Raw genomic sequence first — 115,343 nt, 5'->3', positions numbered from 1 at the left:
TCAAAAACTAACAGAAAGGCTAACCTATACTTGATGGCAAGTAAACTTGCTCGTCAAGTAACGACAAATCCTGTGGAATTTGTCTAAGGTGCGCACTAGTTTTATTTTTGAAAAATATCGTTTCAAAAATAAAACGTCGGGGGCCGGTTTCGGCTTTTTAAGTTGTACAAACGATTCTGGCTTTTGGTAGCTTTACCATTGCTTTAGTCAGTTTGTGCTATAAAATCTTCAAAGAAAATGACAAAAAATAACCCGTCCCCACTTTTGACCGAGTTGCTGGACGAGTTATAGTCTAATATAAACGAGTCACCGTCTTTTTAACGGTTCTACGTTGGGTAGTTGTTGACGCAACTACCTTTTTCTATCTCTATTATAACACGAAAGCTTGAAAAAGCCAATTTAAATGGTGGTGTCCTGCCAGAAAAGTCCCTGGCTTAGTCCAAGAAAAATTCTTTCATTTATGGTAAAATGTTTCTAATAAACTACAAAGGAAATAAGTATGTCAGATAAGTTTCAACTCTTGCTACAACAAATCGGAATGCCTCTTGATGCACGACAATCAGGGGCTTTTTCGACTGCAACGATTGAGAAAGTAGTCTTGCACAAGGTCAGCAAACTCTGGGAATTTACCTTCCGTTTTGAAACCCCCTTGCCGCTCATGGACTATCAACTCTTCAAGGCTCGTTTGGCGACGGAGTTTGAAAAGGTGGGCAATAAGATTCAATTTTCTATTGTCAGCGATGCGGAGGCCTTTGAAGCTGGTTTGGTAGAAGCTTATTATCCAGAAGCTTTTACGGAAGATTTGTGCCAGAGTGCAGGCTTCAAGGCTCTTTTTCAGCCATTAGAGGTGACTTATAGAGATGGTGTTTTGTGGATAAAAGGTCCTGAAACCATTGACACAGATCATTTTCGGAAGAATCATCTGCCAAATCTTGTGGAACAATACAAGCGATTTGGTTTTGGCAATCTTGCGGTGGACATCCAAGTCTGTCAGGAAATGACGCAGCAACAAGCGGAGATTTTCCATGCGCAGAATGAAGAAATTTACCAGCAGGCTAATGAAGAAAACTTGGCGGCCCTTGAACAACTGGCTCAAATGGCGCCACCACCAGAGGCAGCTCAGCCATTTGTCCCAGAATATAAGAAAAATCGTCCTGCCAAGGTCAATATCGAAAAGGCTGAGATTACGCCTATGATTGAGGTAGATAGCGAGGAGAACCGGATTGTCTTTGAGGGACTGGTCTTTGAGGTCGAGCAGAAGACGACTAAGACGGGGCGGGTCATTATCAACTTTAAGATGACCGACTATACTTCGTCCTTCACCTTGCAGAAGTGGGCTAAGAATGAGGAAGAGGCCCAGAAGTTTGATATGGTCAAAAAGGGCAACTGGTTGCGGGTGCGAGGCAATGTGGAGACCAATAATTTCACTCGTGATTTGACTATGAACGTGCAGGAAGTTCAAGAGGTCAAGAAGGAAATCCGTAAGGACCTTATGCCTGAAGGGGAGAAACGGGTCGAGTTTCATGCTCATACCAACATGTCTACCATGGATGCCCTGCCTGCTGTTGAGGACTTGGTGGCACGTGCTGCGGCTTGGGGACACAAGGCGGTGGCCATTACTGACCATGGCAATGTCCAGTCCTTCCCCCATGGCTATCATGCTGCCCGTAAAGCTGGAATCAAACCGCTCTTCGGGATGGAGGCCAATATTGTCGAGGACTCTGTGCCCATTGCTTACAACGAAGCAGATGTAGTCCTGTCCGAAGCGACCTATGTGGTCTTTGACGTGGAAACAACCGGTCTCTCTGCAGTCAACAATGCCCTGATTCAGATTGCGGCGTCTAAGATGCACAAGGGCAATATTATTGCAGAATTTGATGAGTTTATCGATCCAGGTCATCCGCTCAGTCAATTTACAACAGATCTGACAGGAATCACTGATGAGCATGTGCGTGGTTCTAAACCTCTGGAACAAGTCCTGCGTGAGTTTCAAGAATTCTGTCAAGATTCCGTCATGGTTGCCCACAACGCGACCTTTGACGTTGGCTTTATGAATGTCAACTATGAACGAGCAGGCTTACCTATTATTAGCCAGCCTGTCATTGATACCTTGGAATTTGCTCGTAACCTCTACCCCGACTTTAAGCGTCATGGTTTAGGTCCTCTCACCAAGCGGTTTGGTGTTGCTCTTGAACACCACCACATGGCCAACTACGATGCGGAGGCGACAGGGCGCCTGCTCTTCATCTTCCTAAAAGATGCTCTGGAGAAGCACAATTTGACCAATCTCAACCAGCTAAATACGGAGCTGATTGCGGAGGATTCCTATAAGAAGGCTCGTGTCAAGCATGCCACGTTATATGTAATCAATCAGGTTGGTTTGAAAAATATGTTCAAACTGGTCTCTCTTTCTAATACCAAGTATTTTGAGGGAGTTCCACGTATTCCACGGACCGTTCTCAATGCCCATCGTGAAGGCTTAATATTGGGAACAGCCTGTCAAGAGGGCGAGGTCTTCGATGATTTACTCTCCAAAGGGATAGATGAAGCGGTTAAAACGGCAGCCTATTATGATTTTATCGAAGTCATGCCACCTGCCCTCTATGCTCCCATGATTGCCAAGGAGCAGTTTAAGGACATGGCAGAGATTGAAGAGACTATCAAGCAGTTGATTGAGGTAGGACGTAGGGCAGGTCTGCCAGTTTTGGCGACAGGAAATGTTCACTATATTGACCCCGAAGAGGAAATCTATCGGGAAATCATTGTTCGTGCTCTAGGTCAAGGGGCACCGATTAACTGGACCATCGGAAATGGTGAGAATGCCCAACCAGCTCCACTACCTAAGGCTCACTTTAGAACGACCAGCGAGATGTTGGACGAGTTTGCCTTCTTGGGAGAAAGTCTGGCGCGTGAGATTGTCATTACCAATCCAAATGCCATGCTCGACCGTTTTGAAGATGTTCAGGTAGTTAAGACCGACCTCTACACGCCTTATATTGAGAAGGCCGAGGAAACGGTTGCGGAATTGACCTATCAAAAAGCCTTTGAAATTTATGGCAATCCTCTGCCTGATATTATTGACCTGCGAATTGAGAAGGAATTGACGTCCATTCTGGGTAATGGATTCGCCGTGATTTACCTGGCGTCGCAGATGTTAGTGCACCGTTCCAATGAGCGGGGCTACCTGGTGGGTTCACGGGGGTCTGTCGGCTCCAGTTTCGTTGCGACTATGATTGGGATTACCGAAGTAAACCCTATGCCTCCTCACTATGTCTGTCCAAATTGTCAACACAGTGAATTTATCACAGATGGTTCCTATGGTTCAGGTTTTGACCTGCCAGACAAGGATTGTGAAAAGTGTGGGACCAAGTATAAAAAAGATGGACAGGACATTCCTTTCGAGACCTTCCTTGGTTTCGATGGAGACAAGGTTCCCGATATTGACTTGAACTTCTCAGGGGATGACCAACCCTCTGCCCATTTGGATGTTCGGGATATTTTTGGCGAAGAAAATGCCTTCCGTGCAGGAACGGTAGGTACGGTAGCTGCTAAGACTGCCTATGGTTTTGTCCGAGGCTATGAGCGGGATTATGGCAAATTCTATCGAGATGTGGAAGTGGAGCGGTTGGCTGCTGGCGCGGCAGGTGTCAAACGGACGACTGGTCAGCACCCGGGGGGAATTATCGTATTCCCTGACTACATGGATGTCTATGACTTTACACCTGTTCAGTATCCTGCCGATGATGTGACGGCCAGCTGGCAGACCACCCACTTTAACTTCCACGATATTGATGAAAACGTCTTGAAACTCGATATTCTGGGACACGATGATCCAACCATGGTTCGGAAGTTGCAGGACTTGTCGGGCATTGATCCGCAGACCATTCCTGCTGATGATAAGGGAGTGATGGCCCTCTTTTCTGGTACGGAAATTTTGGGAGTTACCCCAGAGCAGATTGGGACACCGACAGGTATGCTGGGCATTCCTGAATTTGGAACCAACTTTGTACGGGGGATGGTGGAGGAAACCAAACCGACCACTTTTTCGGAACTCTTGCAGTTATCTGGTCTATCGCACGGTACAGACGTTTGGTTGGGCAATGCCCAGGACTTGATTAAGGCAGGAATTGCTAATCTATCTACTGTTATCGGTTGTCGGGATGACATCATGGTTTACCTCATGCACGCAGGTTTGCCACCTAAGATGGCTTTTAATATCATGGAGCGGGTGCGGAAGGGCTTGTGGCTCAAGATTTCTGAGGAAGAGCGAAATGGCTACATTCAAGCCATGAAGGATAACAAGGTTCCAGACTGGTACATCGAATCCTGTGGGAAAATCAAGTACATGTTCCCTAAAGCCCACGCGGCTGCCTACGTTATGATGGCCTTGCGGGTTGCCTATTTCAAGGTTCATCACCCACTTTACTACTATTGTGCTTATTTCTCTATTCGTGCCAAGGCCTTTGATTTGGCGACCATGTCAGGCGGTCTAGATAAAGTCAAGGCTAAGATGGAAGAAATTGCTCTTAAGAAGAAAAACAATGAAGCCTCAAACGTTGAGCAGGACCTTTACACCACCTTAGAATTGGTCAATGAGATGCTGGAACGTGGCTTCAAGTTCGGCAAATTGGACCTTTACAAGTCTCATGCGACCGACTTCTTGATTGAAGAAGATACCCTCATCCCACCATTTGTCGCTATGGATGGTCTGGGAGAGAACGTTGCCAAGCAGGTTGTGGCGGCGCGTGCCGAAGGAGAATTTCTCTCCAAGACAGAACTCCGTAAACGTGGTGGATTGTCAGGTACGCTTGTTGAAAAAATGGATGAAATGGGCATCCTCGGTAAAATGCCAGAGGATAACCAGTTGAGTCTCTTTGATGATTTGTTTTAAAAAAGGAAATGATGAAAAAAAGAAATATTTTAGTTGAGTTATTAAAAGGAATTGGTCTAGTACTGCTTTCTACTATCTTGTGGACATTGATCTTATCTTTTGCCACACCGGAATCATCATCAGGTATTTACGAACCTTTTCCAGGTTTTACTGTGATTGCTGGTATACTAACGAGTTTCATTCTCCATATCATTATGAAGTATAACCAGCTTCGTCAGGCTGAACAAGCCGCGAAAGCTAGTAAAAGTCATATCGTTGTTATTGAAGAGCGCAATCAGGCCTTGATGAAGAAAGCAAACCGCTTGGTTGAAAAACACCAGAATCTTGAAAAAGAAACCATTTTGGACATCAATAAATCCGTTTCCAAAATTCGAACGGTTGAAGAAAAAACTGTTATGAAATCCACCAAGATTGAAAGTTCACAAGAATTTGGTCAATTTTTGCGTCAAATGCCGGAATTGATGGCCAATAAACATATTGAAAGGTTACTGAATGAAATTTTTGAAACAGAAAATAATTTAGCACAATGGAAGATTTCATACAATCAGCAGGTTGAGTACTTCAATACTCTGTTGCATCAGTTTCCGATTAGCATCATTGCCAAAATCATTCGCCTGAAGGACTTGGAATTTTATAAGGAACATTCGCTGACTGATTTTACAGACGAGATGTTGGGGCTATAAGATAAAGAAGGGTCTATCAATGTATCTTAAGTATTTGATAGGCTTTTTTTGCCATCTTTTTGTAAATTCTCTGTCACTACTTTATGAAAATCAGACTATCTGCTGTAACTATCTTAATTTTCACGGAGTATAAAAAAGTCAGACTAGGAATTTGACACTACTTAGTAATAATGATACAATCCCTATATAGTGATAAAAACTACTATGTAGTAACAATTAGAAAAGAGGAAATCCTATGTCAAACTTTGTAAAACTTCAAGAAACTCGTCGTTCTATCTATGCACTTGGTAAAGAATTGCCAGTATCAAACGAAGAAGTAGTAGCGCTTGTAGAAAAAGCCATGAAAGAATCTCCATCAGCTTTCAACTCACAATCAAGCCGTGCAGTTGTACTTTTCGGAGCTGAATCAGATGCTTTCTGGAACGAAATTGCTTACAGCGAATTGGAAAAAGTAACACCTGCAGAAGCTTTTGAAGCAACAAAAGGTCGCTTAGCTGGTTTTGCGGCAGGTGCTGGTACTATCTTGTTCTTCGAAGACCAAGACGTGGTTAAAGGCTTGCAAGAAAGCTTCCCACTTTATGCAGAAAACTTCCCAATCTGGTCTGAACAAGCTCACGGTATCAACTTGTACGCAGTATGGTTGGCTTTCGCTGAGAAAAACATCGGCATGAACGTACAACACTACAACCCATTGGTTGATGCACAAGTTGCTGAAAAATACGGTATCCCAGCTAACTGGAAACTCCGTGCACAAGCACCATTCGGAAGCATCGGAGCTCCAGCAGCAGAGAAAGACTATATGGCGGATGGGGACCGTGTAAAGGTTTTTGGTAACTAGTAAAGTTTACAGTTCGCTTTATTACGTCGTTAACTCGCCTTGCCTAACTCCAGTTATGCCTTCAGCTCGTTGCCTAGTACTAAAAGTAAACTGAAAACTTTACCCTGCGAAAATTGGAAATATCCGTTGTCAGCTTACCTTGGTGAGTGTAAAGCTCCACTGGAGCTTTACACTCTGCTCCCTTAAAACAAGAGAGGAGCGGGGGTATACCTTCGGCTTGTTGACACGGACTCCGTTCGCTTTATCTCCCAGCTCTAACTATCTCCCAGAGCTAACCTTTCCAACTTCCTGTATCAGCAGGAAGTTTTTTTATCTGTCTAGCTTAAAATATGATACAATAATAGGGTATTTCAAAGTACAAAGGAGAAAAAGATGGTATTACCAAATTTTAAAGAAAATCTCGCTAAATATGCTAAACTTTTGGTTTCAACAGGTATCAATGTGCAACCAGGTCACACGATTCAATTGACAATTGGAGTAGATCAGGCTGAGTTGGCTCGTTTGATTGTCAAAGAAGCTTATGCTCACGGTGCTAAGGAAGTCTTGGTCAACTGGTTGGACGATGTGATTGCGCGTGAACGTTTGGTCAATGTTGATGTGGAGCTCTTGGAACAAGTTCATCCACAACGCATCACCGAAATGAACTACCTTTTGGAGCGCAAGGCAAGCCGTTTGGTTGTCTTGTCTGAAGATCCAGGAGCTTACGACGGTGTTGATCCAGAGAAATTGTCTCGCAACGCTCGTGCACTTAGTCAAGCTTTGCAGCCAATGCGTCAAGCAACGCAAGCTAACAAGGTTAGTTGGACACTTGGTGCAGCCTCTGGTTTGGAATGGGCTAAAAAAGTCTTTCCAAATGCAGCGTCTGACGAAGAGGCAGTGGACCTCCTTTGGGATCAAATCTTCAAGACTTGCCGTATCTACGAAGAAGATCCAATCAAGGCTTGGGAAGAGCATGAGGCACGCTTGGTGGCTAAGGCTAAGGTCCTTAACGACGAGCAGTTTGTCAAATTGCACTACACAGCACCAGGAACTGACCTCGTTCTTGGTATGCCGAAGAATCACTTGTGGGAAGCGGCTGGTTCGGTCAATGCCCAAGGTGAACACTTTATTGCCAACATGCCAACAGAAGAGGTCTTCACAGCACCTGACTACCGTGTGGCAGATGGCTATGTAACGTCAACAAAACCACTCAGCTACAATGGTAACATCATCGAAGGCATCAAAGTAACCTTCAAAGATGGTGAAATCGTGGATGTAACAGCTGAAAAAGGCGACGAAGTCATGAAGAAATTGGTCTTTGACAATGCCGGTGCACGCGGTCTCGGTGAAGTTGCCCTTGTGCCAGACAAGAGCCCGATTTCTCAATCAGGTGTGACTTTCTTCAACACCCTCTTCGATGAAAATGCCTCAAACCACTTGGCGATTGGTCAAGCCTATGCCTTCTCTATCGAAGGTGGTACAGAAATGAGCCAAGAAGAGTTGAAAGAAGCTGGTCTCAACCGCTCAGATGTTCACGTGGACTTCATGATTGGTTCAAACAAGATGAACATTGACGGTATCCGTGAAGACGGTACCCGTGTACCAATCTTCCGTGACGGTGAGTGGGCTATCTAATGATATTATATAAGACTGGGCAACCAGTCTTATTTTGTAAGAATAGGAGGAAAACAAGATGTTAACAAGTATTATCGCTGGTGCCATTATTGGCTTAATTGCAGGTGCTCTTACTTCGTCAGATGACCGTCGTGGTTGTCTGGGGAATATTATCCTTGGGCTTGCTGGTTCGTGGATTGGACAGTTGCTCTTTGGTGATTGGGGACCACAATTTGCTGGTATGGCCCTGGTACCGTCAGTCTTTGGAGCAGTATTGTTAGTGGCAATTTTTAGCAGTTCCAGACGGAATTAAAATGAACTGTAAAACCAAACTTCGGATGAGGTTTGGTTTTATTTGTGGAGGGATTTGCGTGAATTGCCGCATTGTTCGGATTTTTCAGAAAATTTCCATTTTTCTGTTGACAAGTGAAAATAAGTAAGGTATCATAGTAAGCAATTAAGAACCTGTAAAAACAGGTTCCAGAACACTGAAAGGAAAAAGTCAAATGAAACCTGTCACTACAAAATTTTTTGCTTTGTTGTTGCGACGGTCGGGCTAGTGCACTAGGTAGCATTAGTCCTGTTTGGCTTACCAAGCGGGCGCTGTTGACAACATCTCGCAGGTAGGAATCCTCGAGGTGTTTTCTTTTTTATCGTCATTTAGTTTACTTTTATTACTTCGACGACTGAAAAGCTCCAGTGGAGGTTTTCAGCCTACCACCTTTCATTAAAAGAGTGGTAGTTTGAAACTTCGTTTCCTTATTTCCAACTTCAAATAATTTCATCATTATTTGAACTCGCCTTGCCTAACTCCAGTTATGCCTGCGGTTCGTTGCTTAGTACTAAAAGCAAACTAAAAGACGATAGTATTGAAGTTTGTATTGTTTAGAAAGGTATTCTTATGCGTGCGATTGAATTTTTAGATACGACTTTACGGGATGGTGAACAGACGCCGGGTGTGAATTTTTCTATCAAGGAAAAAGTGACCATTGCCAAGCAGTTGGAGAAATGGGGGATTTCTGCCATTGAAGCGGGTTTCCCAGCTGCCAGTCCTGATTCTTTTGAAGCGGTTCGTCAGATTGCGGCGGCTATGACCAAGACGGCTGTGACAGGTTTGGCTCGGTCAGTCAAATCAGACATTGATGCTTGTTATGAGGCACTGAAAGATGCTAAGTATCCGCAGATCCATGTTTTCATTGCGACCAGTCCCATTCACCGTGAATTTAAACTTCAAAAGTCCAAAGAAGAAATTTTGGCGCAAATCACTGAACATGTCAGCTATGCCCGTGAGCGTTTTGAGGTGGTGGAGTTCTCGCCAGAGGATGCGACGCGGACTGAGTTGGATTATTTGCTAGAAGTTGTGCAGACAGCGGTAGATGCTGGTGCGACCTACATCAACATTCCAGATACAGTCGGCTTTACGACTCCTCAGCACTACGGAGAAATTTTCCGTTACTTGACAAGCAACGTCAAATCGGACCGTGAGATTATTTTCAGTCCGCATTGCCACAATGATCTAGGTATGGCTGTTGCCAATACCCTTTCAGCTATTAAAAATGGTGCCGGTCGTGTTGAGGGAACTATCAACGGTATCGGTGAGCGGGCAGGAAATGCGGCCCTTGAAGAAGTAGCTGTTGCCCTTGAAATTCGGAAAGATTTCTATGATGTGACCAGTCCGATTGTTCTTAAGGAAACGCTCAATACTTCGGAATTAGTATCTCGCTTTTCGGGGATTGCCATTCCACGCAATAAGGCGGTGGTTGGTGGTAATGCCTTCTCTCACGAGTCAGGTATCCACCAAGATGGTGTCTTGAAAAATCCATTGACTTATGAAATCATTACACCTGAGTTGGTAGGGGTCAAGAAAAATTCTCTGCCACTGGGTAAACTATCTGGTCGCCATGCCTTTGTGGAAAAGCTGAAAGAATTAGACTTGTATTTTGAAGAGAGTGATGTTGCGGGCCTCTTTGCTCGCTTTAAAAACCTTGCAGACAAGAAAGAAAAAATCACGGATGCAGATATCCGTGCCTTGGTAGCTGGTACAGAAATCAGCAATCGTGATGGCTTCCAATTTAAAGATTTGCGTTTGGATAGTCAGTCTGACGGCAGTATTCAGGCTCAGGTCATCTTTATCAATCAAGATGAGGAAGAAGTGGTTGTTGTGGAATCTGGCAAGGGTTCGGTTGAGGCTGTCTTTAATGCCATTGACCAATTCTTCCACCAAGAGATCAGTTTGGAACGTTATCATATCGATGCCATTACCGATGGAATTGATGCCCAAGCGCGTGTGCTTGTCGCCGTAGAAAACAAGGCAACGGAAACCGTCTTTAACGCCTCTGGTATTGACTTTGACGTATTGAAAGCTTCTGCAATTGCCTATATTCATGCCAATATCATGGTGCAAAAAGAAAATAGTGGTCAGATGGATAAGAAACTATCTGAGAAGGACATGCCCCACATCTAGGAGGAAATATGACGAAAAAAATTGTAGCCTTGGCTGGTGATGGAATCGGTCCTGAAATCATGGAAGCTGGCCTAGCAGTCCTCGAGGCTGTTGCTGGGCAAGTAGGATTTGATTATGAGATTGAGGAGAGAGCTTTTGGTGGCGCTGGGATTGATGCGGCTGGCCATCCTCTACCAGATGCTACCTTACAAGCCTGCCGTCAGGCGGATGCGATTTTGTTAGCAGCTATCGGTAGCCCTCAATATGATGATGCAGCTGTTCGACCAGAACAAGGTCTGCTTCAACTTCGGAAGGAATTGGGTCTCTTTGCTAATATCCGTCCGGTCAAAATTTTTGATAGCCTGAAAGACTATTCTCCTCTGAAAGCCGACCGGCTGGATGGTGTGGATTTGGTCATGGTACGGGAGTTGACAGGTGGGATTTATTTTGGAGAGCATATTCTGGAGACAGACCAAGCCAGCGATAGCAATACCTATCAGGCAGAAGAGATTGAACGGGTTGTCCGCTCTGCCTTTGACCTAGCCCAAAAAAGACGAAAAAAAGTCACCAGCATTGATAAGCAAAATGTACTGGCGACGTCAAAATTGTGGCGGAAGGTAGCGGATGAGGTGGCTAAGGACTACCCAGATGTGACCTTGGAGCACCAGTTGGTGGATAGTGCAGCCATGCTTTTGATTACCAATCCTAGTCGATTTGACGTCTTGGTGACGGAAAATCTTTTCGGAGATATTTTGTCGGATGAGGCCAGCGTATTAACAGGAACGCTAGGGGTTCTGCCTTCTGCTAGTCATGCGGTGGCAGGTCCCAGTCTCTACGAACCTATCCATGGTTCGGCACCAGATATTGCAGGTCAGGGCATTGCCAATCCTGTCAGCATGATTCTATCTGTTGCCATGATGCTGGAAGAAAGTTTTGATTTGGTCCAAGCAGGTCAGACCATTCGCCAGGCAGTTGAAGCGGTCTTTGCACAGGGCATTTTCACTAAAGACCTAGGTGGGACCGCATCCACCAAAGAAATGACCGCGGCCATTATTGAACAGCTTGAAAGGAGGTCACCATGAGTGGCAAATCCATTTTCGATAAGCTCTGGGATCGCCATGTGATTATAGGTCAGGAAGGTCAGCCCCAGCTCCTTTATGTCGATCAGCATTATGTCCACGAGGTGACCAGTCCCCAGGCCTTTCAAGGATTGAGGGATACAGGGCGACCTGTTCGGCGCCCAGACTTGACCTTTGCGACCTTTGACCACAACGTACCAACCGTCGATATTCATAATATCCGTGATGTCATTTCCAAGGCTCAGATGGATGCTTTGGCGAAGAATATAGAAGATTTCGGCATTCCCCACGCAGCCCACGGTTCGGAACATCAGGGGATTGTCCACATGGTTGGACCAGAAACAGGTCGGACCCAGCCGGGTAAGTTTATTGTCTGCGGGGATAGCCATACGGCGACTCACGGAGCATTTGGAGCCATTGCCTTTGGGATTGGAACTTCTGAAGTGGAGCACGTTCTCGCTACCCAGACTATTTGGCAGGTCAAACCTAAGCGGCTCCTAGTGGAGTTTGTCGGTCAGGCCCAAGCAGGTGTTTATGCCAAGGACTTTATCCTGGCTCTGATTGCCCGCTACGGCGTGGATTGTGGACTGGGTCATGTGGTGGAGTTTGCTGGTCCAGTCATCGACCGACTCAGCATGGAAGAACGGATGACCATTTGCAATATGTCCATTGAGTTCGGCTCTAAGATGGGCATTATGGCTCCAGACCAGACCACTTTTGACTACCTGCGAGGTCGTGAGTGTGCACCAGCGGACTTTGAGGCGGCGGTGGCAGACTGGAAGGAGCTCTACTCAGATGCCGACACCGTCTATGACAAGCATCTAGTCCTTGATGTGTCGGACTTAGCACCGATGGTCACTTGGGGGACCACGCCTGCTATGGGGGTTAGCTTTGACGAAACCTTCCCAGCCATCCGTGACCACAACGACGAGCGGGCCTACGCTTACATGGACTTGGCTCCAGGGCAAAAGGCTGCGGACATTCCCGTTGGCTATGTCTTCCTAGGCTCTTGTACCAATGCTCGCCTCAGCGATTTGCAGCTGGCAGCTAGGATTGTTAAGGGGCGGAAAATAGCAGAGCAGGTTACGGCCATTGTCGTTCCAGGTAGTCGCCCTGTCAAGCGAGCTGCAGAAAAGCTTGGGCTAGACAAAATTTTCATGGAGGCAGGCTTTGAATGGCGAGATCCAGGTTGCTCCATGTGTCTGGGTATGAATCCAGACAAGGTACCTGCTGGTGTCCACTGCGCCTCTACAAGTAATCGAAACTTTGAAGACCGACAGGGCTTTGGGGCCAAGACCCACTTGTGTAGTCCTGCTATGGCTGCCGCAGCTGCGCTTTTTGGACGATTTGTCGACACTAGACAGCTAGACATTCTCAAGGAGGGAGTTTAATGCACCAATTTACCACATGGACAGGAACAACCGTTCCGCTCATGAATGATAATATTGACACCGACCAGCTCCTGCCCAAGCAGTTTCTCAAGCTGATTGACAAAAAAGGATTTGGCAAGTATCTGCTCTATGCTTGGCGGTACTTGGATGATAACTACACGGATAATCCTGATTTCATTCTCAATCAGCCTGAGTATCAAGGAGCTAGTATCCTCATATCTGGGGATAACTTCGGAGCAGGTTCTTCTAGGGAACACGCTGCCTGGGCTCTGGCAGATTATGGCTTCAAGGTCATCATTGCAGGCTCCTTTGGGGATATTCACTACAACAATGACTTGAACAATGGGATTCTGCCCATTATCCAGCCAAAAGAAGTCAGGGACCAATTGGCTCAGTTGGCTCCTGACCAAGAAATCACGGTTGACTTGGCAGACCAGTTGATACGGACGCCTTTTGGGGAATTCTCATTTGACATCGAACAGGACTGGAAACACAAGTTGCTCAATGGCTTGGATGATATTGGTATTACATTACAGTATCAGGATTTGATTGCTGAGTATGAGGGGAATCGACCAAGCTACTGGCAAAACTAAAAATATTAGAAAACAAGCAGGTCGCTCTGCTATGAAACAAAAGAAAAGAGGAAATTATTATGACGAAACAAGTTCACTGGGATGGCACACTTTCACAAGAAGGTCTTGACATTATCAAGGGTGAGGGAGGTGTGATTGTCTGCCCGACTAAGGTTGGCTACATCATCATGACATCTGACAAGGCTGGCTTGGAGCGTAAGTTTGACGCTAAAGAGCGCAAGCGTAATAAGCCGGGCGTGGTTCTTTGTGGCAGTATGGAGGAGCTTCGTGAGTTGGCTCAGTTGACTCCTGAGATTGATGCTTTCTACCAAAAACATTGGGATGAGGACATTTTGTTGGGTTGTATCCTGCCTTGGAAACCAGAGGCTTATGCCAAGTTGCAGGCTTATGGCGATGGTCGTGAAGAGTTGATGACAGACGTTCGTGGTACTTCTTGCTTTGTTATCAAGTTTGGTGTGGCTGGCGAGCAAATTGCTAAGGAAATGTGGGAAAAAGAAGGCCGTATGGTCTACGCTTCATCTGCTAACCCATCAGGTAAGGGAAATCGTGGTAAGGTAGAAGGTATCGGTGAGCGTATTGCTTCTAAGGTGGACTTGATTATCGAGGCGGATGACTACGTGGCATCTATCCAGCCAGACAAGACTATCGAAACCCGCTATGAGCAAGGGGTTATGGTGTCTATGGTAGATAAAGATGGTAAACTGATTCCAGAACAAGGTGCAGATAGCCGTTCTATCAGCCCATGCCCAGTTGTCATCCGTAAGGGTCTGGACATCGATAAAATCATGATGCACTTGTCAGACCGCTTCAACTCTTGGGACTATAGACAAGGGGAATATTATTAAGATATAGTCATTCAGTTTATCTTTTATTACTTCGACGAACGAGGAAACTCCGTTTCCGTATTTCCAACTTCAAATAATTTTATCATTATTTGAACTCACCTTGCCGTACTCCAGTTATGCCTGCGGCTTTTGAAGCGAACTTGGTTCGCACTATCTCCAGTCTTCAACTATCTCCCAGATAGTTGGAGCGAGTACTAAAAGAAAACTGAAGACTATAAACTATAAATAGGAACGATCCGAAAGGGTCGTTTTTTCGTACCAGAAAAAAACTGGCTGAAAATAATTTCAGTCAGTTTCTTATGTTTATTCAATCACCAACATGCCTTCTTTAACGGCAAATGGGTGTTCTGGGTCAATGCGGTCGTAGAACATGACACCGTTGAGGTGGTCGATTTCGTGTTGGACCACGATGGCATTAAAGCCTTTGAGTTTGATACGGTGTGGTTCTCCATTTTTGTCCATGTAATCAACAGTCACACGCGCGTGGCGGACTACGTAGCCTTGGACTTCGCGGTCAACGGATAGGCAGCCCTCGCCCCCTTCCATAGCAGCTTCTTGGACAGAATGTGCCACGATTTTAGGGTTGTACATGACTTCTTGTAGAGAGTAGGCTTGGGCAGGTGGATTGCCTTCCTCATCTTCTGGATTTGGGACTAAGACAGCAATGATGCGTTTGGAAACGTCAATCTGAGGTGCTGCTAGACCAACTCCGCCACGGAGTTTCATTTTTTCAGCCATGACAGGATCCTGCGAATGTTTGAGGAATTGCATCATTTTTTCGCCTAAAATAATTTCCTGATCAGATAGAGGAAATGCAACTTCTTCGGCAACTTGGCGTAGGGTTGGATGCCCTTCACGGATGATGTCATCCATGTCAATCAAATGGGCAGCTTTTGTCAATCGTTCAATAACAGACATGATTCTCTCCTTTGAATATAGTTAAGATAAGTATAGCATGAAATGGGAGAGAATAAAAGTCGGACTTTTCTATCCATTCGCTTTCAAATCTGTTATACTAGTAAAAGATGAACGTTGAAAGGGAGAAAAATGAAAAGAATTTTAGAAAAAGCCAGTTTGCTGGCCCTGTCCACCATGCTGGTTTCGACATTTGCTGTCTCGCCAGCTATTCCACAGATGATTGAGCATTTTGCCCAGCAGGGAATTGCAGCGGCCCAGGTGGAAAACTTAATTACGGTGACCTCTTTTGCTATTATGGTTACTCTATTGGCAAACGGTCTAGTTGTCCGTTTCTTGTCTGAACGAAACATTATCATTGCAGGGCTTTTGCTTATGGCCATCGGCGGAGCTTTGCCCATGTTTCTAACTGCTTATCCTCTGATTTTATTGGCTCGCATCTTGCTTGGTTTGGGGATTGGCCTAATCAATGCGCGTGCTATTAATATCATCGGTAATTTTTTCACCGGTCAGGAGCGGGTGCAGATGATGGGCTTGCGTGGTTCAGCAGAGGTTTTGGGAAGCGCAGGGCTTACCCTCCTTGTCGGTTGGTTGACCCAGTTTGGTTGGCAACCTGCCTTCTTGGTCTACCTTTTTGCCTTGGTCATCTTGGCTCTCTTCCTTCTCTTTGTTCCCAAGGAGGAATTGCTGGCTCGCATGGAGGTAAAGGTTGAGGAGAACGCGCCCAAGGTCAAACTGGACAAGACCATGTGGATGATGGGAATTTATCTGGCATTCTTAGCCTTCTTTGTTATCAACGTCAATACCTTCCTGACCATTCGTATTCCTCAGATTGTTTTAGCCAAGGGCATCGGTACTGCTCAGCAAGCCAGTCTCATTCTCAGTCTTATGCAGGTCATGGGGATTGTGGCAGGGACGGTCTTTAGTAGCCTGGTTGGTCGTTTGAAGGGTTGGCTTTTAGCTGTTTCCTACGTGGTCTTTGGACTCGCGGTTATCGGCATTGCCTTTGCGGATAATCTCTGGGTGCTGGGACTCGGTGGCATGGTGTCAGGATTTTTCTACAGCATCATTCTAACCATTGTCTTTAGTCAGGTAACAGACCGTGCACCCAAGGCCTTACTCAATGCGGTCATGACAATCGTCCTTATGGGCTGCAATATCGGCGGTGCGACATCTGCTATCTTGCCGACTTATCTGGAAAAACTCAACCCAACCCCAACAGGTGCCTTTGGTATTTACGCCATCGGCTGTGCCTTGATTAGTGCTGGTTTGATTTACCAACAAATGAAGAAATAGAAGCGGATTTCCGTTTCTTTTTTGCTATAATGGATTTATGTTAGAAAATAACCGTTTAAATGAATTAATACTACGTTTTCCCGAGGATGTTCAGTTGATTTTTAAGGACATGATTCCCTCCTATCAGTTGGGCTATGCGGATTATGTCTATCAGACAGATAGTTACGCCACCCAAAACCGTCGGATTAAAAATTTGGCAAAAAATTTCCGAAGAATGGATTATTTTTACATCATGCCCCTGCCCCAGGATCTGGCATTGGAAATTGCTAATCAATGGCGCTATCAACCACCTTTGGATGCCTATACGATTAGTGCAAACCCCGAGACTTATGCTGAGATGATCTCACCAGAGGCGCGTGGGGACCGCTTTTTTGCAGTCATCCGCAATGCCGCCCTCATGGGCTATTTCTGTATTGACCAAGATGGCGAGACCGTTGACATTCATTTGGGTATGAAACCTTCTTTGACAGGTCAGGGAAATGGCAGAGCTTTCTATCAGGCTATTGAAGACTATTTAGTAGAGCATGTTCAGCCAGCTAGTATCAAACTGACAGTTGCTAGCTCTCATCAAGTTGCCCAAAAACTCTTTCATGCTCTTGGTTTTACAGAAATAGAAAAGCAAGCAGAATATATCAAAATGGAAAAGAAAGTCGTATGCGATTAGATAAATTTTTAGTGGATTGCGGTGTTGGCAGTCGGACAGAAGTCAAGAAACTCCTGAAAAACAAGCAAGTTACAGTCAACGGCCAAGTAGAAACCTCCCCAAAACAGCAGATTAACGAAAAACAAGACCAGATTGCTGTAGCAGGTCAGGTCTTGAGTCATGAAACCTTTGTTTACTATCTGTTAAACAAGCCCAAGGGTGTGATTTCAGCCACGGAGGATGACCGTCATCGGACTGTCTTGGACCTGCTAGATAATACAGCTCGCCAGAAGGAAGTTTTTCCTGTTGGACGCTTGGACATCGATACCCACGGTCTCTTGCTTTTGACCAACAACGGTCAGCTGGCTCATGCCATGCTTTCTCCGAAAAAGCATGTTGATAAACTCTACCGAGCACAGGTTGACGGGATCATGACCCAAGAGGATGTCGAACGATTTGCGGCAGGAATTGAGCTGAAAGACTTTACCTGTCAACCAGCCCAGTTGTCCATCCTCTCTACAGATGAAGCTAAGCAGACCTCGCTCGTTGATATCACCATCCGAGAAGGGAAATTTCACCAGATCAAACGCATGGTGCAGGCCTGTGGAAAGACGGTGACAGACTTGCAACGATTGACCATGGGGCCTCTTCGCTTAGATCCAAAATTAGCGCTTGGAGAATACCGCAGGTTGACTGCTGCCGAATTAAAGCAATTAGAAGTCTTTGGTGTGGAATTATAGATAAAATAGAAGAGACTTGCTCCCGATTGGAGGTCTTCTTCTTTTTGGGGTAAGTAAAAAATGCTAAGGATATACAGTTGTCGTATCTGAAATTCTAGCCCCTGCTTGACCGTATTTGGTATAACATATTACAATATATATAAGAACCTGTGTTCATAATTCATCGCTTCCATTGGAGTGTTTGAAGGTGGAGATAAGGAAAGGAAATTCCTGACCAATTAGGTGGTAGGCGAAAACAGCCACAGGAGCTTTTTACTCGTCGAAGCAATAAAGTGAGACTAAATGATGATAGAGTCAAGTATTCCTTCAAAAAATTGCCTTGATGAGCAAAAACGATTTCTTGCATAAGAACACTTTGTTTATGAATATAGGTTCTAAGATTTGTCCAAGAGAGGTTATTCTATGTTGAAATATATCCGTGCCCTTCCCCTTGTTATAGTAGCGGGAGCGGTTGTTTATTTTACTATTTTTATCTGTATTGATAATGGTGATTGGACCTACGTTGTGACTAGAGCGCTAGGGCTTAAGGAAGAACATGCCAATAATGTTTCTTTGATTGTAATTGGTGCCCAGTCACTTTTTCTGACTTCGGATTGGTTTTACAAGCGGATTCGTGCCTTTCTCAATCGTCGTTTGGAAAAGGCCAAAGGACTTAATCGGCAGATTTATCTGGGCTATAAGGCAGGGATTGAGTTTTTGATGGCGTTACCCAAACGAACTATTTTATTCACATTCTATCTACTTTTAGTAGTTGCTGAAAGTGTTGGTCTGATTGAAAAAGCCAAGGACTATGCTGCGGTAATCATCTTCATAATCGCTGTTGACCGCGTGACTAAAATCTGGCCAGAAGAAAAGCGGAGAATGATGGAGTTTGGTCAGAAGATTAAGAAACGGATAAAGAGTGTGGGCTAGTGAAAAACTTTTTAAATATGATTTTACTCTGTTGAAAATCATAGACAGACCCTCTCCTAATAAGATGAAGTAGGATGGGATTGTAAATAAATTTAATAAAATAGATGGACATATTTTGTCCATCTATTTTTATATACTTCTTATAGAGAACGTCAGAATAGAGGGGTAAAGATGAATTATTATCACATAAAACTAATGGGAGATGTACAGCAACTAGAGCGACCTAGTGAATCTTTTACACAAGAAAATAATTGGATGTATTTTTTGAAGGAAAAAGAAGATTTATTTATTGTAACGGGAGCTGCAAATACAAAACGAGAAATAGCAAAAAAGGTTCAATCACTTTGGAAAGTGGATGTCTATTTAGACGACTATTCTTCAATAAATGAGGATGATTTTATTGAAAAAGTTGGGCGTGAAAATTTGGGTGAATTTGGTTATTTCTTATTGAAGCAATCAAAGGAAGATAAGCAAGGTCTTACTCCGAATGCAGATGTGTTGTCAGAAAATATGATTGGTCTCAGCGACTTTAAAAATAGCATTCAGCATCTTATAAACTATTTAGACTACCAATCAAACGATTTAGAATCGCATACGAAAGAGCCATTTTTCTTAATTTTCAACGGTCAAAAGGGGACTGGACGAAAATATGCCCTCCAATATTTAGAACGCTTGTTCGACTTGAAAGCAGTTGATACTCATTGTAGCGAATACTTTCTTCCTAAGACTGAAGAAAAACAATTTCCAGTTGTTTATGACTATTTAAAAGCAAGAGCTCGTCCTAAATTAGAACTTTTCGCTAATATCAATACAAAGAAGGAGAATAATATTTGTATTCTAATTGCTCAATCGACTGAAGAAGCTAAAAAAATAGAAATGGAATTACAGGAGGAATACTATAATGTAAATAGAATCGAGTTTCCTCCTTATACAAATGACGAACTGGTTGAAATTGCTATTCAACTATTAGCAAAAAGACGAATTAGTATAGACAAGAAAATTGTTAGGGAGTATGTAGAAAAGGCTTCAAATCTCATCAATGCAAAAGATATTCGACGAATGGTTCAGAGAATTCATGAATATGCGGTGGCAACCAATTATTGTCAAGAAAATGGATTGCTGGATCTGTGTCACTTTAGTTTGCAAAAGGAACAATCTAAAAGTAAATGTGGCCAAGCTGAGAAGAGGCTGAATCAAATGATTGGTCTTCAATCTGTAAAAAAATTAATCAGACAACAAGTTGCTTTTGAACAACTATCGAAACTGAGGAAAGAAAGAGGCTATCATGTTGAAGAAAGTAATGGGCACTTGTTATTCACAGGAAATCCAGGGACGGGTAAGACAGAGGTAGCTCGTCTTTATACAGAAATCCTGTATGAACATGGATTGATCGCAGAAAACAAGATAGTAGAGGTTGGAAGAGCAGATCTTATTGGGGAATATGTTGGTCAAACAGCGCCAAAAATAAAAACGGTGTTTGATAGCGCAAGTGGCGGTGTATTGTTTATCGATGAAGCTTATAGTCTGATTCCACAGAGTGAAAGAGATTTTGCCAATGAAGCTATACCCACCATTATTCAAGAAATGGAAAATCGTCGCAATGAGATAGTTGTTATTTTTGCCGGTTATAAAGATTTGATGCACAATTTCATAGAGACGAATCCAGGATTACAATCTAGAATTTCAAAAATCATTCATTTTGAAGATTACTCTGTGGACGAACTGTGTGAAATTTTTAGAATGATGTTGAGTAATAAGGGCTATTCCATTGAATCAAGCTGTGAGAGTGCATTGCGCTCGCACTTTTCGAGTCGTGTTAGAAATGAACATTTTGGTAATGGACGCTATGTTCGTAAATTAATAGAAGCTATCTTGTATCAACAGGCGACTCGGGTAATGGAAAGGATAGGTAAGAGGGATTTGGATGAAACAGAGATGAATGTCGTAATAGAAGCTGATATTAAGAACGCCATTCAAGAATTATCAGAGTTGGAATCAACTCAACGGTTAATAGGTTTTGGATTACAGGGATAGAAGAAAGGAAATGTACATGAATAATAATGTTTTAAAAGAAAATGCTGTATTTAATGATATGGAAATTTTAGAAATATTTATCGATTTGCTATACAGAAATTTGGACTCGGATACCAAGGTGAGAAGTTCTTTTGACAGCATCAATCGGGAAGTGAGCGATTTTTTTGGAATCCCTCAAAAGAGCTATATCGGACAACTTTTATACATTATTTCAGATGTTGATCACATCAGAAGGAGCTTTGTTGACCACATAGAATTTTACTATCGAGAGATGAATAGGAAAGTGAAACGAGTAGTTGGAGTCAGTTTGGCGCTAGAAATAGTACAAAATGTTCATTTTCTAGAAGAATTTGATGTTGTGATGATTGAAAATATTGAAGAATTTTATAATAGTACCGATGCGATTCTGAAGAAGTTGGCAAGAATTTTGGAAAGTTATCTAGAAACAGGCGGAAAATTACTGGTAACAGGTTGTGAGTTTGATAATTCAAATGACGCATTGAGCAAGATTCTTTACCAAGGAAATTTATTGAATTTGACTTGTTAAGAGTGTTATAATCTTTTTAGAATTGAGGTTTCTATGAACGATCAGGAAAGATTACTTACTATATTTTTACGTTTACAATCAGGAGCACATCTAAAAAAGTCACAGTTGGCAGATGAATTTGGAGTTAGTGAGAAGACTATTCAAAGAGATTTTGCCCTTCTAGGAGGATTTATCGAAAGTCAGCCGATGATTGCAGCGGAGTTAGCCTATGATTCAAAGTACCATACTCGCTTCTTAAAAGGGAAGTCTCTTTTTAACAAAAAGGAAATTCTGACAATTTCTAAAATTTTGCTAGAAAATCGGGCTTTGAATAAGGAAGAAAATAAGGCTGTTTTAGATAGTTTATTTGCTCTGGTATCGAAAGATGAGCAGAAAGAAATTTCTGCCATTATCGCCAGTGAACTCTTAAACTATGCCCCGCTTTCAGATACTCAAAATAGAATCGATAAGATTTGGGAATGGTCAGAGGCCATTCGTAAGGAATTGGTATTAGATATTCGCTACCAATCTCCCTACAATGTAGAAAAGAAACACACAGTTTTTCCTGTGTCACTCTACTACGATAGTCATTACTTTTACCTTGTAGCTTATAATCTAAAACATTCATCCTATATGACTTTAAAGTTAGATCGGATTTTAGAATGGAAACTTTCGACTGAGAAGAAGCCAGCTATTTCTTATGGCAAAAAGTTTCGAGATGGTGAGGTACGGAATAAGCGCGTGGATTCTTTTATGGGACGGGAATTAACCATAAGAGTCAGATTTAACTATGATCCAACCATTGTCTTGGATCAATTTCCGACAGCAAAGATTATCGAAACAAGCTCAGAGGGTAATGTGATTGAATTTGTAAGTCAAGATACACCAGGCTTAAAACGTTGGTTGCTGAGTCAGGCAGATGCCCTAACTGTGCTTTCTCCGAGTTCGCTTGTAGAAGATATGAAATATTTTCTCAAAAATATGCAAGAAAACTATAAAAATTAGATATAGGGGACACTATGTGTCTACCCTGTGTATTAGAATGGATGTATCAGCACTATAACTCTTGATTGAAAGGAGGGGAAGAATATGCAAGAATGGATTGTGGTAGATCAATTTGGAAATACGATTGTAGGACCGTTTTATGATAAAACAGCTGCGGAAATGCATGCGAAAATGATTCCGAATGCAACAGTTGTGTTGAAGAACAAATAGATTGTAAGGACAGGAATGGAGCTAGTAAGAATATGGAATACGTAGCAAGAATTAATTTAAAAACAGGAACAGAATTTCGTAATGAATTGATTGAATTTTGCCTGAAATCAGATGAACAATTTCTTGCGATTGGCTGGAGTGGTATTTTTAGTGAGAATGAAAAAGTTGATTACTTAGATTATTATAATGCAGTAAAAAGCCTTTCTAATAAAATAAATCCAGTATTGAATATTTTTAGGGAAACCGAGGTTGACGATTTATTCTGGACACGTGACTTGGATGGTAATTACTGGATATGTAGAGCAATAGGGACTGCTTTTGCAAAAATCAATCACCGTTTAGATTACGGAGCTTTGTTACCCGTCAAAGCCTTTAAGGTTGGGACGCAGGTTCCTGGACAGATCAAAGCAACATTTAATAGAGCTAACGCAGGCACAGCACAAAGAATTCGAGAATCAGTCATTATTGAGTATTCTAAAGCTGTCTATAATGAGCTATCTAACGAAAATTATTATGAGATTTCACACTTAGAAGGAAATCTACTGGACAACTTACCTGATTTTGACTTGGAGGAATTAGTGATAGCTTTTATCCAAATCAAGTATAATTACTATGTTTTGTCCAATTCGATTGCTCGAAAATCTACTACCGTAAAGGTAGAGTGTGAATTTCTTTCTCGAAATGCAAATCAGCCTAAAAAAGCAATTGTTCAGGTAAAGGGGAGAAAAGCGGCACCGCTGGATGCCCTGCAATTTATTGACTTTTTACAGGATGGGTATGAGGTGTTTCTATATGCCCCGACGATTGTTAATTCAGAGAATTTGAACAATCTCATTGTTATTACACCAGGTGAGCTATTGGAGTTCTATCATCAGTATAAGGCAGTCTTGTCTGCTTCTATAACACAGTGGGAAAAGTTGTATTAATGGATTTAAAGGTATATGAGTACTGGAAATCAATCAGCTCATAAAAAGTACAGATAAGAGAGAGGGTATGAGGCTACTTTATAAAACAGAACGAAGAAAAAGTACCAAGTATGAAAGTTTCCAAAATGAATATTACCAAAACGGAAATATAGTTGAAAGATATACAACTACTTGGACAAAAATTCCTGGTCGTCTTGAAAGAGACGAAACAAGAACGAAGGAAATACGAAGTTTAAGTGGTTCATGGGAAATTGATGACCCACGTTTGCCACAATGGCTCAAAAAGTATATCGTTGTTGATTCGGATTCAGAATTGTCAACTGAAGAATATATTGTGGAACTTAAAGAAAAAGGATTTCGAGTTTATTTGTGGGGAGATGGGAATCTAATCGTTTTTAAAAATCGAAAGGTCAAAATTTTACTTGAAACTATTTGGATAGATATGGTTCCGCTTATTAAGCTCTACTATGGTAAGAAAAATACTACTGAAAGACTATTGACTACTTTTGAGAATGATTGGCTAAATCAAAAAGTTACCTATCAGCAACTCATAGATAGAAAAGAGGAAATAAATCAGGAAGAGAAACAGAATGTATATGATAGAGCTTACCAAAGATTCTATGATATGGACTATGATTGTGAGACGTTAACAAGTCAACTCATCAAACTGTTGAAGAATCTTGTTTCAATTTCCAAAAAGAGCGATAAAGAATTTTATAGCAATCTACTCGAACAAGTTCAACAAACGGATCCGAGTCGCGAAAGTTATGCGAGCTTTATGGCTACTATTTTCAAGTATAAATCACAATAGGAATCTGTCAAATAACAAAATAAATTGATTTTTGTATCAGATTTGAATCTTTGTATAAATTTTCGTCTAAGGAATTCTGAGAAAGTTAAGAGGGAATCAGGGTGATTAATCTAAAAGATGAAGTGTTGCATGATCGTATGATGTCAATTATTTAAGTCGTAAAGCAAATAAGAATGGATGATAAGACTAAAACATCTTGTTGAATCTACAGAGCATTTAATGGGCTTTAGTGAGGGTCAGTTTGCGGAGGTGGCTCTGGATTTACTTGGCATCATTAAGTATATCGGAGACGATGATAATGTTAAACAATTAATAAGGTATAGGTTTGGAGGATTAGCTTAATTTTTATCGGACAAATAAACTGGGGTAACATGCTGTAGTCAGCTCCCTGCTCAGCCATTTTTCTAAAAAATAAAAATTTACAAAATTCCTTGCCAAAAGTAAGGGCTTATGTTACAATACCAAAAGCGTAGGTTTTTAAACTCATCCCGTGAGGTGAGAAAGACAACAGGATAATTCATTAAGGGCCTATGACTATGTATATTTAGAAAGTCTGGGTCTTTTTGTGTACCCAGAATGGGAGATTTATGAGTACAAAAGCCAATCTTTTGTTTGATGTCCATGAGAAACCAGCACCGCTTCAAGGGATTTTGTTGAGTTTCCAGCATGTGTTCGCTATGTTTGGTGCGACGATTTTGGTGCCGCTGATTCTCGGTATGCCCGTATCGGTTGCCCTCTTCGCATCAGGTGTCGGGACCTTGATTTACCAAGTAGCGACACAGTTTAAGGTGCCGGTTTACCTAGGTTCTTCCTTTGCCTATATCTCAGCTATGGCCCTTGCTATCAAGGAAATGGGTGGTGATGTGTCGGCAGCTCAGACTGGTATTCTCTTCGTCGGCTTGATTTACGTGTTGATTGCTGCACTTGTCAAAGTTATCGGTACTAAGTGGATCGACAGCCTCTTGCCACCGATTGTCATCGGTCCAATGATTATCGTCATCGGTCTGGGTCTTGCCAACTCTGCCGTGACTTCAGCAGGCTTCGTCGCAGACGGCGACTGGAAAAACGTCGTCGTGGCGATTGCAACCTTCTTGATTGCTGCTTTTGTCAATACCAAAGGGAAAGGCTTCGCCAAGATTGTTCCTTTCTTGATTGCCATTGTCGGTGGTTACGTGATTGCTCTCTGTCTTGGTTTGGTTGACTTCACACCCGTTTTGGAAGCGGCTTGGTTTGAATTGCCAGGTTTCTACCTACCATTTGAAACAGGTGCCTTCAAGTCGTACAATTTCTACTTCGGTCCAGAAATGATTGCTATCTTACCAATTGCTGTTGTAACAGTAGCTGAGCATATCGGTGACCACACCGTTCTCAGCCAAATCTGCGGCCGCCAGTTCTTGAAAGATCCAGGCCTCAGCCGTACCTTGATTGGAGATGGTGTAGCGACTGCTGTATCTGCCTTTATCGGTGGACCTGCTAACACGACTTACGGTGAAAACACAGGGGTTATCGGTATGACTCGCATCGCATCAGTATCCGTTATCCGTAACGCAGCCTTGATTGCCATTGCCTTCTCATTCTTGGGTAAATTTACAGCCCTTATCTCAACTATTCCAAGTGCCGTTCTTGGTGGTATGTCTATCTTACTTTACGGTGTTATCGCCTCAAACGGTTTGAAAGTTTTGATTGAAAGCCGTGTTGATTTCGGTCAAGTCCGCAACCTGATTATTGCAAGCTCAATGCTGGTATTGGGTCTTGGTGGAGCAGTTCTCAACATCGGTGCCATCACCCTTTCAGGTACAGCCCTCTCAGCCATTGTAGGTATTATCCTCAATCTTATCTTGCCAAAAGCAGAAAAGGCCGAGTAAATGTGATATACAAGCAGAAAGTCAGCAAAAGCTGGCTTTTTTTGAAAATAGCAGAGCTACTCAGCTAGTTTTCAAATCAGTTGACAAAAAAGACAATCCTTGATAGAATAAATGAGGTCCAAAAGGACAAATCTAGCTTTTTCTTGGTTACAGGTCGCCAACCTGTCACTCGGATTAGGCTCAAAAACAAAGGAGAACATATCATGGCAATCTCAAAAGAGAAAAAAAATGAAATCATGGCACAATATGCTCGTCATGAAGGCGACACAGGTTCAGTTGAAGTACAAGTAGCAGTACTTACTTGGGAAATCAACCACCTTAACGACCACATCAAACAACACAAAAAAGACCACGCAACTTACCGTGGTTTGATGAAAAAAATCGGTCGCCGTCGTAACTTGTTGGCATACCTACGCCGCACAGACGTTAACCGTTACCGTGAATTGATTCACTCACTCGGACTCCGTCGTTAATTAGCAGGTATAGAAACAAAAAAACACAGCACCAGTATCTTGTATACTGAGCTGTGTTTTTTGTTTTTTTCCCTATTGTATGAGTTGCTTCAATAAAAGATTCGATTGAGCTTAGGGGATTTGCTTTTTGTAGTGGATTTATCAGGTGGTCTATTTGATTACTTCTGTAAGATGTTTTGTTTGTTCTAAGATAGCTGTAATCTCTTGTTTATGATCCTGGATAAGTGCTAGGTAAAGCAAGTCGGTTAGGAAAAGTGAGTTGCTTCGTGATGTAATAGCCCCGACTCGAAGTTCATGCTCATGTCGTGGGATTCTAAATGTAATATCGGCTAAATCTGCTAATTGATTCTTACCAGTTCCAGTGATAGTTATCGTTGAAACTCCATTTTCTTTTGCGAAACGAAGTGGCTCAACGACTTCTTTTGTCATTCCGCTATAACTAATTCCGATTGCTAAGTCACCGTTTCCAGCGGTTGCAATATTAGCCATCTGAATATGTGTATCTTGTGCAAAAATACATGTTTTACCGATTCTACTCAGCTTGTAGTAAAAGTCACTGCAAACAATACCTGATGCCCCAACTCCAAATAAATAAATTCGAGAAGCGCTTTGTAATAATGTTACGGCGGCTTCTAATTCTTCCAAGTTTAGAAAACTGACGGTTTGTCGATTTGAAATTGTTATTGAATGAATTAATTTAGTAGAAATATCGTCAATCGAATCTGATGGCGTGAAGTGAGCATTAAGTAAATCATCATATTTCGATTTGGCTATTTCTATCTTTAACTTATTAAAGTTAGAATAGCCCAATTTTTTACTGATTCGACTGATTGTAGCTGTTGATACTCCGGCGTTATCGGCTAATTGATAGATATTCATTGTTTCAATACGATGGATGTTTTCTTCAATATAGTCCAATAATTTGTTTTCGGTAGGGGTTAAATTCTCTATCGAGTGATTTAAAATGTTTCTATTCATAATGATTCCCTTCTAACACAGTCTGTTACAAAGTTTCTTTTATTTCTAAAAAATATTGAAATAATAATACAAAAGTTGTATAATACGATTATAGCAAACGTTTACAAAAAAAGAAAGGAGAATAAGATGGATATTGAACGATTGAATACAGAGCAGTCCAATCCAGACTCATTTGCTATTGAGACAATGTCTATCGGGGAAATCACCGCCTACATTAATCGTGAAGATGGCCTGGTTGCTTTAGCTGTACAACGTATACTGCCCCAAATTAATGCAGTAATAGAAATAGTCGTTGACTGCTTGAAAAAGGACGGTAGACTGATCTACATCGGAGCGGGAACCTCAGGAAGGCTAGGAGTTTTGGATGCTTCGGAGTGTCCGCCGACTTTTGGAGTTTCTCCAGAGTTAGTACAAGGACTTATTGCTGGAGGAAATGGGGCTGTACGTGCCGCCAAAGAGGGGGCAGAGGATAACCGAGCAGCAGCTGTAGAGGATCTGCAACAAATTGGTATATCGGAGAAGGATGTAGTTATCGGGCTTGCTGCTTCAGGCAGGACTCCATATGTCCTTGAGGCAGTCACATATGCTCGTGAAATTGGAGCAAAGACGGCCAGTATTTCCTGTGTACAAGATGCGGAAATCTCCCCATTGGTAGATGCTCCGATTGAAGTATTGGTTGGACCAGAGGTTGTAACGGGATCTAGTCGAATGAAAGCTGGGACAGCTCAAAAAATGATTCTGAATATGATTTCTACCACCTCGATGATACAACTAGGAAAAGTTTTTCGAGGATTCATGGTAGATGTGCAACCGACCAATCAAAAACTGATTCAACGAGCAAAAAGAATTATTTGTGAAACAACTGGCTGTACAGAGATGGAGGCGGAACATATTTTTCAACAAGCCAACCAAGACGTGAAATTAGCCATCTTGATGCAGTTGAGTCAACTTGATCAAATAGAGGCAAAAAAACTTCTGGAAAACTATCATAATCACATTTCATTCGCAATTCAATCAATTTTGGATAAGGAGAATTAAAATGAAAAATACGAAAGATGTTGCAAAGCAAGTTCTTGAAAATGTTGGTGGCAGGGAAAATATCCTTGGGAATGCGGTTTGTATGACACGACTTCGTTTACAGTTACGAGATGACAAGCTGGTTCACCTTGATAGTCTCAAAAACATAGAAGGGGTTTTGGGAGTTGTTGAGGCAGATACACTTCAAATTGTTTTTGGGCCTGGAACAGTGACAAAGGTTGGCCAAGCATTTTCAGAACTGACAGGTATATCATTGGGAAGTGTTGAAGAAGATTACACAACAGCGGATGTTGCTGCTACAAATAAAAGGATAAATAAAGAGAAGTACGACAAGCCAGTTCAACGATTCTTGCAAAAAATTGCTAATATTTTTATACCTATATTACCTGGTATAATTGCGGCAGGTTTGATAAATGGGATTACAAATGTCATTAATGTATCAACCGGGAATGCTTTTGCAATGGAATGGTGGTATCAATGTATTAGGACTATGAGTTGGGGACTCTTTACTTTTTTGCCAATCTATGTTGGAATGAATGCGGCGAAAGAATTTAAAGGAAGTCCGATTTTGGGAGCAATGGCCGGAGCGATGTCTGTGGCAGTTCCTTCAATGCCTTTGTTGACAGTAGTGGATGACAAATCAATTTTATTACCTTTTGTGGACAAGGCATTCTCACCTAGTGCAGGCGGTTTGCTAGCGGCTCTATTTGTTGGGATTTTCTTTGCATTTCTAGAAAGAAATATCCGAAAATATATGCCAAGTTTTTTAGACACTTTTTTGACTCCTCTTTGTACAGTAATATTGGGTGGACTGGTTGCTTTGTTAGTCATTCAGCCTCTTGGAGAGGTGTTAACCACAGCTATCTATAGTGGATTAAATTTTGTATATGAGAAGCTAGGTATAGTAGGTGGGTATATTTTGTCAGCAGGCTTCTTACCATTGGTATCAGTTGGACTACACCAAGCATTGACTCCAATACATGTTTTGTTGAATGATCCATCTGGGCCAACAGGTGGTATAAATTATCTCTTGCCTATTTTGATGATGGCAGGTGGTGGACAAGTCGGAGCTGGTTTAGCACTCTTTTTGAAAACAAAAAATAAAAAGTTGAAACAACTAACACGAGATTCTATTCCAGTCGGAATCTTGGGAATTGGTGAACCGATGATGTACGCCGTCACTTTGCCATTGGGCAAACCTTTCCTAACCGCTTGTTTAGGTTCAGGTTTTGGCGGTATTTTGGCAGTGTTATTCCATTTAGGGACTGTATCTCAAGGAGTTTCTGGTTTGTTTGGACTGTTAATCATGGTACCTGGAAGCCAACTGCAATTTGTTATAGCGATGCTGGCTGCATATGTAGGTGGTTTTGTACTAACTTGGTTCTTTGGTGTGGATGAAGATAGAATTGAGACCGTATATGGAAGTTAATGATTTTTTCAGTCGTTTCGGTTTTTCACTCTATTTATCTAACTCATTTGCTAATTCGGAAAAGTGGTTTATAGAATATCAAAATGCAGGATTTTCCTTTGTTTTCTCTTCGCTTAATATAAATGAAGAAGAGAAGGGAGACGAAAAGATTCGTCATATTGTAACAAAATGTCAACGAGAAGGGCTGACCTTGATTATGGATATCAATCAAGATAGTTTGAAGCGATATGGGAATGAAGGGATTAAAAAGCTCGGTATTAAAGCACTTAGGATTGATGATGGAATTACTATTGAAGTCATGAAATCATTGTCGGAAGACTTTTTACTTGTCTTAAATGCATCTACATTGTCAGATGATTTTTTAAGGAAGATGATGGACGTTGGTATTGAGAAAACAAAAGTTTTGGCATGTCATAATTATTATCCTAAGCCTTATACAGGTTTAGGGGGAAGTAGTGTCCGTGATCTAAATAGTCGGCTACACTCTTGTGGAATAAAAGTCATCACCTTTATTCCTGGAGATAACAAGCGTTTTCCGCTTTTTGAAGGACTTCCAACCGTTGAAGAACATAGAGCGTTGCCTCCAATTCAAGCCGCACTCGATTGTTTGATGTGTTGTGAAAGTGATTATGTTTGTATTGGGGATAATGCCTTATCGAGTGCTTCATTAGAAAGATTTTCATATTTGACAAAGGGTATAATAGCCCTATCAGCGCAGTTTCCAAAGCAATTGAAGGGAATGAATTTCGAAAATAGAATTGATGCCAGTGAATATGTCATACGTGCTAGCCATTCAAGGGCTCAGTTAAAAGGATATGCAATTCAAGGGCCAGCAAGTCATCGAAAACGAGGAGATATTGTTCTTGCTAATGAACAGTTTCTTCGCTATCAATCAGAACTAGAAATTTGTTTGGTCGACTTGCCTCAGGACGACCGCCAAATGGTTGTTGGCCATGTCCATGAAAGCGATATCCCTTTGTTAGATTTTGTGAAACATCCATTTCATTTTACCTTTATATAAAACGAGTACTCGGTCTGAGAAATGAATAATCGGTAGCATAAAGACCTCCAAGCAGTGTGAATCGGCAGTTTTCTCATGTCCCATTATGGAAGTGTAGCACTCAGAAAAGCTGGACTTTTCTGAAATCAAAGACTTTGTAGAGGATTATTGGTTGATTTTTTGAGATATAAAGACTACAATAAAGAAAAATATAAAGAGGCATCATCTTATGTCCTTAACAGCTGAAAAGAAATTGATTAACTTTCAATCAGAAAAATCACTTGTAGAAGAAGCAAAAGAGGTCTTGGCAAGTCAAAATATGACCATGCCCCAGGCCCTCAACCTGTTTCTCAAAAATATTGTAGTAACAGGAGAAATTGGGCTTAAAAGTGAAGAACTGGAAAAAGAGCGACTATTTGCCGAACTGCAAGCAGAAGTGATGAAAAATGTAGCTGAAATGAATGCGGGCAACTATCTATCATTGGATGAAATGGAGACCAAGCTTTTTGGATAAGTACCAAGTAAACCTACCTCTAGCTATAATATGAGGAACTAGCTGACATTCGCAGCTACATCAGGGAAGAACTAAAAAGTCCTGATGCTGCGGACAAAAAAATCCAAGTGCTAATAGCAGGACTTAGAAGCCTTGAAATATTCCCAGAGCGAGGTCTTAACGCAGATGAACGACCGCTAGTCCCAGGTCAGCTGACGCGAGGACTACCAATCAAAAAGGATTATATAGCTATTTATAACATTGATGAAGCACAAAAGGTCGTAAACGTTCGCTATCTTGTCGCAAGCAAGAGCGACTATATGAGATTGTTCAAATAGAATACACAAAAGAACACTCAGAAAAGCTGGGTGTTCTTCGTTGGATTGAAGAGTATTCGATTCGTTCGGTTGTTTATATAGCAGGTTAGATTTTCCCTCAAATTCCTTCCTCAATTCCCCACATTTTCCGTCAAATATGATAAAATAAGAAGTATGCGTGGTTTTGTGCAAAAGAGAGTGAAACAAGCTTGTTTGATTGTCTTTTGTAGAAAACACGCAAGAAAAATTTCAGAAGAAATAGGAGACAATTCATGTCAAAACAAGTATTTGAAACGGTTTTTGCTGGCAAGAAATTGGTCGTTGAAACTGGCCAGGTTGCCAAACAAGCCAATGGTGCGGTTGTTGTTCGCTATGGCGACTCGACAGTCCTTACAGCGGCAGTTATGTCCAAGAAAATGGCAACGGGTGATTTCTTCCCGCTCCAAGTCAACTATGAAGAAAAAATGTATGCCGCAGGGAAATTCCCAGGTGGCTGGATGAAGCGTGAAGGCCGTCCGTCAACCGATGCGACCTTGACAGCTCGTTTGATTGACCGTCCAATCCGTCCAATGTTTGCGGAAGGCTTCCGTAACGAAGTTCAAGTCATCAACACAGTGCTTTCTTACGATCCAAATGCCTCTGCTCCAATGGCAGCTATGTTTGGCTCGTCCTTGGCTCTTGCGATTTCAGACATTCCTTTCAACGGTCCAATCGCAGGTGTGCAGGTTGGTTATGTCAATGGTGAACTCATCATCAACCCTGATAAGGCTCAAATGGAAGAGTCTCTCCTTGACTTGACAGTAGCTGGTAACAAGGACGCCATCAACATGGTAGAGTCTGGTGCCAAAGAATTGTCAGAAGACATCATGTTGGAGGCACTCTTCAAAGGTCATGCGGCTATTCAAGAACTCTTGGATTTCCAAAATCAAATCGTAGCAGCAGTCGGCAAGGAAAAGGCAGATGTCGAGCTTCTTCAAGTTGATCCAGAATTACAGGCTGAGATTGTCGCAGCTTATAATGACGATTTGAAAAAAGCGGTGCAGGTAGAAGAAAAATTGGCCCGTGAAGATGCGACCAATGCCGTTCGTGAGACCGTCATCGCAGCCTACGAAGAAAAATACGCTGAACACGAGGAATTTGACCGCATCATGCGGGATGTCCATGAAATTTTGGAACTCATGGAGCACGCAGAAGTTCGTCGTTTGATTACAGAAGACAAGGTCCGCCCAGATGGTCGCCGTGTTGATGAGATTCGTCCTTTGGATGCAGAAGTAGACTTCTTGCCAAATGTTCATGGCTCAGGTCTCTTTACCCGTGGTCAAACGCAAGCCCTTTCGGTCTTGACCTTGGCACCAATGGGTGAAACTCAAATTATCGATGGTTTGGATGATGAGTACAAGAAACGCTTCTTGCACCACTACAATTTCCCACAATATTCAGTGGGCTCAACTGGTCGTTATGGTGCACCAGGTCGTCGTGAGATTGGTCACGGTGCTCTTGGTGAGCGTGCTCTTGAGCAGGTATTGCCTAGCTTGGAAGACTTCCCTTACGCTATCCGCTTGGTAGCAGAAGTCTTGGAATCAAACGGTTCTTCATCACAGGCTTCTATCACAGCTGGTACCCTTGCCCTCATGGCAGGTGGTGTGCCAATCAAGGCACCAGTTGCAGGGATTGCTATGGGTCTGATTTCAGACGGCACCAACTACACCGTTTTGACCGATATTCAAGGTCTTGAGGACCACTTTGGCGACATGGACTTCAAGGTGGCAGGTACTCGTGACGGTATCACAGCCCTTCAAATGGACATCAAGATTGACGGTATTACACCGCAAATCTTGGAAGAAGCCTTAGCACAAGCTAAGAAGGCACGTTTTGAAATCCTTGATGTCATCGAAGCGACGATCCCAGAAGTTCGTCCTGACTTGGCACCAACTGCACCGAAGATTGACACTATCAAGATTGATGTAGATAAGATCAAGATTGTTATCGGTAAGGGTGGCGAAACCATCGATAAGATTATTGCAGAAACTGGCGTGAAAATTGATATTGACGAAGACGGTCTTGTGGCGATCTTCTCACCAGATCGCGATGCGATTGAGCGGACCAAGGAAATCATCGCAGGTCTTGTTCGTGAGGCAAAAGTGGACGAAGTCTTCCAGGCAAAAGTTGTCCGTTTGGAGAAATTCGGTGCCTTTGTCAACCTCTTTGACAAGACTGATGCTCTCGTCCACGTTTCTGAAATGGCTTGGACTCGTGTCAATAAACCAGAAGACCTAGTTGAAATCGGCGATATTGTCGATGTTAAAGTTATCAAGATTGATGATAAAGGACGTATTGATGCTTCTATGAAGGCTCTTCTTCCAAAACCAGAAGGTTATGTGGAGCCAGAAAAACGCGAGCGTTCTGACAGACCACGCCGTCATAAAGACAACAAAGAGAAAAAAGATAACAACTTTGGTGAATTCAAATTCCACAAGGTTGAAAAGAAATAAGCTGAGTAGACAAGTTCGGTAGCGGGCTTGTCTTCTCGCTAGAAGGAGTGACTATGGGTTGGTGGAAGGACACCATTGAGATTGTAAAAGAAAAAGATCCGGCAGCACGGACGACCTTGGAAGTCCTTTTGACTTACCCTGGTGTCAAGGCCTTGGCGGCCCACCGTCTATCCCACTGGATGTGGAAAAAAGGTTTCAAGCTCCTGGCTCGGATGCACAGCCAATTTTGGCGTTTTTGGACCAATATTGAGATTCATCCAGGTGCCGAAATTGCTTCGGGAGTCTTCATTGACCATGGAGCTGGTTTGGTTATTGGTGAGACAGCTATTATTGAGTCTGGAGTCATGCTTTACCACGGCGTAACGCTTGGTGGAACAGGAAAGGATACGGGCAAACGCCATCCAACTGTCCGAAAGGGTGCCCTTGTCTCTGCACACGCACAGGTTATTGGACCTGTTGAAATCGGGGAAAATGCTAAAGTGGGTGCAGCTGCCGTTGTCCTAGCCGATGTTCCAGCAGATGTGACAGTGGTCGGTATGCCAGCTAAGATTGTCCGTGTGCATGGTCAAAAAGATGAGAAGGTCATTCATGACATGGAAGATGGCCGTGAACACTACACGACTAAGCTTGCAGAATTACGAGAAGCCAGCCACCATTCGTCGCATTTGTAGGAAAGAAGGTTGATATGCTTCTAGAAGAATTTGAACCAAGTCCTGCAGTTATTGAACCGACGGATAAGACCGTTGCAAGAAAATTAGAAAGTACATCATGTTAAAAAAATTAGTAAGACAAAACTGGCCTTATGTGTTGACCTCCATCGCTGGAACAATTCTATCTATCCTTAAGTTTTCCCAAGGAAACTGGCAGCTAGGGATGATTTGGCTGGCAGTGACAGCTTATTGGCTAGTAAAATTGTATCAAAAGTATCAAGTCCTAAAGAATACTCAGAAGTAATGGAGAAACTATGATTAAAATTTACGATACCATGACCCGCAGTTTGCGTGACTTTGTGCCCTTGGAAGAGGGGAAGGTCAAGATGTATGTTTGCGGTCCGACGGTTTACAACTATATCCATATCGGAAATGCCCGTAGTGTCGTGGCTTTTGATACCATCCGCCGCTATTTTGAATACCGTGGCTTTGATGTAGCTTACATTTCTAACTTTACGGATGTGGATGACAAGATTATCAAAGCTGCTAATGAAGCAGGCATGACAACCAAGGAACTGTCTGATAAGTTTATCGCAGCTTTCAAGGAAGATGTGGCAAAGTTAGGTGTCAAACCAGCTACCAAAAACCCTCGGGTTATCGACTATATGGATGAAATCATTGATTTTGTGCAGGTTTTGATTGACAAGGGGTACGCCTATGAAGCTTCTGGAGATGTCTATTTCCGTGTGGAAAAGGCTGAAAACTATGCTCGTTTGGCCAACAAAACCTTGTCTGACCTAGAAGCTGGGGCTTCTGGTCGTGTTGAGGGAGAAGGTCAATTGAAGGAGCATCCTTTCGACTTTGCCCTGTGGAAAACTGCCAAGCCAGGCGAAGTTTCTTGGGAAAGTCCTTGGGGAGCAGGTCGTCCAGGTTGGCATATCGAGTGTTCGGTTATGGCGACAGAGATTTTGGGAGATACCATTGATATTCACGGTGGTGGTGCGGACTTGGAATTCCCTCACCATACCAATGAAATCGCCCAGTCTGAGTGCAAGACAGGTCAGACCTTTGCGAATTACTGGATGCACAATGCCATGCTCAATATCAATGATGAGAAGATGTCCAAGTCCTTGGGCAATTTCCTGACAGCCCATGATATGTTGGAACAAATTGATGGTCAGGTCTTGCGATTCTTCCTATCTACCCAGCACTACCGCCGTCCACTCAACTACACTGAGAAGGCTATTTCAGATGCGGAAATCAATCTCAAATATCTGAAAAATACTTATACACAACCTGTGCAAAACTCTGTGGATAAGTCGGTTCTTGAATTACATCTGTCGGCCTTTGAAGCGGCAATGGATGATGATTTCAATGCGGCAAATGGGATTACGGCTATCTTTGACTTTGCCAAATGGATCAACTCAGGCAACTACGATGAAACTGTAAAAGAAGCCTTTGGAAACATGCTGCAAGTGTTCGGTATTGTCTTTGAAGAAGAAGTCTTGGACAGCGAGATTGAAGCCTTGATAGCAGAACGTCAAGCAGCGCGTGCCAATCGGGACTTTGCGACGGCTGACCGTATTCGTGATGAATTGGCAGCCCAGGGCATCAAGCTCTTGGATACCAAGGATGGTGTGAGGTGGACACGTGACTAAGGCAGTAGATGTCAATCTCATCAATGGAATTGCCCTGGCTTTTGAAGGGGATGCCGTCTATTCCATGTATATCAGACGGCACTTGATTTTCAAGGGGCTGACCAAGCCCAATCAATTGCACGGTGAGGCTAACAAATACGTCTCGGCCAAGGCTCAGGCAAGCCTGATTTCTGCCCTCTTAGAAGCTCAGCTATTGACCGAAAAAGAGGAAGAAATCTACAAGCGGGGGCGTAATGCCAATAGCCACACCAAGGCCAAGAATGCGGACGTAGTCACCTATCGAATGTCCACAGGTTTTGAGGCGGTTTTGGGCTATTTGCACATGACCGAGCAGATGGAACGCTTGGATGAACTGGTGGGCTGGTGTATTGAGTTTGTAGAAAATAATTAACTAAGACAATGAGGAGGGAAACTTCCTCTTTTTTGTTTTCTCTAAACTAAAGTTCTTTTTATCTGATTTAAAGAAGGGGACCATGAGGGCTTGAAGGTCATATTTTTCCTCTGTACAATGGAATTAATAAAACCAGATAAACTTCGTGTTATAGCTGTTCTATCAAAGGTAGCATGTGCCAACTATGATCTGGAAAGGAGGAAAGTGAGAACAGCTGTTGCACTACAATTGTGTAGGAGGAAAATATGACAAAATGTGATTTCGACAAACGTGAGCGATTCGGTATTCGAAAATTTACAATAGGTGCCTGTTCTGTTTTGATTGGTGCGACCTTATTTGGAGCACAGGTTTCTGCGGACCAGCTAGAAAATGTGGACAGCTTGTCAGAGCCAGCTGTTGAGCTCTCTTCGGTAGGGAACGAACATGTGGAAAAGACCGAAGCTGAGGAAGGAATATCACCGATTTCAGCAGATGAGAAAGCGGTGACCGAAGAGTTGAATGGAGAAGCATCTGTATCAGATAGTAGAGAAGAAAAACTGCCTTCAACTCCGTCTGATAATCCAGAAAATAAACTAGAGGACACAGAGGAAGCGGAAGATAAGGAGGTGGCTTCTTCGGATTCTGGTCTGTTGCTTTCTGATTTTCCTCAGGTAGAGGATCAAGGAATTCGTCCGAAAGAGATTAAGTTTGATAACTGGGATCAGGTGCTTGCTTGGGAGCCGGGGGCTCGTCCAGATGATGATTTGAACCGCGCTTCTGTAGAGTTGGTTGAGCGCTTTAGAGGGCATGTCGTCAACGAGAGAGCCAATGAGAATGCAAAGGTAGAAGCTCTTTCAAATACCAACTCTAAGGCGAAAGACCATGCCTCTGTTGGGGGAGAAGAGTTTAAAGCCTATGCTTTTGATTATTGGCAGTATATTGATTCAATGGTGTTTTGGGAAGGCTTGATTCCTAGCCCAGACGTTATTGATGCTGGACACCGCAATGGTGTGCCTGTTTTGGGAACGATTTTCTACAATTGGTCCAGTAGTATTGAAGACCAAGAGAAGTTTGTGGCTTCTATGAGACAGGATCCTGATGGAAGTTTTCCTGTTGCTCGTAAATTGGTAGATATGGCAAAATACTATGGTTTCGATGGTTATTTCATTAATCAAGAGACTACAGGAAGCATGGTTCAACCACTAGGGGAAACAATGAGAAACTTCATGCTCTATACCAAGGAATATGCAGAATCGATTGGTTATCCGATTACGTATTCTTGGTATGATGCCATGACCTACGAATATGGTCGCTATCACGAAGATGGTTTGGGTGAGTACAACTATCCGTTTATGGAAAAGGAAGGAGACAAGGTCCCTGCGGATCGTTTCTTTGCGAATTTTAACTGGACACGGGCGAAAAATAACTATTCAATCGAAGTGGCGAAACGAATCGGTCGAGATCCATTTGATATTTTTGCTGGGTTTGAATTGCAACGGGGAGGCTCTTACAAAACGCAAATTAACTGGGATGCTCTGTTTGATGAAAATGGGAAATTGAAATTATCACTCGGTCTGTTTGCGCCAGATACTATTACAAGTTTGGGTGCGACGGGTGAGGATTATCATGAGAATGAGAATATCTTCTTTACAGGCTATCAAGGTGATCCAACCAAACAGAAACCTTCGGATAAAAATTGGTATGGCTTGGCCAATCTCATTGCGGATAAGACGGCTATTACAAGCAGTAATTTCAATAGTTCCTTTAATACAGGGCACGGGAAAAAATGGTTTGTAGATGGCAAGGTTGCCAAAGATGGGGAATGGAATTATCGCTCTGTGTCTGGTATTTTACCAACCTGGCGGTGGTGGATTGAAGCAAGTGGTGAAAAGCTTGCTGCGGCTTATGATTTTGATGATGCCTATAATGGGGGCAACTCTCTTCGTTTTACAGGCGATTTGGAAAAAAATGGTAAGCAGGAAGTTAAGTTGTATTCCACCAAGATTCCTCTATCAGAAACAAGTCGTTGAAGGGTTGCGCACAAAGGAGGGCAAGGTGCAAATATCTCCCTAGCTCTAGCGCTTGAACCAGATTATCAATTTGCGAATAAAGAAGCGTGGCGCTTGCTTAAACTATCAGGAGATTGGCAAGATCAGACCTTTGATTTATCTAGTCTGGCAGGAAAGACAGTGTACGGTATCCAAGTGGTTGTTGAAAATGAAGCAGCGCTGTCGGATTTTGATTTTCGTTTAGGGCAGTTGGCTATTTATGACCAAGAAACTTCACCTACTGCACCGAAAGATGGCCAAGTCCTTGCTAAGCGATTGAAGAATGCCCAAGATGCTGAAGCTGTGATTAGCTTTACAGGGACAGATGATGCAGATTATTATGAAGTATATGCGCAGGTTGACGGACAGTGGAAATTGCTGACAGGTTCTTCTAATACAAGGATTTACCTCCCTCAGCTTGTTCGTTCTGCTCAGGCAGAAGGTCGAACCCAAGCTTTGAAAGTTCATGCCGTTGGGAAAAATGGTTTGCGTTCGGAGGCAGGGGAGTTTATCTTTGATTGGGAAATGACGGTGAAAGATACTAGCCTTCCTAAACCATTGGCAGAAAACATTGTTCTCGGAGCAGAAGTCATCGGTTCAAGTTTTGCTAAAAAAGAAGGTGGAGAAGGCATTGAGGGCATGTTGAATGGGACCATTACCAGTCTGTCAGATAAATGGTCTTCCCATCAGTTGAGTGGCCATGTAGATATTCGTTTGACCCAACCTCGGACAGTCGTGCGATGGGCTATGGATCATGCTGGTGCAGGTGGTGAATCGGTCAATGATGGCTTAATGAACACCAAGGATTTCGATCTCTATTATAAAAATGAGAATGGTGATTGGGTGTTAGCCAAAGAAGTTCGTGGCAATCGTGATCATGTGACAGACATCGTATTGGACAAGCCAATTCGAGCGCAGGAATGGCGTTTGGATGTCTTGACTTCTGATAATGGCACTCCTTGGAAGGCCATTCGTATTTATAATTGGCGCATGTATGAAGAATTGGACATGGAGACACCAAATATTCCGATGACCCATGCTGTTGCTCGCCATCTCGGTAATCATCAGATTCAAGTAGGTTTCAAGGATGTCCCTGCCAATCGGAAAATAGCGCTTTATTCTAGTCCAGATGCCGTAAAACCACTGGCAGAATTGGAATCGACAGAGTCAGGAAATCTTATATTCGACCCGATTCGCTTTGAGTCCCTGCCAGAGTTCATTTACTACCGTACTCTGGAGGAAGGAAAGGATTGGAGCAATCTATTGGCCATTCGCGTACCGCAAGGTGAAAAAGTCGTGAAAGCGATGGAATGGATAGCTCCCCTAGAGAAAAAAGTTTACCGACAAGGTAGTCCTTTATCGCTTGCAGGAGCACAATTCCGTGTAGCTTTTGAAGGAGATTGGCCTGCTGAACGGGTGAATACTACTAATCCGGCAGTTACAGTAAGGGGATTTGATCCGCAAAAATTAGGTGAACAAACATTGACCGTTTCCTATCTAGGCGAAACACTTGCTCAGCCACTGACGGTATATGTTGTTGAAGATATAGCCCAAGGTGAGAAAAAAGCAGTCGGTCTAGAAATCCAACAGTTACCAAAAGTGCAGTATGTTGTAGGAGATGATTTGGATGTTACAAATGGTCGATTTGCTATTATCTATGATGATGAGTCAACTCAGTCCTTCTCTTTGACAGAAGCTGGAGTAGAAATTGTTGGTTTCGATTCCCGTAAAGAGGGGCGTCAGAGCCTAGGTTTGCGGTATGCAGGTTTGGAGACTTCATTTGATGTCCTTGTTTCACCGAAGCCAATCGTCAATGATGAGTATCTAAAGCAGAAAATAGCAGAAATTGAGGCTCTACAAACCCAAACAGTCTATCTCTATTCTAGTGAGCAGACACAACTTGCCTTGCAAACTGCCTTGGAAGAAGCTCAGTCTGTGGTAGCAGATACCAATCGGACAGTCGAGCAGGTTGAAGCCGCTCAAACTCTTTTAGAGAAACAGTTAGGAGAGCTGGATGGGGAGAAACTTTACCAAGCAGATCTTGGGCGTCTCAATCAGCTAATCCAAGAGGTGGAAGGAATAGATACGCCTATAAATTCTTCTGAGCTGAGTTCTTTACTTGAAAAAACTGAGAAAATTTTGGGTTCAGATAGTATTCGTCCAGATGAGATGAAGGAGCTGCTCAATGAATGGACTGATTTGTTTGAACAGTCTAGTCTGGTAACGCATGTCGGTACAAGAGATTCGATGGAATCTAAGAATTTACTGGCTCCTGAAAAACCGAGGATGGATTTGACCTATGAGCTGGTGCCGAGACAAGTCATCAAACGGACCAGCACTGATTTGCCACTGGGCAAAGAGCGAATTGTTCAGGAGGGGGCTGATGGTCAAATGATGGTAGCTCACCTAGTCTATAGTGATGGCCGTCGCGAGCTGTATTCACGAACAGTTGCTGATGAGAGTCAGCCGAAAATAGTGGAGGTCGGCAGCGGTTTGCCTATCCAGCAGGAGAAGACTTTAATGGTAGAAAATAGCCCGCAGGTTGAAAAGCAGATCAGAGATGCTTCTCTGCAGAAGAGCGGTCTTCCACAAACTGGTGATACCTATCAGGAGAAGTATGTCCTTCTTGGGTTAGTTGGTGTGGCTTTGGCTGGCCTATCTCAGTTAGCTAAGCCCAGAAAGCAAGGTGAATAAAATAAATAGTCAGGGGTTGCTCCCTGACTATTCATTTTTCTAAGAGTATGCCTCCTTACTTGGAAGTATGGATAGGTCAAATTCCAGGCAGTTTGATTTTATCAGTTGGTCATGCTTGATGGTTTGGACGACTTGTTTGTCTAATGAAACTTTCTTGACAAACTGGAAATTTGCATCGCTTTTTGGAGTAGAAATGGTCAGCTTGTGTTGATCTGCAAGCAGCAAGTCTACTTCCTTAAAATGCGGTAGTCCGATTTGGTAGTCAGCTTTTCCGGGACAGACAGGATAGAAGCCTAGACAGGAGAAAATATACCAGGCTGAAAGGCTACCGTTATCCTCGTCACCTGGATAGGCTTGAAAACCTGTCTTGAAAGCTGTTTGTCTGATTTTGTGAATGAGTAGACTAGTGTACTCTGGTTTTGTGGACCATTGGAAAAGGTAAGGGATATGGAAGCTCGGTTGATTTGAAATAGCAAGCTGACCGAGATTGACTTGCGCCATTTCCGACATTTCGTGGATTTCGTAGCCGTATTGTTCTGGTGAGAAATAGGGCTCCTGATTACAGAGCTGGATTAGATAGTTGGTAAAGGCTTCTTTTCCGCCCATCAATTCTATCAGTCCATCGATGTCATGAAAGACGGACAGGGTTGCCTGTAGGGCAGAGCATTCGGCATAGTCTCTTCCCCAGCTTAGAGGGGAAAAATCTGCTCGGAATTGTTTCTGTCTATCCTTGGCACGCATGAGACCTGTTTGGCTATCGAATAACTGTCGGTAGCCGAGGCATATTTGAGCGTATTGCTTAGCCAGTTGGTCCTGCCCCAGTTTTTCTGCTACTTGGCTGATAGCCCAATCACTGTAGGCATAATCAAGAGAATGGCTCACAGATTCGTTGAAATCAAGGGGAAGATAGTTTAACTGGCGGTAAATCTGACTACCATGGCGGCCGTAACGTTGATCCGCATCGGTCTTTTGACTGGTTTCAATCATGGCCTGGAGAAAATCTTCCATCAAATGAGGAACAAGTCCCTTGCAGGCCGCATCAGCAATGACTCCATCTACAAGAGTTCCTGGCATGATACCGCGCTCGTCTGGCGATAGCCATTTGGGTAAAAATCCAGTATCTCGATAGTGTTGGAGAATGCCGTGGAGAAACTCTTCCAAATAGTCTGGGTAGATAAGTGCCAGCAGGGGATAGGAGGAACGGAAGGTGTCCCAGTAGCCATTGTTGGTGAAAAATTTACCTAGTTTGGCCTGGTTGCTGATGGGGTCAAAATGAATGGCTTGTCCATCAGGACTAGGTTCATAGAAAGTCTGTGGGTAAAGTAGGCAACGATAGAGGCAGTGGTAGAAGAAATTGATGTCTTCTGTTTTTTTGTCACGAATCTGAACACGGCCCAGTAGTTGGTTCCAGGTGCTTTCCGCTTGTTTTTGGGCTTGGGAGAAGTCAGGAACATCTTTCAATAGAAAGGCGGCCTGCTCAGGGCTGATAAAAGAAGTAGCCAAACGCCCCTTGATAGAAGTGCTTGAGAAGTTGATGCGAAGGTGCAAATCTTCTCCCACCACTTCCGTTTTAGCTATCTTGCGATCCTTGACCAGATGGTAACATTCTGTTATTTCCTCTTCAAATTCTAGGAGAGCATACATGCAGAAATCAGGGGATTGGCAGGCGCTGACCTGAAAAATCTGAATGAGGAGTTGGTGAGGATTGAGCAGTCGATAAATGGATTTTCCAGATGAATAGAAGACCAATCCGATAGGCTGGTTAGCAAAAGATTCTATCTCAAAACTAGCTCCGTATCGGCTGGGAGCTAAACGGCTTATCAAGCGATAGCGGTTGGATTGTAATTGAAGAAGGTCAGGTCGGAAAACAGCTTGATCCAGTTGGTAGCTAGATTGACGGTGAAAGAGGCTATCTCGGCTTAATTCGCCTGTGACAGGCGTCAATAGGAGGGAGGAAAAATCTCCCAACCAAGGACTGGGTTGATGGGTCAAGCGGATGCCTTGATAGACAGGTTCGTAGGGATTGAACCACCAGTTTCCAGTCTGGTTGCTGGTCTGGGGAGCAAAATAATTCATGCCGAAAGGGGTACCTGTCAATGGTAGGGTGTTTCCGTTTGAAAAGGCATGTGAGTTATAAGTACCATAGCGGGTGTCAATGGTTGAAACGATGGAGGTATACATAGGTTATCCTTTTCTTTTTTATTTTATCGTCATTTAGTTGACTTTTATTACTTCGACGATCGAGGAAACGTTGTTTCCTTATTTCCAACTTCCAACACTCCACTGGAGTGTTGGAACTCGCCTTGCCTGATTGAAACAGTCTGGGGGATACGAATAGTTCGGTGAACTATTCGTACCTGATCCTGAAAACAAAAAAGCGAAGTACATCAGCTGGTCACCTAGAAGCAAGAAAGTATTGAGTTATGCCTGCGGCTTTTGAAGCGAACTTGGTTCGCACTATCTCCAGCCTTCAAAGGTTCCCCAAACCTTTGAAGCGAGTATTAAAAGTAAACTAAAAGACTATATTGATAACAAGTAGTGTCATTCTAATTATATAGAGAAAGGGAGTAAAAAGAAAGCGTTTTCTAAAACTGGCAATATTTGTGTAAAAATGCGTTTAATTTGTGTATAGGATTTGCATTTGGAATTGTATAGACTGATACTAGGAACCTTGTGTCTAATGAAAATGATATGGACTTGCCAGATAGAGGTTGGAAGAAGTCTGAGCAAAGGATGAAAAGGAGAAATCATGTTTTACACAAAAGAAATCATAGAGAAGTGGCTGACAGGCATTCAGAAGAAAACAGCAGACCATCCAAGTTGGGGGAGTGTATTTGAAAGGTGTTATACGGATACGCTTGATAGGACCATTAGTCAGCTGGAAGATGGGACTACATTTGTCTTAACAGGAGACATTCCAGCCATGTGGTTGAGGGACTCGACAGCCCAGGTCAAACCCTATCTAGCCCTAGCAGGCAAAGATGAGACATTGCGCCAGATGATTGTAGGTCTGGTAGAGAGGCAAATGGCCTTTATTTTGATGGATCCTTATGCAAATGCCTTTAATCAGGCAGCCAATGGGCGGGGGCACCAGATCGACCACACTCAGATGGGGCCCTGGATTTGGGAGCGGAAATATGAAGTGGATTCCCTCTGCTACCCCCTTCAACTAGCCTACCTACTTTGGAAAGCGACAGGGAAAACCAGCCATTTTAACCAGACCTTCTTTGGGGCAGCTGAAAAAATTGTTCAACTCTGGAAATTGGAGCAGCACCATGAAAACTCCCCTTATAGCTTTGAACGGGATACTGACCGGCTAGAGGATACCCTCACGCACCAAGGGAAAGGGGCTCCCTGCGCCTATACAGGGATGACTTGGTCTGGTTTTCGTCCAAGTGATGACGCCTGTATCTACCCTTACCTCATCCCCTCAAATATGTTTGCGGTCGTCGTCTTGGGCTATTTAGGGGAAATAGCAGAGCAGTTTGCCAGTGAGGAGTTCTCAGATTTAGCTGAAGGTGCCAGACAGTTGGCGCAGGAAATTGACCAGGGGATTCGGACCTTCGGGCTGACCAAGAATCAGGCGGGAGAAACCATTTTCGCTTATGAAGTGGACGGATTGGGCAATCAGTCTATCATGGATGATCCCAATGTCCCTAGCTTGTTGGCGGCTCCCTATCTAGGATATTGTTCCAAAGATGATCCTATCTATTTGGCAACCCGTCGGACCATTTTAAGTCAAGAAAATCCCTATTACTACGAGGGAGACTATGCTGCAGGTCTAGGTTCCAGTCATACCTTCTATCGCTATATTTGGCCGATTGCCTTGGCTATTCAAGGATTGACGACGGATGACAAGGAAGAAAAAGCGCGCTTATTGGATACCATGGTGGCCTGTGATGGCGGTACAGGACTGATGCATGAGAGTTTCCATGTGGATGATCCGACACTTTACTCTAGAGAGTGGTTCTCCTGGGCAAATATGATGTTTTGCGAATTGGTTTTAGATTATTATGATATACGACCGGAGGAATAAAATGGGAAAAGAAACGGTTCATATTATTTCACATAGCCACTGGGATAGGGAGTGGTATCTTCCTTTGGAAGAACATCGGATGCGCTTAGTAGAGCTATTTGATGACCTATTTGACTTATTTGAAACAGATCCTGAGTTTCGGAGTTTTCATTTGGATGGACAGACCATTGTCCTAGATGACTATCTGGAAATTCGTCCGCAGAATCGGGAATTACTGAAGAAATACATTCAAGACGGTCGGCTGATTATTGGACCCTTTTACATCTTGCAGGATGATTACCTCATTACCAGCGAGGCCAATATGCGCAATACCCTTCTGGGCCACTTGGAAAGCAAGAAGTGGGGACGGGCTCCGAAGATTGGCTACTATCCAGATACTTTTGGAAATATGGGGCAGGTTCCTCAGCTACTGCGTCAGGCTGGTATAGATGTGGCCTTGTTTGGTCGTGGGGTCAAACCAGTTGGCTTTGATAATCAGGTTCTGGGAGATGACCAATTCCAGTCCACTTTCTCGGAGATGATTTGGGAGGGGGCAGATGGCAGTCAGGTTCTGGGCATTTTATTTGCTAACTGGTACAGCAATGGCAATGAAATCCCAGTTGATGAGGAGGAAGCGCGTGTTTTTTGGGAGAAAAAATTGGCAGATGTCCGCAAATACGCTTCAACCTCCCACTATCTGCTGATGAATGGCTGTGATCACCAGCCGGTCCAGAAAAATCTCAGCCAAGCTTTACGACTGGCCCGAAAACTGTATCCAGATATAGACTTTGTTCATTCAAGCTTTGAAGAATACATAGCAGCTGTTAAGGAGGAGTTACCAATAGACCTAAGCTGTGTCAAGGGAGAATTGACTAGCCAGGAAACAGATGGCTGGTACACCTTGGCAAATACGGCCTCTTCGAGAATCTATCTCAAGCAGGCCAATGACCAAGCCAGCCAGCTCTTGGAACAAGTTGTAGAACCCTTGGTGGTGATGACAGGAGATAAGGTGCCGAGAGATGAGTTGCGCTATGCCTGGAAACTCTTGTTGCAGAATGCCCCCCATGATAGCATCTGTGGCTGTAGCGTAGACCAGGTGCATAGTGAGATGGAAACTCGCTTTAAGAAGGTCAAGCAAGTCGCTCATTTCCTGAGCCAGCGCTCCCTAGACAGGTGGGAAAAGCAGGTGGATTCGAGTCAGCTAGACGGCTTACTATTTACGGTTTTCAATACTACAGCCTGCCGACAAACCCAGCTTGTGGAGGTTGATTTGCTTGTTGAACAGGAAGATTTCCGAGATGGGCAGTTAGAACAACATTTCCAATCCATGGCAGCTATTTCTCTGCCAGCCTTGGGCCTCTTTACCAGTCAAGGGCAAGAGCTTGAGGCAACCATTGAAGATCTAGGTGTCAACTTCCGCTACGATTTACCAAAAGATGCTTTTCGCTCTGCTAATTTTGCCCGCCAGATTCGTGTCCGCTTTGTAGTGGAAAATCAGGCACCATTTTCATGGCAGACCTATCAAGTCAAGCCGATTGGTGACACTAGGGTGAATAGCAGTTTAAGTGAACAGTTTGAGAGTGATTACTACCGTATTGACGTGGTGGATGGTCAGCTCTTACTAGAAGACAAGAGAACGGGTCAAGCCTATAAAGACTGGCTACGGTTTGAAGATTGTGGAGATTTGGGCAATGAATACATCTTTATGGCGCCTAAGAATAATCAACTGATCTATGGTCAGATAGAGGACTTTGAACTTGTCTACCAAACAGAAGCAGTCAGCATTGCCAAGGTCATTCACCGTTTGCGACTGCCAATAGCTATGGAAACAAGTCTGGAAGATGAACAGAAGCGCCTGGTAGAATTTAAACATCGAACCTCTCAAAGGAGTCAGGAAAAGAAAGACCTGCTCCTTACCACCTATCTGACCCTCTACCGCCATCAACCACAAATTCGCATCCAGACCAATTTCCACAATCAAATCAAGGACCATCGCTTACGAGCAGTCTTTGATATTGGTATAGAAGCTGAGAACCACTTGGCGGATTCCATCTTTGAAGTCGTTGAACGTCCAAATCAGCCTCATCCAGCTTGGGAAAATCCGTCCAATCCTCAGCGTCATCGTAGTTTTATTTGTCTATCAGATGGTCGACAAGCCATGACCGTTTCGAGCAAGGGCCTACATGAGTATGAAATCCTAGACAGGGGCAAGATAGCTTTGACACTACTTCGTGCGACTGGAGAGCTGGGAGATTGGGGCTACTTCCCAACACCAGAAGCCCAGTGTTTGAGGGAATGTCAGTTGGACTATGCCCTTGAAATTTGCCCAGTAGAGGAGGGTTTTGCCAGCTTCCAAAGAGCGCAAGCCTTCCAAGGACACCTGCTAACCAAACAACTGACCAGCCATAGTGGGAATCTGCCGTGTGATCATCAGTTTTTGAGCCATCCAGCACTGGAAGAGGACCGCTTATGCGTGACTTCTTTGAAGGTGGCAGAGACTTCGGACCGCATTCTGCTCCGTTATTACAATATGAGCCAGGAGCAGTTAGCAGGCTGGAGCGAGTGGACTGAAGGGGTTGATTTGCTAGAAGAACCACTAGAGGTTTTGCCGGTTAGGATTGAACCTCAGGCAATCCGAACAGAGGTTATTGGCTATTTTGAAAAGGAGAAAGAATATGGTAGTAGCCTGTTTTGATATTGGAGGTACGGGCATAAAGGCGGCCCTGATTGGTTCAGATAAGCAGATCAACCATCGACAGGAATGGCCAACACCGGCCAGCTTAGCAGAATTGTTGGCGCTTATGGACAGTCTTATTCAGCCGGTAGACGGCTTGGCGGCCATTTCCCTCAGTATACCTGGAGCGGTAGACCTTGAAACAGGTGTTATCCAGGGGCTGAGTGCCGTTCCTTATATCCATGGTGTATCTTGGTATGAGTTATTAAGTCAGTATGGCTGTCCAGTTTATTTGGAAAATGATGCCAATTGTGTCGGTCTGAGTGAATTGGCTGTTGATGACCAGTTATCGACCTTTGTCTGTGTTGTCTGTGGGACGGGTATCGGTGGTGCCTTGATTGTGGATAGAAAACTCATCCGTGGGAAACAAGGTTTCGGTGGTGAATTTGGCTATATGCTGATTGCTACTGGAAAGGGATCTCTCAAAAACTGGTCCCAACTTGCTTCTACTGGAAGTTTGGTCAGACAGGTTGCTAGTCAGTATGAGGAAGCTGTGGAAGATTGGAACGGGAAGCGGGTTTTTGAACTAGCAGAACAGGGAGATGAGGTCTGTCAATTAGCCATTGAAGAAATGACACGCAATCTGGCCTATGGCATTTTAAATATCTCCTATTTCCTGGAACCAGAAGTGCTGGCTATCGGCGGCTCTATCAGCCAGAATCCAGTCTTCATTCAAGCTGTTCAGGAGCAACTAGAGGCTATTCAAAAGGAATATCCAGAAGAATTTCCTTATCTACCTGCTATTCGTGCCTGTCACTATCAGCAGGATGCCAATCTCATGGGCGCTTATATGAAGACCCTACAATAAGGAGAAATGATCATGTTACAGATAAACCATTCGTTACAGCAGTCGGAGGGGGCCTTGGAAGAGATTTGTTCTGGGCTGGGTTTGGATTGCCAGTTAGAACTTGAAGTCGATGGCAAGGAGAGTTTGCGGATTGAAGGTTCAGCAGGTTCTTACCGTATCCGTGCGCCTAAAGAACACATGATTTATCGAGGCTTGCTTGTTTTGGCCAGTCAGTTGGCTCAGGGCGAGACTGATATACAGATCCAGGAAAGACCTGCCTACCGTCAACTCGGTTTTATGGAAGATTGTTCTCGAAATGCTGTCCTGACGGTTGAAGCCAGTAAGATCTTGATTAGACAACTGGCCTTGATGGGCTACAGCCATTTCCAACTTTATATGGAAGATACCTACCAACTGCGTGAGGAACCCTATTTTGGCTATTTCCGAGGGGCCTATACAAGAGAAGAATTGCAGGCTATTGAGGAGGAGTGCCACCGTTACGGTATGGAATTTATTCCCTGTATCCAGACCTTGGCCCATCTGATTGCCTACCTCAAGTGGAATATATCATCTATTCAGGCCATTCGAGATGTGGACAATATTCTCTTGATTGGAGATGAGAGGACCTATGCCTTGATTGATAAGATGTTTGAGGCCTTGTCCCATCTGAAAACACGGACCATTAACATCGGTATGGATGAGGCCCACTTGGTTGGGCTGGGACAATACCTCAATCAACATGGCTATCAGAAACGAAGTCTGATTATGTGTCAACACTTGGAACGGGTCTTGGATATTGCTGACAAGTATGGTTTCCATTGTAGTATGTGGAGTGATATGTTCTTCCAGTTATTGACAGCGAGCAAGGATTACACCGGTCAGTTGGAAATTGACTCGGAAATTCAGGCTTATTTGGATCGTCTCAAGGACAGAGTGACCTTGATTTATTGGGATTACTATCAGACCAGTCGTGAGAGTTATGCTCAAAAACTAGTAAGTCATCAGCAGTTGGGAGAACAGATTGCCTTTGCAAGTGGTGCCTGGAAGTGGATTGGTTTTACTCCTGATAATGATTTCAGTATGCGGATTGCGCCAGAAGCCCATGCCGCCTGCCAAGAGTATGGTGTCCAAGAAGTGACAGTGACCGCCTGGGGAGATAATGGTGGGGAATGCGCCATCTTCTCGATTTTGCCGAGTCTTCATGCTTGGGCAGAACTCCAGTACCGAGGAAATTTGGAGCATTTAGCTGAGCATTTCTATCAACTACACCAAGTTTCCCTAGATGACTTCCTGCAATTGGATTTGCCAAATAAGACACCTAGCCACCCTGGTCCAGGTCATCACGGTTTCAATCCCAGTCGCTACATCTTGTATCAGGATATTCTCTGCCCCTTGTTGCAAGAGCATATTGATGCCGAAAAAGACAGTGCCTTTTATCAGGAATTAGCGCCTAGATTGGCAGAGATTGGAACGCGAGCCAAGGGATATGCCTATCTCTTTGATACCCAGGCTAAGTTGTGTCAGGTTTTGGCGACCAAGGCAGCTATATCAGCACATATTCGTCAGGCCTATCAGGAAGGAAATCGTCAGGTCTTGGCAGAGCAAGTGGACGGTTTGCAGCAACTAAGAATAGACCTAGAAAGCTTCTATCAGGCGCTCAGCTACCAATGGATGGTAGAGAAGAAGGTGTTTGGTCTGGATACGGTGGACATTCGCCTAGGGGGCTTGGATGCCCGCATTCGCCGAGCAATCCAGCGGTTGCAAGCCTATCTGAACAATGAAGTACCTAAACTAGATGAACTAGAAGTGCCTCTTCTCCCTTACGATGACTTCCATCAGGACAAGGGCTTTCGTGCGACAACTGCCAACCAATGGCAGATTATTGCGACGGCTTCAACCATCTACACAACCTAGTGATATTCGAGCTCGAAAGGGCTCGATTTTTTATGCAAATGTTGATTGGCAATCCAGATTTTCTTTGTTTTTTACAGAAGATATATCGGTTGTTATATACACCTATAATTTGTAGAATTTTGCCTATAATGTGGCAATTCACAGTTGGCCCAATCAGGAGTAAACTAATAATGTAAAGGTTCATAATAGAAAGGAGCTATGATGAAAGACCTCATAAAAAATCTAAAACAAAATGCCATTTTTTTCCTAATGGTATTGCCAGGAGTCATCTGGCTCATTCTATTTTTCTATATTCCAGTATTTGGCAATGTGATTGCTTTTAAGGACTATCGCCATACAGGTAACGGTTTTTGGGATAGCCTCATACAAAGTAAGTGGATAGGATTGGATAATTTTAAATTTCTATTTCAGTCATCCGATGCCTATATCATCACAAGAAATACCATCTTATATAATCTTGGTTTTATCGTGCTAGGACTGATTTTTGCAGTAGGTATTGCCATTATCTTTAGTGAGATGCGGTCGAAGAAGCTGGTAAAGATCTACCAGACCACAACCTTGTTCCCTTATTTCCTTTCTTGGGTCATTATCAGTTTCTTCGTTTACGCATTTTTGAGTCCAGATAAAGGATTGATAAACAATATTCTCAAAGGAATGGGGATGGATCCTATCAACTGGTACAGCACACCGACCTATTGGCCCTTCATTTTGCTTTTCTTAGGGATTTGGAAGGGTTTGGGCTACAACAGTATTATTTATTATGCAACCATTATGGGTATTGACCCAACCTATTATGAAGCTGCGATTGTGGATGGAGCGACCAAGTGGCAACGCATCCGCTATGTCACCCTTCCTCAGTTAATGCCTCTGATGACTATTTTAACGATTCTGGCTGTCGGAAATATCTTCCGAGCAGACTTTGGCCTTTTCTATCAAATTCCGAAAAATTCAGGTCCTCTCTTCAATGTGACTCAAGTCCTTGATACCTACGTTTATCGTGGAATTGCAGGAACAGGGGACATCGGTATGGCTATCGCGGCAGGCCTCTATCAATCTGTTGTCGGCTGTATCTTGGTGGTAGTGACCAACCTGATTGTTCGTCGCTTTGATAAGGAATCAGCCTTATTCTAGGAGGGGAGTATGAAAAAAAAGAAACAAATCACTTCTGTTTCTATTCATTCATTTAGTAAGAAAACAGATCTATTTTTCTCAAGTTTATTAGGGATATTTGCCCTATCTTGTACCCTTCCCTTCATATTTGTTATCATCATTTCTATGACAGATGAGACAAGCTTGGCTATCAACGGCTATTCTTTCTGGCCAGAGCAATGGAGTTTGGCAGGTTATGAATACCTCTTTCAATTAAAAGATCAGATTCTCCAAGCCCTCTTTATCACCTTCTTTGTGACCATTGTAGGGACGAGCTTGAATGTCTTCTTCACTGTTCTTTACGCCTATGCCATTTCGAGAAACAGTTTCAGATACAGACGATTTTTTACCCTGATGGCTCTCTTTACCATGCTGTTTAGCGCAGGGACCATTCCAACCTATATCGTCATGACCTCGTTTTTAAATCTCAAAGATACAGTGGCAGCCTTGATTCTACCCATGCTGCTGTCTCCTTTCAATATCATGGTGATGAGGTCCTTCTTTAGAAAGACTATTTCTGAGTCTATTATCGAATCTGCCAGGATTGACGGGGCCAGTGAATTTCGGATTTTCTTCCAAATCTGCTTACCACTAACCCTACCAGGTATCGCAACCATCGCTCTCTTTACAGCCCTCGCTTTTTGGAATGACTGGTACAACGCTCTCCTCTATATCCAGAGCGATAACCTCTTCCCTCTCCAATACCTGCTGATGAAAATTCAAGCAAACATTCAATATCTCTCTGAAAATGCTGCCGCGGCGGCGGCCATGTCCTCAGAAGTTGCAGGGGCCCTTCCAAAAGAAGCAACACGTATGGCTATTGTGGTCGTATCGACTCTACCAATTGCTTGTCTCTATCCTTTCTTCCAACGTTACTTTGTCAAAGGTTTGACAATTGGCGGAGTCAAGGAGTAGAGACATCACTCTATCTTAACAATCGTATTCCATACTTCATTATCTAAAAAAATAGAAAGGAACAGCCAAATGAAAACATGGAAAAAATTTGCCTACTCCTGCGTGACCCTTGCGTCCGCAGCTGCCCTTGCCGCTTGTGGTAGTCTGACTGGAAATAAGACCGCATCAAGTAGCGCTACAACAGAAGATGGGTTGACAAACATCCTCATGTATCAAATCGGAGACGCACCGAAAAACATCGATGTTCTTTTGGAAAATGCCAATAAGATTATCGAAAAAGAAGCAGGCGCCCATCTAGACATCAAGTATATCTCATGGGGTGACTATAAGGATAAAATGGCCATTATTACCTCATCTGGTGAGGAATATGATATTGCCTTTGCAGACAACTATATTATCAATGCGCAAAAAGGAGCTTATGCTAATTTAACAGAACTTTATAAGAAAGAAGGCAAGGCTCTCTATGATATTATTGACCCTGCCTATATCAAAGGAAATACCATCGACGGAAAAATCTACGCAGTCCCTGTCATCGGTAACGTAGCAAGTCAACAGATGCTTTCCTTCAACCAAGACATGGTTGATAAGTATGGTTTTGACATTTCTAAAGTGGATAGCTACGATGATGTGGAAAGCATGTTGGCAACCATCAAAGAAAAAGAAGCAGATGTGACACCATTTGCCTGGGTAAAATCTAGTAAACCATCAACAGACGGTTTGGAATATCCAGCTGGAAATGAGTTACCATTTGCTATCGACTTGAAAGGCGACACTACAAAAGTGGTAAACCCATTTGAAGTGGACCGTCACATGGATAACCTTCGTACCATTCACAAATACTATAAGGCTGGCTACATTATGGCAGATGCAGCGACTACTGACGCAACCTTCTCACTTGATGTAGCAAACTGGTTCGTTCGTGAAGAAACACAAGGACCAGCTGACTTCGGCGATAGCCTCCTTTCAACAGTTGCAGGCTATAAGATTACTTCTAAACCAATCACATCTGCCTATAAGACAAGCGGATCTACCCAAGTAGCAAACTTTGTCATTTCAAAAACATCTAAGAACAAAGAAAAAGCTATGGAAGTATTGACCCTTATCAATACAAATCCAGAATTGCTGAACGGCTTGGTATTTGGTCCAGAGGGAGTCAACTGGGAAAAAGACCCAAGTGCTGAAAATCGTATCAAGTTGTTGGATGGTTACAAAGGCGATACTCGTATGTCAGCTTGGAACACAGGTAACAGCCAAATTCTCTACATCACTGATAAGGTAACGGATGAAGATGTGAAAAAAGCAGAAGAATTGCTGGCAGGTGCAGAAGAGTCACCACTTCTTGGCTTCAACTTCAATGCTGATGCAGTTAAGACTGAAATTACAAGTATCCAAAATATCATGAGCCAATATGCAGCAAGTATCAATACTGGTACTGTGGATCCGGATGTTGCTGTTCCAGAAATGCTGAAAAAATTGGAAGCAGAAGAATCCTACAAAAAAGTAAAAGAAGAAATGCAAAAACAATACGATGAGTTTTTAGCAAATAAATAATTCGATACAGGTGATGAAGTGTGAAAAGAGGTTGGGTTCAACATCCAACCTTTTTGCATTTGTTTTATGTTAATATATACAAAAAGCACCGATTTTTTGATAAAATAGATAAAAAAGGAGGAATATACAATGTTAGGGTGGTTAGACAGGCTTTTTACTCTTCTTTTCTTCCTCATGAAATTGAGTGCCATCTATTTGGTTCTTCTATTGCTAGGAGGCGTAGTACTGGGCATTTCACCAGCAAATGGAACGATACTTTACCTCTACGATAACTATCATATGGATGCATCTAAGTATAATTTTCGAGAGGCGTTTGGCTATTTTAAAGAGCATTTTATTCGGCTTAACCTTGGACTTGGTCTTGTCCTCTTATTGATTGGTCTTTTATTTAGCGGCATTTGGCTCTTGATTCAATTGCCCCAGACCTGGTGGATGCCAGCAGTTCTTATTACAAATGCTTTTGGTCTTTTCTATGTTTTTGCGCTCTATGCTCTCTTTTTAAAACTTCAAGTACATTTTGAATTTAGTCTAAAAACAGGTTTACAGTTGGCGGCTGTCTCGCTTTTTCTTGATTGGAAAGCCCTGGTCAAATTTTTGTTAGGCAGTCTCGTCTGTGGGTTCTTGCTATTCAAACTTCCCTTGATTTTATTCTTCTTCCTACCGGTCCTATGGCTCTTGTTTCTCTATGATGCCTTTGATCCAGTTTATAAGAAAGTTGACAAGGATTACTTATGAAAAAAGTTTTAATTCATACTCTTTTGAAAAGTTATTCTTTATTAGTGATTGGGATTGTCATTTTCTTTGCCAGTATTCTTTCCTACATCAGCTGGTATCAGTATGATACCAATCGCATTCGCATTCAACAGGAAGTAGCAGATGGTCTAAAAGAGGAGTTGGATTATTATCAAGGACGGGTTGGGAATTATCTAGCAGACTACATTACGGACAGAGATCGTCTAGACAGTCTTTATCACTATTTTCAATTATCTCCTTCTCAGTACCAGGTCTGGTTACTGAGTCACCCTCACCTGATGGTCAAACGGATTTCCTTGCAGGATTCTGTTCGCACTCTCTATCTCTATTATCCCTTCGTAGAAGGAGTCGATATTGCTCCGATGGATGCAAATACCGTCTTTGTTTCTACCTCTGATTTAAAGTCTGGTAAAAAGGTCACGGCCGAAAATTACAAGGCTCCGCAACATAGTATTTCGATGACCTTATTTTCTCCATCGACAACAGAAGGTATTGCGACCATCTATGTCACCATCGATGCGGATTTGCTCGAACAATATATTCAACGTAAGACGGATCTCCCCATGACCGTTAGGGTTCAAGATTCTCTGGATCGAGAATTTTATAGTCTGCGACCAGATGTTGCCTCGCATCCGCTCTCCTATCGAATGAGTGGGGATTTGCGAATTGCAGTTGGAGTTGACCAGCAGCATGCTATTGAAAAAGTTGGCAGCCTAGTCGGAATCATTTTTCTAGGAAGTAGTTGCCTCGTTGCTCTTTTACTACTGGTCCTGAGAAGGGTGTTTAAACGATATGAAGTTCAAGTACTGGACATTGTTGATACCATGCAACAGATTCGTGGCGAAGACAGGCATCTTCGTCTACAGACGGATAATAAAGAGCAGGAAATGTATCTCATTTCATCAGAAATCAATCAGATGCTGGATGCTATGGACCAGAGTATTCAAGACATCTATCGCTTGCAGTTAGCTCAGAAAGATGCCAATATGCGAGCCTTGCAAGCCCAAATTAACCCCCATTTTCTCTACAATACCTTGGAATTTTTCCGTATGTATGCGGTCAGCAAGCAGATGGATGAGCTAGGGGATATGATTTATGAATTTTCAAGCTTGCTTCGCAGTAGTGTGACACAGGCAAAAATGACAACGGTGGCAGAAGAACTTTCATTTTGCGAAAAACATAGCTACATTTGTCAAATCCGCTATCCCCGTTCCATTGCCTATGCCTATCAAATGGATCCTGGGTGCGAAAGGGTTGAAATTCCTCGTTTTGTAATCCAGCCCCTGGTAGAAAATTATTTTGTCCATGGAGTAGACCTCAAACGAAAAGACAATGCGCTTAGTGTCAAAGCTCTCAAGCATGGACAGGATATGGAAATTCTCATCAGAGATAATGGTAAGGGAATGGACGCAGAAACCCTGGAAGCCTACAAACAGCTCTTGGCAAGTCGAGAACTGTCGCAAGAAAATCGGTCACAATCAATCGGATTACGAAACGTTCACGAGCGGTTACTTCTCTATTTTGGAGACCGTTACCAGATAGAATTAGATTCTAAAGAAGGGGAAGGGGTGACCTATTCAATCTTATTTGAAGGTGTCTTCCCCAGAGGAGATGAGCATGATGCATAAGATGTTAGTAGTTGATGACGAATATATGATTTTGGAAGGGATGAAGCATCTTCTCCCTTATCATGAATACAATGTCGAGATTGTTTATACGGCAGAGAACGCTGAAGAAGCGCTGGATTATTTTTCACAGCATACTGTGGACCTTGTCCTAACCGATGTCAGCATGCCAGATATGACAGGCCTAGAAATGGTTCGACGGATGAAAGAACAATCGCCTGATACCCACATTATCATCATGTCTGGCTTTCAAGAATTCGAATATGCCCGTAAAGCTATCTCCCTCGGGGCAATGGATTATCTCCTTAAGCCCATCAATAAACAAGAACTGGCTAAGCTGCTCCAACAGCTACCAACGCTGAAGAAAGAGACAGATAGGGAATATACCAAGGGCTTTTTGGCAGGAACCTTGACAGCGAGTGAGTTATTAAGTCACTCCCAGAAAACATGGTTTGCCGCTAGAGAGATTCCGAATCCAATGGGCTACTGTCGTGAAAAAAATATTTTACATCAAGTCTACTATTTTCAGTTGACAGAAAGTCGACCAGAGGGTAGTCTATATACAGAAGAAGTCACCCCGACGATGACCATACGGCAGTTGATTGACAAGGTAGAGAGGCGCTTATTTTATAGGCAACTATCAGAAGATCTAACGGCTACTACCACAGAACTCTATAAAGATATGGAACCGCTTCTACGTGCAGGAAGATTGGCGAAAATCGTTGATGTTTTACCACATTTGGCTGATAAATTGCGAGAAACCACTCCGGCAGTCTACCTAACAAAACAATTTTTTAATCAGATGATGTCGGATGTGTTTTACTATTTTAATGCAGAAGACCATCAGCGCTTGGAAGATTTCTATGTAAAGGTAGAAGCAAGTCGAGATTTACATCAACTAATGGAGTATTTTTGTCATTATCTGAAAAAATTTTCCGAGAGTTCCACTTACAGTCCTCATGTACAGGAAGTTGTTACGATTGTTCGTGAACGCTTTGCAGAGGAACTGTCTTTGAAAGATATGAGTGCTCATCTCTACCTAAATACAGTTTACCTAGGTCAACTTATCAAAAAAGAGACTGGGCATACTTTTGCAGAATTGCTCAATCATCAGCGAATCAAGGTAGCCCAGCAGCTTCTCTTGAACAGTCAGTTGGGAATCGAAGAAATTTGTTTTCAAGTTGGTTACACGAATGTGGGCTACTTCTATAAGATTTTTAAACGCATTTGTGGGGAATCTCCCAAAAATTACCGACAGAAAATCGGTCAATTACAGACAGAATGAGATGGAGGCGAGATGAGCAAAAGGGAAGAATTGCAGCACCTATTTCCAAAAGGAAGGCTTGTATTTGAAAAGACAGAAAACGGAGCAAGTATCCAGTTGCCTCTGGCTGATCATACTTGGTTTTCCGTTGAACGCAAGGATTTGACAGATCGAGAAATCGAACTGATTGACTTGCTGATGAATGACTCGAGCGCAGAACAAGGTCATCCTTGGGGACGCTATTTCCAAGGGGGAGGTCCTCTTCCACAAACCTTGGAAAAGCTACAGGTTATTCATGCTCATGTAGGCCATGTATCCGATGAAGATGGAAAGGTAGCCTGGCTTGATATGATGGCCAAACTCCTCCCCAATCTCCAAGGCTACTATACAGGCAATGGACAGGATTACCTATTCATTCTACATCAGGCACCTCTTTTTGATGTCAAAGAAATACTGCGTGACACCCTTGCTACCATGGAGTTCGATTTTGGTCTAAGAATCACATTGTTTTTAGGTCAAATCTGGCCAGCCAAATTGGTACACTCTTGGCCACAATTAATCGAAGCTGAACAATCCCTTTTTCACCATTGGCGAAGTAGCCACCATCAATCACGGTTGCTTACCTTCGGTCAGCTCTATCTTTGGGCAGGTCAACTCTACCCCGTTTTGAGAGAAGGACTTGCTAGTTTGATTGCCCACCAGCAGCTAGAAAAGGAAATTGTAGCTCTTTGGCAAGAAGGTGCGGTCATAACCAAGGCAGCCCAGTCTCTCTATATCCATCGAAATACGTTGCAGTATCGCTTGGACAAATGGTTTGATTGGACGGGATTGCAGCTCAAGGAATTGACGGATTTGGCAGTTTGCTACATGGTTATCATGGATTTAAGTATCTAATAGGAGCTAATGATGAGAAAAGCGTTGTAGCCTTTGAGAATGCCGCCCATCGCTTCGTCCCTTTTTCTCCTGAAAATCCCAAAGGGCTCATTGAATTTTTGAAAAGTAAACTATTTCAGTAACACAGTCTTTTGTGCAACTTGTACAAAAGATTGTGTTCTTTTTGTTCACCTTGACCTAGAAAAATAAAACGCTTTCATTTACAATAAAACTATCAAAGAAAGTGAGGCTTGAACATGGTTCAACTTAATTTAAAAAATATTTATAAAAAATATCCAAATAGCGAGCATTATTCCGTTGAAAACTTTAATCTAGATATTAAAGATAAAGAGTTTATTGTTTTCGTAGGACCTTCAGGATGCGGTAAATCAACTACTCTTCGTATGATTGCTGGATTGGAAGATATTACAGAAGGTGAAGCTTACATCGACGGCGTGTTGATGAACGATGTGGCACCAAAAGACCGTGATATTGCCATGGTATTCCAGAACTATGCCCTTTACCCACACATGACTGTATTTGACAACATGGCTTTCGGTTTGAAATTGCGTAAATACAGCAAGGATGAAATCAAAAAACGTGTAGAAGAAGCAGCACAAATTCTAGGTTTGACTGAATTCTTGCAACGTAAACCTGCTGACCTTTCTGGTGGTCAACGCCAACGTGTTGCCATGGGCCGCGCCATTGTCCGTGATGCAAAAGTCTTCCTTATGGATGAGCCTTTGTCAAACTTGGATGCCAAATTGCGTGTATCCATGCGTACAGAGATTGCAAAAATCCACCGTCGTATTGGTGCAACAACGATCTACGTAACGCACGACCAAACAGAAGCTATGACCTTGGCTGACCGTATTGTTATCATGTCTGCGACTAAGAATGAAGCAGGTACAGGTACAATCGGTCGTATCGAACAAATTGGTAGCCCAGAAGAGCTTTACAATAAACCTGTAAACAAATTTGTTGCCAGCTTCATCGGTAGTCCTGCAATGAACTTCTTTACAGTGACTCTTCAAGAGGGTGTGCTTGTTGGAGATGGTTTCAAAGTAGATCTTCCAGAAGGTCGTCGCAAGCACTTGGAAGAAAAAGGCTACAATGGTAAATCATTTACATTGGGTATCCGTCCAGAAGACATTAAGGCTTCTCAATTGGAGTTGGACACTTATCCATCTTCTATTGTGGAAGCAGAAGTTGTCGTTTCAGAGCTTCTTGGTGCGGAAACCATGCTCTACTCTAAAGTAGGAAATACAGAATTTGTATCTCGTGTAGATGCGCGTGATTACCACAATCCAGGAGACAAGGTTCGCTTGACCTTCAACCTCAACAAAGCTCATTTCTTTGATGACGAAACAGATCAAGCCATTGTTTAATCTTCTATAATTTGTTCATAAAACACCTGACCGTCAGATGAAAATCTGGCGGTTTTTGGCAAGGGAAGGTGTCCTCCAAGGAGGAATTTATCATTGCAGTCGCAGGGAATACGGTCATGATAGGCTTGTCTTTCTTGCATTTGCATAATCAAGTATTGGATGAATTTCATGGGAAAATAGAAGAACCGTCGGTTTAAACTGACGGTTGCTTTTCTTATGTTAGTAATTGTAGTAGGTAGGTCATTGTTCCGAATTCGAATAAAATGTAGATTCCTAATATGATAAAAATGGTTGGAAGAATCATTTTTTCATATTTTTCTATGAATTCAGAAATGCTATGGAGACTCCCAAATTTTTCTGCTAGGTAGCAAATGGCGACTGTCTCTAGCAAGATCAGGCCAGCAGTTAAGAGTGTTTCTAAGGTACTTAAAGTTGTAAAATAGGGGGTAAATATTCCTAAATTATCTACTCCCGATGCTAATGAAATAAACATTATAGATAGTAGTCCGATTTTGCTATCAGGAATATCTGTCTCTACTTCATTTTCAAAAAGGATTCTAGCACCTAATAGAATAGGGACGAAGCCGAGCAGACCAAGGATCCAGTCAGCTAGAAAAATATTGGCAACTTGGCTAAGAATCGAACTTAAGAGAATGAGTATAAAACTAGCAAGTAGTTGTCCAAAATAGATTGTGCGTTTTTCACCTGGTTTTTTTGCCTGGGAAAATAAAAGGAATAAAATTAGGAAATAATCGATACTTGTTGAAATACCAAGAATCAGTGCATAAGTAATAATAGTCATGGTCCCTCCGTATTAATGTAGTAGTCATAGATATTTATTTACAGAGGCACATCAATTTTGAAAGATAGAAGTAAAAATTGCGATTCATTTTAATTTCCTTTTTCACTACCCTCATCTTCATCTTTGTAAACCTCATAAAAGTCAACCTTGAGGCGAATAAAGGTCTCCATGTCGTGTAGGAGTTGGAAGAGGGTGGCTCGGGTTTCAAATTCTTCTCGGGTTTGTGGTAGAGGTCGCTCGCGGAAGGTGGCATGGAAGAGCTCGATGTCTAGGAGCAGCTCCTTGGCGGAGTTCTCTCGGCTTAGTTGCTGGGCTGCTCGCTCGAAGAGGCTGGACAGGATGACATTTTCTCTGCCTTCCAGTAAACACTTGTTGATATTTCCTGCCATGGTCCGCAGGATTTTGTTTTGTGCGGCCCGCATTTCAAAGTAATGGACCTGGTAATTGGTCTGCTGGAAGAGCTGGTTGTGGCGGTCTAGGTAGACGACTTTCAGGGCCTCATCCAAGATCTTATCCAGCTGCGTAATCAATTCTGCTTCGTTTCGTCCGTCGCCGTTGAGCAGAAAGGCTTCAAAACGGAGGAGAATCTGCTTGAGTAGGTCTTCGACTTGGTCGTGGTAGGCCTCGATTTTCTTTTCTTGCGAGGGCATATAGATGTTAAACAAGAGTGCCAGTCCTGCCCCAATCAGAAAAAGCGCCAGCTCATTTCCCAAAAAAATCAGCGAAATATCCTGCTCTAGCAAGAGGTGGGTGACGAGGACGGTCGAGGGGGCGATGCCAGCCTCCCAGTTGAATCGGTAGGCCAGAGGGACGTAGAGGGCCAGGTAGATGCCTAGGGTCCAGATGCCAAAGCCAAAGAGGGCGAAGGTCAGGACGGCTATGGTCAGGGCCAGGAGGGTGGAAAAGAGGCGGTTGCGGGCCATTTTGAAACTGGACTTGCGGGTGTCGAGGACGCTGAGAATGGCGATGATGCCAGCTGCCGTCGCATAGGACAAACCCAGGGCGGTCGCTAGGTAAATGGCTAGGACGGTGGCAAATATCAGTTTAATCGTGCGGAGGGAGAGGGACATGGGGGCTCCTTTGGTCTTAGTCTTCTTTTTATTGTACCATAAAACCCTCCTAAGGTTAGGAGGGTTGACTTTATGCAAACAAAGCAATGATTCCGACTACCAAATAGCAGACCAGTTTGTAGCTTTCGTTGATGAGGATGAGTTTAATAGGGCGTTGCTCAAAGACGTAGTTCTTCAATGAAGCAAGTACCGCAATTACTCCCATGCCACCAGCTGCGTGGAGTGGTGAAACATCAAGGGTCTTGATGAAGAAAATCGCCACAACAGCAGTCAGCACTTCAATCGCCAAGGAAATCATCATTTCCTTCTGGCCATTTTTCCCAGCCTGACGGTCAGCTTCTACCTAGGCCATGTCAATGCCAGAGGCTTCAATCCAAGCATCACGGAAAATCAAACCATACCACAAACCACCAATAGCAAAGGCAATCAGCCCTGCCACAATTCCAAAAATAAGTGTCATATATTCTCCTTTTTGTGTCCGTTTGTACGGACAAATGATAGATAACAGAATACCATGGTTTGGTAAGGAGGTCAAGTTTTTCAGCTGTGATATAGTGAGTGCCTATTTTCAGTCAACCTATGCTATAATAATACCATGGAACAAAATGATATCGTATATGGCGTACATGCTGTGGTGGAGAGTTTGGAGGCCAACACCGGCAACAAACTCTATATTCAGGATGATTTGCGCGGAAAAAATGTTGAAAAAATCAAGGCCCTGGCGGCAGAGAAGAAGGTGTCGATTTCTTGGACGCCGAAGAAGACCCTGTCTGACATGACAGAAGGTGCCGTCCACCAAGGCTTTGTCCTACGGGTCTCTGAGTTCGCCTATGCAGACCTGTCGGTGATTTTGGAAAAGGCAGAGCGGGAAGACAATCCCCTCATTCTCATCTTGGACGGTCTGACAGACCCCCACAACTTTGGCTCGATTTTACGGACCGCAGATGCGACTCAGGTAGCAGGAATCATCATTCCCAAACACCGAGCAGTTGGCGTGACGCCAGTTGTGGCTAAGACCTCTACAGGTGCGGTGGCCCATGTCCCAATCGCCCGAGTAACCAATCTCAGCCAAACCCTAGATAAGCTTAAGGAGGCTGGTTTTTGGGTATTTGGAACGGATATGAACGGAACTCCAAGTCACAAGTGGAATACGGCTGGTAAGCTGGCCTTGATTATCGGCAATGAAGGCAAGGGAATTTCTAGCAATATCAAAAAGCAGGTGGATGAGATGATTACCATTCCTATGAAGGGCCATGTCCAATCTCTCAACGCCAGCGTAGCAGCAGCTGTGCTGATGTACGAAGTATTTCGGAAGAAAATCTAAATGAAAGAAAAAGTTCTCATTGTAGATGGCTACAACATGATTGCCTTTTGGCAGGCCACCAAGCAAGATTTTAAAAAGGGAGACTTGGATGCGGCCAGAACGGCCTTGCTTCGCACCTTGTCTCACTACGCAGCCTTTGAACAGATTGAGGTGATTTGTGTCTTTGATGCCCACCATGTGCCAGGTCTTCGCCAGCAGTATGATGAATTCAAGGTATCGGTCATTTTTACAGAGGAGGAAGAGACGGCAGATAGTTATATCGAACGGCTCGGCGCCCAGCTCAATAGTGACCGTCGCAAGCAGGTTTCCGTCGCAACCAGCGACCTCAACGAACAATGGGTGGTCTTTTCACAAGGGTCTTACGGGTTTCGGCGCGTGAGTTAGAGGAGAGAACCGGGGTCATCAAAAAGGACTTGGACAAGTTTGTGGACCAGGTAGAGCTCTACACCCCACGGCTCAATCCCTGGTCAGATGGGAATTTTCAAGCCTTAAAAGAAATGATGGAGGAAATGCAAGAGTGACATTTACAATCGTAACCGATTCGACATCGGATTTGCCAATCAGCTGGGTCCAAGAAAACGATGTGACCGTGCTTGGTTTGACCATTAACCTAGACGGCGTGACTTATGAAACAGTCGGTGAAAACCGCTTGACCTCAGCAGATTTACTGGAGAAAATGGCTTCTGGCAGCCAACCCACGACCAGTCAGGTCAATGTTGGTCAGTTTGAAGAAGTTTTTGAAGCGGCAGCCAAGGAAGGTCATGAGGTACTTTATCTCGCTTTCTCAGCAGCTCTTTCAGGGACCTACCAGAGTGCAGTCATTGCACGAGATATGGTAATGGACCAATATCCAGATGCAGTCATCACCATCGTTGATACAAAGGCAGCGACCATTGGAGAAGGCTACTTAGTCATGAAAGCCGTTGAGGCACGTGCTGCAGGTAAGACTCTGGCAGAAACCAAGGCAATCGTAGAAGATTTGGTGCCGCGCTTACGGACCTACCTCTTGGTCGATGACCTTAATCATTTGGTGCGAGGTGGACGCCTGTCTAAAGCGGCAGCCCTCATCGGTGGATTGGTCAATATCAAGCCTCTCCTTGCACTCAATGCGGAAGGGAAGTTAGAAGTCATTGCCAAAATCCGTGGTCGTAAAAAAGGAATCAAGGAAATGCTGAACCTGACCTTGGATAACTTGGATCATTCTACGGTCATGGTGGCCTATACAGGTGATATTGAGGCTGCTGAAGCCATCAAAGCGACCTTGTTGGAAGATAGTTGTGTCAGCGATGTTCTTTTGACTGAGTTGGGCCCAATCATTGCTACCCATACAGGGACAGGCGTTTTAGCTATCCTATCCATCAATCAGAAAGAGAGATAATCTCTTTTCTTTTTCTAACGAAGGAAAGCGATTACAAAATCGATATCAATTTGGAGGTTATTATGAAACGCTTGTTGTCTTGTTATGCTAGTGACTTGCTGGGAGCGACCAAGGAGGAGCTCAAACAGTCCATTCTATCCAGTGAAGGTCGGATTATCATGGGAGAAACAGTGGTTACAGCGGCTCCCTTGATTGCTGGAGTGACCAATGCGGAGATGATGGCTGCCTTTGGATGCGACCTCTTGGTGCTCAATGAATTGGATGTGTTTCATCCGGAGATTGTTGGTTTTTATGACTGCGTCAATCCCATTGCAGAAATCAAGCGGTTGACAGGTCGATTGGTCGGGATAAACTTGGAGCCTGTGGATACTAGTCAGGAAGTCCAAGACCAGCAGGTCTTTCTCAAACCAGGTCGTCAGGTCAGTCCAGAAAGTCTGCGACAGGCTCAAGTTCTTGACGTGGACTTCATCATGCTGACAGGTAATCCTGCTACGGGTGTGTCCATGGCTGCAATTCGCTCTGCTATTGGCCTTGCCAAAGAACACTTTGAGGGCCTCATCTTTGCAGGAAAAATGCACGGTGCAGGTCTGGGAGAGTCGGTCGTGGACAGCCAAGCCCTGCTGGACTTTGTGGAGCTGGGGGCAGACGGTGTCCTCATTCCTGCGGTCGGAACAGTACCGGGTGTGCGGGAGGAGATTGTGGCACCTATTATCAGTCAGGTCAAGGCACGTGGTGGTCTGGTCATTTCGACCATTGGGACTAGCCAGGAGAGTGCGGATAGCCAGACGGTGCGGGAGTTTGGGCTCAGCAACAAGCGGGTGGGCTCGGACATCCACCATATCGGAGCTGGGGGCTACGGTCGCATGCCGGATTCTGAAAATATCTTGGCCCTGTCCTTGGTGGTTAGAGGCAAGCGGCACACCTATTTCAAAATGGGGCAATCGGTGAGGAGATAGGGATTTGGCGTCATTTTTTTGCTGTCGCAGTTTGGGTTTTTCAATTCTTGCTTTAGGCTGGAGAAAAAATAAAAAAAGTAAAGTAAAATAGCTTGACGGAGAACAGTAGATTTGATAGAATGGTAGACGGTATTGTTTACCCCATTTGAAAGGCCCCGGAACCTTCCAAATACCCGCGGACCGGAACATCCGCCCAGTAAACAAAAACGATTCGTATAGGAGAAATCATGAACAAAACAACATTTATGGCTAAACCAGGCCAAGTTGAACGTAAATGGTATGTAGTAGACGCTACTGATGTACCTCTTGGACGCCTTTCAGCAGTAGTTGCTAGCGTTCTTCGCGGTAAAAACAAACCAACTTTCACACCTCACACTGATACTGGTGACTTCGTTATCGTTATCAACGCTGAGAAAGTGAAATTGACTGGTAAAAAAGCAACTGATAAGATCTACTACACTCACTCAAACCACCCAGGCGGATTGAAATCAATCTCAGCTGGTGAATTGCGTTCTAAAAACGCTGTTCGTTTGATTGAAAAATCAGTTAAAGGTATGCTTCCACACAACACACTTGGTCGTGCACAAGGCATGAAGTTGAAAGTGTTTGTAGGTGCTGAGCACACTCACGCTGCACAACAACCAGAAGTACTTGATATTTCAGGTCTTATCTAAGGGAAAGGACGTAATCTAAATGGCACAAGCACAATACACAGGTACTGGTCGTCGTAAAAACGCGGTTGCACGCGTACGTTTGGTCCCAGGTACTGGTAAAATCACAGTAAACAAAAAAGATGTAGAAGAGTACATCCCACACGCTGACCTTCGTTTGGTTATCAACCAACCATTCGCAGTAACTTCAACACAAGGTTCATACGACGTTTTCGTTAACGTGAACGGTGGTGGTTACGGTGGTCAATCAGGTGCGATCCGTCACGGTATCGCGCGTGCATTGCTTCAAGTAGACCCAGACTTCCGCGATTCATTGAAACGCGCAGGCCTTCTTACACGTGACGCTCGTATGGTTGAACGTAAGAAACCAGGTCTTAAGAAAGCTCGTAAAGCTTCACAATTCTCAAAACGTTAATTATCAGCGATATATCAACGTTTCAAAGCACTCAAGAGTTTACCTCATGGGTGCTTTTTTCGTGATTTTTTGAAAAGTTCACCTCAAAATTTACCTTATTTTTACCTTATTGTTTCAGAGAGTTTAAGGCAAATTCTCCAACCGCCATAGGGATGACATTAGAGGTATTGACATAAATTTGAGTTGTAGTGGTATCGCTGTGGGTTAGAGCCTCTGAAATAGATTCTAAGCTCATACCTGCTTGTTTAGCAAGTGTTGCACCAGTATGCCGTAATTTATGAGGTGTAGCGTGTGTCAAATATGGGTGACGATTTTTAACTGTTCTCATCTTATTGTTAAGGTAATCTGCATGCAGAGGTTTATTTATGTTTCCTTTGGTATCTATATATGTGAAGACGAACTGTTCAGGATTCGTAATGATTCCAAACTTTGCAAGTTCATACCTTTGTTGTTTTTTCCAACTACGGAGAAGTTGAAGCAAGTCAGCTGAAATAGCAAAGATTGTTTTCTTGTTCCCTTTGGTTGCTTTCGTATCACCATATCTGTCTAGTGCCTGGAGTAGCTGAATTTGAGATTTTTCAAAGTCAATGTGTTTCCATTGAAGAGCGTAGCTCTCGGATTTTCGGTCTCCCAAAAAGAAGGTAAGATAAAATAGAACATAGTCTTTAAGCGAAATTTTTTCATTAGTCAAGTCATCTTGGAAAGCCGAGAACCACTCTTGTAGTTGCTCCTGTGTAAGGTAGAGGTCTTCATCTCTCTTTGCTTCTGCCAACTGGATTTTCTTGGTTGCTTTGATACGACGCAAGGTTTTAGCAACTTTATTTGATTCTATATATTCTAATTCCTCTGCCCAATCAAATATGGAAATTACATAACTTCTCAAGGTCTTGAAATTGGCGTATTCATTTGCTTTAGCAGTCATCAAGTTTAGAATAACTTGCTTGTTCTGATTGAGAAATTGAATAGTGTAATTACCTAACATAGGTAAAATATGTTTTCTGAAACAAGTTTTTGTATTGGCTATAGTTGACCTGCTTGGGGGCTTTGTAGTTGAAGTGGTCTGTCCTGCTTTATAATACTCCCACCAGACATTTTCGTAAAAATCTTTGAATAGAATTTCTTCCTTGCCTAGCCCTGTAAACTCGTTGTTCTCAATCTGACTGATTTTTGTTAAAAGGTCTATCTCTGCTTGTCGTGCCTCCTTTTTGCTTTTGAAACGCTTATCAAAGTATTTATTGTTCACGATTCCGAGTGGCATTCGCGCAACAATTGGGATATATACTTTTAAGCGATATGTTCCATTTTTTGTTTTAGTGATAGTCATGATATTCTCCTCTTTTCGAACCAGAAAATATCAAGACAATTATAAAATAAAAAGTTAGATATTTCTAGTTTTGCGAAAGTAGCCATGCGTCGATGGCTTGTTTGTTGAAACGAACCGTTTTTCCAATTTTAATAGATGGAAGCCCTTGTTTAATCCATGAATCAAGTGTATTGTTTGAGATGCCGAGATACTCACATGCTTGTTTTTTGTTCAGGTAGGGGCTATTAAGACCTCGGTTTTCTATGTTGATTTGAATTTCTTTCTTGATCAATTCTGCTATCAAAAGTTGGATTTGTTGGACTTGCTCGTTTGGTAAGATAACTTGCATTTATAACCTCTTCTGTTGATATTTATTATTGGATTTACTATTAGTCATTATGCCACATTGTGAACTAAAAACTGTTAATTTTTTAAAAGATACAGAATATTAATGCTTGTTCATCTTCCGTTTGGGAAGACAATTTTTTTAAGAAATGTTGTAGTATCAAGGTTTTTTAGGTATTAGAAAGTTGTAAAATCATATTAAAAACCGTTAAATAATTCTTTTAAATTCAACAATCGATTTAAAATTAATTTATATAAATCAATTTTATAATGATGTTTTCGACGTAATTTATTGTTCAATAAGTATATTTCATTTCTGAATTCTTTTGTAAACTTTGGGATTTGAACAATGTGTAATTCATTTGTGTTGTAATTTTTATGACAACCTAAACCATGTGCCTTTGCAAAATCAAGAGCATCAAACATCAATCGTAGAATAATTAATACATTCCACGTAATCATCTCAGATAAATAAAATGATTCAGAATTAATATTTAATTCCTTCTGACTTTTAGTAATCAAATTTTTTCTATAACGCGATCTATTTTCTTTCGAAACAAATTTAACATCAATCAAACTAAAAATTTCTTCATCTAGAACAAAAGGAGTGTTTGTTGAATGTGACACGTTAATCTGTTTTTTCAACAATTCTTCGAATGTCGCACGTGGTTTTGCTTTGAAAATTTTGGATAATTCTCTGTCAGTATTTATTACTGATTGTTCGATTTCTTTTATGAAATTGAAGACTCCAATAGAAACTAAGTTTTCTAAGTATTGAATGATTTTCAGATCATCAATTTCTTCCAGAACACAGGTACGAAGAAAGGATTTAATCTTATCTTTTTTCAAAACGGTCTCGAAACGATACACTTCAAAATCTTCTGTTTTTTGTTTATCAAGTTGTCCAAGCTTTTTGGCTTTCTTAGTTTTATTGTAAAGAACTTGCTGATTGTTTTTATAGGCATCGGTCGTCAAAAGATCATAATCTTTGTCTTTCATACTTTTTGAAGAGGAAGCAAAATTCACTTTCTTATGTGTCAGACAACGTAGAAGTAATGCTCTTGTTTGCAAATGGAAAGCTGAATGTATTGCCATTGTAAATGCAAGTTCGATTTCTTGAAGTTCGCAATGATATATCGTACATGAAATTCCTATTTCAAGTTCCAACAATAACAAAGCCCTATTTAATCTTTGATAGATACCTTCGATTGGATCTGTGGATATGTTTAAACCACAATGGATCAATTCAATGCGATAAAAATAACTGCTGTCAAATCGATTTTTTCCCATATAAAATTTACCAAAAGTAGATGATTTGACATCTAATTCGGAGACAGTACCTGAACTGTCATATTGCTTCTCTATAGTAAAATTGTTATTTCCATAATTAGCTAGCTCGAATTTCTGGTTATTAATGTGAATCTGTCCTTTTAAATTAAGAACGACTTTGTCGATGCCCCAGTAGGCATTTGTTACAGAAAAACATCGTTCCATCTCTTTTCTATTTTCATCATAGATTTTTTGTTTTTCCTCATCCGACATACCTCTTTTAACTTTTAAGACCATTTTTTCCTCTTTCATTTCTCGACATGAATTATGCCATATGTGGAACTTTGTCAGAGGAAAAAATATAAAAAATTGACAAAAAATAGAGATGAACTTCAAAAAATTCATCTCTATTCTTCTATTTTCTTTTTATGACAATATCTTCAAGAATATAGTTCTCGAAATTAAATGTTTCCTCATGAAATGTCTTTTGAATTGAAATTGGCAAGGCTGATAGATACACGTAATCTCCTATTTCAAAATTTGTTTCATTGACACGCATTTTTGTGCTGTATTGTACTTTTATTCTATTTTTACAATTGTCTTCGATAATCATTTCGATCCAATTCGAATTTGGTTTTAAATGTTTATCAATAACCTTTCCAAAAACAAACATCTTTGCGAAATGGTTTGGATATGCAAAACCAAAGCTAGGCTTTTTGTTGAAAAACGTTGCTAGCTCTGTTTGTTCTTCTTGAATACTATCTACAATGACTTTGTAGCTATTTTTTGTATTAATGTTTTCGATATGACCTGATATCGATACCACCATTCCCTTTTTCAATTGGAATTTATCAAGCTTAAAATAACATTTCAAAAATGTATGTCTCCTTCCACCTCCATTTCGTATAAACAGGATAAATGATCGATTATTAGCATCATAGTTTACTTCAACGATTTTTCCTCTTGCTAAAATTGTGTTTCGATTTATTTTTTGTAGATTATTTTGATTCCTCATTTTACTTTCCTCCATTACATCAATTTCTACAAAGAAATTATGCCATAAAATTCAAATCAAAAAATTTCTATAAAATATAATTAGTGACCGTAACAGATAAACGCCAATGTGATAAATTCAAAACGGATACAGCCATAAGAGCCAAGCGATTATAAGCAATTGGCATTCCTGACGCTAGTGCTTTTGATTTGTTTGTGCCGCGTAGCATATACAACTCATCACGTAGATCATAAATAAAATTTTTACGCTGTCGTTCGTATTTACTTTTTGACTCGTTTTTCAATTTCTGATGGCCGTTTTCCCAACGTTCAACCAACAAGTTCTTTAATGCTTGTTTAATTCTAGGATTCTGTTGAATTTTATTTAGATAATAAAAGTAGCTATCTCGTGCATGTTGAGCGCGTAGGGCATGTAAATTGATTTGGTTGTTCATTTCTTTCTCAGAGAAGATAGGTTCATTTTCTCCTATCCCAGCAAAAGTTTGCTTTACAAACTCGATGTCATTCGGCAGAATATATTGCATTTGTTTTTTTCCGCCTTTGCCACGTTTAACAAGGACGTAACAATTTCCATACTCATCTTCTATTAAATCTGACCCAGTAAGGTTTTTTAATTCGTTCCGACGAATTCCAACAACTTTTTGAAATTGAATCAGCCGAGAGAAGAGAGAGTTCAATTCTTGTTTTTTCCCTTGTTCGTTTGACTCACGTATTCGTCCGCGAACGATTTTATCACTTGAGCGCTTTTGTTTTCTAATTCGGTTTAAATTGATACCGGAAGCTTTAGCTATTGGAGCTAAATATGTGTGGATAGTGGCAGGAGTGTATTGCTTTGGATCATTTTTTAAGTCGTCGTGATATGATTGAAGAACTTCTTCTGTAATATCAGAAATTTTCTTTATTCCATTAACCTTAGCCCATTTTGAGAATCGAGTTGCTGAACGTTTGTATGATGTTCTAGATGTATTATTTGTAACATTTTTTGTTGCTGCGACGAAAATGTCGTGTTTTAATGAATTTCTTTTTCTTGGCATTTTCTTTCTCCTTTCTTTCTTAAAAATGCTTGTTACTGTTAAATTGCCTCCCACCCTTTTTTGTAGAATGAGCTGGGTATGCTCGGAAAAATACACGTTGAGGCTGCCTGTTAGGACTAACGTTTTAAGTAAGATTCAGTAATCACCGTTTTCTTATCTAATGTATTTTTCTATGTCATTGGATTGGTTATTTTTCAAATTTACTTATTACTTTTTATTACTATTAAACACTTATTTTTGTACTATTTTTCTTGATAAATGGTTATTCTGTACGTCATTTCATTCCGTAGAATAACCATTTATTTCACTATTTTTTCACACTCTCATCTTGGTCAATGACATCCAAAACGAGAGAAGTTCACATCATTTGGAAACCTATTTTTTCACCGAGCCCAGTGCGGCACTCAAATGATAATGACATTACCACCTTCTTCCTCTAGTAATTCAATTTTTTTCAATAGTATTATGTCTCTTTTTCAAAAAAATAAAAAAACGTGTAGATATCCTTTGCTAACTTGTAAGGACTCTCACACGATTTTTTTTTTGTTCTGGAAAAAGTGGCATACTAATAATGAATCAGATTGGAGGTTAGTCTATGGAATAAAATATTTTCTAAATACATAACGGGAAAAAAGAAAAGGAGAAAAGTATTATGATTGATGAAATTCTCATTGAAAAAATAGTATCAATTATTGTTGATGTCGAAATGATGTGTAAGAAATTCCTGGTATTAAAAGGATATTGTATTGATGTAATCAGTGATTATTATTACACTGAAGAAGAATTTGCTACAATTTGTTTTTCAAGAAATAATGATAAATTGACAATCCGAATTGAAAATCAAGAATGCCATGTGAGTGTAGAAAACCAGTTAGTTGAGAAGATTGAAACACACTTGGATAAAGAGGATATTGAAATTCAAATTGAAATTTTGATGAAACAGCTCATGTTAGGTAAATGGAAAACATTTTTGTATGATGCAAAAAATAGTTCACTACTTGATGCTGTTCAAAAACATGGATTTGATGATTACTCTACTGGCCCAGATGCTATTATGTATTTCTAAAAGTCAAACCTGTAATTTAATAAAGAAAAATGTGGTAATTGCTCAGTTTTGGGTGATGACTACTTTTAATTTTTTATATATTCGCACTTTTTCTGTCTTACAATTCCATTAATTCAAAATTCAATCAACGATTCATTACAGACTAATAATAAGAAATAGTTAAGCTCAATATACAAGAGTTTAGTAGTCTTTGTAAGAGTAAAAGTCTATGGCTACATTCATAAAAAATATTCATTTGAAAGCATTCTACCTTTAAATTTTGGAGTTATTTACCAACTACACATCACGTCGAGTGTGTTGCTCTGCTCGTAAAAGCCTAGAAACCTTTGAACGAAAGCATCTTAAAAAGCCTTGGAGACAAGGCTTTTTAGCTTGCGGTGGAGTAGTATCAGAGTGAGAAAATTTTTGGAGGGAGTAGAAGTGATAGCAAGAAATTATCAAAATCTATTTCCATTTACCCTGTGGGTACGTGTTTGTTTCCATTGACATGGAGTTTGTGGGAATAGAAACGTACCCGCCTCTAATATCGCCTGAATGGGCGATTGAAGTGTGAGTTCTGTAATTGATACAATTTAACTTTTTTTGAAAAAAATCCCAAATTTATTTAGCATTGCAAAGATAATAAGTGAGAGCAAGTTGCTTACTTAATAATGATGAAGAGGAAAAGTAGAATGACAACAATTTTTTTAACAAAAACAAACTGCACTAATTGCGGAAAACAAAGTACTTTTGAAAGATTTGATAGGGTTTATGCGGTGAAGACCCCTGAGATTGTTTCTGCTATTTTGGACTGGGATTTCTTTAAATTTACCTGCCATAACTGTAACCATATGGTGCTAATTGATTACCCAACAGTCGTAGTAGATGAAGAACAAAAAAATTATTCAGTATGACCTCTTTGACATCTACAAAGTTTAATGTTAAAATTCATTCAAAAATATATTTGAATGAGGTATTTTATGATTCAAAATGTTGTTACTTCAATAATCCTGTATTCTGGGACAGCCGTAGACTTACTTATTATCCTAATGTTATTTTTTGCCAAAAGAAAAAGCAGAAAAGACATCATCAACATCTATTTAGGACAATTTCTAGGCTCTGTTAGTCTAATATTGCTAAGTTTGCTTTTTGCATTTGTCTTAGATTATATTCCTAGTAAAGAGATTTTAGGTTTGCTCGGTTTGATTCCAATTTTCCTAGGCCTCAAAGTTTTGCTTTTAGGAGATTCTGATGGAGAAGCTATTGCCAAAGAAGGTTTGAGCAAAGATAATAAAAACCTGATTTTTCTAGTCGCTATGATTACTTTTGCAAGTTGTGGTGCTGACAATGTTGGTGTCTTTGTCCCATATTTTACTACCTTAAATTTAGCAAATTTGATAGTGGCTTTACTTACCTTTCTAGTCATGATTTATCTCTTGGTTTTCTCTGCCCAAAAATTGGCACAAGTCCCTTCTGTTGGAGAAACTTTGGAAAAATATAGCAGGTGGTTTATTGCCGTTGTTTATTTAGGATTGGGGATATATATCTTGATTGAAAACAACAGTTTTGACATGCTATGGACTGTGTTAGGCTAGGAGAAAATATTTTGAAAAAAGATAGTATCTGCCAAGTGAATGTTATAAATCAACAAAATGTTACAGCCGCAACGAACTACCTTGAAAAGGAAAAAGTCCAAAAATCACTTCGCATTTTATCAAAGTTTACCGATAATAAACAGATAAATATCATCTTTTATCTCCTTGTTGTTGAAGAACTATGTGTCTGCGATATAGCCTGTTTACTAAATCTCAGTATGGCATCTGCCTCCCACCATCTTCGTAAACTAGCCAATCAAAACATCTTGGACACTAGAAGAGAGGGGAAAATTATATATTATTTTATAAAAGATGAGGAAATCAGAGATTTTTTTAATCAACTAGGATAACAAAAGCTTAAAAATCCCAGTTAATCTGTCTGATACCTTTTAACGATAGCTTCTACCTATCGTTAAAAGGCTTATTGATATGTTTCCACAAAGCGTCAAATTTTTAGAGGAGACTGAGGTAGACTTGTAAGTGACTGTGACTGAAAGGTTGCAGTTTTATTGTTGTTTTAGTGGTATAATAGGCATAACAGAAATGAAGTTAAATGTGGGAGTATTATTATGGGTAAGTGGACTTGTCAATGCGGGCATCCGATGAATGACCATTCAGCTCCAGATCCGAATGCTTTTTCAATATATTCGGATGAGTTGTGGGAAGAAACAACAGATACTGCAGATGAAAATAATAAAATTGATTACTATGATATTTCTGATGCTTCTTACTATGCTTGGCAATGCCCTAATTGTCACAGTTTGATGGTATTTGGTGAGGATGAGAATCCTAATCGTTATACATTTTATAAATGGATAGATTTAGATAATAGTGAAGAAGAGCAAACGGATCAAGCTACTGTTCAAAGTTCATCAGACACAGTTTACAGAGTTGCATCGGTCACATTCTCAGAGTTTGGTGAGGAATATTCCTATATCTGTGAGGATGAATCAATCAAGGAAGACCATTATGTGGTTGTACCTGTAGGTATCAATAATGTCGAAAAAGTTGCTCATGTTGTAAAAGTACATCGGGTTACCCAAGAAGATATCTCATATCCAATTAACAAGTTGAAACATGTGATAAAGCGTTATTCGGATTTTGATAAAGAGAGTGCAGAGAAAATTGCAGCTGAGTTAGTAACGTCAGGTCGATGTTTGAAAATTGATGATTTTTCTAAATCAGTAGCAGCAGACGAGTATTTTGATGTTTTGCACAATAAAATTGGACACTGGTGGTTGGAACTCAATGGCGTACCCATTCCAATGAAAGTTATCCTATTGAATACCAACTATGAGAAGTATCATGTTGACTGTGCTATACATATCAAACCCCACAATATTCACTATAGTACTTTCCAATCGTTGAAGTTATGTACCGATTTTGAGATTGACGCTTCACGCTGGGTTGATGTCATTTCTGATGAATATGTTTGGGGAAATTCCTGGGAACTTGATGGTATTCAGTTTGGGATAACCTGTCAGGAATCATCAGAGGAGGATGAGGTGATACTTGGCAAATACAGTCGTGTTCCATATTATGTCGATTGGCATCCAGATTGGAGCGGTAGATACGGTTTTAATTTAGCTTGGAAACGACATGAATCTGACGAAGACTTGTCGGTAGACTTTTACATTTCTTGAGTAATAAATTCGTTCAATAGTATAATAATAAAGCCAAACTAGACTTTTCGTTCTATAGTATAGAGGGTTGCTATCACCACACATCGAGTGTGTTGCTCTGCTCGTAAAAGCCTAGAAACATTGGAACGAAAGGGATAGTGAAAAGCCTTGATTGCAAGGCTTTTTGTCGTATGAGGGGGAAGTATCAGAGTGAGGAATTTTTTGGAGTGAGTAGAAGTGATTGCTAGAAATTATCAAAATCTAACCCCTTTTTCTTCAAAGTCTAGCCTAGCCTGCATGATTTTCAGTCAAGACTTCGTAAAGTTTTGGCAGTGATGGATGAGGTGACTTTTTTCCAGTCTTAACATCAATCCCAATATAAACACCTCTTTGAGTGTAGCTGATTGTACCGTTGTTTTTTGAATCTAGTCAAATAATTATTTCAACTCAGAGCAGTTTTGTTTTAAATAAATTAGGCTTAGAAAATTTAATACTTTTATCAAACAAAAAAGCTCTAAAATTACAAATTTAAGTAGTGATACAGAAAAATATTTTAAAGCTATTTCAGGATACGACAAAAATCGTACTGGGAATAAATCGGAAAACAAACGCAACAATCGTTGTTTACATTTATAAAAAAGACTTGACATATTTCGTTTACAATGGTAGACTTATTTTAAACACATTCGTTTACATTTGTAAACAACAAGGAGTAAAGGAAAATGAGCACAATAGAACTTAATACTTCTATCACAGATGCTGAATGGGAAGTAATGCGTGTAGTTTGGGCAAATGATCGAGTAACTAGTAAAACAGTCATCTCTGTATTGAAAGAAAAAATGGACTGGACAGAATCCACTATCAAAACGATCTTAGGTCGATTAGTTGAAAAAGGCGTACTAAATACAGAGCAAGAAGGTAGAAAGTTTATTTACACTGCCAATATTGTAGAGAAAGAAGCCGTAAGGGATTATGCAGAAGATATTTTTAACCGTATTTGCAAAAAGAAAGTCGGAAATGTAATAGGAAGCATCATTGAAGATCATGTCTTAAGCTTCGATGATATAGATCGACTAGAGAAAATATTAGAGATAAAAAAATCTTTCGCAGTAGAAGAAGTGGATTGTCAGTGTACAGAAGGGCAATGCGATTGCCATGAAGGCTGTTAAAGAACTTAGAAGACGCGGTGTTGAAGTAATCATGATTACTGGAGATAATAAACGAACAGCCAAAGCGATTGCTAAGCAAGTGGGTATAGACAGTGTATTAAGTGAAGTATTACCTGAAGATAAAGCAGAGGAAGTCAAAAAACTACAAGAGGCAGGCAAGAAGGTAGCGATGGTTGGAGACGGCATTAACGATGCACCCGCATTAGCTCAAGCAGATTATTATTAATTAGAATAATAATTTATGGAGGAATAAAAATGAGTAAGAATAAACATATGTTATTAGGTATTGGACTTACAGTCGGATTAACTGCAGTTGGATATATTACACTTTTAGAACCAATGATTAGTTATTTTAAAATAAACCAGAGTGCAGTTAATATAGATATTCAAACAAGTAAAACAAAAAGTACACTTCCTATACCACCACTATTAGAGGATAAAAATCCAGATCCTAATATTGCGGATTTTACTTTAGAACCTCAAGAAGGAGAAACTTCATTTTTACCAAATACCAAGACACGAACTATGGGCTACAACGGAAGCTTCTTAGGCCCTGTCATCAGAGTAAGTAAAGGTGAGCAAGTAAATGTGCACGTAAATAACAAGTTAAAAGAAGCAACTACAGTTCACTGGCATGGACTAGAGGTAGAAGGAGAAAAGGATGGGGGCCCTCATCAAGGAATTGAACCAGGAACAACTTGGGAGCCTAGTTTTACAGTAAATCAACAGGCTGCAACATTGTGGTATCATCCGCACTTTGGAGGAAATACTGCTACCCAAGTTTATAAAGGTTTAGCAGGACTATTCTATGTGGATGATGAAGTATCAAAAAGCTTAAATATTCCTAAGGAATATGGAGTAAATGATATACCTTTAGTAATTCAAGATAGAAGCTTTGGCAAGGACGGCAGTTTTATTTATAATACAAATATGATGGATGGAGCAACAGGGGATACTATCATAGTTAACGGAGCTATTAAACCTAATTTAGAGGTTAATAGAGTCAAGATGAGATTTAGAATAGTTAATGGTGCTAATGCAAGTAACTTTAATTTGAAGTTAGATAATAGAGATGGATTCTATCAAATAGCATCTGATGGTGGATTTTTAGAAAAACCGGTTAGCCAGAGAAATATTATATTATCACCTGGGGAAAGAGCAGAGATAATAGTGGACTTTTCAAAGTATGAAAAGGGAACGCAGCTATCACTTATGAGTAATAAGGAAGCCATTATGACATTTAATGTTAAAGGCGATGGGAAAGATGATACTGAAGTACCTAGTACTTTAACGAATATAGAAAGAATGTCAGAAGCACAAGCTACTAAGATAAGAAGCTTTGAGCTTCAAGGTATGGGTCAAATGGTATCAATAAACGGTAAAAAGTTTGATATGAATAGAATTGATGAAACAGTGAAGCTTGGAGATACAGAGATTTGGGAAATTACAAACCCAGGATCTATGATGCATGAAATGGGGCACCCATTCCATATTCATGGCACACAGGTTCAAATTCTATCAAGAAACGGTAATGCGCCTTCTCCAGAGGAGAGCGGATGGAAAGATACTGTATATATTGAGCCTAACGAAAAAGTAAGACTTATAGTTAAGTTTAATAAGAAGGGTACTTATATGTACCACTGTCACATTCTTGAACATGAAGAAGCAGGTATGATGGGACAAATTAAAGTAGAATAATAAATAATATTGAAGATCATGTCTTAAGCTTCGATGATATAGATCGACTAGAAAAAATATTAGAGATAAAAAAATCTTTCGCAGTAGAAGAAGTGGATTGCAATTGTCCAGAAAGACAATGCGAGTGTCATTTACATCATCATTAAGAATAAGGAGGAATTTAAAATGAACAATAATAACAAACATTTATCCCACTGTCACCATAATCATGGCGACATGGATCATTCAAAACATGAGTACGTAAGCACGGAAGAACATGGAGACCATAAGAATCAACATCAAGAACATCATGCTGAGCATGATCACAGCGGGCACAGTGGGCATGACCACAGTGGGCACGGAGGGCATGAACACCATCATCACGGTAACTTTAAGGAACTTTTCTTACAGTCATTGCCACTAGGAATCATTATTATGCTCTTATCTCCTATGTATGGATTTGAACTACCATTCCAGTTTACTTTTCCATATTCTGATATTGTAGTAGCTATTTTATCTACTATATTAATTATTTATGGTGGACGTCCATTCTATCAAGGCGCAGTTGATGAATTTAAACAAAAAGAACCTGGAATGATGGCTCTAGTTTCTTTAGGTATAAGTGTTTCATATTTATACAGTATTTATGCTGTTATCATTACCTACGTAACGGGTGGACACGTGATGGACTTTTTCTTTGAATTTGCTTCATTATTATTAATCATGTTATTAGGTCACTGGATTGAGATGAAAGCTATTGGAGAAGCAGGAGACGCACAAGCAGCATTGGCTAAGTTGGTACCAAAAGATGCTCACGTTGTGTTAGAAGATGATTCAATTGAAATACGTCCAGTTGCTGACTTACAGGTAGGAGATTTAATTCGTGTTCAAGCCGGAGAAAATGTGCCAGCAGACGGAACTATCGAGCGTGGCGAATCACGTGTGAATGAAGCTCTTTTGACTGGAGAATCAAAAGCAGTTAAAAAAGGTCCTGGCGATGAAGTAATCGGAGGCTCAACAAATGGAGAAGGGGTTCTTTATATTAAAGTGAATGAGACAGGTGATCAATCCTTCATCTCTCAAGTTCAGAATTTAATCAGCCAAGCTCAAAGTCAGCCTTCCAGGGCAGAAAATATTGCTCAAAAGGTTGCAGGGTGGCTCTTCTATATTGCGGTCATTGTCGCACTAATAGCTTTTGTAGTGTGGATGGTTATTGGAGATATCCCAACGGCAGTTATCTTTACTATCACGACATTAGTTATAGCTTGTCCACACGCATTAGGTCTGGCTATTCCATTGGTCACCGCCCGTAGCACAAGCTTAGGAGCCAGTCGTGGGTTACTAGTGAAAGACCGCCAAGCCTTAGAAATAGCTCCAGATGCAGATGTGATGATTTTAGATAAAACAGGTACTTTAACAACTGGTGAGTTTAAAGTATTAGACGTTAAACTTTTTAATAACAAATATAATAAAGAGGAAATCATTGCCTTACTGGCAGGTATTGAAGGAGGCTCTAGCCACCCGATTGCTCAATCAATTATAAGTTTCGCTAAGCAGCAAGATATACGTCCAGCATCTTTTGATTCAATTGATATGATTTCCGGTGCTGGAGTAGAGGGTAAAGCAGGTGGGCACCGTTACCAATTAATCAGTCAAAAAGCCTATGGACGTAATCTTGATATGGATATTCCAAAAGGAGCAACTCTTAGTGTCTTAGTAGAAAACGATGACGCCATTGGCGCTGTAGCTTTAGGGGACGAATTAAAACCAACGAGTAAAGAGTTAATTAAAGCTCTTATAAAGAACAATATTCAACCAATTATGGCAACAGGTGATAATGAAGAAGCGGCTCAAAGTGTGGCAGAAGATTTAGGTATTGAATATAGATCAAATCAATCTCCACAAGACAAATATGAGTTAGTTAAAACACTTAAAGATGAAGGAAAGAAAGTTATCATGGTAGGTGATGGTGTAAATGATGCTCCTTCTCTTGCCTTATCAGATGTTGGTATAGCTATAGGTGCTGGAACTCAAGTGGCGTTGGATTCAGCTGATGTCATCTTGACTCAATCTGATCCAGGAGATATTGAATCATTTATTGAATTAGCACACAAAACAACTCGTAAAATGAAACAAAATCTCTTTTGGGGAGCCGGTTATAACTTTATAGCTATCCCTCTAGCTGCAGGAATTTTGGCTCCTATTGGCATCACATTTAGCCCTGCATTAGGAGCAATTCTAATGTCTGTGTCAACAGTCATCGTCGCCATTAATGCTATTTTATTAAATTTAGATCCCAAAAATAACGGTTAACAGATCGAATGATTGAAACTCATTAAAGTATCAAGATACAATTCTATATGTTTTAATACATTCAGAAGATAAGTAGTCGTATACTGTGGAACAGAACTTAGTAAATATTGAAAAGTGGCTATCAACAAACAGGTTGATAACCACTTTTTTTCACTATTGACTCTATTTCAAGAATCGGCTGTGAATATGTCAAATGCGTTTAGTGGGAACATTTTATCTATCTGCCAATTCTTTTAATAATTCATCGTATTGATTCATAGCACTTTTTAACTCTATGTCAAAGTCAAAAGTTGGCTCAGCTTTGAGAATGCTGGTTTCTTTATTAAGTTCCCCTTTAAAAACTTGCTTAGTACTGATATTCAGTCGAAAATTCATTAGCTACGCCTCCCAATTTTGCAACTATATTATACATGGTATGTATGAAAATTAAAAGTGAATACTTCTAGCTGTTCTCATTTTCTAGAATCAAGAATAAGGTAAACTTTTGTATTTTCTGGTTCGATTTTGCTTATTTTACTTGAAAATTTACCTTATTTTGATGAAATTAGTTGAAATTGGATAAAATTTTAAGTTTTGAAAAACCGTGAAAACGTTGATGTTAAAAGGTTTTGAAATTAGTTGAAATAAACAATGCTCCAACCAGGTCTTAAGAAAGCACGTAAAGCTAGCCAGTTCTCTAAACGTTAATATACCGCAATATATCAACGTTTCAAGGCACTCAAGAGTCACTTTTTTATAATTATGTAGTTTTTATAGTTACGATGGATTTTGATTGTTGTCATAATCGGTTCAGTAGTCAAATCCATACCAATTGGAAATCAAAAGGGTTGAGGAACCTTTGAAGGTTGAAAATGAAGCAAACATAGCTGCCTTCTTAAATGGTTCCGTCAGTAGGGAGTTATTCATGAAACACTTTCACCATTTCTATCAATATTCCACTTAACATTTTCGCTTGTTTTTGATATACTTTAGAAAATAGGTATTTTCAAGGGGTGATACCATGGAACTAAAAGATATTATGCATATTTTGGAAGATATGAAGGTTGGAGTTTTTGCTACTCTGGATGAGTATGGAAATCCACATGCTCGTCATGCTCATATCACTGCAGCAAACGAAGAAGGGATTTTCTTTATGACAAGCCCAGAAACGCATTTCTATGATCAATTGATGGGGGATCAAAGAGTTGCGATGACGGCTATTTCTGAGGAAGGGTACCTTATCCAGGTAGTGCGTGTAGAAGGGACTGCCAGACCTGTGGAGAACGACTATCTAAAGACAGTTTTTGCGGATAATCCTTATTATCAACATATCTATAAAGATGAGTCTAGTGATACAATGCAAGTATTTCAGATTTATGCTGGTCATGGCTTCTATCATAGCTTGACTCAAGGTCATAAGTATATCTTTTCTATTGGTCAAGGTGAGCATTCAGAGGTTCGTGCACTTTGAAAACATTTGATAAGACAAGTATATTTCAAATAATTATGATACAATACTTCTTATAAATATTTTAGGAGTGTTTGAACTTGATGAGAGAAGATATTCAGATTAATGAACGTGCGTTAACTGTATCAGAACAGTTGGTAGAGGTTTTGGAATCTATTTACGATCCTGAAATTGAACTAGACATCTACAATTTGGGTTTGATTTATGAGATTCATTTAGATGAAGCTGGTTTTTGTAAGGTTGTCATGACCTTTACAGATTCAGGTTGTTCTTGTGCGGATACTATGCCTGGTGAATTGGTTGCAGCCCTGAAAACGATTGATGGTATAAACGACGCACAGGTAGAGATTGTCTGGTCTCCTGCTTGGAAAATGACAAGAATTAGTCGCTTAGGTCGAATTACACTGGGGATAAGCCCTAAATAAAAGAGTTGCAGTTTTATTTTACTGCAGCTCTTTTTTAATTATGTGACTTTTAGTCCGTCACGCTCCGTAAGGTGCGTGACAAATAAACCACCCGCTATGCGGGTGCGCGACGAAGGTTACACCAAAAAAACTCCAAACGCGATACAATAAAGGTGTTCAAGCCTATTGTAAAGCGAAAGGAGAAAAATATGGCGCAAAAGGCACATAGTTTATCACATACAAAGTGGCTGTGTAAATACCACATTGTCTTCACACCTAAGTATAGACGAAAAATCATCTATAATCAATATCGAAGTAGTTTGGGAGAAATATTCCGACGTTTGTGTACTTATAAAGGCGTAGAAATTATCGAAGGACATCTGATGCCGGATCATGTTCATATGTTAGTCAGTATTCCTCCGCGATTAAGTGTATCAAGCTTTATGGGATATTTAAAAGGTAAGAGTGCTCTAATGATGTTTGATAAACACGCCAATCTCAAATACAAATTTGGTAATCGTCATTTCTGGGCAGAGGGATATTATGTAAGTACGGTTGGACTAAATGAAGCCACAATTAAGAAATATATACAAGAACAGGAAAAACATGATATAGCACTTGATAAGTTGAGTGTAAAAGAGTATGAAGATCCCTTTAGGGATAATGGCAAGTAGTACGAATGCCTCTTTAAGAGGCTAGTGACGAGTCAAAAGCAGTGAGGCTTGAACAAAGTGAAAGCCAGCGTCTTTAGGCGCTGGCTGGTGATGTGGGCTTATAGCCCTTGTTCAAACCACCCGTTTGACGGGTGGTCATGATTGTGTCATCGTACTGTCTGTCTAATTCTTCCATGGTTTCATAAACAGGCTTGGGAATCATGATAACTTGCGGATCCAAATCGACCATACCATAGCTCGGGTCGATACATTCTTCCCAGTATTCTAAATGTTTTTTGTCGATATAGGATTCTGAATCTTCGACTTCAATCCCTCCTTCGGCTTGGACAGAGTACCAGTAGAGGTATTCGCGACCGTCCAGTACTTCACGGAAGATGGTTTCGACATACATTTTCTCTCCTTCAAGAGTGAGGAGAGTGTCTTCCATGTGCTCGTTGAGAAAGGCCATCCATTCATCTACTTTGGCAGTTTTCCCTTCTTTGACTCGAAAGCGGGAGAGTTCGACGTTTAGTTTCATTTTTTCTCCTTTTGGAAAACCCTGCCACGAGGACAGGGTCGTTGAGTTCCTTATTTTTTCCCCGTACGTTCTGGTCTCCAGAAGTCGGTAACGGCTCCTTTTGAGGCAGAGGATACGGTGTGGGCGTATTTACCGAGAACACCACGAGAGTAGAGTGGTGGAATGACAGTGGTTTTCTTGCGTTCTTCGATTTCTTGGTCAGAAACGTGCATGGTGATTTCTTTGGTATCTTGGTCAACCGTCACCAAATCACCTGTACGGAGGTAGGTAATTGGACCACCATCCTGAGCTTCAGGTGCGATGTGTCCGACAACCAGTCCATAGGTACCACCAGAGAAACGACCGTCTGTTAGAAGGGCTACCTTGTCACCTTGGCCTTTTCCGACAATCATGGAAGAAAGGGATAGCATTTCAGGCATACCAGGACCACCTTTTGGCCCAACATAGCGGACAACGACTACATCACCATCTACGATTTCGTCAGTCAAGACTGCTTCGATCGCTTCTTCTTCAGAATCAAAGACCTTGGCTGGTCCTGTATGGTTGCGGACTTTCACACCAGAAACCTTGGCAACGGCACCTTCAGGAGCAAGGTTACCTTTGAGGATGATGAGTGGGCCATCTGCACGTTTTGGATTTTCAAGTGGCATGATGACCTCTTGACCTGGAGTCAAGTCTGCAAAATTCTCTAGGTTTTCAGCAACGGTTTTACCTGTACATGTGATGCGGTCGCCATGAAGGAAGCCGTTTTTGAGCAAGTATTTCATAACAGCAGGGACACCGCCGACATTATAGAGGTCTTGGAAAACATATTTACCAGATGGTTTGAGGTCTGCCAAGTGAGGCACACGCTCTTGGAAATCGTTGAAATCTTCTAGTGTTAATTCAACATTAGCAGCATGGGCGATGGCTAGAAGATGGAGCGTAGCGTTGGTTGAGCCCCCTAGAGCCATTGTGACTGTAATAGCATCTTCAAAGGCTTCACGAGTCATAATGTCAGATGGTTTGATGCCAAGTTCTAGCATGCGTACAACAGCACGACCAGCTTCTTCAATATCAGCCTTCTTCTCAGGAGATTCAGCAGGGTGAGAAGAAGATCCAGGAATAGACATGCCCATTACCTCAATGGCAGTAGCCATGGTATTGGCAGTATACATACCACCACAACCACCAGGTCCAGGACAGGCATTACACTCAATCTGACGAACTTCTTCAGCAGTTAAGTCGCCATTGTTCCATTTTCCGATTCCTTCGAAGACAGAAACCAAGTCAATATCTTTACCATTGAGGTTTCCTGGAGCGATGGTTCCACCGTAGGCAAATACGGCAGGAATGTCCATATTGGCGATAGCAATCATAGAACCAGGCATATTCTTATCACAGCCACCGATTGCGACAAAGGCATCCACGTTGTGCCCTCCCATAGCTGCCTCAATAGAGTCGGCTATGATGTCACGGGAAGTCAAGGAGAAGCGCATACCAGGTGTTCCCATGGCGATTCCGTCTGCAACGGTGATGGTACCGTATTGAACAGGCCAGGCACCTGCATCTTTAACCCCTTCTTTGGCTAATTTTCCAAAGTCATGAAGGTGCATGTTACAGGGTGTATTTTCAGCCCATGTCGAAATAACCCCAACAATAGGCTTTTCAAAGCTATCGTCGGTCATTCCTGTTGCGCGAAGCATGGCACGGTTGGGTGACTTGACCATCGAATCATAGACAGAACTGCGATGTCGAAAGTCTTTAAGTTTGTTTGTATCGGTCATAATTTTCTTCTCCCTATCTTATTTTACCCATTATATCATAGATATGAAAGAAACGATAAAAGATTTGATAAATAATTGGAAATTTCCGAATTTTTCAACAATTCATTCTATAGTAAAAGGCACCTAAGAATTTTAAGTGCCCTTATAATTTATTTGTAGATTAAGTGGTCGTTTTTCGGCGATTGTTTGCGGATGGATTGATAAAAAGACCGACTGATGATAGAACTAGGAAGGCTGCGCCGATGTACCAATAAGGTTGATCTAAGGTAGTTGAACGTCCAGATAGGTTGATAATGCCTCGGAGAAGACAACCAGCTGTAATAGTTGCAACGCCAGAATTCCACAAATTATAAGAGAGACGTGAAAGAGTAGGTATAAGTTGCAGCAGACCGAGTAGCACAGCTCCGCCTATTAATGGTACACAGAACATATAATGCATAAAGACAGAGACTTCGCCATAGCTGAGACTTTCATAGATTCGACTGAAAATAAACAGGAAAGCTGTTATTGCCAAGTAGGAGATAAATGTTCTTGAAACTCTTGTAGTTGAATTAGTAACCGATGTAGACAATGTCACTCACCGCCCTTTCTGAGATAGTATTTCCATTTGTTGTTGGGTTGTTAATAACTTGACCGTTGAAGTAAAGAGTAGATGAACCACCGCCATCAAGGTTGTAGGCAGTTTGAGTACCATATTGTTTCATAACTTCTGCCAATTGATAGAGAGAGAGTCCTTCGCTTTCAGACGTACGTCCATCTGCTACGACGATGATATAATGATTTTCATCGATAATCCCGATAGCAGAACGAGGGTTGGATGACATTGCGCGTCCGACTTCTGTTGAAGTATCGACGACAATTTCACCGTTTTCGACCAATGATGGACCAAATGCTAAGAGGTTGACAACGCCCTTGTCAATCAATTCTTGGGCGGTAATCTCATTTTCATAAATGACCTCAAATGAGCCGTCTGCGTAGATGGCCAAGTCGCCATAAGATGCATTGTCCCGAACGGTGTCTCGATACAGAACTCCATTCTTAATAACATAACCAGTTGAGTTGGCTCCGTAGTAGTCACCATTAACCGCTAGAATGGCATTGTTTGCTGCCGCTGTTTCTGAGGTTTTAGCTGTTACGTTTGTACCGTAAGTGTTTTGTGCAAGTGCTGTTTTTAAATACTCGGGTGAGCTGACTTGAATATCTGCGACGTAAACAGTTGTGTTATTGGTGGTAATCGTCTCTAAATTTATCTGAATATTATCATCAGAGTAACTAGTATCAGTAGTAGATACATTGGTTGCTGTTGTGGCAGTGGTGGAAGACGAAGCTGCGGTCGTATTCTGCTCGCTCGTAGAAGTAGCATTGCTTGCTGAGACGGTTGTTATCGCTTCAGAAATGACGAAGGTTTTTAACATGGAGTAAGTAAAGCCTCCTGTCAAAAGCATTCCGAAGATGGATGCGTAGGCAAAGGGTTTTTTAAGCAATTTCATGGGAAAATGATTTCCTTTCTTTAAAAATAATATTCTTTTGAACAAACCAAGAAGCTAGGAAAAGGAGGATGCTAACTGCAAGTTTGACAATGTAGAGGTTGAGTCCTAGAATTTGGTGGAAGAGATAGAGGAGGGCTGTATCGCAAAGGAAGAGGACAAAGGCTAGTGTAAAGTAGCCTGCGCCTGTTCGTGCGATGCTCTCTTCATTGTTAAAGACTAATTTCTTATTAAGTGCAAAATTACAGGTAGCGCTACAAATGCGAGCAATCGTGTTTGCGACCAATAAGCGTACAGCAGTTGGTAAGCTAGTGAGTAGCAATAAGGCAAGTGCATATACTCCGTAGTCAACTAGAAATCCACCAAAAGATGCCAGGGCAAATTTGAAGAGATTTTTGTAAATGAGCAGTCCATCTTTTATGGGACGAAAATGCGAACTGGCATTATCATCGATATAAATGGTTTGGATTGGGACTTCCGTAATTTTATAGCGTTGACTTGCCTGAGTTAACATGTTCATCTCGTACTCATAGCGATCGCCTTCAATATCTAACATGAATGGAATTAAGTCAGTATGGAATCCACGCAAGCCTGTTTGTGTATCGGACACATTGATACCAGTTTGCAGTCTAAACAATACTCTGGTTAGTTTGTTACCAAAACGACTCCGAAAGGGAATGTCTTTGGTAAATTGACGAACACCAAGAATCAGGCGACTTGGCAGATTCATAGTTGCACGTGCGATGCGGTCAATATCATTCACAGCGTGTTGACCATCTGCGTCAGCAGTTACGATAACACTTGGTTTTCTCAAATCTTGGATGAAACTAAAGGCTGTTCGCAAGGCTTGGCCTTTTCCTTTGTTGACATCATGGTGTAGAACAATTGCATAGGTTTTGGCGATTTCAAGAATATTTTTGGATGCGCCAGTACTACCATCATCCACAACGATGACCTGACAATTTAGCCTGTTTTTCATTATTTCTAATAGTTGGATTAATTTTTCATCTGGCTGGTAAGCCGGTATCACTACATAATACATATCCTAAACCTCATTTAATTTTCTTAGTGGAACTACTATACTGATGTTTTCTGAAAGCAAGCTGAAACCAAGCCGGTCAAGGGATTTGCTTAAGTTTTGCTTAAGAAAATGTTAGGAAATAGTTAAGAAAACGAACAAATGTAGGAATTTTCAGAAAATTCCTTGACATTCTACTTCCTTGTGATATTATAGTAGATAACAAATTTGCAGAGAGGAGGAATATTCGTGCAAGAAATTCAACTAGACCAACCGCGTTCGGGGTCCTATCTCATTTTGGACACCCTGCATCAGCTGGGAGTAGACCTTGTTTTTGGTTATCCTGGTGGGGCAGTTTTGCCTCTATATGATGCTATCTATCAATATGAGGGAATCCAGCATATTTTGGCTCGTCATGAACAAGGAGCGGTCCACGAGGCCGAAGGATACGCTAAATCATCAGGAAAGGTGGGCGTAGCCATTGTAACCTCTGGGCCAGGAGCTACCAATGCCATTACTGGAATTGCGGACGCAATGGGTGATAGTGTTCCTCTTTTAGTTTTTACTGGTCAAGTCGCAACACGTGGTATCGGTAAAGATGCTTTTCAGGAAGCAGATGTCTTGGGGATGACAATGCCGATTACCAAGTACAATTACCAAATTCGGGATACGGCAGATATTCCTAGAGTCATCACAGAAGCTCTCTATATTGCAACAACAGGTAGACCGGGTCCCGTTGTTATTGATGTTCCAAAAGACATCCAAGAAAGAGTTGTTGATTTTTATCATGACCCAACTCTACACCTACCAAGTTATCAGCCAACGATTGAACCAAATGGTTTGCAGGTTAAGAAAATCTTGAAACAGCTTAGTCAAGCTCAAAAACCAGTAATATTGGCTGGTGGTGGTGTCAATTATGCAGATGCCAATAAAGAATTAGTTGCCTTTGCAGAGCGCTACCGTATTCCAGTAGTTTCAACCCTCCTTGGATTAGGTGCAATGCCCATTGAGCATGAATTATCCTTGGCTATGGGGGGGATGCACGGTTCATACGCTGCCAATATGGCTATGGATCAGGCTGATTACATTATCAATATTGGAGCGCGATTCGATGACCGCCTAACAGGAAATCCAACAACCTATGCGCCAAATGCGACGGTAGCACATATTGATATTGATCCCGCTGAAATTGGTAAAGTTGTCAAAACGGATATTCCAGTAGTGGGCGATGCTAAGGCAACCTTGAAAGCTCTATTTGCTTTAGAAACAGTCGAAACAGGCTATGCTGATTGGACGGCACAAGTATTGGAAAACAAACGTCGGGCGCCATTTTGGTATGATGAAGATGAAAAGGTTATTAAGCCACAGGCGGCAATTGAATTAATTGGTCAGTTGACGCAAGGGGATGCCATTGTCGTGACAGATGTTGGTCAGCATCAAATGTGGGCTGCCCAATTCTACCCCTACAAACATGCACGTCAACTTGTAACATCTGGAGGCATGGGAACCATGGGCTTTGGTATTCCTGCAGCTATCGGCGCCAAATTAGCCAATCCAGATAAAGAAGTAATCATCTTTGTTGGTGATGGCGGCTTCCAAATGACCAACCAAGAATTGGCTATTTTGAATGGCTATGGTGTACCGATTAAGGTCGTATTGATTAATAACCACTCTCTTGGCATGGTGCGTCAATGGCAGGAATCCTTCTATGGAAAGCGTCGTAGCCAATCTGTATTTGACGATGAACCGAATTTCCAATTGTTGGCGGAGGCCTACGGAATTAGTCATTATAGTTTTGACAATCCAGCGACTCTAAGTGAAGACATGAAAGTTATCTTAGAAGATAAACCAATGCTCATAGAGGTTCATATTTCTAATCGTGAACATGTTCAACCGATGGTGCCAGCAGGTAAGAGCAATGCAGAAATGTTGGGGGTGAAGTTCAATGCGTAGAATGTTAACAGCTAAATTGCGAAATTCATCTGGTGTTCTGAATCGTTTTACAGGTGTCCTATCTCGTCGCCAAATCAATATTGAGTCCATCTCAGTCGGCCCAACAGAAGTAGATGGCATCTCACGTGTGACGGTGATTGTAGACGTGGCCAGTCACGATGAGGTCGAACAAATCATCAAACAGCTAAACCGCTTGATTGATGTGGTCCGTGTCCGTGATTTGACGGACATTCCCCACTTAGAGCGTGAGGTGATTCTTATTAAAATTTCAGCTCCGCCAACAAAACGAGCAGAAATTTTAGCGATTATCCAACCTTTTAGAGCAAATGTTGTTGATGTGGCACCGCACTCCATTACCATTCAAATGACAGGTGATGGAGATAAGATTGACGCCCTCCTGCGTGTGATTCAGCCTTATGGCATCAAGAATATCGCAAGAACGGGGGCGACTGGTTTTAGTAGAGACTAATCCTTTTCGATACTAAAACCTATCCTGCGTTGACTTGGCTTGATGAATTTTAGTTCTATCTTCGCCTGGTCTAGCCGTCATTTTCTTTGAACATCCAAAACTACAAATAAAAATAGAAAAGAGAATCTTATGACAGTAGCAATGCAATATGAAAAAGATGTAACAGTAGCAGCACTTGACGGCAAGCGTATCGCCGTTATCGGTTATGGTTCGCAGGGCCATGCCCATGCCCAAAACTTGCGTGATACAGGACACGACGTCATCATCGGTGTGCGTGCAGGCAAGTCATTTGACAAGGCAAAAGAAGACGGTTTTGAAACTTTTGAAGTAGCAGAAGCAGCAAAACAAGCAGATGTCATCATGATCTTGGCTCCAGACGAAATCCAAGCTGACCTTTACAATGAAGAAATCGCTCCAAACTTGGAAGCAGGCAATGCCCTTGGTTTTGCCCATGGTTTCAACGTTCACTTTGAATTTATCAAGGTACCAGCAGATGTGGATGTCTTCATGTGTGCACCAAAAGGTCCAGGTCACTTGGTCCGCCGTACCTTTGAAGAAGGTTTTGGAGTACCAGCCCTCTATGCTGTTTACCAAGATGCAACTGGCAATGCAAAACATATTGCGATGGACTGGGCAAAAGGTGTTGGTTCAGCCCGTGTTGGTCTTCTAGAAACAACTTTCAAGGAAGAAACGGAAGAAGACTTGTTTGGTGAGCAAGCTGTTCTCTGCGGTGGCTTGACAGCACTTATGCAGGCAGGTTTTGAAGTCTTGACAGAAGCTGGTTATGCACCAGAATTGGCTTATTTCGAAGTTCTCCACGAGATGAAACTTATCGTTGACCTTGTCTACGAAGGTGGCTTTAAGAAAATGCGCCAATCTATCTCAAACACTGCTGAATTCGGTGACTATGTATCAGGTCCACGCGTGATTACAGACCAAGTCAAAGAAAACATGAAGGCAGTCCTTGCAGATATTCAATCTGGTAAATTTGCAAATGACTTTGTAAATGACTATAAAGCAGGCCGTCCACGTATGGAAGCTTATCGTAAAGAAGCAGAGAATCTTGAAATCGAAAAAGTAGGTGCAGAACTCCGCAAAGCAATGCCATTTGTCGGACGCAATGATGACGACGCATTCAAAATCTATAATTAAACACTATCAAGGTAGATAGGGTGATAGTCAGCTTTACTTTGAGTGATGGCAATACATTTAAGGTTTGAGTTGGCGGATGAGGGGATGTCATTCCCTTTTTCCCTATCTCTGAAAAATGAATAAAAGAGCTGGTTTTTTCCGGCTCTTTTGCCCATTTCATTCAAGAATATATTAATACTCATTTAAAATCAAAAATAGCCACCTACCACTCCAAGTGGATATGGAGCGTTTCGATTTTGTTATTTTTTTAGAAGAAAACAGCTACTTGAAATCCACAATCCTCAACTCAAACTTATAAATTAAGGTTTCACATGTTATAAGTAGCTTAGACTTGCTATTTTTGATTTTTATTGAGTATAAAAAATAAAAAAGTTCGTTTTTTATAAAATGACATAATAATAGTTTAAATACTAGGAATTTCTAGGGAATATTGATACAATAAATATAGAAAGAAATTGATGGAACTATGATTACAGCAAAAAATGTAGAACAAGCATACTCCGTTCTTAAGCGCGTGGTAGTACGTACCCCCTTGGATTATAGTCGATACTTGTCGGAAAAATATGGTGCAACTATTTATTTAAAAAGAGAAAATGAACAGCGTGTTCGCTCTTTTAAAATTCGAGGAGCCTATTATGCTATTTCACAATTGACAGATGATGAGAAGTCACGCGGAGTGGTCTGTGCTTCGGCCGGAAACCATGCTCAAGGTGTGGCCTACACCTGTCAGGAAATGCAAATTCCTGCTACGATTTTTATGCCCATTACAACTCCGCAACAAAAAATAGGGCAGGTTAAATTTTTCGGAGGAGACTACGTAGAGATTCGGCTCGTAGGTGATACCTTCGATGAGTCAGCCAAGGCAGCACAAGATTATACTCAGGAAAGTGGGAAAACATTTATAGACCCATTCGATGATGAAAATGTGCAGGCTGGTCAGGGAACAGTAGCCTATGAAATCTTGGAAGAAGCGGAAGAGCAAACCATTAGTTTTGACCAAATTTTAGTTCCCATAGGAGGAGGTGGTCTGGTTGCAGGCGTTTCGGCCTATCTGAAAGAACATGCACCTGAAATTAAGATTGTTGGTGTTGAAGCAAGTGGGGCACGGTCAATGAAAGCAGCATTTGATAAAGGCCGTCCGGTTAAATTAGACCAAATTGATAAATTTGCTGACGGTATTGCGGTACAGAAAGTTGGTAAGTCGACCTACGAAGTGGCTCGGAAATACGTAGATCGCCTGATTGGTGTGGATGAAGGATGGATTTCCGGGACTATTTTAGACCTCTATTCTAAGCTGGGTATTGTTGCTGAGCCAGCAGGAGCAGCAACGATTGCAGCTCTTGAGGTAGTCAAGGACCAAATCAAGGGGCAAACCATTTGTTGTATCATTTCTGGTGGTAATAACGACATCAACAGGATGCCGGAAATGGAGGAACGTGCGCTTATCTACGAGGGAATTAAACACTACTTTGTTGTTAATTTTCCACAACGTCCAGGGGCTCTTCGTGAATTTGTAAATGATATTCTAGGGCCAAATGATGATATTACTCGTTTTGAATATATCAAACGTGCCAATAAGGGAACAGGGCCGGTTCTAATCGGTATTGCCCTAGGAGATAAAACAGATTATACGCAGTTTATTTCTCGCTTGGAAGAGTTTGATCCCCAGTACATCAATCTTCATGAAAATGATTCGCTTTATAAAATGCTAGTTTAGGAGGTCATTATGGTGCTTGGTCCAATTGTTTTTATTGGTAGTTTCTTGTTCTTTGTACTGATTGCTTTGATTTTGATTGCTTCAGGGCTATACGTTGTCAAGCAGCAGACGGTCGCTATTATTGAGCGCTTTGGGAAATACCAAAAAACATCTACTTCAGGTATTAACTTTAAAATACCATTTGGAGTCGATGTCATCGCAGCCCGCATTCAATTGCGGATGTTGCAAAGTGAAATTGTGGTAGAAACCAAGACGCAGGATAACGTTTTTGTCACAATGAATGTGGCAACTCAATATCGAGTAAATGAAAATAATGTGACGGATGCCTATTACAAGCTCATGCACCCAGAAGCACAGATTAAGTCCTATATTGAAGATGCCCTGCGTTCATCTGTACCTAAATTGACCCTGGATGAGCTCTTCGAAAAAAAGGATGAGATTGCACTTGAGGTACAAAAACAAGTAGCAGAAGAAATGTCAACCTACGGTTATGTTATTGTCAAAACCTTAATTACCAAGGTAGAGCCAGACGCCGAGGTTAAACAATCTATGAATGAAATTAACGCAGCTCAGCGGAAACGGGTTGCGGCCCAGGAATTGGCAGAAGCTGACAAGATTAAAATTGTCACAGCAGCAGAAGCAGAAGCTGAAAAGGATCGCTTGCATGGTGTAGGTATTGCACAACAACGTAAGGCGATTGTAGACGGACTGGCAGATTCGATTCGTGAACTAAAAGAATCAAATGTTAGCCTATCTGAAGAGCAGATTATGTCTATCTTGCTGACCAACCAATACTTGGATACTCTTAATAATTTTGCACAAGGAGGTAATCAAACTATCTTCCTTCCGGGGAATCCGGAGGGGGTCGAAGACATAAGGACGCAAATACTATCATCTCTTAGGGCAAAATGATGGTAAAAAGCGAACATTTTACTTGACAAAATAGGTTAAAACATATTATACTAAATTGCACGAATAAAAAAGAAAGGGGTTTCTAATGACTAGTTACGAAAAAGTAGCCGCTGTTGTCGGCTGGGTTCGTGAAAAGAAAATCACAGGTTACCGTATCAGTAAGGAAACAAATGCTCGTGAAATGTCAGTTATCGCTCTTGCACAAGGTCGCGCTAAGATTGACAATATTTCATTTGCAACTGCCTTGGGTTTGATTGATTTTTACGACAAAAACCACAAGAAATTTGAAAACTAATCTAAATGGTTTCGTTTAGAGATGTCCAAAAAGAGGAATTTTGCGATTCCTCTTTTTTTTAGTCTAAAAAAACTTACCAGCTTTGAAACTGGTAAGTAATAGTCTTCTATGGAACAGATTGGGTTTATCCAAGGAAACGCTGAAGGAATTCACGTGTGCGTTCTTCTTGTGGATTTTCAAAGATTTGTTGAGGGCTGCCTTCTTCGGCGATGACACCCTTATCCATAAAGATAACGCGGTCAGATACGTCACGGGCAAATTCCATTTCGTGAGTTACGATAAGCATCGTCAATCCTGATTTTGCCAAATCTTGCATGGTTTTGAGAACTTCTCCGACCATCTCTGGATCGAGAGCAGAAGTCGGCTCATCAAAGAGGATAACTTCTGGGTCAACAGATAGGGCACGTGCAATGGCCACACGTTGTTTCTGTCCACCAGAGAGTTGACTTGGTTTGGCTTGCCAGTACTGTTCGGTCATGCCAACCTTGTTGAGGTTTTCCTTGGCGATTTTCTCTGCCTCAGCTCGCTCTCGTTTCAGTACCGTAGTTTGTGCTACAATGGCATTTTCCAATACATTTAGATTGTTGAAAAGGTTGAAGGATTGGAATACCATACCTAGTTTTTCACGGTAAGTCGTCAAGTCATATCCTTTATCCAAAACATCTTGTCCGTGGTATAGAATCTGTCCTTCAGTTGGTGTTTCCAAAAGGTTGATAGATCGGAGGAAGGTTGATTTTCCTGAACCAGATGAACCGATGATTGAGATAACCTCGCCCTTTTCAACGCTAATAGAGATGTCTTTGAGGACTTGATTTTGTCCGTATGATTTCTTTAGATTTTTGATTTCAAGAATTACATTTTTAGTCATGTGGCACCTCGACTTGCATTTGGTTTGCACCTGTTGTGTATGTATCTGTATCAAAATGCTTTTCAACTGCGCGTAAGATACGTGTCACAGTAAAGGTTAGAATGAAGTAGATAATAGCAATAACCGTAAAGGTTTGGAAATATTGATAGGTTTGGGTTGCGACAGTATTTCCTGAGAAATAGAGTTCAACAACTGAGATAACGTTCAATACAGAAGTATCTTTGATATTGATGACAAATTCATTACCAGTCGCTGGTAAGATGTTACGAATAACCTGTGGAAGGACAATCTTACGCATGGTCTGATTATGGGTAAATCCGAGAGCAGTCGCAGCTTCAAATTGGCCCTTATCGACGGCAAAGATACCACCGCGGACAATCTCACTCATGTAGGCACCTGTGTTGATGGATACAATGAAGATAGCGGCAAGTGTGCGGTCAAGATTGAGTCCGAATGCTTGGGCGGTACCATAGTAAATAACCATGGATTGTACAATCATCGGCGTACCACGGAAAATTTCGATGTAGATATTGATAATCCAACCGAGCACTTTTTGACCAATAGCAAGCGCCTTGTTTGCTGCTTTTGGAGCTGTACGGAAGACACCGATGAGGAGACCAATAGCAGTACCGATAATTGTACCGAGGATGGAAATGAGTAATGTCATCCCGGTTCCGCGCAGAAGTTGTTGCCAGTTGTTAACAACAATATTCCAAACTTGGGCGAAGAAACTAGGTGTTTCGCCCTCGCTGGCTTCTTCAACGGGTTGGTTTTCAATCATATCATCCATAAGTGCGATTTGCTCTTCTTCTGAAATAGTTGCTAAGACTTCGTTGACCTGAGTGATACGAGCGTCATCTTTGCGCATACCGACAGCAATGGTCACGTCTTCGGCATTGGTTTCAAAACTGTCTGCCAATTCAACCATTTTGAAAGCTTTATTTGCAGCTTCTGCTGTACGACCTTCTGGACGTTCAGAAACATAGGCGTCAATAATGCCAGATTCTAAAGCTTGACGGATTTGGGAGAAATCTCCCATGGCAGTCTGTTTGTTAGCCCCTTCAATTTGGTCAATCAAATCATAGAGGTAAACCCCTTGCTGGGCAGTGATTTTTGTGCCAGTAAAATCTGCCAAGCTGGTTGCGTTTGCGTACTGACTATCAGAACGAACAACCAGGGTAGGAATTGAAGTGTAGTAGCTATCTGAGAAGGCAATTTCTTTCTTGCGCTCTTCTGTCGGGCTCATACCGGCGATAATCATATCGATTTTACCCGATGTAAGAGCAGGGACCAACCCTTCCCACTTGGTTTTAACAACCAAGAGTTCTTTGTCCATGGATGCAGCGATTTTTTTTGCAACCTGAACATCATATCCGTTGGCAAATTGATTGGTTCCCTCAATAGGAACGGCACCGTTGCTATCATCTTCTTGGGTCCAGTTAAATGGTGCGTAGGCGGCTTCCATACCGACCCGCAGGTATTCGTCTGCCCGAACCCCTGTTGTTACAGAAAAAACAGCGATTAGGGTCAGCAGAAATATACTGAGTTTACGTTTCATAATGTCTCCTTTAAAATGCTATTACACCATTTTATTAAAAATTCTGACAAATTTCAATATCCTTGTACTATGAATAGGGAGTTTTTTATGATATAATGTAGAGAATTGATGAAAAGGAGCTTTTTATGCTATTGGAATTGTTGAAGGCTATATTTTTAGGAATCATTGAAGGGGTAACGGAATGGTTGCCAGTTTCTTCAACTGGGCATTTAATTTTGGTTCAAGAGTTCGTGAAATTAAACCAAAGTAAGAACTTCCTAGAAATGTTTAATATTGTCATTCAGCTAGGAGCAATTCTAGCAGTTATGACTATTTACTTTAAAAAATTGAATCCATTTCAGCCTGGAAAAACCAAGCGTGATATTCAATTGACTTGGCAATTATGGGCCAAGGTTGTCATTGCCTGTATTCCGTCCATCCTAATTGCAGTCCCGTTGGATAATTGGTTTGAAGCGCACTTCAATTTTATGGTACCGATTGCGATTGCTTTGATTGTCTACGGTATTGCCTTTATTTGGATTGAGAACCGTAACAGAGGTGTAGAGCCACAGGTGACGGACTTAGCGAAAATGTCTTATAAAACTGCCTTGTTGATTGGGTGTTTCCAGGTCTTAAGTATCGTTCCGGGGACTAGTCGCTCAGGTGCGACCATTCTGGGAGCAATCATTTTGGGGACCAGCCGATCTGTGGCGGCAGATTTTACCTTCTTCCTTGGGATTCCAACCATGTTTGGTTATAGTGGCTTGAAGGCTGTTAAATATTTCTTAGATGGCAATAGTCTGAATATGGAGCAGGTATGGCTCTTGTTAGTCGCTAGTGTGACGGCTTACTTGGTATCCTTAGTTGTTATTCGTTTCTTGACAGACTTTGTTAAAAAACATGATTTCACAGTTTTTGGTTACTACCGCATCATTTTAGGGGCGATTTTATTGGTTTATGCCTTTATCACATTTTTATTTTAAGAGCAGGGAGACCTGCTTTTCTTTTGTCTTTCGAGCTTGGTTTTAGTATAATGGTGGAAGATATGTATGAGTATTGAAAATGATCAATCAATTTTAAGAAATTGATGAATCAATGAATGAGGTAGTTATGAAAGTAAAGCAAATTAGTGATTCAACCTTGAAAATCACTATAAAATTAGATGATTTGGAAGAGAGAGGAATGGAACTTTCGGACTTTCTCATTCCGCAAGAAAAGACAGAGGAGTTCTTCTATACTGTTTTGGATGAATTGGATTTACCAATGACTTTCCGAGAAAGCGGTATGCTGAGTTTTCGTGTGACTCCGAAGCCAGATCGGGTGGACATCTTTGTTACCAAGTCTGATTTGGATCAGAGCTTGAATTTCGATGAATTTACAGATTTGTCGGAACTTGGTGATGTCGCAAGTATGACTCCAGATGAGTTTTTTAAGAGTTTGGAGCAAACCGTTCGTGAGAAAAGCGCACCGGATGCAACAGCCGTTCGTCATTTGGAAGAGGTAGAGCAAGAGGAAGAAGCAGATGAAGAGGAGCAGGAGCGCTATATTTACTATATTTTGGAATTTCCAACGATAGAGGATCTGTTTACTTTTGTTGGTACGGTTGATTATCCAGTAGAAGAATCGGAATTATATAAAATGGATGGTCACTACTACTTGACCGTTCTTATCAATGTAGAAAATCGTTCCAAGCAGTATCCAGGCTACATTCTCTCACGAATGTTGGAATTTACCAATGATACGAAGTTGACCAGACCTGCTTTACAAGAACACGGAACTTTGATGCTTCCGCTTGCGGCAATCGAGGAGCTTAGGAAGGTTCCGACAGTATGATTCCTTTTGCTCTAAAATACATAATGGTCATTATTACAACCATGGTCATATCAGCCATTGCGACCCCCTTGGTTCGTTTTATGTCCCTGAGGGTTGGAGCAGTCGATAATCCCAATGCACGGCGGATAAATAAGGTGCCCATGCCTTCAGCGGGAGGTCTGGCCATCTTTGTGGCGTTTACCATTTCTGTCCTATGGTTTTTACCAGGAATTGTTACCCGTGTCAATTACCATGGCACTTACTTGCATTATATCTTGCCTCTGGTCCTAGCATCCAGCATTATCGTTCTTACGGGATTCATTGATGATGTCAAGGAGCTAAAGCCTGCTCCTAAAATGTTTGGTATTCTAGCTGCAGCGACGATCATTTGGATTTTTACGGAATTTCGTTTTGATAGCTTTAAAATTCCTTTTGGAGGACCTTTCCTTCAATTTCCTGTCTGGCTCTCTTTTCTATTAACGGTCCTTTGGATTGTTTCCATTACGAATGCAGTCAACTTGATTGATGGTCTGGATGGTCTGGTTTCGGGAGTATCGATTATTTCCTTGACAACGATGGGAATTGTGTCTTATTTCTTTTTGCATGATAGCAATATTTTTTTGACCTTAACCATCTTTGTTTTGGTTGCGGCGATTGTTGGTTTTTTACCTTACAACTATAATCCCGCCATCATTTATCTTGGCGATACAGGTGCCCTCTTCATCGGGTTTATGATTGGAGTCTTGTCCCTTCAAGGACTGAAAAATTCGACAGCTGTTGCAGTGGTTACTCCGATGATTATTCTTGGAGTGCCTATTACGGATACTGTAGTAGCCATCATTCGTCGAAAATTGTCTGGGCAAAAAATCTATGAAGCAGATAAGATGCATCTGCATCATCGCTTGCTCTCTCTGGGACTTACTCATCGTGGCACAGTATTGGTGATTTACACCATCTCTTTCTTATTCTCCCTGACCTCTCTTTTGCTCAATGTTTCGAGTCGAATAGGGGGTATTCTCCTATTGGTGACCATGGGACTGGGGATTGAGATTCTCTGTGAATTGATTGGCATCTTTGGTATTAATAGAACTCCATTGCTCAATCTTCTTCGGTTTATTGGTAATAGTAGTTACCGTCAAGAAAAAATCGCAAAGTATAAAAAGTGCTACGAAGAGAAAAAAAGAAAATAAGAATCTTTCTAAACAAGATAAGAGCCGTCAGGCTCTTTTTTTGATATAATATAGTGGATATGGTTAATTAAAATTGTCAGAAAAGACTATTTTATAGATTAACACTCTCTGAAAATCATCATTAACAAGAAAAAGAGGCAGGGCTCAAGCCCCGCACCACTTCTCAAAGTTAGCGTCAACATCTCAGCGCAGTAGTGGTTGATTGGGTTTAACAGTCCAGTGGAGTGAGGCTGGGCTCAAGCCCCGTACCGCTTCTCAACGTTAGTGTCAACATCTCAGCGCAGTGGTTGATTGGCAGATTTGTTCGTGTTTTACACTTCAAATCTGACCTAATCAACTGTGCGGGGGTGGGAAAACGAACTCTTCTATGGATGGTCGAGTTCTTTCCCACTCCCAGCTCAACAACTTAAAACTAGGACTTGTTGACGGACTCTTCTATGAATGGTCGAGTTCTTTCTCCACTGCCAAAGTTGAGTCTTATCGGTGTATCTAGTTAGCTTGGTCAGTTAATGTGGTTTTTGAAGAGGACAAAAATGAAAAGGAGCACAACATGTCAGTATTAGAGATCAAAGACCTTCATGTGGAAATTGAAGGCAAAGAAATCTTGAAGGGGGTGAATTTGACCCTTAAAACAGGAGAAATTGCAGCCATCATGGGACCGAACGGAACAGGAAAATCCACCCTTTCAGCAGCCATCATGGGCAATCCAAGTTATGAAGTTACCCAAGGTGAGATTCTGTTTGACGGTGTCAATATTTTAGAATTAGAAGTCGATGAACGTGCCCGTATGGGACTCTTCTTGGCTATGCAATACCCGTCAGAAATTCCAGGGATTACTAATGCGGAATTTCTTCGTGCCGCAATGAACGCTGGTAAGGAAGACGAAGACAAGATTTCTGTTCGTGATTTCATTACTAAGTTGGATGAAAAGATGGAGCTCCTTAACATGAAAGAGGAAATGGCAGAGCGTTACCTCAACGAAGGCTTCTCAGGTGGTGAGAAAAAACGCAATGAGATTCTGCAATTACTCATGTTGGAACCAACTTTTGCCCTTCTTGATGAGATTGACTCAGGTTTGGACATCGATGCCCTTAAAGTCGTGTCAAAAGGGATCAATGCTATGCGTGGTGAAGGCTTTGGTGCCATGATTATCACTCACTACCAACGCTTGCTCAACTACATCACTCCTGATGTTGTCCATGTCATGATGGAAGGCCGTGTCGTGCTTTCAGGCGGACCAGAATTGGCGCAACGCTTGGAAAAAGAAGGATATGTCCAAGTTGCAGCAGAGCTTGGCATCGACTACAAAGAAGATGACATTTAAGTCTTTGGAGGAAGCTATGACCAAAGAAAAGATTCAAGAATTTTCAGCCTTGCAGGCAGAACCAACTTGGTTGACAGACCTGCGCCTTAAGGCTTTTGACAAAATAGCAGAGCTGGACTTGCCGGTTATCGAGCGGGTCAAATTTCATCGTTGGAATCTAGGTGACGGAAGCCTAGCTACAAATGATGAAATCGGAGCTGTGCCAGATTTTACAGCTATTGGTGATAATCCTATGTTGGTACAGGTTGGCAGCCAAACGGTTTTAGAGCAGTTGCCGGTTGACCTTGTAGAAAAAGGTGTGGTCTTTACGGACTTTGCCTCAGCTATGGATTTTATTCCAGATGTTATCGAGAAATATCTTGGAGTAGCCGTAGCCTACGATGAGCACAAATTAGCAGCCTACAACACAGCCTATTTTAACGCAACAGCTGTCCTCTACGTACCAGATAATGTTGAAATCGACCAGCCAGTTGAGGCCCTTTTCTACCAAGACAGCACCAGTCCAGTTGCCTTTAACAAACGTGTCCTCATCATCGCTGGAAAAAATGCCAAGCTTAATTATCTAGAACGCTTTGAAAGTCTGGGAGACGGAGCAGTAGCGACTTCAGCCAATATTGTCGTGGAAGTAATTGCTCTTGCTGGTAGCCAAATCAAGTTTGCGGCTATTGACCGCCTTGGTAAGCATTTAGATACCTACCTCAACCGTCGTGGCTATCTCGGAAACGATGCAACGATTGACTGGGCGATTGGTCTGCTCAACGAAGGAAATGTGGTTGCCGATTTGGACAGCGAATTAAAAGGAAACGGCAGTCATGCCAACCTCAAAGTTGTCGGCCTTTCATCTGGTCGTCAGGTACAAGGTGTGGATACGCGCGTGACCAACTACGGTCATAATTCGGTCGGTCACATCCTGCAACATGGGGTTATCTTAGAAAGCGGAACCTTGACATTTAATGGTATCGGACACATTGTTCGTGGTGCCAAAGGTGCGGATGCCCAGCAAGAAAGCCGTGTCCTCATGCTGTCTGACAAGGCTCGCTCCGATGCCAACCCAATTCTCCTTATCGATGAGAATGAGGTCACAGCTGGACACGCAGCCTCAATCGGTCAGGTAGATCCAGAAGACATGTACTACCTCATGAGTCGTGGTCTGGACCGAGCAACTGCTGAACGCTTGGTTGTTCGCGGTTTCCTTGGCGCAGTCATTACCGAAATTCCTGTCAAGGAAGTTCGTGACCAACTGATTGCCGTGATTGAAGAAAAACTAACAAAGAGATAAGATATGGATTTGGAACGCATTCGCAAGGATTTTTCAATCCTAGACCAAGTTGTTAACGATGAGCCGCTGGTCTATTTGGACAATGCGGCGACCACTCAAAAACCGCAGCAGGTACTAGATGTGCTGGCGGATTATTACCAGAAGGACAATGCCAATGTCCACCGTGGCGTTCACACTCTATCTGAGCGGGCGACGGCTCGCTACGAGGCGGCTCGACAGAAGGTGGCAGATTTTATCCAGGCCAAGTCTAGCAAGGAAATCCTCTTCACCAGAGGAACGACCACCAGTCTTAACTGGGTGGCTCAGTTTGCAAAGGAAATTCTCCAGCCAGACCAGGAAGTGATCCTCTCGGTCCAAGAGCACCACTCCAATATCATCCCTTGGCAGCAAGCCTGTCAGCAAACAGGTGCTAAGCTCCGCTATGTGACCCTAAAAGACGGCGAGCTAGACATGGACCACCTGCGGTCGCTACTGTCTTCCAAGACCAAGTTTGTCTCCCTAGCCCACGTGTCCAATGTCCTAGGTGGCGTGGCTCCTATTGGGGAAATAGCAGAGCTGGTGCATCAAGTCGGTGCCTACTTGGTGGTGGACGGAGCCCAGTCAGTTCCCCACATGGCCGTCAACGTGCAAGAATTAGATGTGGACTTTTATGCCTTTTCAGGTCATAAAATGTTAGGACCGACAGGAATCGGCGTTCTCTACGGCAAGGAAGAATTGCTCAATCTCATGTCGCCTGTTGAATTCGGTGGTGAGATGATTGACTTTGTCTATGAGCAGTCAGCCACTTGGAAGGAATTGCCTTGGAAGTTTGAAGCTGGAACGCCTAACATTGCAGGTGCCATTGGGCTGGGAGCGGCCATTGATTACCTAACGGAAATTGGCATGGACGCTATTCAGGCCCACGAGGCAGAGCTGGTTGACTATGTCTTTCCCAAATTACAGGCTATTTCAGGTTTGACCATTTATGGCAGTCAGGACCTGTCCAAGCGGACGGGAGTTATCGCCTTTAACTTGGACGACTTGCATCCACATGACGTGGCAACTGCCTTGGACTATGAAGGTGTTGCTGTGCGGGCTGGCCACCATTGTGCCCAACCGCTTCTCAGGTACTTGCAGGTGCCCGCCACCGTGCGAGCAAGTTTTTACATCTACAATACCAAGGCCGACTGTGATAAGTTGGTTGAGGCAATCATCAAGACAAAGGAGTTTTTCAATGGCCCTATCTAGATTAGACTCTCTTTATATGGCAGTTGTGTCTGAGCACTCCAAGTCGCCTCGTCACCGCGGAAGTTTGGACGGAGTGGAAAAGTTAGAACTCCACAATCCAACCTGTGGCGATGTGATTGAACTATCAGTCAAGATTGAAAAAGATGTGATTGCCGATATTGCTTTTGACGGAGTTGGGTGCACCATTTCAACCGCATCAGCTTCTATGATGACTGAAGCAGTGCTTGGCAAAGAAATCAGTCAGATTCAAGAACTAGCAGAAATCTTCTCACAAATGGTCCAAGGTCAAGAAGACCCACGCCAGAAGGAACTGGGAGACGCCTCCCTCCTCGCAGGTGTTGCCAAATTCCCCCAACGCATCAAATGTGCCACATTACCGTGGAATGCCCTGAAGAAAGCACTGGAACGAAGTGACAGTGCTGAATGAAGGGTAACTGCGACATGAGCGATTTTGGTCGATATTACCAAAATCAGCCAATTAGTAAGCCACTTAGCAAGGTTGATTAGAACCTTGCGTTACTTGGTTAGGAACTTTAGTTCCAACCAAGTTTAGTGTCTTGAAGAAAGCAATCGAACGAAGTGAAGATGCTTACTGAGCATCATCGAATAAACAAAAATGAAAATCATACAGAAAGGATTGTTCAGTTTCTGATTGGAAATGAAATTGAACTCGCCCTAAAAGCTTTTGAAAAAAGATAAATCTCCGCGTGTGTTTGCACACGAAGTCGATTTCCTGTTTTTCATTTGCTTTCTTAAGGGGCTTAGTATCTTATATTATGTCAGAAGAAAGAATTGAACCAACCCCGATTGATCTTGGAGAATACAAATTCGGTTTCCATGACGAGAACGTGGAACTGGTGGCTTCGACAGGTAAGGGTTTGAACGAAGAAGTCATTCGTGAAATGTCCCGTATCAAAGGCGAGCCTGAATGGATGTTGGAATTCCGTTTGAAATCCTACGAAACCTTCAAGAAAATGCCGATGCAGACTTGGGGAGCCGACTTGTCTGAGCTGGATTTTGATGACATTGTCTATTACCAAAAACCGTCAGATAAGCCAGCACGCAGCTGGGATGATGTACCAGACAAAATCAAGGAAACCTTTGAACGCATCGGTATTCCAGAGGCCGAGCGTGCCTACCTAGCAGGTGCTTCTGCCCAGTATGAATCAGAAGTGGTCTACCACAACATGAAGGAAGAGTACGACAAGCATGGCATTATCTTTACGGATACCGACACGGCTCTCAAGGAACATCCAGAACTCTTCAAAAAATACTTTGGAAAACTTGTTCCGCCGTCAGATAATAAACTAGCTGCCCTCAACTCAGCGGTTTGGTCAGGTGGAACCTTCATCTATGTACCAAAAGGTGTCAAGCTGGATATTCCACTCCAAACCTACTTCCGTATCAACAATGAAGGAACAGGTCAGTTTGAACGCACCCTCATCATCGTAGATGAAGGGGCAAGTGTTCACTACGTAGAAGGCTGTACGGCACCGACCTACTCAACGGCAAGTCTTCATGCAGCGATTGTGGAAATCATCGCCCACGAAGGTGCCTATATGCGTTATACCACCATTCAGAACTGGTCAGACAATGTCTATAACTTAGTAACCAAGCGTGCTCGTGCTGAGAAAAATGCTACAGTTGAGTGGATTGACGGAAACCTTGGTGCCAAAACGACCATGAAATACCCTGCGGTTTACCTAGAAGGTGAAGGGGCACGTGGAACCATGTTGTCCATTGCCTTTGCTAATAAGGGGCAGGCCCAAGATACCGGTGCTAAGATGATTCACAACGCCCCACGCACCTCATCATCTATCGTATCCAAATCCATTGCCCGTGGTGGTGGAGAGGTCAACTACCGTGGTCAAGTGACCTTTGCTAAAAATTCAGCCAAGTCTATCAGCCACATTGAATGTGATACCATTATCATGGATGATATTTCCAAATCAGATACCATTCCATTTAATGAAATCCACAACTCACAAGTGGCCCTCGAACACGAAGCAAAAGTATCCAAAATCTCAGAAGAACAGCTTTACTACCTCATGAGCCGTGGCTTGTCCGAGTCAGAAGCCACAGAGATGATTGTCATGGGCTTTGTCGAACCATTCACAAAAGAACTCCCAATGGAATACGCAGTCGAACTCAACAGACTGATTGCCTATGAAATGGAGGGCTCGGTTGGTTAGATTTTTGGCAATTTAGCAAACATGAGTTTGCTAAAAGCCAAAAAATCTCCAACCGAGGTGGGAGATAAGGAGTAGCGAAAGCTACTCTACATTGTAATGCCAACGCTCGTTGGAAATAAGGAGCGTTAGAAATCGCTCCTCTTTGTAATTCAGCCAACCTTGTGACTCAAACAGCTTTAAAGCTGTTCAAGCCCGTCAAACTCCCCACTGAGGTAGGAGATGAGGAGCGACGGTAGTCACTCTTCTTTATAAATTGACGAATGGAATTGTTACCTTCCACGCTCGTCATTTTCCGTCAGGAACTCTCACCAACTCACTCTCCAACCGAGGCTGGAGATAAGGAGTAGCGGTTGTCACTCTACGATAAAAAAATAGTATGTCGAAAATCGTTCGACATACTATTTTTTTATAATTTTTCATTGACATAGCGGACAAATTGATTCCACCATGAGAATGGCCAGGATGCTTCTTTCATATCGCTAGGGATAATCATATCGACACCAGCTTGTTCGGAAATATAACCTTTTCCAATGAGATCTTGATCTTTCAGTTGCAGTTTGCCAACTAGGGTCCCTGCTTTGAGGGGAGCATCAATTTCTTTTATATCCGTTGTGAAAGTTGCGGTGGGGACATTATCAGTTTGATTTCGTTGAACAACAGTTAAATCTGCTGCCGCAACAACAGGACTTGTTTCTTTTTCGCCATTGAAAACCTTTATCTTACTATCTTCAAAAGCTTCACCTTTTTTTACTAGCGTAACAAGCGAAAAGTTAGAATAAACATAGTTCATCAAATCATTTGTCGCAACAAATCGATTTTCTGGAGAGGTCAGCCCATCAGTGGCATTCAATACTACTGTGATAATGCGCATACCAGCTTGTTGAGTTGTTGCAAGAAAACTTGAACCAGCCGAGTTTGAGGTCCCTGTTTTTAAGCCGTCCACCCCTCCACGAGCGTGAGTGCCGTCGCTCAGCATTTGGTTGGTGCTATAGTAAGTGTAGCCACCAAAATCGTAGGCGTTTAGTGAGGTAATGTCGAGTACCTGAGGATAATCGAGTATTAATCGTCTTGCGATGATAGCAACATCTAGGGCCGAAAACATATTTACATCTTCAGGACTGGAACCTGGATAAATATTTTCACCCAAGTCGGTATTATCTAGCCCGGATACATTGACAATTTTTGTATCGGTAATTCCCCATTCTTGGACTTTTGCCTTCATTCGATCCACGAATGCAGCTTCGCTACCGGCTATTTTTCCTGCCAAAGCAATAATAGCACTGTTGGATGATGTTATTAAAGAAGCGTTTAATAGGTCTCTTACAGAATAGGAGCGTTCATCTAGATTGACATTGCTTAATTCAGTATTAGAAGTGAGGCTATAGGGATAATCAGAAATATCTACCATAGTATCTAAAGTGATTTCCCCCTTTGCCAGTGCTTCGTAGACCAGGTAAATGCTCAATGTCTTACTGATAGAAGCAATGCTTGCTTTGGTTTCGGCATCTTGCTCATACAAGATTTTGCCGCTACTTACTTCAACCGCGATAGCATGCTTGGCTGCAACAGAAAAATCTTCTGCCAAAATAGGTGTGGAAGTTAAAAAAACAGCAAGGATTGTAGTGAGTGTTAGTAAAAGTTTACGCATAATCATTCCTTTTTGGGGTATTTTATTCTATTATATCACAAGAAATGTGAGAAAAATTTGGAAAAAACATGTAAAAAATGAGAAAATGATGAAAAAATATGTTTTTACAAAATTTTCTGACAAAAAGACTTTATTTAAGAAAAATTTATGATATAATGATTTTTATAAGACATAGTAATAAGTGTCAAACAAAAAGAAAACAGAGGTGTTTTATGAAAAAGACAACGAAACTTTTTGCACTTGCAGGTGTGACTCTCCTTTCAGCATCTGTTCTTGCAGCATGTGGTTCAAAACAATCAGGTGCAGCAAAACAGGAATTGTCATTCCCAGCTGAAGTAAAACAAGATGGAACAGCAGTCGCAGATGCTCAATTGAAATATGCATTTGTGTCACCAACAACTTCATCGGGTCTCTTGATTGACGAGTTGACTGAGAATACTACTGATTCAACATTTGGTGGTATGGTTGATATTTCAATGTTCGGTTACGATGGAGATCGTAAGTTGGATGATTCTGGTCTTGCTAAGGCTGAATTTGATGTGAAAGGTAAGAAAATCACAGTCAGCTTGACTGGTAAGGATTACAAGTGGTCAGATGGTGAGCCATTCACAATCAACGACTATATCTTTACAATTAAGTCAATGGCAAGCAAAGACTATACAGGTATTCGTTTTGATGATAAATTCTTGAACATTGAAGGTATGCAAGAATTTGTTGATGGAAAAGCATCAGACATCTCTGGTATTAAGAAAGTTGATGACTATACAGTAGAATTAACTGTAAAAGAAATGTCCCCTTCAATGATGTATGCAGGTGGTGATGTCCCAGCCTATATCCAACCAGAACACATCTATAAAGACATCCCTGTTGCAGACTGGGAAAAGAGCGAATACTCACGTACTGCGAAGCTTGTTGGTATGGGTCCGTGGAAGATTAAAGAAATCGTCAATGGTGAGTCTATCACTTACGTACCAAACGAATACTTCTTCAAAGGTACGAAACCAAAAACAAGCTCATTGAAGATTGACATCGTATCTCCTGATACTATTGTTTCTGAAATGAAAGCGGGGAATTATGATATTGCTGACATGCCAGTAGATCAGTTGGATTCATATAAAAAAGCATCTAACTTGAATATTGTTGGTTCTTTGGACTCATCTTATGAATACATTTCATTTAATTTTGGTAAATATGACGAAGCAGCCGGTAAGAACGTTATGGACGAAAATGCCAAGATGAATGATGTGAAACTTCGTCAAGCAATTGCCTATGCGATTGATACTAAGACAGCTGGTGAGTCATTGTACAATGGTCTTTACCACCCTGCAAAATCATTGATTATCTCATTCTTCGGAGATATTCATGATTCAGAGTTGGAAGGCTATTCATACAATCCTGAAAAAGCGAAAAAGCTTTTGGATGAAGCTGGCTACAAAGATGTAGATGGCGATGGTATCCGTGAAGGCAAAGATGGTAAGGCATTCAAGATTACCTTTGCGGCTCGTAAACGTACTGAAGCTAACGAAGCGCTTGTACAACAATACATTGCTTGGTGGAAAGAAGTTGGCTTGAATGTCGAACTTTACACAGGACGTACAGTTGAAGGTAAGTCGTTCTATAACTCAGTTCAGGCTAATGATGCTGCTATTGATATGTATGCTGGTGGATGGTCAACAGGTTACGATCCAAACCCAAGTGGTCTATGGGGACCTATCGCAGCCTTCAATATGTCACGTTTCGTGTCTGATGAAAACACTAAGTTATTGGAAGCAATTAGTTCGACAGAATCATTTGACGACAAGAAAAATGTTGAGAACTATAAGGCTTGGCAAAAATATGCTTACGAACAAGCATTTGCTATTCCAACATTTGAATCTGAGTCAATTGTAGCACTTAACAAACGCGTGAAAAACTATGACACTAACTACGGTTCAGCTTCAGGTAAAGGTATCGCTCTTGAGAATATCGAACTTACTGCTGATAAAGGTGTAGTGGCAGAATAATTTGTTAGAAGACAATAAAATCTGAAAAAGCCAATTTGATTGGCTTTTTTCAGATTGCTATTGGAATTTTCAGATAATTGTGGTATAGTAGATTCAGTACACAAAAATGAGTCCCTACTAACAAAAACTCAAGATGAAAAACATTAACCTACTCAATTCCTAATTGAGACAGTGATAGGGATGGTCTTGATTTATGATTGGATATAGGTACATTTTTTACTTCTGGGTAATCGCTATCAAACGATAATTTGGTAGAAATATGTTATTCTAGAGTAGTTATATAAAGTCAGTTAATCAAACATTATATGAACTTGATAATCGTAAGGCTATTGAATTGATTGAGCTTGATTAGCTGGCACATAAAGGAGGAAAAAGCGTGGCTACCGAAAAACCGCTTTTAGACATTAAAGATTTACACGTCGGTTTCCGTATTGGAGATGATTATTTTGACGCTGTTGACGGTGTTGATATCTCATTGCAAAAAAATGAAATTTTGGCAATTGTAGGGGAATCTGGCTGTGGTAAATCAACTTTGGCAACGACCATCATGGGCTTGCATAACCCTTTGAATACCAAAATCACAGGAAGCATCCAGTACAATGATATGGAATTGATTGGCATGGATGAAGCTAAGTACAATACGGTACGTGGTAATGATATTGGTATGATTTTCCAAGATCCCTTGGCTTCTCTAAATCCATTGATGACGATTGGTGCACAGATTGATGAGGCACTGTTCTATCATACTGATTTGGATGCCAATGCTCGTACAGAGCGAGTTTTGGAACTCTTGGCTCAGGTAGGTATTCCAAATCCTAAGCGGACATTTAAACAGTATCCACATGAGCTTTCAGGTGGTATGCGTCAGCGTATCATTATTGCGATGGCCTTGTCTTGTAAACCGCCAATTATTATTGCGGACGAACCTACAACGGCCTTGGATGTTACAATTCAAGCACAAATCTTGGATCTCTTAAATGATATTCAAGCGGAGACAGGTTCGGGTATTATTTTGATTACCCATGACTTGGGAGTGGTTGCAGAGACTGCTGATCGTGTGGCGGTCATGTACGGTGGTCAGTTTGTCGAAGTAGCGCCAGTAGAAGAATTGTTTACCAATCCAAAACATCCATATACACGTTCGCTCTTGAAGTCAAATCCTCAATCAGGTAGCGAGGGTGGCGATCTTCATGTTATTGAAGGTATTGTGCCGCCGATTACAAAAATGGTTCGTAAGGGTTGCCGTTTTGCTCCGCGTATTCCGTGGATTGGAGCAGAAGCTCATGAAGAGAATCCGAGTATGCACGAGGTAGGCCCAAATCACTTTGTTCGTTGTACCTGCCATGAGACATTCTATTTTGAAGGGGAGGCCTAATAGTGGGATTTATTGAAGTAAAAGATTTAAAAGTCCATTATCCAATTCGTAGTGGCTTCTTTAACCGTGTGACGGATCATGTCTATGCTGTCGATGGCGTTAATATTGAGTTTGAAGAAGGAAAAACCTATGGTTTGGTAGGTGAGTCAGGTTCTGGGAAATCGACCATTGGTAAGGCAATTATCGGTTTAGAGCGTGCCACTTCTGGTCAGATTATCTATGAAGGACAAAATGTAACCAACAAATCACGTGGTAAAAAAGGAAACTTTAATCGTGATGTTCAAATGATTTTCCAAGATTCTCTTTCAAGTTTCAACCCGAAAAAACGTATCTTGGACATCATTGCAGAACCAATTCGTAACTTTGACCGTTTATCTCCAGATGAAGAAAAGAAAAAAGTTCTTCAACTCTTGGATACAATCGGTCTAAATGAAGAAGCTCTGATTAAATATCCTCACGAATTCTCAGGTGGTCAACGCCAACGTATCGGTGTTGCTCGTGCCTTGGCTAGTAATCCTCGTTTGATTATTGCAGACGAGCCGGTTTCTGCCTTGGATTTGTCTGTGCAGGCACAGGTCTTGAACTATATGAAACGTATCCAAGATGAGTTTAAGCTCAGCTATCTCTTTATTTCCCATGACCTCGGTGTTGTGCAACACATGTGTGATGAATTGTTCATCATGTATCGCGGACGTTTCGTAGAAACAGGAAATAAGAACGATATTTATAATAATCCACAACACATTTATACTAAACGTTTGTTGTCAGCTATTCCAACGATTGACCCACTCAATCGATTGAAGAATAAAGAAAAGCGTTTGGCTGCTGAAAAAGAATATCAAGAAATGCAAGGTCAATACTATGATGAAAACGGTCGTGTGTACGATTTGAGATCCTTCTCAGAAACTCATCAAGTAGCCCTTCCAGAAGGAGGTCAGAACTAAGATGTGGAAAACAGTATTACGTCGTTTACTCATGATGATTCCGCAGATTATTATTTTGAGTGTCATTGCGTTCTTTGTTGCGAAGATGATGCCGGGAGATCCCTTTACAGGATTGATTGACCCCAATATTGATCCAGCAATCATTGAACAAAAACGGATTGCGGCAGGTTACTATGACCCAATCCCTGTTCAGTATTTCCGCTGGGTAGGCAATCTTTTGCAAGGAGATTTTGGTCAGAGTGTTATTTTTAAACAACCAGTTGTTGATGTCATCATGCAGCGCTTGAATAATACAATTGGATTATCCCTCTTGACGATGGTATTGACTTATTTGATTGCCCTTCCATTGGGTATGATTGCAGGTCGTTATCAAAACTCACTTGCAGATAAAATCATTGGCGTGTATAACTTCTTGACATTTTCAACTCCAACTTTCGTTTTTGCCATTCTCATGCTCTGGATGTTTGGCTTTAGTTTGGGCTGGTTCCCGACGCGCGGTTCGATTAGTGGTGGTGTGGAAGGATTTGCAGCGACTCTCAGTCGTTTACACCATATGATTCTGCCAGCGATTACAATGGCTATTTTGTCAACAACAGTTACTATTCAATATCTCCGTACGGGGATTATTGATGCTAAGAGTCAGGACTATGTTCGTACAGCTCGTGCCAAAGGTGTTCCTGAGAGAGTTGTTTATAACCGTCATATTTTCCGTAATTCGATTTTACCAATCGCATCTTTCTTGGGCTATGAATTGACAGGATTAATTGGTGGTTCTATCTTTATTGAAAATATTTTCACTTACCCAGGTATCGGTCAGTTATTCTTTAACTCTATTTCTAGTCGTGACTATAGTGTTATCTTAGCTTTATTGTTGGTATTTGGTATGGGTACTTTGTTGGGGACATTGATTTCAGATATTATCATGAGTATCGTGGATCCACGTATCCGTGTGAAATAGAAGGAGGAGTAAGGTGAGTAAAGAAAATAAAAAACAAGTACAATCTGCTTCAACTCCTCCAGGTGGCTTCCGTGTCATCGCGCGGGAGTTTATGAAAGATCGACTTGCATTGACCTCATTAATTATCTTAGTGACGGTTCTCTTAGCAGTCTTTATCGGTGCACTTCTGTTGAATCAAGAACAAGTTATGAAAGTCAACCTTTTGGGACGTTACTTGGAACCAGGTGTTAACGGCTATATCTTGGGGACAGATGAAGGTGGTAAAGATATCTTTGGTCAGCTGATTATCGGTGCTCGTAACTCGATCATTATCGGTTTTACCATTACGATTATTACAAGTATTGTCGGAATCTCTGTCGGTCTGATTTCTGGTTATTATGGCGGTCGTTTGGACGGATTCTTGATGCGTATTGTCGATTTCATCATGATTTTGCCGGTGACAATGTTGATTATTGTTTTCGTGACAGTTATCAAGAACTATACAATCTATCATTTCATTCTTATCATGAGTGCCTTTTATTGGACGGCCAAGGCTCGTCTATTCCGTACAAGGACTTTGTCAGAGGCAAGCTTGGATTATGTCAATGCATCAAAAACATTGGGAACAAGCGACTTCATGATTATGTTCCGTGAAATTTTACCAAACTTAAGTTCATTGATTATCGTTAACTTGACCTTGAACTTTGCGGGAAATATCGGTATCGAGACTTCGTTGACTTATCTTGGTTTCGGTCTACCATCGACAGTACCAAGTTTGGGTACCTTGATTGCCAATGCCCGCAATGCAGATATTTTGGAAAACAAGACATGGATTTGGTTGCCAGCAGCCATCTTCATCCTTGTGATGATGCTCTGTATCAACTATGTCGGACAAGCTTTCCAACGTGCAGCAGATGCTAAGCAGCGTTTAGGTTAATTGTGAAAAGGGTTCCTTTGGGAGCAATGTCATTGAGTTAAGCATTTAAGTAGCTAAAGAAACTATTCCCGTCTGAGCAGTTGATGACAAGACGGGAATAGTTTTTGTATTTAGGGCGCACAAAAAGGAGGTTTTTTAACCCTATTTTTCAACTATTATGTTACTCTATAAGTGAAGCTTACAGGTACCTTGCTTTTTATCTTTCTTTGGAACGTTCGATTGGGTCGGATGATGGATAAATGTTTGGTAATGTAGGTTTCCAATTGGAAGGAAGTGAGTTCAGCTCTAAGAAATTTTCGACAGGCATAAACAGCGTCTGAAAAACAAATTTTATAAGCCTGTTTTAACTTTGATGTTTTAATAGCAACGTATGAGGTTAGCCATTTACAAACATTAAAATTGATAAAGCG

At 41.7% G+C, this 115,343-nt stretch carries 102 protein-coding genes and 6 pseudogenes; 85 read left to right on the top strand and 23 right to left on the bottom strand.

Annotated elements, in window-relative coordinates:
* The first annotated feature begins 173 nt into the window (after positions 1–173).
* From ODU50_RS04530 to ODU50_RS04480, 11 genes are all read left to right on the top strand, one after another.
* Positions 174–251, top strand: a complete 78-nt coding sequence (locus ODU50_RS04530; protein WP_398580640.1) for a putative holin-like toxin — start codon at positions 174–176, stop codon at positions 249–251.
* Positions 252–499: 248 nt separating this feature from the next.
* Entirely contained in the window at positions 500–4,891 is a 4,392-nt protein-coding gene (locus ODU50_RS04525) for a PolC-type DNA polymerase III (RefSeq protein ID WP_105152957.1), read from the top strand.
* Between the two features lie 11 nt (positions 4,892–4,902).
* Positions 4,903–5,574: a LemA family protein gene (locus ODU50_RS04520; protein ID WP_161947052.1), complete on the top strand. Its 672-nt coding sequence runs from the start codon at positions 4,903–4,905 to the stop codon at positions 5,572–5,574.
* 235 nt (positions 5,575–5,809) lie between these two features.
* Positions 5,810–6,412 carry a nitroreductase family protein gene (locus tag ODU50_RS04515; RefSeq protein ID WP_105152958.1) on the top strand — a complete coding sequence of 201 codons (603 nt, stop codon included), beginning with the start codon at positions 5,810–5,812 and terminating at the stop codon, positions 6,410–6,412.
* A 372-nt stretch (positions 6,413–6,784) separates the two neighbouring features.
* Complete coding sequence (locus tag ODU50_RS04510; RefSeq protein ID WP_053867420.1) at positions 6,785–8,026, top strand: aminopeptidase; 1,242 nt, start codon at positions 6,785–6,787, stop codon at positions 8,024–8,026.
* A gap of 58 nt (positions 8,027–8,084) precedes the next feature.
* Positions 8,085–8,318, top strand: coding sequence for a GlsB/YeaQ/YmgE family stress response membrane protein (locus ODU50_RS04505; protein ID WP_002938398.1), 234 nt, complete (start codon positions 8,085–8,087; stop codon positions 8,316–8,318).
* 588 nt (positions 8,319–8,906) lie between these two features.
* Positions 8,907–10,469: a 2-isopropylmalate synthase gene (locus ODU50_RS04500; protein ID WP_105152959.1), complete on the top strand. Its 1,563-nt coding sequence runs from the start codon at positions 8,907–8,909 to the stop codon at positions 10,467–10,469.
* Between the two features lie 8 nt (positions 10,470–10,477).
* A complete protein-coding gene (leuB, locus tag ODU50_RS04495) occupies positions 10,478–11,530 on the top strand; it encodes a 3-isopropylmalate dehydrogenase (protein ID WP_105152960.1) in 1,053 nt (350 codons plus the stop codon).
* Complete coding sequence (leuC, locus tag ODU50_RS04490) at positions 11,527–12,918, top strand: 3-isopropylmalate dehydratase large subunit (protein WP_105152961.1); 1,392 nt, start codon at positions 11,527–11,529, stop codon at positions 12,916–12,918. Before leuB ends, leuC begins: the two co-directional genes overlap by 4 nt.
* Positions 12,918–13,511 (top strand): 3-isopropylmalate dehydratase small subunit, encoded by a 594-nt coding sequence (gene leuD, locus ODU50_RS04485; protein ID WP_105152962.1) that lies wholly within the window; start codon positions 12,918–12,920, stop codon positions 13,509–13,511. The genes leuC and leuD overlap by 1 nt, the downstream gene beginning before the upstream one ends.
* A 59-nt stretch (positions 13,512–13,570) precedes the next feature.
* Entirely contained in the window at positions 13,571–14,356 is a 786-nt protein-coding gene (locus ODU50_RS04480) for an L-threonylcarbamoyladenylate synthase (protein ID WP_105152963.1), read from the top strand.
* Positions 14,357–14,659: 303 nt separating this feature from the next.
* Here the strand turns inward: ODU50_RS04480 and def are convergent, their stop codons facing one another.
* Positions 14,660–15,274 carry a peptide deformylase gene (def, locus tag ODU50_RS04475; protein ID WP_172029543.1) on the bottom strand — a complete coding sequence of 205 codons (615 nt, stop codon included), beginning with the start codon at positions 15,272–15,274 and terminating at the stop codon, positions 14,660–14,662.
* Between the two features lie 129 nt (positions 15,275–15,403).
* Here def and ODU50_RS04470 point away from each other — a divergent pair, with 129 nt between their 5' ends.
* The 13 genes from ODU50_RS04470 to rpsO all read left to right on the top strand — a co-directional run bounded on the left by ODU50_RS04470 (position 15,404) and on the right by rpsO (position 26,712).
* Positions 15,404–16,567, top strand: coding sequence for an MFS transporter (locus tag ODU50_RS04470; protein ID WP_105152965.1), 1,164 nt, complete (start codon positions 15,404–15,406; stop codon positions 16,565–16,567).
* 37 nt (positions 16,568–16,604) lie between these two features.
* Entirely contained in the window at positions 16,605–17,231 is a 627-nt protein-coding gene (locus ODU50_RS04465; RefSeq protein ID WP_238145646.1) for a GNAT family N-acetyltransferase, read from the top strand.
* On the top strand, positions 17,222–17,950 hold the full coding sequence (locus tag ODU50_RS04460) for a pseudouridine synthase (protein ID WP_105152966.1): 729 nt from the start codon (positions 17,222–17,224) through the stop codon (positions 17,948–17,950). The genes ODU50_RS04465 and ODU50_RS04460 overlap by 10 nt, the downstream gene beginning before the upstream one ends.
* 402 nt (positions 17,951–18,352) lie before the next feature.
* Positions 18,353–18,862, top strand: a complete 510-nt coding sequence (locus tag ODU50_RS04455; protein WP_105152967.1) for a hypothetical protein — start codon at positions 18,353–18,355, stop codon at positions 18,860–18,862.
* Between the two features lie 171 nt (positions 18,863–19,033).
* Positions 19,034–20,896 carry an AAA family ATPase gene (locus ODU50_RS04450; protein ID WP_238145647.1) on the top strand — a complete coding sequence of 621 codons (1,863 nt, stop codon included), beginning with the start codon at positions 19,034–19,036 and terminating at the stop codon, positions 20,894–20,896.
* Positions 20,897–20,912: 16 nt separating this feature from the next.
* The gene (locus ODU50_RS04445) at positions 20,913–21,443 is read left to right on the top strand and encodes a hypothetical protein (protein ID WP_105152968.1); all 531 of its coding nucleotides are present in this window, start codon (positions 20,913–20,915) and stop codon (positions 21,441–21,443) included.
* A gap of 33 nt (positions 21,444–21,476) precedes the next feature.
* A complete protein-coding gene (locus tag ODU50_RS04440) occupies positions 21,477–22,427 on the top strand; it encodes a YafY family protein (RefSeq protein WP_023371593.1) in 951 nt (316 codons plus the stop codon).
* 84 nt (positions 22,428–22,511) lie between these two features.
* On the top strand, positions 22,512–22,637 hold the full coding sequence (locus tag ODU50_RS04435; RefSeq protein WP_015647415.1) for a hypothetical protein: 126 nt from the start codon (positions 22,512–22,514) through the stop codon (positions 22,635–22,637).
* A gap of 32 nt (positions 22,638–22,669) precedes the next feature.
* On the top strand, positions 22,670–23,563 hold the full coding sequence (locus ODU50_RS04430) for a ribonuclease D (protein ID WP_105152969.1): 894 nt from the start codon (positions 22,670–22,672) through the stop codon (positions 23,561–23,563).
* A 67-nt stretch (positions 23,564–23,630) separates the two neighbouring features.
* A complete protein-coding gene (locus ODU50_RS04425; protein ID WP_105105524.1) occupies positions 23,631–24,374 on the top strand; it encodes a hypothetical protein in 744 nt (247 codons plus the stop codon).
* 219 nt (positions 24,375–24,593) lie between these two features.
* On the top strand, positions 24,594–24,716 hold the full coding sequence (locus tag ODU50_RS04420) for a hypothetical protein (protein ID WP_261308592.1): 123 nt from the start codon (positions 24,594–24,596) through the stop codon (positions 24,714–24,716).
* Positions 24,717–24,961: 245 nt separating this feature from the next.
* On the top strand, positions 24,962–26,239 hold the full coding sequence (locus ODU50_RS04415) for a uracil-xanthine permease family protein (RefSeq protein WP_024393459.1): 1,278 nt from the start codon (positions 24,962–24,964) through the stop codon (positions 26,237–26,239).
* A gap of 203 nt (positions 26,240–26,442) precedes the next feature.
* Positions 26,443–26,712, top strand: coding sequence for a 30S ribosomal protein S15 (gene rpsO / locus ODU50_RS04410; protein WP_002938849.1), 270 nt, complete (start codon positions 26,443–26,445; stop codon positions 26,710–26,712).
* 150 nt (positions 26,713–26,862) lie between these two features.
* Here rpsO and ODU50_RS04405 read toward each other — a convergent pair whose 3' ends face one another.
* A complete protein-coding gene (locus tag ODU50_RS04405) occupies positions 26,863–27,690 on the bottom strand; it encodes a MurR/RpiR family transcriptional regulator (RefSeq protein ID WP_105152970.1) in 828 nt (275 codons plus the stop codon).
* Positions 27,691–27,816: 126 nt separating this feature from the next.
* Here ODU50_RS04405 and murQ point away from each other — a divergent pair, with 126 nt between their 5' ends.
* From murQ to ODU50_RS04350, 11 genes are all read left to right on the top strand, one after another.
* A complete protein-coding gene (gene murQ, locus ODU50_RS04400; protein WP_024400204.1) occupies positions 27,817–28,728 on the top strand; it encodes an N-acetylmuramic acid 6-phosphate etherase in 912 nt (303 codons plus the stop codon).
* Between the two features lies 1 nt (position 28,729).
* On the top strand, positions 28,730–30,157 hold the full coding sequence (locus tag ODU50_RS04395; protein WP_012775345.1) for a PTS transporter subunit EIIC: 1,428 nt from the start codon (positions 28,730–28,732) through the stop codon (positions 30,155–30,157).
* Entirely contained in the window at positions 30,147–31,178 is a 1,032-nt protein-coding gene (locus ODU50_RS04390; protein ID WP_238145648.1) for a MupG family TIM beta-alpha barrel fold protein, read from the top strand. Before ODU50_RS04395 ends, ODU50_RS04390 begins: the two co-directional genes overlap by 11 nt.
* A gap of 208 nt (positions 31,179–31,386) precedes the next feature.
* Positions 31,387–31,671: a type II toxin-antitoxin system RelB/DinJ family antitoxin gene (locus ODU50_RS04385; protein ID WP_105152972.1), complete on the top strand. Its 285-nt coding sequence runs from the start codon at positions 31,387–31,389 to the stop codon at positions 31,669–31,671.
* Positions 31,672–31,718: 47 nt separating this feature from the next.
* A complete protein-coding gene (locus ODU50_RS04380; protein ID WP_105152973.1) occupies positions 31,719–31,988 on the top strand; it encodes a type II toxin-antitoxin system RelE/ParE family toxin in 270 nt (89 codons plus the stop codon).
* Between the two features lie 251 nt (positions 31,989–32,239).
* Positions 32,240–34,459, top strand: a complete 2,220-nt coding sequence (gene pnp, locus ODU50_RS04375) for a polyribonucleotide nucleotidyltransferase (protein ID WP_105152974.1) — start codon at positions 32,240–32,242, stop codon at positions 34,457–34,459.
* 53 nt (positions 34,460–34,512) lie between these two features.
* On the top strand, positions 34,513–35,130 hold the full coding sequence (gene cysE, locus ODU50_RS04370; protein ID WP_024400199.1) for a serine O-acetyltransferase: 618 nt from the start codon (positions 34,513–34,515) through the stop codon (positions 35,128–35,130).
* Between the two features lie 293 nt (positions 35,131–35,423).
* Complete coding sequence (cysS, locus tag ODU50_RS04365) at positions 35,424–36,767, top strand: cysteine--tRNA ligase (protein WP_105152975.1); 1,344 nt, start codon at positions 35,424–35,426, stop codon at positions 36,765–36,767.
* Positions 36,760–37,158, top strand: coding sequence for a Mini-ribonuclease 3 (locus tag ODU50_RS04360; protein WP_105134026.1), 399 nt, complete (start codon positions 36,760–36,762; stop codon positions 37,156–37,158). Before cysS ends, ODU50_RS04360 begins: the two co-directional genes overlap by 8 nt.
* A gap of 245 nt (positions 37,159–37,403) precedes the next feature.
* The gene (locus ODU50_RS04355; RefSeq protein WP_398581332.1) at positions 37,404–39,167 is read left to right on the top strand and encodes a YSIRK-type signal peptide-containing protein; all 1,764 of its coding nucleotides are present in this window, start codon (positions 37,404–37,406) and stop codon (positions 39,165–39,167) included.
* 93 nt (positions 39,168–39,260) lie between these two features.
* On the top strand, positions 39,261–41,879 hold the full coding sequence (locus ODU50_RS04350; protein ID WP_398581331.1) for a bacterial Ig-like domain-containing protein: 2,619 nt from the start codon (positions 39,261–39,263) through the stop codon (positions 41,877–41,879).
* Positions 41,880–41,918: 39 nt separating this feature from the next.
* Here ODU50_RS04350 and ODU50_RS04345 read toward each other — a convergent pair whose 3' ends face one another.
* Entirely contained in the window at positions 41,919–44,060 is a 2,142-nt protein-coding gene (locus tag ODU50_RS04345; protein WP_105152976.1) for a GH92 family glycosyl hydrolase, read from the bottom strand.
* 568 nt (positions 44,061–44,628) lie between these two features.
* On the opposite strand from ODU50_RS04345, the gene ODU50_RS04340 reads away from it, so the two are divergent.
* The 12 genes from ODU50_RS04340 to ODU50_RS04285 all read left to right on the top strand — a co-directional run bounded on the left by ODU50_RS04340 (position 44,629) and on the right by ODU50_RS04285 (position 60,847).
* Positions 44,629–45,915: a glycoside hydrolase family 125 protein gene (locus ODU50_RS04340; RefSeq protein ID WP_105152977.1), complete on the top strand. Its 1,287-nt coding sequence runs from the start codon at positions 44,629–44,631 to the stop codon at positions 45,913–45,915.
* 1 nt (position 45,916) lies between these two features.
* Positions 45,917–48,589, top strand: a complete 2,673-nt coding sequence (locus tag ODU50_RS04335) for an alpha-mannosidase (protein WP_105152978.1) — start codon at positions 45,917–45,919, stop codon at positions 48,587–48,589.
* Positions 48,570–49,436, top strand: a complete 867-nt coding sequence (locus ODU50_RS04330; protein WP_105152979.1) for an ROK family protein — start codon at positions 48,570–48,572, stop codon at positions 49,434–49,436. Before ODU50_RS04335 ends, ODU50_RS04330 begins: the two co-directional genes overlap by 20 nt.
* Positions 49,437–49,448: 12 nt before the next feature.
* Positions 49,449–51,329 carry a beta-N-acetylhexosaminidase gene (locus ODU50_RS04325; protein ID WP_161947053.1) on the top strand — a complete coding sequence of 627 codons (1,881 nt, stop codon included), beginning with the start codon at positions 49,449–49,451 and terminating at the stop codon, positions 51,327–51,329.
* A gap of 201 nt (positions 51,330–51,530) precedes the next feature.
* Positions 51,531–52,460, top strand: a complete 930-nt coding sequence (locus tag ODU50_RS04320; protein ID WP_012775341.1) for a sugar ABC transporter permease — start codon at positions 51,531–51,533, stop codon at positions 52,458–52,460.
* 9 nt (positions 52,461–52,469) lie between these two features.
* Positions 52,470–53,393 (top strand): carbohydrate ABC transporter permease, encoded by a 924-nt coding sequence (locus ODU50_RS04315; protein ID WP_012027800.1) that lies wholly within the window; start codon positions 52,470–52,472, stop codon positions 53,391–53,393.
* Positions 53,394–53,462: 69 nt separating this feature from the next.
* Positions 53,463–54,944, top strand: coding sequence for an ABC transporter substrate-binding protein (locus ODU50_RS04310; protein WP_015647398.1), 1,482 nt, complete (start codon positions 53,463–53,465; stop codon positions 54,942–54,944).
* 129 nt (positions 54,945–55,073) lie between these two features.
* The gene (locus ODU50_RS04305) at positions 55,074–55,679 is read left to right on the top strand and encodes a DUF624 domain-containing protein (RefSeq protein WP_014638652.1); all 606 of its coding nucleotides are present in this window, start codon (positions 55,074–55,076) and stop codon (positions 55,677–55,679) included.
* On the top strand, positions 55,676–57,325 hold the full coding sequence (locus ODU50_RS04300) for a sensor histidine kinase (protein ID WP_105152980.1): 1,650 nt from the start codon (positions 55,676–55,678) through the stop codon (positions 57,323–57,325). Before ODU50_RS04305 ends, ODU50_RS04300 begins: the two co-directional genes overlap by 4 nt.
* Complete coding sequence (locus ODU50_RS04295) at positions 57,315–58,607, top strand: response regulator transcription factor (protein WP_161947054.1); 1,293 nt, start codon at positions 57,315–57,317, stop codon at positions 58,605–58,607. Before ODU50_RS04300 ends, ODU50_RS04295 begins: the two co-directional genes overlap by 11 nt.
* Positions 58,608–58,619: 12 nt before the next feature.
* Complete coding sequence (locus ODU50_RS04290; RefSeq protein WP_105152981.1) at positions 58,620–59,480, top strand: helix-turn-helix domain-containing protein; 861 nt, start codon at positions 58,620–58,622, stop codon at positions 59,478–59,480.
* Positions 59,481–59,716: 236 nt separating this feature from the next.
* Positions 59,717–60,847, top strand: a complete 1,131-nt coding sequence (locus ODU50_RS04285) for an ABC transporter ATP-binding protein (protein ID WP_002938838.1) — start codon at positions 59,717–59,719, stop codon at positions 60,845–60,847.
* On the opposite strand, the gene ODU50_RS04280 is transcribed toward ODU50_RS04285, so the two are convergent.
* From ODU50_RS04280 to ODU50_RS04265, 4 genes and pseudogenes are all read right to left on the bottom strand, one after another.
* Entirely contained in the window at positions 60,844–61,017 is a 174-nt protein-coding gene (locus ODU50_RS04280; RefSeq protein WP_161947055.1) for a hypothetical protein, read from the bottom strand. The genes ODU50_RS04285 and ODU50_RS04280 overlap by 4 nt on opposite strands.
* A 44-nt stretch (positions 61,018–61,061) precedes the next feature.
* On the bottom strand, positions 61,062–61,649 hold the full coding sequence (locus ODU50_RS04275; RefSeq protein ID WP_044758673.1) for a cadmium resistance transporter: 588 nt from the start codon (positions 61,647–61,649) through the stop codon (positions 61,062–61,064).
* A gap of 89 nt (positions 61,650–61,738) precedes the next feature.
* Positions 61,739–62,719 (bottom strand): aromatic acid exporter family protein, encoded by a 981-nt coding sequence (locus tag ODU50_RS04270; RefSeq protein ID WP_105152982.1) that lies wholly within the window; start codon positions 62,717–62,719, stop codon positions 61,739–61,741.
* A 70-nt stretch (positions 62,720–62,789) separates the two neighbouring features.
* A pseudogene (locus ODU50_RS04265) lies at positions 62,790–63,179 on the bottom strand (DUF1761 domain-containing protein).
* Positions 63,180–63,314: 135 nt separating this feature from the next.
* Here ODU50_RS04265 and rlmB point away from each other — a divergent pair.
* The 6 genes and pseudogenes from rlmB (at position 63,315) to rpsI (ending at position 67,463) form a co-directional block, all read left to right on the top strand.
* Positions 63,315–64,043, top strand: a complete 729-nt coding sequence (rlmB, locus tag ODU50_RS04260) for a 23S rRNA (guanosine(2251)-2'-O)-methyltransferase RlmB (protein ID WP_105152983.1) — start codon at positions 63,315–63,317, stop codon at positions 64,041–64,043.
* Positions 64,044–64,564 (top strand): annotated as a pseudogene (locus tag ODU50_RS04255) (NYN domain-containing protein).
* Positions 64,561–65,421 carry a DegV family protein gene (locus ODU50_RS04250; protein WP_105152984.1) on the top strand — a complete coding sequence of 287 codons (861 nt, stop codon included), beginning with the start codon at positions 64,561–64,563 and terminating at the stop codon, positions 65,419–65,421. Before ODU50_RS04255 ends, ODU50_RS04250 begins: the two are co-directional and overlap by 4 nt.
* Before the next feature lie 62 nt (positions 65,422–65,483).
* Positions 65,484–66,377 carry a hypothetical protein gene (locus tag ODU50_RS04245; protein ID WP_024414439.1) on the top strand — a complete coding sequence of 298 codons (894 nt, stop codon included), beginning with the start codon at positions 65,484–65,486 and terminating at the stop codon, positions 66,375–66,377.
* Between the two features lie 227 nt (positions 66,378–66,604).
* A complete protein-coding gene (rplM, locus tag ODU50_RS04240) occupies positions 66,605–67,051 on the top strand; it encodes a 50S ribosomal protein L13 (protein ID WP_002876943.1) in 447 nt (148 codons plus the stop codon).
* A 19-nt stretch (positions 67,052–67,070) separates the two neighbouring features.
* On the top strand, positions 67,071–67,463 hold the full coding sequence (rpsI, locus tag ODU50_RS04235) for a 30S ribosomal protein S9 (RefSeq protein WP_002942223.1): 393 nt from the start codon (positions 67,071–67,073) through the stop codon (positions 67,461–67,463).
* Positions 67,464–67,569: 106 nt separating this feature from the next.
* On the opposite strand, the gene xerC is transcribed toward rpsI, so the two are convergent.
* From xerC to ODU50_RS04210, 5 genes are all read right to left on the bottom strand, one after another.
* A complete protein-coding gene (gene xerC / locus ODU50_RS04230) occupies positions 67,570–68,787 on the bottom strand; it encodes a tyrosine recombinase XerC (RefSeq protein ID WP_024416729.1) in 1,218 nt (405 codons plus the stop codon).
* 64 nt (positions 68,788–68,851) lie between these two features.
* Positions 68,852–69,115, bottom strand: a complete 264-nt coding sequence (locus tag ODU50_RS04225; protein WP_024416730.1) for a helix-turn-helix domain-containing protein — start codon at positions 69,113–69,115, stop codon at positions 68,852–68,854.
* A 194-nt stretch (positions 69,116–69,309) separates the two neighbouring features.
* Positions 69,310–70,677, bottom strand: coding sequence for a hypothetical protein (locus ODU50_RS04220; RefSeq protein WP_024416731.1), 1,368 nt, complete (start codon positions 70,675–70,677; stop codon positions 69,310–69,312).
* Between the two features lie 118 nt (positions 70,678–70,795).
* Positions 70,796–71,395 carry a hypothetical protein gene (locus ODU50_RS04215; RefSeq protein WP_024416732.1) on the bottom strand — a complete coding sequence of 200 codons (600 nt, stop codon included), beginning with the start codon at positions 71,393–71,395 and terminating at the stop codon, positions 70,796–70,798.
* Positions 71,396–71,462: 67 nt separating this feature from the next.
* A complete protein-coding gene (locus ODU50_RS04210; protein WP_398581330.1) occupies positions 71,463–72,428 on the bottom strand; it encodes a hypothetical protein in 966 nt (321 codons plus the stop codon).
* Between the two features lie 652 nt (positions 72,429–73,080).
* Between ODU50_RS04210 and ODU50_RS04205 the strand changes: the two genes are divergently transcribed.
* The 5 genes from ODU50_RS04205 (at position 73,081) to ODU50_RS04185 (ending at position 76,711) form a co-directional block, all read left to right on the top strand.
* On the top strand, positions 73,081–73,494 hold the full coding sequence (locus ODU50_RS04205; RefSeq protein ID WP_398581329.1) for a hypothetical protein: 414 nt from the start codon (positions 73,081–73,083) through the stop codon (positions 73,492–73,494).
* 671 nt (positions 73,495–74,165) lie between these two features.
* Positions 74,166–74,387, top strand: coding sequence for a CpXC domain-containing protein (locus ODU50_RS04200; RefSeq protein ID WP_024416735.1), 222 nt, complete (start codon positions 74,166–74,168; stop codon positions 74,385–74,387).
* 66 nt (positions 74,388–74,453) lie between these two features.
* Positions 74,454–75,068, top strand: coding sequence for a CadD family cadmium resistance transporter (locus tag ODU50_RS04195; RefSeq protein ID WP_024416736.1), 615 nt, complete (start codon positions 74,454–74,456; stop codon positions 75,066–75,068).
* Positions 75,069–75,079: 11 nt separating this feature from the next.
* Positions 75,080–75,418 (top strand): Cd(II)/Zn(II)-sensing metalloregulatory transcriptional regulator CadX, encoded by a 339-nt coding sequence (gene cadX / locus ODU50_RS04190; protein WP_024416737.1) that lies wholly within the window; start codon positions 75,080–75,082, stop codon positions 75,416–75,418.
* Positions 75,419–75,637: 219 nt separating this feature from the next.
* Positions 75,638–76,711, top strand: a complete 1,074-nt coding sequence (locus ODU50_RS04185) for a hypothetical protein (RefSeq protein ID WP_024416738.1) — start codon at positions 75,638–75,640, stop codon at positions 76,709–76,711.
* 245 nt (positions 76,712–76,956) lie between these two features.
* Here ODU50_RS04185 and ODU50_RS04180 read toward each other — a convergent pair.
* Positions 76,957–77,113: pseudogene (locus tag ODU50_RS04180) on the bottom strand (site-specific integrase); the annotation flags it as partial.
* A gap of 299 nt (positions 77,114–77,412) precedes the next feature.
* Here ODU50_RS04180 and ODU50_RS04175 point away from each other — a divergent pair.
* From ODU50_RS04175 to ODU50_RS04155, 5 genes and pseudogenes are all read left to right on the top strand, one after another.
* Positions 77,413–77,859 (top strand): CopY/TcrY family copper transport repressor, encoded by a 447-nt coding sequence (locus ODU50_RS04175; RefSeq protein ID WP_024416739.1) that lies wholly within the window; start codon positions 77,413–77,415, stop codon positions 77,857–77,859.
* Positions 77,860–77,881: 22 nt separating this feature from the next.
* A pseudogene (locus ODU50_RS04170) lies at positions 77,882–78,076 on the top strand (HAD-IC family P-type ATPase); the annotation flags it as partial.
* Between the two features lie 38 nt (positions 78,077–78,114).
* Entirely contained in the window at positions 78,115–79,557 is a 1,443-nt protein-coding gene (locus ODU50_RS04165; protein ID WP_024416740.1) for a multicopper oxidase family protein, read from the top strand.
* Between the two features lie 8 nt (positions 79,558–79,565).
* Positions 79,566–79,703: pseudogene (locus ODU50_RS04160) on the top strand (CopY/TcrY family copper transport repressor); the annotation flags it as partial.
* A gap of 19 nt (positions 79,704–79,722) precedes the next feature.
* Entirely contained in the window at positions 79,723–81,849 is a 2,127-nt protein-coding gene (locus ODU50_RS04155; protein WP_024416741.1) for a heavy metal translocating P-type ATPase, read from the top strand.
* Positions 81,850–82,062: 213 nt separating this feature from the next.
* Here ODU50_RS04155 and ODU50_RS04150 read toward each other — a convergent pair whose 3' ends face one another.
* Positions 82,063–82,224, bottom strand: a complete 162-nt coding sequence (locus tag ODU50_RS04150; protein WP_162841060.1) for a hypothetical protein — start codon at positions 82,222–82,224, stop codon at positions 82,063–82,065.
* 625 nt (positions 82,225–82,849) lie between these two features.
* On the opposite strand from ODU50_RS04150, the gene ODU50_RS04145 reads away from it, so the two are divergent.
* The 3 genes from ODU50_RS04145 (at position 82,850) to tnpA (ending at position 84,374) form a co-directional block, all read left to right on the top strand.
* Positions 82,850–83,299 (top strand): pyridoxamine 5'-phosphate oxidase family protein, encoded by a 450-nt coding sequence (locus tag ODU50_RS04145; protein WP_002937365.1) that lies wholly within the window; start codon positions 82,850–82,852, stop codon positions 83,297–83,299.
* 80 nt (positions 83,300–83,379) lie between these two features.
* The gene (locus ODU50_RS04140; protein WP_009910815.1) at positions 83,380–83,721 is read left to right on the top strand and encodes a metal-sulfur cluster assembly factor; all 342 of its coding nucleotides are present in this window, start codon (positions 83,380–83,382) and stop codon (positions 83,719–83,721) included.
* Between the two features lie 188 nt (positions 83,722–83,909).
* On the top strand, positions 83,910–84,374 hold the full coding sequence (gene tnpA / locus ODU50_RS04135) for an IS200/IS605-like element ISSsu4 family transposase (RefSeq protein WP_002939996.1): 465 nt from the start codon (positions 83,910–83,912) through the stop codon (positions 84,372–84,374).
* A gap of 73 nt (positions 84,375–84,447) precedes the next feature.
* On the opposite strand, the gene ODU50_RS04130 is transcribed toward tnpA, so the two are convergent.
* The 5 genes from ODU50_RS04130 to ODU50_RS04110 form a co-directional block, all read right to left on the bottom strand.
* The gene (locus tag ODU50_RS04130) at positions 84,448–84,891 is read right to left on the bottom strand and encodes a DUF6176 family protein (RefSeq protein ID WP_238145649.1); all 444 of its coding nucleotides are present in this window, start codon (positions 84,889–84,891) and stop codon (positions 84,448–84,450) included.
* A 50-nt stretch (positions 84,892–84,941) separates the two neighbouring features.
* A complete protein-coding gene (gene ilvD / locus ODU50_RS04125; RefSeq protein WP_044759852.1) occupies positions 84,942–86,657 on the bottom strand; it encodes a dihydroxy-acid dehydratase in 1,716 nt (571 codons plus the stop codon).
* Between the two features lie 160 nt (positions 86,658–86,817).
* Positions 86,818–87,234: a hypothetical protein gene (locus ODU50_RS04120; protein ID WP_105152986.1), complete on the bottom strand. Its 417-nt coding sequence runs from the start codon at positions 87,232–87,234 to the stop codon at positions 86,818–86,820.
* Positions 87,209–88,147, bottom strand: coding sequence for a phosphodiester glycosidase family protein (locus ODU50_RS04115; RefSeq protein WP_105152987.1), 939 nt, complete (start codon positions 88,145–88,147; stop codon positions 87,209–87,211). The genes ODU50_RS04120 and ODU50_RS04115 overlap by 26 nt, the downstream gene beginning before the upstream one ends.
* Entirely contained in the window at positions 88,134–89,186 is a 1,053-nt protein-coding gene (locus tag ODU50_RS04110; protein WP_105152988.1) for a bifunctional glycosyltransferase family 2/GtrA family protein, read from the bottom strand. The genes ODU50_RS04115 and ODU50_RS04110 overlap by 14 nt, the downstream gene beginning before the upstream one ends.
* 225 nt (positions 89,187–89,411) lie before the next feature.
* Between ODU50_RS04110 and ODU50_RS04105 the strand changes: the two genes are divergently transcribed.
* From ODU50_RS04105 to ODU50_RS04080, 6 genes are all read left to right on the top strand, one after another.
* Positions 89,412–91,115, top strand: a complete 1,704-nt coding sequence (locus tag ODU50_RS04105; protein WP_398581328.1) for an acetolactate synthase large subunit — start codon at positions 89,412–89,414, stop codon at positions 91,113–91,115.
* On the top strand, positions 91,108–91,584 hold the full coding sequence (gene ilvN, locus ODU50_RS04100) for an acetolactate synthase small subunit (protein ID WP_024395365.1): 477 nt from the start codon (positions 91,108–91,110) through the stop codon (positions 91,582–91,584). Before ODU50_RS04105 ends, ilvN begins: the two co-directional genes overlap by 8 nt.
* 129 nt (positions 91,585–91,713) lie before the next feature.
* Positions 91,714–92,736 carry a ketol-acid reductoisomerase gene (ilvC, locus tag ODU50_RS04095; protein ID WP_044759844.1) on the top strand — a complete coding sequence of 341 codons (1,023 nt, stop codon included), beginning with the start codon at positions 91,714–91,716 and terminating at the stop codon, positions 92,734–92,736.
* A gap of 466 nt (positions 92,737–93,202) precedes the next feature.
* Positions 93,203–94,453, top strand: coding sequence for a threonine ammonia-lyase IlvA (ilvA, locus tag ODU50_RS04090; RefSeq protein ID WP_002937416.1), 1,251 nt, complete (start codon positions 93,203–93,205; stop codon positions 94,451–94,453).
* Between the two features lie 9 nt (positions 94,454–94,462).
* Positions 94,463–95,365 (top strand): SPFH domain-containing protein, encoded by a 903-nt coding sequence (locus ODU50_RS04085; RefSeq protein WP_002942264.1) that lies wholly within the window; start codon positions 94,463–94,465, stop codon positions 95,363–95,365.
* Positions 95,366–95,450: 85 nt separating this feature from the next.
* Positions 95,451–95,660 carry a hypothetical protein gene (locus tag ODU50_RS04080; protein WP_009910800.1) on the top strand — a complete coding sequence of 70 codons (210 nt, stop codon included), beginning with the start codon at positions 95,451–95,453 and terminating at the stop codon, positions 95,658–95,660.
* Positions 95,661–95,784: 124 nt separating this feature from the next.
* On the opposite strand, the gene ODU50_RS04075 is transcribed toward ODU50_RS04080, so the two are convergent.
* Together ODU50_RS04075 and ODU50_RS04070 are read right to left on the bottom strand one after the other, a co-directional pair.
* Positions 95,785–96,528, bottom strand: coding sequence for an amino acid ABC transporter ATP-binding protein (locus ODU50_RS04075; protein WP_105095944.1), 744 nt, complete (start codon positions 96,526–96,528; stop codon positions 95,785–95,787).
* The gene (locus tag ODU50_RS04070; RefSeq protein ID WP_014638629.1) at positions 96,521–98,086 is read right to left on the bottom strand and encodes an ABC transporter substrate-binding protein/permease; all 1,566 of its coding nucleotides are present in this window, start codon (positions 98,084–98,086) and stop codon (positions 96,521–96,523) included. The genes ODU50_RS04075 and ODU50_RS04070 overlap by 8 nt, the downstream gene beginning before the upstream one ends.
* A gap of 125 nt (positions 98,087–98,211) precedes the next feature.
* Between ODU50_RS04070 and ODU50_RS04065 the strand changes: the two genes are divergently transcribed.
* From ODU50_RS04065 to sufB, 8 genes are all read left to right on the top strand, one after another.
* Complete coding sequence (locus ODU50_RS04065) at positions 98,212–99,048, top strand: undecaprenyl-diphosphate phosphatase (RefSeq protein WP_014638628.1); 837 nt, start codon at positions 98,212–98,214, stop codon at positions 99,046–99,048.
* Positions 99,049–99,175: 127 nt separating this feature from the next.
* Entirely contained in the window at positions 99,176–99,898 is a 723-nt protein-coding gene (mecA, locus tag ODU50_RS04060; protein ID WP_002938171.1) for an adaptor protein MecA, read from the top strand.
* On the top strand, positions 99,895–101,067 hold the full coding sequence (locus ODU50_RS04055; protein ID WP_398581327.1) for a glycosyltransferase family 4 protein: 1,173 nt from the start codon (positions 99,895–99,897) through the stop codon (positions 101,065–101,067). Before mecA ends, ODU50_RS04055 begins: the two co-directional genes overlap by 4 nt.
* 550 nt (positions 101,068–101,617) lie before the next feature.
* Positions 101,618–102,391, top strand: coding sequence for a Fe-S cluster assembly ATPase SufC (gene sufC / locus ODU50_RS04050; RefSeq protein ID WP_002938165.1), 774 nt, complete (start codon positions 101,618–101,620; stop codon positions 102,389–102,391).
* 16 nt (positions 102,392–102,407) lie between these two features.
* Positions 102,408–103,670, top strand: coding sequence for a Fe-S cluster assembly protein SufD (sufD, locus tag ODU50_RS04045; RefSeq protein ID WP_024381049.1), 1,263 nt, complete (start codon positions 102,408–102,410; stop codon positions 103,668–103,670).
* A gap of 3 nt (positions 103,671–103,673) precedes the next feature.
* Positions 103,674–104,897 (top strand): cysteine desulfurase, encoded by a 1,224-nt coding sequence (locus ODU50_RS04040; RefSeq protein WP_105159648.1) that lies wholly within the window; start codon positions 103,674–103,676, stop codon positions 104,895–104,897.
* Positions 104,884–105,324 carry a Fe-S cluster assembly sulfur transfer protein SufU gene (gene sufU, locus ODU50_RS04035; RefSeq protein WP_024385595.1) on the top strand — a complete coding sequence of 147 codons (441 nt, stop codon included), beginning with the start codon at positions 104,884–104,886 and terminating at the stop codon, positions 105,322–105,324. Before ODU50_RS04040 ends, sufU begins: the two co-directional genes overlap by 14 nt.
* Before the next feature lie 349 nt (positions 105,325–105,673).
* On the top strand, positions 105,674–107,089 hold the full coding sequence (sufB, locus tag ODU50_RS04030; RefSeq protein WP_105105668.1) for a Fe-S cluster assembly protein SufB: 1,416 nt from the start codon (positions 105,674–105,676) through the stop codon (positions 107,087–107,089).
* Between the two features lie 406 nt (positions 107,090–107,495).
* Here the strand turns inward: sufB and pbp3 are convergent, their stop codons facing one another.
* The gene (gene pbp3 / locus ODU50_RS04025; RefSeq protein WP_105159647.1) at positions 107,496–108,737 is read right to left on the bottom strand and encodes a D-alanyl-D-alanine carboxypeptidase PBP3; all 1,242 of its coding nucleotides are present in this window, start codon (positions 108,735–108,737) and stop codon (positions 107,496–107,498) included.
* Between the two features lie 212 nt (positions 108,738–108,949).
* Here pbp3 and ODU50_RS04020 point away from each other — a divergent pair, with 212 nt between their 5' ends.
* The 5 genes from ODU50_RS04020 (at position 108,950) to ODU50_RS04000 (ending at position 114,933) form a co-directional block, all read left to right on the top strand.
* Positions 108,950–110,740, top strand: coding sequence for an oligopeptide ABC transporter substrate-binding protein (locus ODU50_RS04020; RefSeq protein WP_105159646.1), 1,791 nt, complete (start codon positions 108,950–108,952; stop codon positions 110,738–110,740).
* A gap of 376 nt (positions 110,741–111,116) precedes the next feature.
* On the top strand, positions 111,117–112,115 hold the full coding sequence (locus ODU50_RS04015; RefSeq protein ID WP_002942324.1) for an ABC transporter ATP-binding protein: 999 nt from the start codon (positions 111,117–111,119) through the stop codon (positions 112,113–112,115).
* A 2-nt stretch (positions 112,116–112,117) separates the two neighbouring features.
* Complete coding sequence (locus ODU50_RS04010) at positions 112,118–113,059, top strand: ATP-binding cassette domain-containing protein (RefSeq protein WP_002938145.1); 942 nt, start codon at positions 112,118–112,120, stop codon at positions 113,057–113,059.
* Position 113,060: 1 nt separating this feature from the next.
* The gene (gene opp4B / locus ODU50_RS04005) at positions 113,061–114,017 is read left to right on the top strand and encodes an oligopeptide ABC transporter permease (protein WP_002938143.1); all 957 of its coding nucleotides are present in this window, start codon (positions 113,061–113,063) and stop codon (positions 114,015–114,017) included.
* Between the two features lie 13 nt (positions 114,018–114,030).
* The gene (locus ODU50_RS04000) at positions 114,031–114,933 is read left to right on the top strand and encodes an ABC transporter permease (protein ID WP_044759829.1); all 903 of its coding nucleotides are present in this window, start codon (positions 114,031–114,033) and stop codon (positions 114,931–114,933) included.
* 155 nt (positions 114,934–115,088) lie between these two features.
* Here ODU50_RS04000 and ODU50_RS03995 read toward each other — a convergent pair.
* Positions 115,089–115,343: pseudogene (locus tag ODU50_RS03995) on the bottom strand (IS4 family transposase); the annotation flags it as partial.

Source organism: Streptococcus sp. 2020WUSS084, from assembly GCF_044427445.1.
In the GTDB taxonomy this organism is placed as follows: Bacteria; Bacillota; Bacilli; order Lactobacillales; family Streptococcaceae; genus Streptococcus; species Streptococcus suis.
Note: the sequence above shows the minus strand (reverse complement) of the source record. Positions and strands in the feature narration are given on the sequence as shown.

Coding starts and splice junctions, on each gene's coding strand:
- ODU50_RS04325 (WP_161947053.1), top strand. CDS start 49,449: ATGTTACAGATAAACCATTCGTTACAGCAGTCGGAGGGGGCCTTGGAA.
- tnpA (WP_002939996.1), top strand. CDS start 83,910: ATGGCGCAAAAGGCACATAGTTTATCACATACAAAGTGGCTGTGTAAA.
- ODU50_RS04130 (WP_238145649.1), bottom strand. CDS start 84,891: ATGAAACTAAACGTCGAACTCTCCCGCTTTCGAGTCAAAGAAGGGAAA.
- pbp3 (WP_105159647.1), bottom strand. CDS start 108,737: ATGCGTAAACTTTTACTAACACTCACTACAATCCTTGCTGTTTTTTTA.
- ODU50_RS04480 (WP_105152963.1), top strand. CDS start 13,571: ATGACGAAACAAGTTCACTGGGATGGCACACTTTCACAAGAAGGTCTT.
- ODU50_RS04155 (WP_024416741.1), top strand. CDS start 79,723: ATGAACAATAATAACAAACATTTATCCCACTGTCACCATAATCATGGC.
- ODU50_RS04340 (WP_105152977.1), top strand. CDS start 44,629: ATGTTTTACACAAAAGAAATCATAGAGAAGTGGCTGACAGGCATTCAG.
- ODU50_RS04310 (WP_015647398.1), top strand. CDS start 53,463: ATGAAAACATGGAAAAAATTTGCCTACTCCTGCGTGACCCTTGCGTCC.
- ODU50_RS04205 (WP_398581329.1), top strand. CDS start 73,081: ATGATTGATGAAATTCTCATTGAAAAAATAGTATCAATTATTGTTGAT.
- ODU50_RS04420 (WP_261308592.1), top strand. CDS start 24,594: ATGGGCTTTAGTGAGGGTCAGTTTGCGGAGGTGGCTCTGGATTTACTT.
- ODU50_RS04315 (WP_012027800.1), top strand. CDS start 52,470: ATGAAAAAAAAGAAACAAATCACTTCTGTTTCTATTCATTCATTTAGT.
- xerC (WP_024416729.1), bottom strand. CDS start 68,787: ATGACTATCACTAAAACAAAAAATGGAACATATCGCTTAAAAGTATAT.
- ODU50_RS04195 (WP_024416736.1), top strand. CDS start 74,454: ATGATTCAAAATGTTGTTACTTCAATAATCCTGTATTCTGGGACAGCC.
- ODU50_RS04175 (WP_024416739.1), top strand. CDS start 77,413: ATGAGCACAATAGAACTTAATACTTCTATCACAGATGCTGAATGGGAA.
- ODU50_RS04300 (WP_105152980.1), top strand. CDS start 55,676: ATGAAAAAAGTTTTAATTCATACTCTTTTGAAAAGTTATTCTTTATTA.
- def (WP_172029543.1), bottom strand. CDS start 15,274: ATGTCTGTTATTGAACGATTGACAAAAGCTGCCCATTTGATTGACATG.
- ODU50_RS04500 (WP_105152959.1), top strand. CDS start 8,907: ATGCGTGCGATTGAATTTTTAGATACGACTTTACGGGATGGTGAACAG.
- ODU50_RS04290 (WP_105152981.1), top strand. CDS start 58,620: ATGAGCAAAAGGGAAGAATTGCAGCACCTATTTCCAAAAGGAAGGCTT.
- ODU50_RS04085 (WP_002942264.1), top strand. CDS start 94,463: ATGGTGCTTGGTCCAATTGTTTTTATTGGTAGTTTCTTGTTCTTTGTA.
- murQ (WP_024400204.1), top strand. CDS start 27,817: ATGGATATTGAACGATTGAATACAGAGCAGTCCAATCCAGACTCATTT.
- rpsO (WP_002938849.1), top strand. CDS start 26,443: ATGGCAATCTCAAAAGAGAAAAAAAATGAAATCATGGCACAATATGCT.
- ODU50_RS04415 (WP_024393459.1), top strand. CDS start 24,962: ATGAGTACAAAAGCCAATCTTTTGTTTGATGTCCATGAGAAACCAGCA.
- ODU50_RS04245 (WP_024414439.1), top strand. CDS start 65,484: ATGAAACGCTTGTTGTCTTGTTATGCTAGTGACTTGCTGGGAGCGACC.
- ODU50_RS04460 (WP_105152966.1), top strand. CDS start 17,222: ATGCGATTAGATAAATTTTTAGTGGATTGCGGTGTTGGCAGTCGGACA.
- ilvN (WP_024395365.1), top strand. CDS start 91,108: ATGCGTAGAATGTTAACAGCTAAATTGCGAAATTCATCTGGTGTTCTG.
- ODU50_RS04110 (WP_105152988.1), bottom strand. CDS start 89,186: ATGTATTATGTAGTGATACCGGCTTACCAGCCAGATGAAAAATTAATC.
- ODU50_RS04450 (WP_238145647.1), top strand. CDS start 19,034: ATGAATTATTATCACATAAAACTAATGGGAGATGTACAGCAACTAGAG.
- ODU50_RS04145 (WP_002937365.1), top strand. CDS start 82,850: ATGGAACTAAAAGATATTATGCATATTTTGGAAGATATGAAGGTTGGA.
- ilvD (WP_044759852.1), bottom strand. CDS start 86,657: ATGACCGATACAAACAAACTTAAAGACTTTCGACATCGCAGTTCTGTC.
- ODU50_RS04185 (WP_024416738.1), top strand. CDS start 75,638: ATGGGTAAGTGGACTTGTCAATGCGGGCATCCGATGAATGACCATTCA.
- ODU50_RS04220 (WP_024416731.1), bottom strand. CDS start 70,677: ATGGTCTTAAAAGTTAAAAGAGGTATGTCGGATGAGGAAAAACAAAAA.
- ODU50_RS04285 (WP_002938838.1), top strand. CDS start 59,717: ATGGTTCAACTTAATTTAAAAAATATTTATAAAAAATATCCAAATAGC.
- ODU50_RS04020 (WP_105159646.1), top strand. CDS start 108,950: ATGAAAAAGACAACGAAACTTTTTGCACTTGCAGGTGTGACTCTCCTT.
- ODU50_RS04330 (WP_105152979.1), top strand. CDS start 48,570: ATGGTAGTAGCCTGTTTTGATATTGGAGGTACGGGCATAAAGGCGGCC.
- ODU50_RS04390 (WP_238145648.1), top strand. CDS start 30,147: ATGGAAGTTAATGATTTTTTCAGTCGTTTCGGTTTTTCACTCTATTTA.
- ODU50_RS04275 (WP_044758673.1), bottom strand. CDS start 61,649: ATGACTATTATTACTTATGCACTGATTCTTGGTATTTCAACAAGTATC.
- ODU50_RS04385 (WP_105152972.1), top strand. CDS start 31,387: ATGTCCTTAACAGCTGAAAAGAAATTGATTAACTTTCAATCAGAAAAA.
- ODU50_RS04345 (WP_105152976.1), bottom strand. CDS start 44,060: ATGTATACCTCCATCGTTTCAACCATTGACACCCGCTATGGTACTTAT.
- ODU50_RS04280 (WP_161947055.1), bottom strand. CDS start 61,017: ATGAAATTCATCCAATACTTGATTATGCAAATGCAAGAAAGACAAGCC.
- leuB (WP_105152960.1), top strand. CDS start 10,478: ATGACGAAAAAAATTGTAGCCTTGGCTGGTGATGGAATCGGTCCTGAA.
- sufC (WP_002938165.1), top strand. CDS start 101,618: ATGTCAGTATTAGAGATCAAAGACCTTCATGTGGAAATTGAAGGCAAA.
- ODU50_RS04320 (WP_012775341.1), top strand. CDS start 51,531: ATGAAAGACCTCATAAAAAATCTAAAACAAAATGCCATTTTTTTCCTA.
- ODU50_RS04055 (WP_398581327.1), top strand. CDS start 99,895: ATGATTCCTTTTGCTCTAAAATACATAATGGTCATTATTACAACCATG.
- leuD (WP_105152962.1), top strand. CDS start 12,918: ATGCACCAATTTACCACATGGACAGGAACAACCGTTCCGCTCATGAAT.
- ODU50_RS04270 (WP_105152982.1), bottom strand. CDS start 62,719: ATGTCCCTCTCCCTCCGCACGATTAAACTGATATTTGCCACCGTCCTA.
- ODU50_RS04295 (WP_161947054.1), top strand. CDS start 57,315: ATGATGCATAAGATGTTAGTAGTTGATGACGAATATATGATTTTGGAA.
- ODU50_RS04445 (WP_105152968.1), top strand. CDS start 20,913: ATGAATAATAATGTTTTAAAAGAAAATGCTGTATTTAATGATATGGAA.
- rlmB (WP_105152983.1), top strand. CDS start 63,315: ATGGAACAAAATGATATCGTATATGGCGTACATGCTGTGGTGGAGAGT.
- ODU50_RS04425 (WP_105105524.1), top strand. CDS start 23,631: ATGAGGCTACTTTATAAAACAGAACGAAGAAAAAGTACCAAGTATGAA.
- ODU50_RS04505 (WP_002938398.1), top strand. CDS start 8,085: ATGTTAACAAGTATTATCGCTGGTGCCATTATTGGCTTAATTGCAGGT.
- ODU50_RS04225 (WP_024416730.1), bottom strand. CDS start 69,115: ATGCAAGTTATCTTACCAAACGAGCAAGTCCAACAAATCCAACTTTTG.
- cysE (WP_024400199.1), top strand. CDS start 34,513: ATGGGTTGGTGGAAGGACACCATTGAGATTGTAAAAGAAAAAGATCCG.
- ilvA (WP_002937416.1), top strand. CDS start 93,203: ATGATTACAGCAAAAAATGTAGAACAAGCATACTCCGTTCTTAAGCGC.
- mecA (WP_002938171.1), top strand. CDS start 99,176: ATGAAAGTAAAGCAAATTAGTGATTCAACCTTGAAAATCACTATAAAA.
- leuC (WP_105152961.1), top strand. CDS start 11,527: ATGAGTGGCAAATCCATTTTCGATAAGCTCTGGGATCGCCATGTGATT.
- ODU50_RS04080 (WP_009910800.1), top strand. CDS start 95,451: ATGACTAGTTACGAAAAAGTAGCCGCTGTTGTCGGCTGGGTTCGTGAA.
- cysS (WP_105152975.1), top strand. CDS start 35,424: ATGATTAAAATTTACGATACCATGACCCGCAGTTTGCGTGACTTTGTG.
- ODU50_RS04335 (WP_105152978.1), top strand. CDS start 45,917: ATGGGAAAAGAAACGGTTCATATTATTTCACATAGCCACTGGGATAGG.
- ODU50_RS04405 (WP_105152970.1), bottom strand. CDS start 27,690: ATGAATAGAAACATTTTAAATCACTCGATAGAGAATTTAACCCCTACC.
- ODU50_RS04210 (WP_398581330.1), bottom strand. CDS start 72,428: ATGCCAAGAAAAAGAAATTCATTAAAACACGACATTTTCGTCGCAGCA.
- ODU50_RS04305 (WP_014638652.1), top strand. CDS start 55,074: ATGTTAGGGTGGTTAGACAGGCTTTTTACTCTTCTTTTCTTCCTCATG.
- ODU50_RS04395 (WP_012775345.1), top strand. CDS start 28,730: ATGAAAAATACGAAAGATGTTGCAAAGCAAGTTCTTGAAAATGTTGGT.
- ODU50_RS04510 (WP_053867420.1), top strand. CDS start 6,785: ATGGTATTACCAAATTTTAAAGAAAATCTCGCTAAATATGCTAAACTT.
- ODU50_RS04065 (WP_014638628.1), top strand. CDS start 98,212: ATGCTATTGGAATTGTTGAAGGCTATATTTTTAGGAATCATTGAAGGG.
- ODU50_RS04115 (WP_105152987.1), bottom strand. CDS start 88,147: ATGAAATTGCTTAAAAAACCCTTTGCCTACGCATCCATCTTCGGAATG.
- sufB (WP_105105668.1), top strand. CDS start 105,674: ATGTCAGAAGAAAGAATTGAACCAACCCCGATTGATCTTGGAGAATAC.
- ODU50_RS04200 (WP_024416735.1), top strand. CDS start 74,166: ATGACAACAATTTTTTTAACAAAAACAAACTGCACTAATTGCGGAAAA.
- ilvC (WP_044759844.1), top strand. CDS start 91,714: ATGACAGTAGCAATGCAATATGAAAAAGATGTAACAGTAGCAGCACTT.
- ODU50_RS04140 (WP_009910815.1), top strand. CDS start 83,380: ATGAGAGAAGATATTCAGATTAATGAACGTGCGTTAACTGTATCAGAA.
- ODU50_RS04465 (WP_238145646.1), top strand. CDS start 16,605: ATGTTAGAAAATAACCGTTTAAATGAATTAATACTACGTTTTCCCGAG.
- ODU50_RS04455 (WP_105152967.1), top strand. CDS start 18,353: ATGTTGAAATATATCCGTGCCCTTCCCCTTGTTATAGTAGCGGGAGCG.
- ODU50_RS04470 (WP_105152965.1), top strand. CDS start 15,404: ATGAAAAGAATTTTAGAAAAAGCCAGTTTGCTGGCCCTGTCCACCATG.
- ODU50_RS04150 (WP_162841060.1), bottom strand. CDS start 82,224: ATGAATTTTCGACTGAATATCAGTACTAAGCAAGTTTTTAAAGGGGAA.
- ODU50_RS04515 (WP_105152958.1), top strand. CDS start 5,810: ATGTCAAACTTTGTAAAACTTCAAGAAACTCGTCGTTCTATCTATGCA.
- ODU50_RS04435 (WP_015647415.1), top strand. CDS start 22,512: ATGCAAGAATGGATTGTGGTAGATCAATTTGGAAATACGATTGTAGGA.
- ODU50_RS04075 (WP_105095944.1), bottom strand. CDS start 96,528: ATGACTAAAAATGTAATTCTTGAAATCAAAAATCTAAAGAAATCATAC.
- ODU50_RS04440 (WP_023371593.1), top strand. CDS start 21,477: ATGAACGATCAGGAAAGATTACTTACTATATTTTTACGTTTACAATCA.
- rpsI (WP_002942223.1), top strand. CDS start 67,071: ATGGCACAAGCACAATACACAGGTACTGGTCGTCGTAAAAACGCGGTT.
- ODU50_RS04040 (WP_105159648.1), top strand. CDS start 103,674: ATGGATTTGGAACGCATTCGCAAGGATTTTTCAATCCTAGACCAAGTT.
- ODU50_RS04215 (WP_024416732.1), bottom strand. CDS start 71,395: ATGAGGAATCAAAATAATCTACAAAAAATAAATCGAAACACAATTTTA.
- sufD (WP_024381049.1), top strand. CDS start 102,408: ATGACCAAAGAAAAGATTCAAGAATTTTCAGCCTTGCAGGCAGAACCA.
- ODU50_RS04070 (WP_014638629.1), bottom strand. CDS start 98,086: ATGAAACGTAAACTCAGTATATTTCTGCTGACCCTAATCGCTGTTTTT.
- sufU (WP_024385595.1), top strand. CDS start 104,884: ATGGCCCTATCTAGATTAGACTCTCTTTATATGGCAGTTGTGTCTGAG.
- pnp (WP_105152974.1), top strand. CDS start 32,240: ATGTCAAAACAAGTATTTGAAACGGTTTTTGCTGGCAAGAAATTGGTC.
- ODU50_RS04525 (WP_105152957.1), top strand. CDS start 500: ATGTCAGATAAGTTTCAACTCTTGCTACAACAAATCGGAATGCCTCTT.
- opp4B (WP_002938143.1), top strand. CDS start 113,061: ATGTGGAAAACAGTATTACGTCGTTTACTCATGATGATTCCGCAGATT.
- ODU50_RS04165 (WP_024416740.1), top strand. CDS start 78,115: ATGAGTAAGAATAAACATATGTTATTAGGTATTGGACTTACAGTCGGA.
- ODU50_RS04355 (WP_398581332.1), top strand. CDS start 37,404: ATGACAAAATGTGATTTCGACAAACGTGAGCGATTCGGTATTCGAAAA.
- ODU50_RS04430 (WP_105152969.1), top strand. CDS start 22,670: ATGGAATACGTAGCAAGAATTAATTTAAAAACAGGAACAGAATTTCGT.
- rplM (WP_002876943.1), top strand. CDS start 66,605: ATGAACAAAACAACATTTATGGCTAAACCAGGCCAAGTTGAACGTAAA.
- ODU50_RS04520 (WP_161947052.1), top strand. CDS start 4,903: ATGAAAAAAAGAAATATTTTAGTTGAGTTATTAAAAGGAATTGGTCTA.